111 protein-coding genes (2 of these 111 only partly in view) are annotated in these 115343 nt (G+C 55.1%); 31 read left to right on the top strand and 80 right to left on the bottom strand.

Annotated features, from left to right (window positions below; genetic code table 11):
* Nucleotides 1-1228, bottom strand: partial view of a uracil-xanthine permease family protein gene (locus CCASEI_RS06370; RefSeq protein ID WP_025387474.1) — the 5' portion only. The gene continues 56 nt to the left of window position 1, outside the view; the window shows 1228 of its 1284 coding nt (coding positions 1-1228); its start codon is at nt 1226-1228; its stop codon lies beyond the left edge, outside the window.
* A 95-nt stretch (nt 1229-1323) separates the two neighbouring features.
* Complete coding sequence (gene hflX, locus CCASEI_RS06365) at nt 1324-2901, bottom strand: GTPase HflX (RefSeq protein WP_006821782.1); 1578 nt, start codon at nt 2899-2901, stop codon at nt 1324-1326.
* Nucleotides 2902-3005: 104 nt separating this feature from the next.
* On the opposite strand from hflX, the gene CCASEI_RS06360 reads away from it, so the two are divergent.
* Entirely contained in the window at nt 3006-3776 is a 771-nt protein-coding gene (locus CCASEI_RS06360) for a hypothetical protein (RefSeq protein WP_006821781.1), read from the top strand.
* Nucleotides 3777-3778: 2 nt separating this feature from the next.
* Nucleotides 3779-4333 carry a hypothetical protein gene (locus tag CCASEI_RS06355; RefSeq protein ID WP_025387473.1) on the top strand — a complete coding sequence of 185 codons (555 nt, stop codon included), beginning with the start codon at nt 3779-3781 and terminating at the stop codon, nt 4331-4333.
* Here the strand turns inward: CCASEI_RS06355 and dapF are convergent.
* Genes dapF through CCASEI_RS06340 form a run of 3 tightly spaced genes read right to left on the bottom strand, consistent with a single transcriptional unit; the run spans nt 4330 to nt 6796 of the window.
* On the bottom strand, nt 4330-5226 hold the full coding sequence (dapF, locus tag CCASEI_RS06350; RefSeq protein ID WP_035094267.1) for a diaminopimelate epimerase: 897 nt from the start codon (nt 5224-5226) through the stop codon (nt 4330-4332). The genes CCASEI_RS06355 and dapF overlap by 4 nt on opposite strands.
* A 10-nt stretch (nt 5227-5236) precedes the next feature.
* Nucleotides 5237-6169, bottom strand: a complete 933-nt coding sequence (gene miaA / locus CCASEI_RS06345; RefSeq protein WP_006821778.1) for a tRNA (adenosine(37)-N6)-dimethylallyltransferase MiaA — start codon at nt 6167-6169, stop codon at nt 5237-5239.
* 3 nt (nt 6170-6172) lie between these two features.
* Nucleotides 6173-6796: a hypothetical protein gene (locus CCASEI_RS06340; protein ID WP_006821777.1), complete on the bottom strand. Its 624-nt coding sequence runs from the start codon at nt 6794-6796 to the stop codon at nt 6173-6175.
* A 182-nt stretch (nt 6797-6978) separates the two neighbouring features.
* Between CCASEI_RS06340 and CCASEI_RS06335 the strand changes: the two genes are divergently transcribed.
* Both CCASEI_RS06335 and CCASEI_RS06330 read left to right on the top strand, forming a co-directional pair.
* Entirely contained in the window at nt 6979-8307 is a 1329-nt protein-coding gene (locus CCASEI_RS06335; protein WP_025387472.1) for a DUF349 domain-containing protein, read from the top strand.
* A 5-nt stretch (nt 8308-8312) separates the two neighbouring features.
* Entirely contained in the window at nt 8313-9491 is a 1179-nt protein-coding gene (locus CCASEI_RS06330) for a hypothetical protein (protein WP_006821775.1), read from the top strand.
* Here CCASEI_RS06330 and CCASEI_RS06325 read toward each other — a convergent pair.
* Both CCASEI_RS06325 and miaB read right to left on the bottom strand, forming a co-directional pair.
* Entirely contained in the window at nt 9488-10144 is a 657-nt protein-coding gene (locus CCASEI_RS06325) for an Rv2732c family membrane protein (protein WP_006821774.1), read from the bottom strand. The genes CCASEI_RS06330 and CCASEI_RS06325 overlap by 4 nt on opposite strands.
* Before the next feature lie 47 nt (nt 10145-10191).
* The gene (miaB, locus tag CCASEI_RS06320) at nt 10192-11763 is read right to left on the bottom strand and encodes a tRNA (N6-isopentenyl adenosine(37)-C2)-methylthiotransferase MiaB (RefSeq protein WP_006821773.1); all 1572 of its coding nucleotides are present in this window, start codon (nt 11761-11763) and stop codon (nt 10192-10194) included.
* A gap of 354 nt (nt 11764-12117) precedes the next feature.
* Here miaB and gluA point away from each other — a divergent pair, with 354 nt between their 5' ends.
* The 4 genes from gluA to CCASEI_RS06300 all read left to right on the top strand — a co-directional run bounded on the left by gluA (nt 12118) and on the right by CCASEI_RS06300 (nt 15496).
* Complete coding sequence (gluA, locus tag CCASEI_RS06315) at nt 12118-12846, top strand: glutamate ABC transporter ATP-binding protein GluA (protein ID WP_006821772.1); 729 nt, start codon at nt 12118-12120, stop codon at nt 12844-12846.
* A gap of 42 nt (nt 12847-12888) precedes the next feature.
* Nucleotides 12889-13767, top strand: coding sequence for a glutamate ABC transporter substrate-binding protein (locus CCASEI_RS06310; protein ID WP_006821771.1), 879 nt, complete (start codon nt 12889-12891; stop codon nt 13765-13767).
* A gap of 104 nt (nt 13768-13871) precedes the next feature.
* Nucleotides 13872-14558, top strand: coding sequence for an amino acid ABC transporter permease (locus tag CCASEI_RS06305; RefSeq protein WP_006821770.1), 687 nt, complete (start codon nt 13872-13874; stop codon nt 14556-14558).
* Nucleotides 14558-15496 carry an amino acid ABC transporter permease gene (locus CCASEI_RS06300; RefSeq protein ID WP_006821769.1) on the top strand — a complete coding sequence of 313 codons (939 nt, stop codon included), beginning with the start codon at nt 14558-14560 and terminating at the stop codon, nt 15494-15496. The genes CCASEI_RS06305 and CCASEI_RS06300 overlap by 1 nt, the downstream gene beginning before the upstream one ends.
* 12 nt (nt 15497-15508) lie before the next feature.
* Here CCASEI_RS06300 and recX read toward each other — a convergent pair whose 3' ends face one another.
* From recX to CCASEI_RS14725, 3 genes are all read right to left on the bottom strand, one after another.
* Nucleotides 15509-16111 (bottom strand): recombination regulator RecX, encoded by a 603-nt coding sequence (recX, locus tag CCASEI_RS06295; protein WP_006821768.1) that lies wholly within the window; start codon nt 16109-16111, stop codon nt 15509-15511.
* 123 nt (nt 16112-16234) lie between these two features.
* A complete protein-coding gene (gene recA / locus CCASEI_RS06290) occupies nt 16235-17377 on the bottom strand; it encodes a recombinase RecA (protein ID WP_006821767.1) in 1143 nt (380 codons plus the stop codon).
* A 222-nt stretch (nt 17378-17599) separates the two neighbouring features.
* Entirely contained in the window at nt 17600-17815 is a 216-nt protein-coding gene (locus CCASEI_RS14725; RefSeq protein WP_006821766.1) for a DUF3046 domain-containing protein, read from the bottom strand.
* Nucleotides 17816-17913: 98 nt separating this feature from the next.
* Here CCASEI_RS14725 and CCASEI_RS06285 point away from each other — a divergent pair, with 98 nt between their 5' ends.
* From CCASEI_RS06285 to CCASEI_RS06270, 4 genes are all read left to right on the top strand, one after another.
* On the top strand, nt 17914-18483 hold the full coding sequence (locus CCASEI_RS06285; RefSeq protein ID WP_006821765.1) for a biotin transporter BioY: 570 nt from the start codon (nt 17914-17916) through the stop codon (nt 18481-18483).
* A complete protein-coding gene (locus CCASEI_RS06280) occupies nt 18483-19175 on the top strand; it encodes an energy-coupling factor ABC transporter ATP-binding protein (protein ID WP_006821764.1) in 693 nt (230 codons plus the stop codon). The genes CCASEI_RS06285 and CCASEI_RS06280 overlap by 1 nt, the downstream gene beginning before the upstream one ends.
* Entirely contained in the window at nt 19175-19792 is a 618-nt protein-coding gene (locus CCASEI_RS06275; protein WP_006821763.1) for an energy-coupling factor transporter transmembrane component T family protein, read from the top strand. The genes CCASEI_RS06280 and CCASEI_RS06275 overlap by 1 nt, the downstream gene beginning before the upstream one ends.
* 126 nt (nt 19793-19918) lie before the next feature.
* Nucleotides 19919-20521 carry a biotin transporter BioY gene (locus CCASEI_RS06270; protein WP_006821762.1) on the top strand — a complete coding sequence of 201 codons (603 nt, stop codon included), beginning with the start codon at nt 19919-19921 and terminating at the stop codon, nt 20519-20521.
* Nucleotides 20522-20607: 86 nt separating this feature from the next.
* Here CCASEI_RS06270 and CCASEI_RS06265 read toward each other — a convergent pair whose 3' ends face one another.
* From CCASEI_RS06265 to pgsA, 4 genes are all read right to left on the bottom strand, one after another.
* Entirely contained in the window at nt 20608-21450 is an 843-nt protein-coding gene (locus tag CCASEI_RS06265) for a PspA/IM30 family protein (protein WP_006821761.1), read from the bottom strand.
* Nucleotides 21451-21671: 221 nt separating this feature from the next.
* Nucleotides 21672-22037 (bottom strand): helix-turn-helix domain-containing protein, encoded by a 366-nt coding sequence (locus CCASEI_RS06260; RefSeq protein ID WP_006821760.1) that lies wholly within the window; start codon nt 22035-22037, stop codon nt 21672-21674.
* A gap of 66 nt (nt 22038-22103) precedes the next feature.
* A complete protein-coding gene (locus tag CCASEI_RS06255; protein ID WP_025387470.1) occupies nt 22104-22616 on the bottom strand; it encodes a CinA family protein in 513 nt (170 codons plus the stop codon).
* Nucleotides 22617-23195, bottom strand: coding sequence for a CDP-diacylglycerol--glycerol-3-phosphate 3-phosphatidyltransferase (pgsA, locus tag CCASEI_RS06250; RefSeq protein WP_025387469.1), 579 nt, complete (start codon nt 23193-23195; stop codon nt 22617-22619). It lies immediately after the preceding gene.
* 69 nt (nt 23196-23264) lie between these two features.
* On the opposite strand from pgsA, the gene CCASEI_RS06245 reads away from it, so the two are divergent.
* Complete coding sequence (locus CCASEI_RS06245; protein ID WP_006821757.1) at nt 23265-23558, top strand: YciI family protein; 294 nt, start codon at nt 23265-23267, stop codon at nt 23556-23558.
* 124 nt (nt 23559-23682) lie between these two features.
* On the opposite strand, the gene CCASEI_RS06240 is transcribed toward CCASEI_RS06245, so the two are convergent.
* The 7 genes from CCASEI_RS06240 to dapB form a co-directional block, all read right to left on the bottom strand.
* Nucleotides 23683-24807 carry a TerC family protein gene (locus CCASEI_RS06240; RefSeq protein ID WP_006821756.1) on the bottom strand — a complete coding sequence of 375 codons (1125 nt, stop codon included), beginning with the start codon at nt 24805-24807 and terminating at the stop codon, nt 23683-23685.
* A 229-nt stretch (nt 24808-25036) separates the two neighbouring features.
* Nucleotides 25037-28201, bottom strand: a complete 3165-nt coding sequence (locus CCASEI_RS06235; protein WP_025387468.1) for a DNA translocase FtsK — start codon at nt 28199-28201, stop codon at nt 25037-25039.
* A 101-nt stretch (nt 28202-28302) separates the two neighbouring features.
* Nucleotides 28303-28914 (bottom strand): TIGR03085 family metal-binding protein, encoded by a 612-nt coding sequence (locus CCASEI_RS06230; protein ID WP_006821754.1) that lies wholly within the window; start codon nt 28912-28914, stop codon nt 28303-28305.
* A gap of 53 nt (nt 28915-28967) precedes the next feature.
* Nucleotides 28968-31136 carry a ribonuclease J gene (locus tag CCASEI_RS06225; RefSeq protein WP_025387466.1) on the bottom strand — a complete coding sequence of 723 codons (2169 nt, stop codon included), beginning with the start codon at nt 31134-31136 and terminating at the stop codon, nt 28968-28970.
* Nucleotides 31133-32047, bottom strand: a complete 915-nt coding sequence (gene dapA, locus CCASEI_RS06220; protein WP_025387465.1) for a 4-hydroxy-tetrahydrodipicolinate synthase — start codon at nt 32045-32047, stop codon at nt 31133-31135. Before dapA ends, CCASEI_RS06225 begins: the two co-directional genes overlap by 4 nt.
* Nucleotides 32048-32132: 85 nt before the next feature.
* Complete coding sequence (thyX, locus tag CCASEI_RS06215; protein ID WP_006821751.1) at nt 32133-32882, bottom strand: FAD-dependent thymidylate synthase; 750 nt, start codon at nt 32880-32882, stop codon at nt 32133-32135.
* Nucleotides 32883-33629 (bottom strand): 4-hydroxy-tetrahydrodipicolinate reductase, encoded by a 747-nt coding sequence (gene dapB, locus CCASEI_RS06210; protein WP_006821750.1) that lies wholly within the window; start codon nt 33627-33629, stop codon nt 32883-32885.
* A gap of 98 nt (nt 33630-33727) precedes the next feature.
* Here dapB and CCASEI_RS06205 point away from each other — a divergent pair, with 98 nt between their 5' ends.
* A complete protein-coding gene (locus CCASEI_RS06205; protein ID WP_006821749.1) occupies nt 33728-34114 on the top strand; it encodes a VOC family protein in 387 nt (128 codons plus the stop codon).
* A gap of 63 nt (nt 34115-34177) precedes the next feature.
* Nucleotides 34178-34852, top strand: a complete 675-nt coding sequence (locus tag CCASEI_RS06200) for an AMIN-like domain-containing (lipo)protein (protein ID WP_025387464.1) — start codon at nt 34178-34180, stop codon at nt 34850-34852.
* 116 nt (nt 34853-34968) lie between these two features.
* On the opposite strand, the gene CCASEI_RS06195 is transcribed toward CCASEI_RS06200, so the two are convergent.
* The 4 genes from CCASEI_RS06195 to CCASEI_RS06180 form a co-directional block, all read right to left on the bottom strand.
* On the bottom strand, nt 34969-37245 hold the full coding sequence (locus CCASEI_RS06195) for a polyribonucleotide nucleotidyltransferase (RefSeq protein ID WP_025387463.1): 2277 nt from the start codon (nt 37243-37245) through the stop codon (nt 34969-34971).
* A gap of 242 nt (nt 37246-37487) precedes the next feature.
* Nucleotides 37488-37757, bottom strand: a complete 270-nt coding sequence (gene rpsO / locus CCASEI_RS06190; RefSeq protein ID WP_006821746.1) for a 30S ribosomal protein S15 — start codon at nt 37755-37757, stop codon at nt 37488-37490.
* Between the two features lie 109 nt (nt 37758-37866).
* On the bottom strand, nt 37867-38787 hold the full coding sequence (locus CCASEI_RS06185) for a nucleoside hydrolase (protein ID WP_006821745.1): 921 nt from the start codon (nt 38785-38787) through the stop codon (nt 37867-37869).
* Nucleotides 38788-38793: 6 nt separating this feature from the next.
* Nucleotides 38794-39810 carry a bifunctional riboflavin kinase/FAD synthetase gene (locus CCASEI_RS06180; RefSeq protein ID WP_006821744.1) on the bottom strand — a complete coding sequence of 339 codons (1017 nt, stop codon included), beginning with the start codon at nt 39808-39810 and terminating at the stop codon, nt 38794-38796.
* A 45-nt stretch (nt 39811-39855) separates the two neighbouring features.
* Here CCASEI_RS06180 and truB point away from each other — a divergent pair, with 45 nt between their 5' ends.
* Nucleotides 39856-40719 (top strand): tRNA pseudouridine(55) synthase TruB, encoded by an 864-nt coding sequence (truB, locus tag CCASEI_RS06175; RefSeq protein ID WP_025387462.1) that lies wholly within the window; start codon nt 39856-39858, stop codon nt 40717-40719.
* Between the two features lie 25 nt (nt 40720-40744).
* Here truB and CCASEI_RS06170 read toward each other — a convergent pair whose 3' ends face one another.
* From CCASEI_RS06170 to rimP, 9 genes are all read right to left on the bottom strand, one after another.
* Nucleotides 40745-41431 carry a 4'-phosphopantetheinyl transferase family protein gene (locus tag CCASEI_RS06170; protein WP_025387461.1) on the bottom strand — a complete coding sequence of 229 codons (687 nt, stop codon included), beginning with the start codon at nt 41429-41431 and terminating at the stop codon, nt 40745-40747.
* A gap of 2 nt (nt 41432-41433) precedes the next feature.
* Nucleotides 41434-42255 (bottom strand): metallophosphoesterase family protein, encoded by an 822-nt coding sequence (locus tag CCASEI_RS06165; protein ID WP_025387460.1) that lies wholly within the window; start codon nt 42253-42255, stop codon nt 41434-41436.
* A 93-nt stretch (nt 42256-42348) separates the two neighbouring features.
* Nucleotides 42349-43659, bottom strand: a complete 1311-nt coding sequence (locus tag CCASEI_RS06160) for an MATE family efflux transporter (RefSeq protein WP_025387459.1) — start codon at nt 43657-43659, stop codon at nt 42349-42351.
* Nucleotides 43646-44617, bottom strand: coding sequence for a DHH family phosphoesterase (locus CCASEI_RS06155; RefSeq protein WP_025387458.1), 972 nt, complete (start codon nt 44615-44617; stop codon nt 43646-43648). The genes CCASEI_RS06160 and CCASEI_RS06155 overlap by 14 nt, the downstream gene beginning before the upstream one ends.
* Nucleotides 44618-44625: 8 nt before the next feature.
* Complete coding sequence (rbfA, locus tag CCASEI_RS06150) at nt 44626-45060, bottom strand: 30S ribosome-binding factor RbfA (RefSeq protein WP_006821738.1); 435 nt, start codon at nt 45058-45060, stop codon at nt 44626-44628.
* A gap of 164 nt (nt 45061-45224) precedes the next feature.
* Nucleotides 45225-48086, bottom strand: coding sequence for a translation initiation factor IF-2 (gene infB / locus CCASEI_RS06145; protein WP_025387457.1), 2862 nt, complete (start codon nt 48084-48086; stop codon nt 45225-45227).
* Nucleotides 48087-48176: 90 nt separating this feature from the next.
* Complete coding sequence (locus CCASEI_RS06140; protein ID WP_006821736.1) at nt 48177-48455, bottom strand: YlxR family protein; 279 nt, start codon at nt 48453-48455, stop codon at nt 48177-48179.
* 97 nt (nt 48456-48552) lie between these two features.
* Nucleotides 48553-49575, bottom strand: a complete 1023-nt coding sequence (nusA, locus tag CCASEI_RS06135; protein ID WP_006821735.1) for a transcription termination factor NusA — start codon at nt 49573-49575, stop codon at nt 48553-48555.
* 59 nt (nt 49576-49634) lie between these two features.
* A complete protein-coding gene (gene rimP, locus CCASEI_RS06130; RefSeq protein WP_006821734.1) occupies nt 49635-50174 on the bottom strand; it encodes a ribosome maturation factor RimP in 540 nt (179 codons plus the stop codon).
* An 83-nt stretch (nt 50175-50257) separates the two neighbouring features.
* Here rimP and CCASEI_RS06125 point away from each other — a divergent pair, with 83 nt between their 5' ends.
* A complete protein-coding gene (locus CCASEI_RS06125) occupies nt 50258-50950 on the top strand; it encodes a hypothetical protein (RefSeq protein WP_025387456.1) in 693 nt (230 codons plus the stop codon).
* Here the strand turns inward: CCASEI_RS06125 and CCASEI_RS06120 are convergent, their stop codons facing one another.
* Entirely contained in the window at nt 50951-52708 is a 1758-nt protein-coding gene (locus CCASEI_RS06120) for a proline--tRNA ligase (RefSeq protein ID WP_006821732.1), read from the bottom strand.
* Nucleotides 52709-52738: 30 nt separating this feature from the next.
* Between CCASEI_RS06120 and yaaA the strand changes: the two genes are divergently transcribed.
* Nucleotides 52739-53428, top strand: a complete 690-nt coding sequence (gene yaaA, locus CCASEI_RS06115; RefSeq protein ID WP_025387455.1) for a peroxide stress protein YaaA — start codon at nt 52739-52741, stop codon at nt 53426-53428.
* Here the strand turns inward: yaaA and CCASEI_RS15600 are convergent.
* Both CCASEI_RS15600 and CCASEI_RS06110 read right to left on the bottom strand, forming a co-directional pair.
* Nucleotides 53425-53514 carry a DUF4921 family protein gene (locus CCASEI_RS15600; RefSeq protein ID WP_269843393.1) on the bottom strand — a complete coding sequence of 30 codons (90 nt, stop codon included), beginning with the start codon at nt 53512-53514 and terminating at the stop codon, nt 53425-53427. The genes yaaA and CCASEI_RS15600 overlap by 4 nt on opposite strands.
* The gene (locus tag CCASEI_RS06110; RefSeq protein ID WP_051461195.1) at nt 53501-54595 is read right to left on the bottom strand and encodes a DUF4921 family protein; all 1095 of its coding nucleotides are present in this window, start codon (nt 54593-54595) and stop codon (nt 53501-53503) included. The genes CCASEI_RS15600 and CCASEI_RS06110 overlap by 14 nt, the downstream gene beginning before the upstream one ends.
* 58 nt (nt 54596-54653) lie before the next feature.
* On the opposite strand from CCASEI_RS06110, the gene CCASEI_RS06105 reads away from it, so the two are divergent.
* Nucleotides 54654-55508: a PhzF family phenazine biosynthesis protein gene (locus CCASEI_RS06105; protein WP_025387454.1), complete on the top strand. Its 855-nt coding sequence runs from the start codon at nt 54654-54656 to the stop codon at nt 55506-55508.
* Complete coding sequence (locus CCASEI_RS06100) at nt 55505-56692, top strand: protein adenylyltransferase SelO family protein (RefSeq protein WP_006821729.1); 1188 nt, start codon at nt 55505-55507, stop codon at nt 56690-56692. Before CCASEI_RS06105 ends, CCASEI_RS06100 begins: the two co-directional genes overlap by 4 nt.
* Here CCASEI_RS06100 and mqo read toward each other — a convergent pair.
* Nucleotides 56689-58197, bottom strand: coding sequence for a malate dehydrogenase (quinone) (mqo, locus tag CCASEI_RS06095; RefSeq protein ID WP_006821728.1), 1509 nt, complete (start codon nt 58195-58197; stop codon nt 56689-56691). The two genes, CCASEI_RS06100 and mqo, sit on opposite strands and share 4 nt — an antisense overlap.
* A 194-nt stretch (nt 58198-58391) precedes the next feature.
* Between mqo and CCASEI_RS06090 the strand changes: the two genes are divergently transcribed.
* The 4 genes from CCASEI_RS06090 (at nt 58392) to CCASEI_RS06075 (ending at nt 62001) form a co-directional block, all read left to right on the top strand.
* Nucleotides 58392-59369, top strand: coding sequence for an alpha/beta hydrolase (locus tag CCASEI_RS06090; protein ID WP_006821727.1), 978 nt, complete (start codon nt 58392-58394; stop codon nt 59367-59369).
* A gap of 36 nt (nt 59370-59405) precedes the next feature.
* Nucleotides 59406-60782, top strand: coding sequence for a mycothione reductase (gene mtr / locus CCASEI_RS06085; protein ID WP_006821726.1), 1377 nt, complete (start codon nt 59406-59408; stop codon nt 60780-60782).
* Nucleotides 60783-61119: 337 nt separating this feature from the next.
* A complete protein-coding gene (locus CCASEI_RS06080) occupies nt 61120-61524 on the top strand; it encodes a hypothetical protein (protein ID WP_006821725.1) in 405 nt (134 codons plus the stop codon).
* Between the two features lie 42 nt (nt 61525-61566).
* Nucleotides 61567-62001, top strand: a complete 435-nt coding sequence (locus tag CCASEI_RS06075; RefSeq protein ID WP_006821724.1) for a hypothetical protein — start codon at nt 61567-61569, stop codon at nt 61999-62001.
* Between the two features lie 128 nt (nt 62002-62129).
* Here the strand turns inward: CCASEI_RS06075 and map are convergent, their stop codons facing one another.
* From map to dxr, 5 genes are read right to left on the bottom strand one after another with little or no spacing between them, the layout of a single operon-like run.
* Nucleotides 62130-62993: a type I methionyl aminopeptidase gene (gene map, locus CCASEI_RS06070; RefSeq protein WP_006821723.1), complete on the bottom strand. Its 864-nt coding sequence runs from the start codon at nt 62991-62993 to the stop codon at nt 62130-62132.
* 32 nt (nt 62994-63025) lie between these two features.
* Complete coding sequence (locus CCASEI_RS06065; protein ID WP_006821722.1) at nt 63026-64834, bottom strand: penicillin-binding transpeptidase domain-containing protein; 1809 nt, start codon at nt 64832-64834, stop codon at nt 63026-63028.
* A 53-nt stretch (nt 64835-64887) separates the two neighbouring features.
* A complete protein-coding gene (ispG, locus tag CCASEI_RS06060; RefSeq protein WP_006821721.1) occupies nt 64888-66045 on the bottom strand; it encodes a flavodoxin-dependent (E)-4-hydroxy-3-methylbut-2-enyl-diphosphate synthase in 1158 nt (385 codons plus the stop codon).
* A 52-nt stretch (nt 66046-66097) separates the two neighbouring features.
* On the bottom strand, nt 66098-67303 hold the full coding sequence (locus CCASEI_RS06055; protein ID WP_025387453.1) for a M50 family metallopeptidase: 1206 nt from the start codon (nt 67301-67303) through the stop codon (nt 66098-66100).
* 35 nt (nt 67304-67338) lie between these two features.
* Nucleotides 67339-68487: a 1-deoxy-D-xylulose-5-phosphate reductoisomerase gene (gene dxr / locus CCASEI_RS06050; protein ID WP_038574484.1), complete on the bottom strand. Its 1149-nt coding sequence runs from the start codon at nt 68485-68487 to the stop codon at nt 67339-67341.
* 109 nt (nt 68488-68596) lie between these two features.
* On the opposite strand from dxr, the gene CCASEI_RS06045 reads away from it, so the two are divergent.
* Nucleotides 68597-69037, top strand: coding sequence for a DUF2631 domain-containing protein (locus CCASEI_RS06045; RefSeq protein WP_006821718.1), 441 nt, complete (start codon nt 68597-68599; stop codon nt 69035-69037).
* Between the two features lie 156 nt (nt 69038-69193).
* Nucleotides 69194-70501, top strand: coding sequence for an HNH endonuclease signature motif containing protein (locus CCASEI_RS06040; protein ID WP_025387451.1), 1308 nt, complete (start codon nt 69194-69196; stop codon nt 70499-70501).
* Here the strand turns inward: CCASEI_RS06040 and CCASEI_RS06035 are convergent.
* From CCASEI_RS06035 to rlmN, 3 genes are read right to left on the bottom strand one after another with little or no spacing between them, the layout of a single operon-like run.
* Complete coding sequence (locus tag CCASEI_RS06035; RefSeq protein ID WP_025387450.1) at nt 70498-71964, bottom strand: hypothetical protein; 1467 nt, start codon at nt 71962-71964, stop codon at nt 70498-70500. The two genes, CCASEI_RS06040 and CCASEI_RS06035, sit on opposite strands and share 4 nt — an antisense overlap.
* Nucleotides 71964-72713: an ABC transporter ATP-binding protein gene (locus CCASEI_RS06030; RefSeq protein WP_025387449.1), complete on the bottom strand. Its 750-nt coding sequence runs from the start codon at nt 72711-72713 to the stop codon at nt 71964-71966. The genes CCASEI_RS06035 and CCASEI_RS06030 overlap by 1 nt, the downstream gene beginning before the upstream one ends.
* The gene (gene rlmN, locus CCASEI_RS06025; protein WP_025387448.1) at nt 72713-73807 is read right to left on the bottom strand and encodes a 23S rRNA (adenine(2503)-C(2))-methyltransferase RlmN; all 1095 of its coding nucleotides are present in this window, start codon (nt 73805-73807) and stop codon (nt 72713-72715) included. Before rlmN ends, CCASEI_RS06030 begins: the two co-directional genes overlap by 1 nt.
* A 90-nt stretch (nt 73808-73897) precedes the next feature.
* Between rlmN and CCASEI_RS06020 the strand changes: the two genes are divergently transcribed.
* A complete protein-coding gene (locus tag CCASEI_RS06020; RefSeq protein WP_006821713.1) occupies nt 73898-74260 on the top strand; it encodes a LapA family protein in 363 nt (120 codons plus the stop codon).
* Here the strand turns inward: CCASEI_RS06020 and CCASEI_RS06015 are convergent.
* The 5 genes from CCASEI_RS06015 to rpsB form a co-directional block, all read right to left on the bottom strand.
* Nucleotides 74238-75080 carry a phosphatidate cytidylyltransferase gene (locus CCASEI_RS06015; protein WP_006821712.1) on the bottom strand — a complete coding sequence of 281 codons (843 nt, stop codon included), beginning with the start codon at nt 75078-75080 and terminating at the stop codon, nt 74238-74240. The genes CCASEI_RS06020 and CCASEI_RS06015 overlap by 23 nt on opposite strands.
* 73 nt (nt 75081-75153) lie before the next feature.
* Entirely contained in the window at nt 75154-75711 is a 558-nt protein-coding gene (gene frr / locus CCASEI_RS06010) for a ribosome recycling factor (protein ID WP_006821711.1), read from the bottom strand.
* A gap of 39 nt (nt 75712-75750) precedes the next feature.
* A complete protein-coding gene (gene pyrH, locus CCASEI_RS06005; RefSeq protein WP_051461246.1) occupies nt 75751-76437 on the bottom strand; it encodes a UMP kinase in 687 nt (228 codons plus the stop codon).
* Between the two features lie 149 nt (nt 76438-76586).
* Nucleotides 76587-77399, bottom strand: a complete 813-nt coding sequence (gene tsf, locus CCASEI_RS06000; RefSeq protein ID WP_006821709.1) for a translation elongation factor Ts — start codon at nt 77397-77399, stop codon at nt 76587-76589.
* 132 nt (nt 77400-77531) lie between these two features.
* Nucleotides 77532-78329 carry a 30S ribosomal protein S2 gene (gene rpsB, locus CCASEI_RS05995; RefSeq protein WP_006821708.1) on the bottom strand — a complete coding sequence of 266 codons (798 nt, stop codon included), beginning with the start codon at nt 78327-78329 and terminating at the stop codon, nt 77532-77534.
* 315 nt (nt 78330-78644) lie between these two features.
* Between rpsB and CCASEI_RS05985 the strand changes: the two genes are divergently transcribed.
* Nucleotides 78645-79097, top strand: coding sequence for a M23 family metallopeptidase (locus tag CCASEI_RS05985; RefSeq protein WP_006821707.1), 453 nt, complete (start codon nt 78645-78647; stop codon nt 79095-79097).
* On the opposite strand, the gene CCASEI_RS05980 is transcribed toward CCASEI_RS05985, so the two are convergent.
* The 8 genes from CCASEI_RS05980 to lepB (CCASEI_RS05945) form a co-directional block, all read right to left on the bottom strand.
* Complete coding sequence (locus tag CCASEI_RS05980) at nt 79072-79932, bottom strand: tyrosine recombinase XerC (protein WP_025387444.1); 861 nt, start codon at nt 79930-79932, stop codon at nt 79072-79074. The two genes, CCASEI_RS05985 and CCASEI_RS05980, sit on opposite strands and share 26 nt — an antisense overlap.
* On the bottom strand, nt 79925-81088 hold the full coding sequence (gene dprA, locus CCASEI_RS05975; protein ID WP_025387443.1) for a DNA-processing protein DprA: 1164 nt from the start codon (nt 81086-81088) through the stop codon (nt 79925-79927). Before dprA ends, CCASEI_RS05980 begins: the two co-directional genes overlap by 8 nt.
* The gene (locus CCASEI_RS05970) at nt 81089-82639 is read right to left on the bottom strand and encodes a YifB family Mg chelatase-like AAA ATPase (protein ID WP_006821704.1); all 1551 of its coding nucleotides are present in this window, start codon (nt 82637-82639) and stop codon (nt 81089-81091) included.
* Nucleotides 82640-82996, bottom strand: coding sequence for a YraN family protein (locus tag CCASEI_RS05965; protein ID WP_006821703.1), 357 nt, complete (start codon nt 82994-82996; stop codon nt 82640-82642).
* A 154-nt stretch (nt 82997-83150) separates the two neighbouring features.
* Nucleotides 83151-83456 carry a DUF2469 domain-containing protein gene (locus CCASEI_RS05960; protein WP_003845360.1) on the bottom strand — a complete coding sequence of 102 codons (306 nt, stop codon included), beginning with the start codon at nt 83454-83456 and terminating at the stop codon, nt 83151-83153.
* Nucleotides 83456-84127 (bottom strand): ribonuclease HII, encoded by a 672-nt coding sequence (locus tag CCASEI_RS05955; protein ID WP_006821702.1) that lies wholly within the window; start codon nt 84125-84127, stop codon nt 83456-83458. Before CCASEI_RS05955 ends, CCASEI_RS05960 begins: the two co-directional genes overlap by 1 nt.
* Nucleotides 84128-84847 carry a signal peptidase I gene (lepB, locus tag CCASEI_RS05950; protein ID WP_006821701.1) on the bottom strand — a complete coding sequence of 240 codons (720 nt, stop codon included), beginning with the start codon at nt 84845-84847 and terminating at the stop codon, nt 84128-84130.
* Entirely contained in the window at nt 84825-85553 is a 729-nt protein-coding gene (gene lepB, locus CCASEI_RS05945; RefSeq protein ID WP_006821700.1) for a signal peptidase I, read from the bottom strand. Before lepB (CCASEI_RS05945) ends, lepB (CCASEI_RS05950) begins: the two co-directional genes overlap by 23 nt.
* Nucleotides 85554-85604: 51 nt before the next feature.
* Between lepB (CCASEI_RS05945) and CCASEI_RS05940 the strand changes: the two genes are divergently transcribed.
* The gene (locus CCASEI_RS05940; protein ID WP_006821699.1) at nt 85605-87317 is read left to right on the top strand and encodes an ABC transporter ATP-binding protein; all 1713 of its coding nucleotides are present in this window, start codon (nt 85605-85607) and stop codon (nt 87315-87317) included.
* A gap of 49 nt (nt 87318-87366) precedes the next feature.
* Here the strand turns inward: CCASEI_RS05940 and rplS are convergent, their stop codons facing one another.
* From rplS to CCASEI_RS05915, 5 genes are all read right to left on the bottom strand, one after another.
* Complete coding sequence (gene rplS, locus CCASEI_RS05935; protein ID WP_006821698.1) at nt 87367-87711, bottom strand: 50S ribosomal protein L19; 345 nt, start codon at nt 87709-87711, stop codon at nt 87367-87369.
* Between the two features lie 114 nt (nt 87712-87825).
* Nucleotides 87826-89094 carry an ABC transporter permease gene (locus CCASEI_RS05930; protein ID WP_006821697.1) on the bottom strand — a complete coding sequence of 423 codons (1269 nt, stop codon included), beginning with the start codon at nt 89092-89094 and terminating at the stop codon, nt 87826-87828.
* Nucleotides 89091-89762 (bottom strand): ABC transporter ATP-binding protein, encoded by a 672-nt coding sequence (locus tag CCASEI_RS05925; RefSeq protein ID WP_006821696.1) that lies wholly within the window; start codon nt 89760-89762, stop codon nt 89091-89093. Before CCASEI_RS05925 ends, CCASEI_RS05930 begins: the two co-directional genes overlap by 4 nt.
* Nucleotides 89763-91433: an HlyD family efflux transporter periplasmic adaptor subunit gene (locus tag CCASEI_RS05920; RefSeq protein ID WP_006821695.1), complete on the bottom strand. Its 1671-nt coding sequence runs from the start codon at nt 91431-91433 to the stop codon at nt 89763-89765.
* Between the two features lie 187 nt (nt 91434-91620).
* Complete coding sequence (locus CCASEI_RS05915) at nt 91621-93897, bottom strand: Tex family protein (RefSeq protein WP_006821694.1); 2277 nt, start codon at nt 93895-93897, stop codon at nt 91621-91623.
* Between the two features lie 282 nt (nt 93898-94179).
* Between CCASEI_RS05915 and CCASEI_RS05910 the strand changes: the two genes are divergently transcribed.
* Entirely contained in the window at nt 94180-95385 is a 1206-nt protein-coding gene (locus tag CCASEI_RS05910) for an RtcB family protein (protein WP_006821693.1), read from the top strand.
* Here CCASEI_RS05910 and CCASEI_RS05905 read toward each other — a convergent pair.
* From CCASEI_RS05905 to rpsP, 4 genes are all read right to left on the bottom strand, one after another.
* Entirely contained in the window at nt 95372-95740 is a 369-nt protein-coding gene (locus CCASEI_RS05905; RefSeq protein ID WP_006821692.1) for a hypothetical protein, read from the bottom strand. The genes CCASEI_RS05910 and CCASEI_RS05905 overlap by 14 nt on opposite strands.
* Nucleotides 95725-96576, bottom strand: coding sequence for a tRNA (guanosine(37)-N1)-methyltransferase TrmD (trmD, locus tag CCASEI_RS05900; protein ID WP_006821691.1), 852 nt, complete (start codon nt 96574-96576; stop codon nt 95725-95727). Before trmD ends, CCASEI_RS05905 begins: the two co-directional genes overlap by 16 nt.
* Nucleotides 96573-97073 (bottom strand): ribosome maturation factor RimM, encoded by a 501-nt coding sequence (rimM, locus tag CCASEI_RS05895; protein ID WP_006821690.1) that lies wholly within the window; start codon nt 97071-97073, stop codon nt 96573-96575. Before rimM ends, trmD begins: the two co-directional genes overlap by 4 nt.
* 87 nt (nt 97074-97160) lie before the next feature.
* Nucleotides 97161-97640, bottom strand: coding sequence for a 30S ribosomal protein S16 (gene rpsP, locus CCASEI_RS05890; RefSeq protein ID WP_006821689.1), 480 nt, complete (start codon nt 97638-97640; stop codon nt 97161-97163).
* Nucleotides 97641-97954: 314 nt separating this feature from the next.
* Between rpsP and CCASEI_RS05885 the strand changes: the two genes are divergently transcribed.
* Nucleotides 97955-100378, top strand: a complete 2424-nt coding sequence (locus tag CCASEI_RS05885) for an acyltransferase family protein (protein ID WP_006821688.1) — start codon at nt 97955-97957, stop codon at nt 100376-100378.
* A gap of 89 nt (nt 100379-100467) precedes the next feature.
* On the opposite strand, the gene ffh is transcribed toward CCASEI_RS05885, so the two are convergent.
* From ffh to smc, 12 genes are all read right to left on the bottom strand, one after another.
* The gene (gene ffh, locus CCASEI_RS05880) at nt 100468-102105 is read right to left on the bottom strand and encodes a signal recognition particle protein (protein WP_006821687.1); all 1638 of its coding nucleotides are present in this window, start codon (nt 102103-102105) and stop codon (nt 100468-100470) included.
* Nucleotides 102106-102148: 43 nt separating this feature from the next.
* The gene (locus tag CCASEI_RS05875) at nt 102149-104293 is read right to left on the bottom strand and encodes a [protein-PII] uridylyltransferase (RefSeq protein WP_081466603.1); all 2145 of its coding nucleotides are present in this window, start codon (nt 104291-104293) and stop codon (nt 102149-102151) included.
* The gene (locus CCASEI_RS05870; RefSeq protein ID WP_006821685.1) at nt 104247-104585 is read right to left on the bottom strand and encodes a P-II family nitrogen regulator; all 339 of its coding nucleotides are present in this window, start codon (nt 104583-104585) and stop codon (nt 104247-104249) included. Before CCASEI_RS05870 ends, CCASEI_RS05875 begins: the two co-directional genes overlap by 47 nt.
* Nucleotides 104586-104591: 6 nt before the next feature.
* Nucleotides 104592-105974 (bottom strand): ammonium transporter, encoded by a 1383-nt coding sequence (locus CCASEI_RS05865; RefSeq protein ID WP_006821684.1) that lies wholly within the window; start codon nt 105972-105974, stop codon nt 104592-104594.
* A gap of 156 nt (nt 105975-106130) precedes the next feature.
* Complete coding sequence (locus tag CCASEI_RS05860; protein WP_006821683.1) at nt 106131-106520, bottom strand: cation:proton antiporter; 390 nt, start codon at nt 106518-106520, stop codon at nt 106131-106133.
* Entirely contained in the window at nt 106520-106774 is a 255-nt protein-coding gene (locus CCASEI_RS05855; protein ID WP_006821682.1) for a monovalent cation/H+ antiporter complex subunit F, read from the bottom strand. Before CCASEI_RS05855 ends, CCASEI_RS05860 begins: the two co-directional genes overlap by 1 nt.
* 3 nt (nt 106775-106777) lie before the next feature.
* Nucleotides 106778-107161, bottom strand: coding sequence for a Na+/H+ antiporter subunit E (locus CCASEI_RS05850; protein ID WP_006821681.1), 384 nt, complete (start codon nt 107159-107161; stop codon nt 106778-106780).
* Nucleotides 107161-108798: a monovalent cation/H+ antiporter subunit D family protein gene (locus CCASEI_RS05845; protein WP_006821680.1), complete on the bottom strand. Its 1638-nt coding sequence runs from the start codon at nt 108796-108798 to the stop codon at nt 107161-107163. The genes CCASEI_RS05850 and CCASEI_RS05845 overlap by 1 nt, the downstream gene beginning before the upstream one ends.
* On the bottom strand, nt 108798-109145 hold the full coding sequence (locus CCASEI_RS05840; protein WP_006821679.1) for a sodium:proton antiporter: 348 nt from the start codon (nt 109143-109145) through the stop codon (nt 108798-108800). Before CCASEI_RS05840 ends, CCASEI_RS05845 begins: the two co-directional genes overlap by 1 nt.
* The gene (locus CCASEI_RS05835; protein WP_006821678.1) at nt 109146-112043 is read right to left on the bottom strand and encodes a DUF4040 family protein; all 2898 of its coding nucleotides are present in this window, start codon (nt 112041-112043) and stop codon (nt 109146-109148) included. It abuts the gene before it with no gap.
* A gap of 228 nt (nt 112044-112271) precedes the next feature.
* Complete coding sequence (gene ftsY / locus CCASEI_RS05830) at nt 112272-114026, bottom strand: signal recognition particle-docking protein FtsY (RefSeq protein WP_006821677.1); 1755 nt, start codon at nt 114024-114026, stop codon at nt 112272-112274.
* Nucleotides 114027-114036: 10 nt separating this feature from the next.
* Nucleotides 114037-115343, bottom strand: partial view of a chromosome segregation protein SMC gene (gene smc / locus CCASEI_RS05825; RefSeq protein WP_025387440.1) — the 3' end only. It continues 2152 nt past the right edge of the window; only the last 1307 of its 3459 coding nucleotides appear in the window; its start codon lies off the right edge, out of view; it ends in the stop codon at nt 114037-114039.

Genomic DNA, 115343 nt, shown 5'->3' with positions numbered 1-115343 from the left:
GGTAGGCGACGATGATACCAACGGAACCCCAGGCAATGCCTTCGAGTGAGATGCCAAAGACCGTCAGCGTTAGGTTGCCGATACCTGCGACAAGCGCAACTGCAGCACAAGTGAGGTTGACCGGATTGTTGAAGTTGACCTTGTTATCCATCCAGATGCGGATACCCAGCATGCCGATGAGGCCGTAAAGCACCAGGGTAGCTCCACCCAGCACACCGGTTGGGATGGTGAAAATCAGTGCACCGAACTTTGGAATGAACGCGAGTGCAATCGCGGTGAAAGCAGCGACCCAGTAGGCAGCAGTGGAATACACGCGGGTTGCCGCCATCACACCAATGTTTTCCGCGTAAGTTGTGGTTGCAGAGCCGCCGAAGCCACCCGCAAGCCCCGTAGCAAGACCATCTGCAATCAGCGCGTCGCCAGCAAGATCATCCAAGTCCCGCTTGGTCATCTCACTGACAGCCTTCACGTGGCCGACATTTTCAGCAACGAGAACAACAAGCACTGGCAAGGCGACTGCAATCGCGGAGAAGTTGAACTCCGGTGCATGGAACTGTGGCAGACCAATCCATGCCGCATCAGCAATGGATTCCGCAGCGCCTTCACTCAGGTTTCCGGTCACAGCGGCGAAAATCCAGCCGATGATGACACCGATGAGGATGCCGAGGCGTGAGACCATTCCGCGTCCGCCGATGGTGCACAGGGCGATGGCCAGCAAGGTGACGGCCGCAACCCCTGGCTGGGTTTGGAAGTTTGATGCTGCCGTTGGCGCCAGGTTAAGGCCGATCAACGCCACGATGGCACCGGTAACAGCCGGCGGCATAACCGCATCTACCACTTTGCGGCCGGCCATCTTCACAATGAAGCCGACGACCATGAGACAGACACCGGTGACAAGAATGGAACCAGCCTGTGCACCGATACCGTACTGCTGGGAAGCAGCGAGCGGCGCAATGAAGGCGAAGGAGGAGCCGAGGTAGGACGGGAGGCGGTTGCGGGTGATCAGCAAGAACAGGATCGTGCCGACACCGGAGAACAACAGCGTGGTGTTAACTGGGAATCCAGTCAGCGTTGGAACCAGCAGCGTTGCACCGAACATGGCAACAACGTGCTGCATGCCAATGCCGATGGTCCGCGGCCAATTCAGGCGCTCCTCAGGAGCTACTACTGCCCCTGGTTGAATCTTCTTACCGTCTCCGTGCAGCTTCCAGCCAATTAATGAACTCACGAAACACTATTATTGTCTATCCCCAGCAATTCACCTAACCATTTGCCAAACTAATTTCTGCAGGTGTGGGAATACTTCAGAAGAACAGGTGCATCCTAGGAAGCGCTGCGGTCCGAGTCTGTGGCAGAAGAATCTTTGTTCATGAGCTTGGTCGCCTCTTCTTCGCCAATGATGAACTCTTCAAGCTCACCAGCTAGCTGCGCCGGCAGGCGAACATCAACGAAAGTGCCCTCTTCAACGTAAGACTCATCCAAGACCGTGCCCAAGTCATGAACCCGGGCGATGACATCACCGCGGGTAAACGGCACCAGAAGCTGCACGTGAGAATCCAGCGAGTTCAAAAACAGCTCAATGCGCGTGGTCAGCTCACTAATGCCCTCACCAGTAAAAGCTGAAACATAGACGACATTGTCACGGTCGAGAACGTGGCGAATCTCCGCTAGCGCGAGCTCATCAGCAGCATCAATCTTGTTGATGACAATGATTTCTGGTGGCGGGGTCTCCCCTGTTTCCTTAGCAATGTCATAGATGACCTTATTAACAGCGTCAATCTGCTTCAGTGGGAATGGATCTGCGCCGTCAACCACATGCAGCATCAAATCAGCGTTGAAGACTTCTTCCAGGGTGGACTTGAATGCTTCAACCAACTGAGTTGGCAGGTGGCGGACGAAACCAACGGTGTCCGTGAGAACTACGTGGCGGCCATCGCCGAGCTCTGCTTTACGCGTGGTGGGATCCAAGGTGGCAAAGAGCGCATCTTCGACCAAGACACCAGCGCCGGTCAAAGCGTTGATGAGCGAAGATTTACCAGCGTTGGTGTAACCAGCGATAGCAATCTGCGGCACAGTCGAGCGCTGACGGTTCGCACGCTTAACGTCACGTGCGGTCTGCATGCCTTTAAGTTCTTTGCGCAGACGCGACATTTCCGTACGGATTCGGCGACGGTCAGACTCAATCTTGGTTTCACCAGGACCACGCAGACCAACGCCGCCATTCGAGCCAGCGCGGCCGCCGCCCTGACGGGACAGGTTGCCACCCCAACCACGAGTGTGGGTATAGAGGTATTCCAGTTGGGCCAGTGAAACCTGCGCTTTACCTTCTTTGGACTTCGCGTGCTGAGCGAAGATATCCAAAATCAGCATGGTGCGGTCAATCACCTTGGTGTTAAGTTCGCGCTCCAAAGCGGACAGCTGACCAGGGTTGAGCTCACCATCGCACACGACCGTATCAGCGCCGGTGGACTCAATGATTTGCTTGAGTTCTTTGACCTTGCCGGAGCCAATAAAGGTGCCGGGATCCGGACGATCACGCTTTTGGTACAGCATCTGCACAATCTCTGCGCCGGCAGTCTCCGTCAATGCTGCGAGCTCAGACATCGTGGCTTCTACTTCTGCTGCCGTGCCTTCGGTCCACACACCAACGAGGACGACTTGTTCAAGGCGGAGCTTTCGGTACTCCACCTCATAGCCGTCGGTGGTGTCCTCAGCTCGAATTTCGGTATCACGTGTAACTCGCCTAAAAGCATTGCGCTCTGCGAGTTCTAGTTCACCCAGGGTTAAATCTTCATCATCGCGCTCACCTGAACGGGGCTGCGGGGTGTTTTCTGAAAAAGCACGTGCCAACAGCTCGTCACGCTCTTTTTCACTATTAAATCGGTTAGAAAAATCTGTCATTGTCTCCCCAGTATCGCACGAATGACCTGCCCTTGGCTAGAAGTCACAGGTAAATGACACCAATGCATTTTCGATAACGCACATTTGGGACTAGAATCAAAGTCATGACTACCGCCCAGACCCACTCAGAGATGCTCGCACTCGGTTTCAATTTTGAGCACTGGCAAGACGTTGTGGAAGCAGCCATCGCCACCAATCAGCTCACCGTGACCGGTGAAGTTCGTGGCGGACAGTTGATCCAATTTGCAGATGCCTCCGGCGCACAGCTCAATATTCTTGCTGTGGAGCCTTTCTCCACCTTCATCGGTTTTGAAGGCATTACCCAAGCATTTGCCCACGTCTCCATGGTTAATGATGTGCTGAGCTACATGAACATCATCACCCCAACCGGTGACACCATTGCGGAGATTACTGCGAACCTGGCGCAGGGCCCGCTTCTTGCTGAGGTTGAAGAACAGCAATGGCAGCAGGTTGGCATCACCGCTATGGGTCTGTCGGTACAGTCCTATGACTCAGCGGAAGCCTTCGAATCAGCAGAGGGAATGTACCCTGCGCTGTTTGAATCCGATGGCGCGGAAGTTATTAACTCCGGCAACGGTGGCGCAGCCCCAACCCCAGGCGCTCGCTTCGCGGCGCGTGTCTTGGAATCTAGCTGGCGCCACAACCAGCTCAGTGGCAAGAAGTTCATGCACGTTGTTCTTGACGGCGCATTCCCCTTCGATCTGTGTCTGCCAGAATCCTTCGGTGAATTGCCGGAGAAGGACACCGTCTTGGCCGGAGCCGCTTTGATGACAGCAAGTGTCTTGACCCCAATGTCCGGCTGTGGCTCAGGCGGCGGATGCTCCTGCGGCTCAGGCGGTTGCGGCGGTCACTAGTCATGCAGTGGGGACCTAGCGGATTTACATCACGTCAGCGCACCATATTTGGCAGCATTGCCATTGTGGTCGCGGCTTTCGTCGTGCTCAGTGTGCTCCGCCTCCCCGGTGTAATTATTTGCCTGATCATTCTTCCGATCGCGCTGTTTATGCTATATTCGCGCCCGGATGCTTCAGAGCAAAAGACTCTGCGTTCATCAATTTCTCTCTCCGCGGATGATATCCAGGACGTAGTTGATGAATACGAGCACTTTGCGCACTCAGTTGATACTGCTGCGATTGCAGACCGTACCCTTCACCGCCCCGCGTTGATGGACACTGAGTGTGAAGACCCAGCTGTGGAACAATTCCACTATCAGCTCTCCACCGCGAAGCGCTATTTGCGCCGCTTGGATGCCCGTTTGGCAAAGGCCAATATGGAAACCAGCGAGTTTGAGCAATTGCTCAAGATCACCGATCAGCGCGCGCTGGAACTGAAAGAATCGTGGCTGGTAGCTCGCCGCGCAGCACTTGCGCTGGGACCGAACTACCGCCGCGATATCGAGGGCGAAGCTTAGATTGCAGCTAGGCCAGTTGCCACAATTTCAGATGGGCCACGCAGAGTGGAACCATCTTCACGAACGTCAACAAGCACCTGTCCGCCAGGGACGTTGACTTTCACGGAACCTGTGACCGCCCCGGCATCGGCGAGTGCCGATACAGCGGCTGCGACCGTTCCGGTTCCGCAAGAGCGAGTCTCCCCCACACCACGTTCGAAGACGCGCATGTGTACCTCGCCGTCTTTCAGCGGAGTCACCACCTCGAGGTTGAGGCCGTGAGGGAAGAATTCCGGATCGAACTCTGGCTGTTCAAGAATAAGTTCTGCCAAGGACTCAGAAGTTAGTCCCGGAATGGTTGCGGCGAGATGCGGGTTGCCCATGTCTACGCCAAGACCGGCATAGGACTGCCCTGCCATATTCGCGGTGGATAGCCCCATGACTTCGGGCGCTCCCATTTCTACGCTGACTTCAGCCCGGCGGGAGTTGAAAGAATGCACGGTGATTGGCTTTACACCAGCGCGAGTACCAACGGTGAACGAAACTTCTCCGTCATCAGAAGCATCAGATGGGAAACGCACCAAGCCTTGCACCACTACCCAGTGGGCGAACACGCGGGTGCCGTTGCCACACATCTCTGCAATCGATCCGTCAGCGTTGCGGTAGTCCATGAACCAGTCATCACCAGCAATGCCCTCGGCGAGCTCAGTAATTTCGCCATTATCCACCAGGGCTTGTGCGCGAATAACGCGCAGCAGACCATCAGCACCGATACCCGCTCGACGGTCGCACAACGCTGCGACGCGATCGGCGTCGAGCGTCAGCTCACCTTGTGGATCATTGACAATAATGAAGTCATTCTCCGTGCCATGACCTTTTGCGAACGGAAGTGATGCGGTGGAAATAGTAGACATGACTTTCATACTAGTGCAGTGCGTCAAGTGCCTGCGGCAAGGTAGGTGCAGTGGCATCAAGCCAGGTAATACGCTTGTCGCGGTGGAACCACGAGCGTTGACGGCGCACGTAGCGCCGCGTGCCGATGACGGTGCGATCGACTGCCTCTTCCCAGCTCAACTCACCTTCCATGGCTTGGAATACCTGGGCATAACCAATCGCGCGCCCCGCCGTCGAATCCCGCACTAGGCCTTGTTCAATGAGCCCTTCAACTTCTTTGACCAATCCCTGTTCAAACATCAGATTGGTACGAAGCTCAATGCGCGGATTCAGCCACTCCGGATTGGTTTCTAGTCCTAAAAGCTGAGCATTCCACCGAGGCGGCGCATCTTTTGGCGGCTGGCTGGCCTGAAAAGGCTTGCCGGTAAGCTCAATGACTTCCAGAGCGCGCACGGTTCGGCGTGGATCCTTATCTTCAATAATCGAAGCTGCTTGCGGATCGACGTGGGCGAGCTTGGCATGCATCTCATCCACACCGACTTCCTGCAGTTGTGCCTCGTATTTCGCACGCACCGCAGGGTCGGTGGGCGGAAAGGCCCACGCGTCAACCAAAGACTGCACATACAGCATGGAGCCGCCAACGATGATCGGGCGCTTTCCACGCGACATGATCTCTTCAGCATCACGCACCGCATCTTCTTGATAGCGCGCGACGGAAGCCGTATCCGTAATGTCCCATACATCAAGCTGGTGGTGCGGGATACCTTCACGCTCTTCCGGCTTAAGCTTTGCTGTTCCGATATCCATGCCGCGATAAAGCTGCATGGAGTCACAATTGACTACTTCGCCCCCAAAATGATGGGCAAGTTCCAAAGACAGAGCTGATTTACCTGATGCGGTTGGCCCCACAACCACGATGGGCCGCAATTGCTCAGCCACGTCTCTTGCTTCCACTGCTTCCATTAACTACACCTCCCACGCTGCGACGTAGCGACCGACACCCAGCGTGACATCGACATCGATAAGCTCTGCTTTGCGCGGCTGCACAGCTGCTAATTCCTGCCATAGCTGTGGCTCGACCACCCCGGCATCGACAAGTTTGTGCTCACTAATCGCTTCTGTGCCCACCTGTGCATTGTTGCCGCTCAAAACCTCTTGGCACCACTGGTTAATTTCTTCGGCTGAATCCAACAGTGCCAACGGCGCACGCGCGGTCAAACCCGCGCTGCCATCGACGACGATGATGGTCAGCGCTTCAGAATTCAATTCACCAATATGCGCCCGAACCTCTGCCACCGCAGACTGAGAAATATTCGCGTGGCTCAGCACATAACGGGCAACAAGCTCACCCAGATAATGACCATCCTCGACGTTTACCTGCGGCGCACCCCACGCCCGAAGCGAGCCCTTGTGAGCGGTGTACCAGCGCTTATCTCGCGAGCTGACCACATGGATGGGGCGATCTGATGGCGTTGTAGCATGAGATATCACTTCAACCGCGCTGCTCAGCAACCAGCGGGAGGCTTCATCACTGGGTGAAAGCTCGGGAATGAGAGCGGGCGAACCGGGAAGAAAGACAACATTTTTCATTGTGTCTCCCATCCTAAGCCCGTCGGTGGAATTAGTATCATTAACCCTGACATCACCGCACCTATACCGGTATTGTGTAATAAGACACGTTCGTCTCGCATATTGTGGAGCGTTCGTCATTTAATTTCTAGGCAGCCGTGTCGCGCGGCACAGCCCTCAAAAGTAAGGACGGAGTTTATCTCATGGCAACTTCTACCCCATCCCCTGCCAACATGCCGAAGCCAGGCCCTCGCCCAGGTGCGAAGCCACAGCCAGCACAGGCGCAGCCAGTGGTTGTGATGAATAAACCTCCACAATCCGACCCAGCTAAGTGGGGCCGCATTGATGACAACGGCACAGTCTTTGTCACCACCGCCACCGGTGAGCGCGAAGTTGGAAGCTGGCAGGCTGGCACTCCGGAAGAGGGCCTGGCGCACTTTGGTGCCCGCTACGACGACTTGGCAACTGAGGTTGAGCTGCTGGAAGCACGCCTGAAAGCGCATCCGGACGAAGCTGAAGCCATCAAGAAAACTGCTGCCGAACTGAAGACAACCGTTCCTACCGCCGCTGTTGTCGGTGACTTGGCGGCCCTAGAATCCCGTCTGGATGCCATCCAAGAGCACTCCATCAAAGCTGGCGAGCAAGCTGCAGCCGATAAGGCGCGCCGCCGCGAAGAAGCTATTGCCGCTAAGGAAGTCCTTGCTGCTGAAGCCGAGGAATTGGCGGAGAACTCCACCGACTGGAAGTCTGCCGGTGACCGCATCCGCGAGATCCTCAACGAGTGGAAGCAAATTAAGGGCATTGACCGCAAGACCGATGATGGTTTGTGGAAGCGCTACTCCCGCGCACGTGATGCCTTCAACCGCCGCCGCGGCGCGCACTTCGCAGAGCTCGACCGTGGCCGTGCTGCTGCACGCAAGAAGAAAGAAGAGCTGGTTGAGCGCGCTGAGGCTCTCAAGACCTCCACCGACTGGGGTGAGACCGCGCGCGCCTACCGTGATTTGATGACGGAGTGGAAGGCAGCCGGTCGCGCACCACGCGAAGTAGATGACAAGCTGTGGGCAGCATTCCGCGGCGCCCAGGATCACTTCTTCGCAGCGCGTGACGCCGTTAATAATGAACGCGATCAAGAGTTCGCCGCTAATGCGAAGGCTAAAGACGAACTCATCGCTGAATATGACGGACTTATTGATCCCGCAAAGAACGTCGAAGGCGCCAAGGCCAAGCTGCGCGAGCTGCAGGATAAGTGGGAAGAGGTTGGCTTTGTTCCACGCGATCAGGTCCGTGAGTACGAGGACAAGATTGGCGCCTTGGAAAACCGCGTCTCTGATGCCGAAGAATCCAACTGGCGCCGCACCGACCCTGAAGTTCAGGCACGTGTAAACCAGTTCAAGGTCAAGGTTGATGAGTTTACCGCCCAGGCTGAAGCCGCTGAGGCAAAGGGCAAGACCAAGAAGGCAGAAGAACTGCGCGCACAAGCTGCGCAGTGGGCTGAGTGGGCAAAGACGGCTGAAGCAGCCGTAGAAAACTAATCACTGTGGATAATCTGCACCTCGTGCAGTTTGCGCCACCTTCATTTCCCTCCACCACCGCCAGCGGCCCGGTAAGTACCTCACCGGCGTCGGCACGGCTGGAGGGATTTGTTCCTGAGCCCTCCGACGCCATTCGCACCTTTGTGTTCATGGCTAATCTTTATGCCCAGGAAGCAACAGGTGACCCAGCTGCCTCTGCCTCCCCTGAACGCGTAGTTCACCGCCTTCGCGGCTCCAATGAGTCACTAACCTATATCTTTGCCCTGGTCCAAGGAAAGCCACCGCTGGGAGAAGTCTCTGCGCTTGGCCTGCCACAAATTCCTTCCACTGGTGAGTGCCCGGACTATGACTATGTCGGTTTCATCCACGTCAGTATCCCGCTGCTGGAAGAGAGAAATACGGCGGACGTGGATTTTGTCCTGGACGTGAACTTTCTTCCCTTACCAGGTGAAGAAATGGACGACGATGCTCAGCACATTGCTGCGACGTTGGTAAAACACGGCCTGGACATCTCCCGCAAGCTGGGGCGCACGACCGTGCAAACAGGATCGCTGCATTCGGACGATACCACCGCGGATGCCGATCCTTTCACTGCGTTTTACCGCCAGGCAGGCTTTAGCATTAAGCATGCTGAACGCCAGATTGTGGTTCCAGTACCCGAACAGCCTGCCACGGCGCTGGTTCCAGCTGGTCTTGGCACACACGTCTGGCCGGATTATGACATCCCGGATGAGTATGTTGATGATGTCATTGCTCTGCTTAGCGTGGCTTCTGAGGACTCATTGACGGGCGATTTGAGTGTTGAGCCGATTCAGTGGAACCGTCAGCGGCTCGAGGAAGCGCATGGTCGGCTGCGCTCACGCAACGCGCATACGTTGATCATCGCTCTTGTCGATGAAGCTTCATCCGCCGTCGTAGCTCTCACCGAGATTGGCCGGCATGCGGCATCTGACCCTGAAGTTGCCGAATGGACCATGACGGTCACCCACCGTGAGCGCCGACGTCACCAATACGCGAGCCGACTCAAGTTATTAGCCTTGACAGCCCTGCGGGATAGGTGGCCGGAAGTAGAACGCACCTATTCATCCATCGGTGTTGATGATGAGGCAATGAACCGCATCTACAGCGGGCTCAACGCCGAAGGAATCTCTCAGTCCGAAGCCTGGGAGCTCGCGCTAAATTAGTCCTCTGCCGGGCCCTGCTTAGGCTCGCGTGGTTTCTTAGATTTCTGTACGTCTTGGTGTCGCTCAGCGGCGCGGGCACGGCGGTCATCAACAAGCAAATGATTAACTTCGGGTGCAGCTTCCTTGCGGATATCCATCTGCGCTTGCCCCACAGAATCGAGCTCCGCCGCGGCTTCGCGGGCGCGTTGTGCTGCTTCAAGCTGTTCTGGGTTGCGGCGCAGTGCCACAAGTGAGTAAGAGACAGTCGCGATTGCCACTGCAATGATTCCGCACCACATGCCGATTTCCGCGCTATCAGTACGAGTACCGCGCATCCACACCATAAACAATGAATAGGCAAAGCCTACGGTGACGAACATCCAGCCAACCAGCCCGAATACAGCCTTGCGGGTGATCAAGACCAAAGTCGTGCAAATACCCACGCCCAAGGTAGCCAAAATAGCAAAGACAAACTCAGCAATTGACATGGTCTCTCGCGCTGCGGCGGAAAAGGTAATGATCTGAAAACCACGCAGTCCGGCCGCCTGCGGCAAAAGCAGCCACGCAACATAAAACGCGTCGGCGATAATGAGCGGAATAACCTGATTTCTCAAGTCCATTGTTTGAGCAATCTTTCGCTCAGCCTGAATCGGATTTAACTGCTGCTTAGACACAATTACCTAGCTTACTCTTGCTTGCTCGTTAGAAAATTTTTGTCGGTTTACAAACCGCACGCGTTGACGGGTGCTGGCTCCTGCGCCGGCTTGCCAATCTGTGGCAAGCCCAAACCCACGCCAATCGGTTGCGTGGTTGGGGTCTGGCCCAAAGCAGACATGTCACCAGCCTTGGTTCGGCGATGCGACGCAACCCCAGAATCAGCGATGAGGAAGAAAGACCCGGAATCAGTAATAGTCGTGTGCACGACATCGCCGGGGCGAATCTCTGAAGATATGTCCTTGCCATCTTGAACTGGGGCAAAGTGCACCAAGCGGCCATCACGCGCACGCCCGCTGAGGCGGTGAGTCTTATCATTCTTGCGGCCATCGGCCTGCACCAAAAGCTCTACATCGATGCCCACCAGTGTGGCGTTCTCTGTCGCGGCAATCTCATCCTGCAAAGCAATCAGGCGCTCAAAGCGGTCCTGCACAACTTCCTTCGGGACTTGATTTTCCATGGTTGCAGCAGGAGTGCCTGGGCGCGGCGAATATTGGAAGGTATAAGCAGCAGAGAAACGTGCACGCCGAACAATATCCAAGGTGCCCTGGAAATCTTCTTCAGTCTCTCCTGGGAAGCCAACGATGATATCGGTAGTGATTGCAGCATGCGGCATCTTCTCACGCACTTCATCAACAATGCCCATGTATTTCTTCGTGCGGTAGGAACGGCGCATGTCCTTGAGCACCTTGTCCGAACCAGACTGCAAAGGCATGTGTAGCTGTGGGCACACCGCCGGGGTGTCCGCCATTGCATCAATGACATCGGAGGTGAACTCCGCTGGGTGCGGGGAGGTAAAGCGCAGACGTTCCAGTCCTTCAATTGCACCAACTTCACGCAGTAGTTTGGAGAAGGCGAACTTGTCACGTGGCATATCCGGGTCAGCGAAGTTCACACCATAAGAGTTCACGTTCTGCCCCAGCAGAGTCACTTCTGTAACTCCCTGGTCCACCAGCGCTTGAACCTCAGCCAGGATGTCACCTGGGCGGCGGTCTTCTTCCTTACCGCGCAGTGAAGGAACAATACAGAAAGTACAGGTGTTGTTGCAGCCCACCGAGATAGACACCCAACCTGCATAGGCGGACTCACGCTTGGCAGGTAGCACCGAAGGAAATGCCTCTAGCGAATCAACAATCTCAATCTGCGCTTCCTCATTGTGGCGCGCACGCTCCAGCAAGGCAGGCAACGCCGCCATGTTGTGGGTACCGAATACAGCATCCACCCATGGGGCATTGGAGATAACCGTATCTTTGTCTTTTTGCGCCAAGCAACCGCCCACGGCAATCTGCATGCCGGGATGATTATCCTTGGTCTTCTTCAATGCGCCGAGAGAGCCATAAAGACGCTTGTCAGCGTTTTCACGCACAGCACAAGTATTGAACACGACCAGATCGGGTTCAGCCTCTTCTGGCGCCGCGACATAGCCAGCTTCTTCCAATAAGCCAGAGATACGTTCAGAGTCATGAACGTTCATCTGACAGCCGAAGGTCCGCACTTCATAGGTACGAACTGCCGATGCTGCCGCTGGGGATGCGGCATCATTTGAGGTCACGGGGTTTTCATTGGGGGTTTCGCGCATGGTTTCCACGTCTAAATATTGTAGTGGGCCTTTGCAGTAGTGCCTAACCATCTGAATATCGGTAGAAAATATGTTCGTGCGGACATCGAACACGGTATGACGGGGGCAACATTGGGGGTCATTTGAACCCCATTCACTGGCCAACTTTACAGATTAGCTTTGTTCGCAAACATAGATTTCACACCCCACAACCTGCGCTAACGCATAGGCCTCCACACAAAACCTTTGCAATTTCGGCAAAGTTTACCAAGTTGTTATTTCAACAATCACACGCTTGCAAACTTCACCGCCTAACATTCTGAGTATGTTGCAACACACACGCGAAGGGAGAACAGTGAAGTGACAGACACTCCGATGATTCGCATGAGCGGCGTGCAGAAGTTCTTTGATGACTTCCAAGCACTGACGGATATTGACCTTGAGGTTAAGCACGGCGAGGTAGTTGTGGTTCTTGGCCCATCGGGTTCAGGTAAGTCAACGCTCTGCCGAACCATCAATCGACTCGAGACAATTAAAGAAGGAACCATTGAAATTGATGGGACCGTCCTCCCGGAGGAAGGTGGCCAGCTGGCCAAGCTTCGCGCCGATGTGGGCATGGTTTTCCAGCAATTCAATCTCTTCCCCCACCTCACCATTTTGGACAACGTCACCTTGGGCCCCATCAAGGTCCGCAAGATGAAGAAGGCCGCCGCTGAAGAGCGCGCCATGCAGCTTCTTGACCGCGTCGGAATTGGCAACCAGGCAAATAAGTACCCGGCGCAGCTTTCGGGTGGTCAGCAGCAGCGTGTTGCTATCGCTCGCGCGTTGGCAATGACGCCAAAGATCATGCTTTTCGATGAGCCAACTTCAGCACTTGACCCGGAAATGGTCAATGAGGTTTTGGACGTTATGACGTCTTTGGCCAAAGAAGGCATGACCATGGTGGTTGTGACGCACGAAATGGGCTTCGCCCGCCGCGCAGCCGACCGAATCCTGTTCATGGCCGATGGAGAAATTGTAGAAGACACAGACCCTGAGTCCTTCTTCAATAATCCACAGTCCGATCGTGCCAAGGACTTCCTCGGCAAGATTCTTTCCCACTAATCCCTGTATTTGCGTCCCCACATTTCATCTAAGGAGAAAATCATGTCCCGTTCAATCACTCGCATCGCAGCAATCCTCGGCACCGTTGCCGTATCTGCCAGCATTCTCGCAGCTTGTGGCGACTCCGCTGGCGGCGATTCCGACGGCCTGCTGGGCGCTATCGAGTCCGGCAATGTCACCCTTGGCACCAAGTTCGACCAGCCAGGTCTAGGTCTTCGTGAGCCAGACGGATCCATGACCGGTCTGGACATTGATGTTGCGACCTACGTCGTGAACTCCATCGCGGCTGAAAACGGCTGGGAGGAGCCAACCATCGACTGGCGTGAAACCCCTTCCGCACAGCGTGAGACCCTCATCCAAAACGGCGAGGTTGACCTCATTACCGCGACCTACTCCATCAACCCAGGTCGTTCTGAGTCCGTCAACTTCGGTGGTCCATACTTGCTGACTCACCAGGCATTGCTGGTTCAGGAGTCCAACTCTGAAATCTCTGGCTTGGATGACCTGGACGGCAAGATCCTGTGCTCCGTTACCGGTTCTACCCCAGCGCAGAAGGTCAAGGAAGCACTTCCTTCCGTTCAGTTGCAGGAATACGACACCTACTCCAGCTGTACTGAAGCACTACGCCAGGGCAACGTTGACGCGCTGACCACTGACGCGACCATCCTCAATGGCTACTCCGCACAGTCCCCAGGCAACTTCCGCGTGGTTGAGCTGGAGCAGGACGGCGAGCCATTCACCAACGAGTACTACGGGATCGGCTTGGCTAAGGATGACACTGAGGGCACCGACGCAATCAACACCGCTCTGGAAGCAATGTTCGATGACGGTTCCTACGACCAGTTCATCTCTGACAACCTAGGCGAAGGCGATGCAATTACTCCGGGCACCCCTGGTGACCTGTCCTTCTTGGATGAGTAATTCAAACGCTTAACTGTTACTGAATAGCCCCCGCGAGAAGCACATAGCCGGGGCTATTCTCACTCACCACACATTTCGCGTTTGAAAAGTATGCAAGGAGAACTATGAACGCCATGTGGGATCAGCTATTACCGGACTTATGGCCTGCGTTTTGGCTCACCATTCAACTGACATTCTGGTCAGCAATTGGTTCTGTCATCTTCGGAACCATCCTCACCGCCATGAGGGTCTCACCCGTGTCAATTTTGCGCACGATTTCCACGTTCTACATTTCCGTGGTGCGCAATACTCCCCTGACGCTCATCGTCTTGCTCTGTTCCTTTGGTTTGTACCAAAACCTGGGCATGGCTCTGGCAAGTCGCGAATCCGGCACCTTCCTGGTGGACAACAACTTCCGTTTGGCCATCGTGGGCTTCATTTTGTACACCTCGGCCTTCGTTGCGGAATCTCTACGTTCCGGCATCAACACTGTTGATTTCGGGCAAGCCGAAGCAGCCCGATCCTTGGGCTTGAGCTTTGGAGACATGTTCCGAAAGATTGTCTTCCCTCAAGCTGTGCGCGCGGCCATTGTGCCGTTGGGCAACACGCTTATCGCGTTGACGAAGAACACCACGATTGCATCCACCATTGGTGTTGCTGAGGCCTCGCTGTTGATGAAGTCCACGATTGAGAACCACGCTAATCAGCTGTTCATCATCTTCTTCATCTTCGCACTCGGCTTCATCATCCTGACGCTGCCAATGGGCCTGGGATTGGGCAAGCTCTCTGAGAGAATGGCGGTGAACAAGTAATGTCTGTACGCGCTACAGTCCTTTATGACGCGCCCGGCCCAAAGGGCCGCCGCAATAACCGCATTTACTCACTGATTGCCGGCATCATCTTCTTGGCCATCATCGGCTGGGTTGCGTGGACGCTAAACAACAACGGCCAGTTTGAAGGCCGTCTATGGACACCGTTCCTCGATATTCAAACCTGGACGACCTACCTACTGCCGGGTCTTCGCGGCACACTATTCTCGGCATTTGCATCCATTTTGCTGGCTTGTGTGTTCGGCGTGGTCTTGGGCCTGGGCCGACTGTCTGAAAACCGCCTTGTCCGCTGGATCTGCGGCGTAATCGTTGAGTTCTTCCGCGCCATCCCGGTGCTGTTGCTCATGATTTTCGCTTACCAGCTATTCGCGGTCTACAACGTCGTGCCATCCCGCCACCTGGCCTTCTCCGCGGTTGTCTTCGCTTTGACCTTGTACAACGGTTCTGTTATCGCGGAGATTCTGCGTTCCGGTATTCGTTCCCTGCCAAAGGGTCAGACTGAAGCGGCTAAGGCACTGGGATTGTCCCACCGCTTGACCATGTACCGCGTTCTGCTGCCGCAGGCTATTGCAGCCATGCTGCCAGCACTGATTGCACAGATGGTCATTGCTCTGAAGGACTCCGCTCTGGGCTACCAGATTGGCTACATCGAAATTGTTCGTTCCGGTATACAGTCTGCGTCTTACAACCAGAACTTCCTGGCATCGCTGGTCATTGTCGGTATCATCATGGTGCTCATCAACTGGGGTCTTACCACCCTGGCACAGCGCATCGAGCGTCAGCTGCGCGCTGGCCGTGCCCGCAAGAACATCATTGCCAAGGTTCCGGAAGAACCAGATCAGGGTCTAGACACCAAGGACAACGTCAACGTTGACTGGCACAACCCTAACTACAAGCAAGTTAGGAACCCTTCGGAATAATCTTTTGAGGCCCTAGGATGTCCCTAGCTCTTCACACCGCTCATCCAATGCGCGGCGTGCAAGAGATAGGGACATTCCTTCGTTAAAGCCCCTGCGCGCAAGCACACCAACGATTCGGCGCAGGGCCTTGTCACGCTCGCCGCGGTCTTCAGGGACATGTTTGATGGACCTGGCCTTCTTGACTGCCAGCTTCCAGGCCATGTCCTCTTCGTCTTCCTGGTCTATTTGTTCGAGCGCCTGCGCACGAACTGCGGAAGAAATGCCTTTGCGCACCAATTCCTGATTGAGGGCACGCGAAGATTTCCCGCGTCGTGCGTGGCGCTGGCGCACCCATTCCGAAGCAAAGAGTTCATCATTAATGAGCCCGACGCCTGAGAGGTCATCCAGAACTTCTTCAATAACGGGCTCGGCATACTCCAGTTTCAGCAGCCGCTCTTTGAGCTCGTGCCGCGAACGTGCACGCTCATCCAACAGCCGTAGTGCACGAGCTCGAACATCTGCCTTTGCTTCCTCAGCCTCATGGTCAATAAGAGGATTTTCCACATTGCCTTCGGCATAGTCTTCCAAGGCCTGCCGTAGCTTGGCCAGCTTCTCTGGACTAGGCTCTTGCGCCATTGCTCTTTATCCCCTTCTGCCCCTGCACCGGTACGTCGCCGAGTGCTCGATGAAAAATACGCGGTACTTCCATCCCCGGTCTGTGGGACTTTGGTACCGCGTATCGTGTCTTACTTCTGGGCTTTACTCTTCGTCCTCATCGTCGAAATCGACGTTTGGTACAAAGCCCGCTGGATCATCAGTCAATGGGTCTTCTGCCCCAGGAACATCCATCGGAGTCTCTTCGCCGGTGGTCTGAGCATATTCACCAACGCCAAGCTTCTGGAAGATCTTCTTCTCAATCTCATCAGCCAAGTCCTTGTTGCTCTTCAAGAACATGCGAGCCTTTTCCTTACCTTGGCCGAGCTGGTCGCCTTCATAGGTGAACCAAGAACCAGACTTCTTGATAAAGCCGTGTTCAACACCAAGGTCAATGATGGAAGACTCACGGGAGATTCCCTCGCCGTACATGATGTCAAACTCTGCGATCTTAAATGGCGGAGAAACCTTGTTCTTCACAATCTTGATGCGGGTACGGTTACCAATCGCGTCCTGACCATCTTTCAAGGTCTGGATTCGACGGATGTCACAACGGACAGAAGCATAGAACTTCAGCGCCTTACCACCCGTGGTGGTTTCAGGTGAGCCAAACATAACGCCGATCTTCTCACGCAGCTGGTTAATAAAGATGGCGGTGGTGCCCGAATTATACAAAGCACCAGTCATCTTACGCAGCGCCTGCGACATCAAACGCGCCTGCAAACCAACGTGCGAGTCACCCATTTCGCCCTCGATTTCAGCCTTCGGGGTCAAAGCTGCAACCGAGTCAATGACGATAATGTCAATCGCGCCGGAGCGCACCAGCATGTCAGCGATCTCTAGCGCCTGCTCACCTGTGTCAGGCTGAGAAACCAGCAGGTTATCAGTGTCAACGCCCAACAGACGTGCGTATTCAGGATCGAGCGCGTGCTCGGCGTCAATGAAAGCCGCAATGCCGCCGGACTTTTGAGCTTCTGCAATAGCGTGCAGCGCCACAGTGGTCTTACCGGAAGATTCTGGGCCATAAACCTCAACCACACGGCCACGCGGGAATCCACCGATACCCAGGGCAATATCAATAGCGGTGTTACCCGAGGAGATGGCCTGAATTGGTGGGCGGTTTTCCTCACCTAGGCGCATAATGGCACCCTTGCCGAAGTCCTTTTCAATCATGGACATTGCGGCATCTAGTGCCTTCTTACGGTCTTCACCAGGCTTGGTTGCCGTTGCCTTCTTCTTTGCAGCCATGTGTCTTCCTTAATTTAAATTCACTTCATGTTGGTCACACAGTTTGATGACCACTGTAGTTTCTAGACTTAACCGTTTGGCGTTAGGTTCCCACGCCGAAGCCCATTACGCGGTTTACACTAATATCCGCGTCTGACATTTCGAATAGTACACGCACCATCATTCGATTGCATATTCGAATAGGGCGTGTTGTCTCCAAATTGTTCGAGACTTGATTTAAGGCTATTTTCCAGGTCTATCTATGCCCAGGCGCCTATCTTCGGGAATCGAAAAATCATCGCACAATTCTTTCCACACCTTCGCCGGATCGTATCCGCGTTCGATTAAATCATCCGGAGTTCCGCCCAAAGTAGAGACCACGTGCGAATGCGCGATCCACCGACCTTGCAGGGATCCAAAAACATCCTCCAATAATTGCTCAAACTCCGTTAGTCGCATGGGGACTATCATAACGCAGCACTACAAAACGCCTGCTTAAACACTGTTCAAAAGATGGGTTTGCCAGCAATAATAACCTTACTCTACAGTTATCTCCCATGAAGAAGAATTCCCTCGCCACGGACCTGGCATATGTCGCGGTCTTCACCGCGCTCATCATTGTCCTCGCGTTCGTATCCATCCCTGTTGGCGCCGCCGGCGTGCCCATCGTCATGCAGAATGCTGCCATCATTCTAGCCGGGCTCGTCCTGGGCGGCCGCCGTGGTCTCTACGTCGGATTGCTTTTCTTAGTATTGGGACTTGCGTTGCCGGTCTTAGCCGGCGGCGGCACCACACTGCGCGCCTTGGCAGGACCAACAGTCGGCTACATCATCGGCTACGTCCTCTCCCCTGCTGTGGCTGGCCTGATTGCTTACCGTGCGCCACGCAAGAAGGCTGGCATGGCTATCACGCTTATCATCGCGGCTTTCGCAGCACTCGCCGTGCAGTACGTGTGCGGCGCTTTCGGTCTGATGGTTCGTTCCGGTTTGGAGTTGGGACCAGCTTTTGCCGCGCAGGTTCCATTCCTTCTGCCAGATAGTGCAAAGATTGTTGTAGCAATCATCATCGCGCTCGGCGTCCATGCCGCGTTCCCTGACCTCATTTCCCGGAAACGAAAGACCGTGTAGTGCCGCACATCAAGTTCAGCAATGTTGATGTCTCTTTTGATGAGACGCCTGTTCTCAATGGCATCAACTTGGATCTCACCGAGCACCGCATTGGCATCATCGGCTCCAACGGCTCCGGTAAGTCCACCATGACCCGGTTGATCAATGGTTTGGGTGAGCCTACTTCAGGTTCGGTTTCTGTCGATGGCTTGGATGTGTCCGAAAATGGCAAGGAGCTGCGCAAGAAGATTGGGTTCATTTTCTCTGATGCAGAGAATCAGATTGTGATGCCTAATGTGCGCGATGACGTGGCATTTTCCCTTCGCCGTTTCAAGTTGCCCAAGCAGCAACGCATTGAGCTTGTCGATGCCGCACTGGAGCGCTTCAAACTCACAGACCTCGCGGGCAACTCACCGCACACCCTTTCTGGTGGCCAAAAGCAGATGTTGGCTATGGCAGCCGTACTGGTCATTGACCCCATCTTGATCCTGGCCGATGAGCCAACCACCTTGCTGGATTTGATCAACCGCAACCGGATTCGCCGAGAGTTTGCTGAACTTGAGCAGCAAGTCATTGTTGTTACTCACGATCTGGAATTCTTATCTGATTTCGACCGCGTCATCTGCATTGATAATCATGCTGTTGCTTATGACGGCACACCGGATGACACCATTGGTTTCTATACCGATTTGATGCAGCAGCGGGCGATGTGATGAAGACGAAGAACATCCCCCTGGCTGTCTATGTTGATAAAGACACCATCATCCACCGGATGCGCCCGAGCTGGAAGCTGCTGTTTATCTTCGTCTTCATCATCACCAGCTCCATATTGTCTACTACTCCGGTTCGCGGTCTCATCGTATGCGCGATTGCAGCATCACTGTACTTTCTCGCGCAGATCCCTCCGCGCGTGGCGTTCTCACAGTTGTGGCCACCGCTCATCATCTTGGTGCCGCTCGCCGGTTTCCAATGGTGGGCACGGGACTTGGACTATGCCCTGGCGATGTTCCTGTCCATCTTCTCTGCCATCTTGGTGGCTTTCTTGCTCACCTTAACCTCCACGGTCGATGACATCATGGAATCGGTTGAAACCTCCCTTGCTCCACTGGAGCGATTTGGTTTCCCCGTCGATACCGTGACCCTCGCGATGTCTCTGACCATCCGGCTTATCCCCCTGATGTTCGCCACTGTCGGTGAAGTCTTAGATGCCCGCAAAGCCCGTGGCGCTGGCTTTTCCTTCGCAGCTTTTGGCACCCCGGTTCTGATTCGCTCCATTCGCCGCGCCCGCTCCATCGGCGAAGCACTGCAAGCCCGCGGCGTCGGCGACTAAAAGCAATCCGGGGGAAATTTCGGGGAGGTTTCGGGGGGATTTTTACAAACACTACAACCAGGTGGATTTGCCGTACCCAAAACCTAGTTAGCTACTCAAACATATATCTAATCAAGGAATACTCACATGAAAAAGAATTCTGTTGCCACTGACCTCGCTTATGTCGCGGTCTTTACCACGTTGATCATCGTCCTCGCCTTCGTCGCTATCCCAGTCGGCACCGCTGGCGTACCCATCGTTGTGCAGAACTCAGCACTGATTCTGACCGGACTTATCATCGGCGGGCGCCGTGGGCTCTACGTCGGCCTGCTGTTCCTCACCATTGGCCTAGCCCTTCCCGTCCTCGCGGGCGGTGGCACCACGCTGCGTGCGCTCGCCGGACCTACAGCGGGCTACATCATCGGCTACGTGTTCTCCCCTGCTATCGCCGGGCTTATCGCCTACCGTGCGCCGCGCAAGAAGATTGGCATGGTTGCTGTATTTATCGTCGCCGCATTTGCCGGGCTGTTCACGCAATACGTCTTCGGCGCGATTGGGTTGATGGTGCGATCCGGCTTGGGTGTGGTTGAGGCGATTGCTGCGCAGCTCGCCTTCATCCCCGCGGCCAGCATTGAAATGACCGTGGTCATCATCATCGCTTTAGGCGTGCACGCCGCATTCCCTGACCTGATTCGCCGGCAGCCAAAGAAAGCCGCTCCGGCGCAATCGCAGGCGATGGCAACGTCTTAAAAACAGTTTAAGCACAGTCAAAGGAGCTGTTCTCCCAGCCGGGAGAACAGCTCCTTTGACTAACACTTCTCAGCTACGTCGAGTAATTACTCTCCGCGAAGCTCGCGCAGGCGCGCTTGGACTGCATCATCGGACGCAGAAGGCGCAGAATCATTGGCACCGGACTCGATGGACTTGTTGGATGCGGAGTTACCGGACTCAACAGCCTTACCAGCGTTCATCTCAGAACGAATCTGCTCCAGGCGGGAGTGACCAGCCATCTGGATACCAGCCTGCTGCACCTCGGCCATGCGGCCTTCAACAGAGTTGGAAGCCAACTCAGCCTGCCCCAGGGCCTTGGAGTAGCGACGCTCAATCTTGTCGCGTACAGAGTCCAAGGTAGGACCAGAGGTGTTGGTCAGCTCATTCATGCTGGACAGAGAATCAGATACCTTCTCCTGCATCTTGGCCTGCTCCAGCTGGCTCAGCAGCTTGGAACGCTCAGCAACCTTTTCACGCAAGGTGCCAGCGTTGCGCTCCACTGCCTTCTTAGCCTGGTCTGCCTGTTGCAGAGCCTGGTCGTGCAGACGCTTGGAATCTTCTACGGACTGCTCAGCGGTAACCAGCTGCGCAGCGAATGCCTCAGCAGCATTCTCATACTCAACTGCCTTGCTCTCATCACCATCAGCGCGAGCCTTATCTGCCAGCTCAAGCGCCTGACGGGTGTTACCCTGCAGCTTCTCAATCTCACTGAGGCGGCGGTTTAGCTGCATTTCCAGCTGACGCTGGTTACCAATAACTGCTGCAGCCTGCTGGGACAATTCCTGGTGCTGACGCTGAGCATCCTGAATTGCCTGCTCGATCTGCACCTTTGGGTCTGCGTTCTCCTCGATCTTGGAGTCAAACAGCGCCATCAAGTACTTCCACGCCTTAACAAAAGGGTTAGCCATAGTCCCAGGCCTTTCATTCAAATCTACGAGATTCGGATTGTCTATTTACTAAGCTTACTAAGTTTAAAACTACCTTAGAATTCTACAGCCACAATGGTAGCGAAGTCATGCTCACAGTGCCGCGCGAATCGAGTAAAAGTTCAATCACGAAACAGCACAGTGGACATGCAAAAGACACACGGGGCAAACGCACGCCGAAAGGCGCGGTCCCCACCGTGTGACTAGAATTCAGAAGCTGCCGGAGCAGTAGAGGCAAGCTCTTCGTTCACAGTCGGCAGCGACATGTTGCCAGCCGCCTCAATGAGAACGTCAGAAACTGAAGCGCCAAGTGCATGGCACACAGCAGCAAGCATCTCAGAAGATACTTCCTTGCGGCCGCGCTCGAGCTCAGAGAGATAGCCCGGGGACACGTGTGCGCTAGCGGCGAGCTCACGCAAGGTGACGCCCTTGTCAGCACGGAATGCGCGCAATGTCAGGCCAAGTGCCTCACGCAGAAGCGGCTCGGGATGACGAACACGAGCACTGTGCGGTGCGGAAGCTCCGTGGGAACCAGTGGTTTTTTCGAGGAGTGCAGTTGTAGTGTTCATTACTTGGTATAACGACGCTCAACTTTAATTTGTTCCCGCGTTGTTAAAAATTAACCTTTGCCGAGCTCAGATACTATCTAGCAACAGCTGCAGCGCGCATTCCACAGCTTGCTCTCGTATCTCATTGCGCTGACCACTCAGCACCTTGATGGTGGCAGACTCAACTTCGCACAGTGCTTGCACCGACGTGTCATTTTCGGCCCGAATTACCTCGACGCCCTCAGGGCCGGCGCAGGCAAGAAACACCTCCCCGACAGGATGACCGTCCTGGGAATCAGGACCTGCCACACCAGTCAGGGCCACGGCCCATGTGGCATCACAAACCAGTCGTGTGCCCTTGGCCATCGCCGCGGCGACTTCGGCGGAGACTACCCCGAATTCATCGACAAACTCTTGCGGCACATGAGCCAAAGCCACCTTGAGGTCACTCGCATACGTGACAAGCCCGCCCCGCAGCACCGCCGATGAGCCTGGTACCTGCGCAATGGTTGCACTTGCTAAGCCCGCTGAGAGAGACTCGCAAAAAGCTAGGGTTTCTCCACGCTCAGTAAGCTGACGAACAACCTGGGCGGCACGCATCTAGTTGTGCCTTCTTGCATCCATGAGATACTGCGCACCGGTAACAACCGTCACGGCAACCGCTAGCAGCATAACAACGTAGGACGGGATGTCCATCCAGCCCGGCAATGGGCACAGGTAAAGTGCAACAGCCAAAGACTGAAGAACTGTCTTGAGCTTGCCGCCCTTTGATGCAGGCACGACCTTGCCGTTGCGCAACATCCACATGCGCCACAAGGTGATGCCGAACTCGCGGAACAAGATGACAACGGTGATCCAGACGGGAAGCACACCAATGATGTTCAAAGACACCAAAGCGGCCGTCATCAACGCTTTATCAGCGATTGGGTCAGCAATCTTTCCGAAGTCAGTTACCAGACCACGTGCTCGCGCAATGTCGCCGTCGAGCTTGTCAGTGGCCATCAGGACAGCGAACAGACCGAAAGCCCACCACTGTTGTCCGGATAGCACCAGCCACACGAAGACGGGGATAAATAAGATGCGCAAACTGGTCAGAACATTTGGCAGGTTCCAGTTGGATGGCTTTGCTGCCCCGGAACCTGAATTCGCGCTATCTTTTGGAGTGGTCACACAAAACATAATACCGTGCATGAATTATTAACGAACCACCCCACCGACATGGGCTGAGAAATCCGTACAATCGGACAGATGAAGTTCTTCGCAGTTACATACGAGTACAACCCAAATCACCCTCGCCTGGATGAAGTTCGCCCTGAACACCGCGAGTTTATTTCTACTTTGAACAACCAGGAACAGATCCTGGGTTCCGGTCCTTTCACTGATTCCAAGGGCGGCGCACTCATCGTGCTCCAGCTCGATGAAGACACCGTCCTCGAAGACGTCATCACCATCATGGACGGTGACCCCTACTGGATCGAGGAGCTAGTGCAAAAGCGCGAAATCCGCGAATGGAACCCGGTCATTAACTCCTTCGAAGACTAGGCACAGCTACTCACACCCCCAATAGGCAAAGAAAGGCGGGCACCAGTCTCTACACGATGTAGAGCTGGTGCCCGCCTTGAAGTGTTTTATTGCCTCGGTTGCTTGAGCTCACCGAAGTAATTGGCTACTTACCGTTTGGCAATTCGCTTGCTGGAAGCTCAGAAGCATAACCAACCAAGTCACCCTTCATGTTGCGGACAATCTTGTTGGCCTCCTCATCCCAGTCATAGTGGTTGTGGGAAATGTGGATGCCGCCTTGTGCTTCATCACGCTTGTTCTTGATGATGGAAGCAACGACGGTCACCACAAGCACACCGACGATGACCAACAGCGATGTGGTGGTGCCCACCTCAGGCACAGCAACATTTTCGCCACCGTTAATAAAAGGCAGATTGTTCTCGTGCAATGCGTGCAGCAGCAGCTTGACGCCAATGAAGCCCAAGATGATGCCCAGACCGTAGGACAAGAAGACCAGGCGGTCCAGCAGGCCATCCAGAAGGAAGTACATCTGGCGAAGACCCATCAGAGAGAACGCGTTGGTGGTGAACACCAGGAATGGCTCCGAAGTAATACCGTAGATAGCAGGAATGGAGTCAAACGCAAACATGATGTCAATCAGGCCAATAGCAATCAGCGCGATAAACAGTGGAGTCAGCGCAAGCTTGCCCTTCTTAGGTCCAGACTCTTCGCGGTGGGTCAGCTTGTCGCCGTGGTAGCGCGGAGTCACGTGAACTACCTTGCGCAGCCACTTAATGATCATCATGTCATTAGGGTCGGTCTCTTCCGCATCACGAATCTCATCGATGATGAGCTTGACTGCGGTAAACAGCAGGAAGATTGCGAACAGGTAGAACACGTCCGACCAAGCAGCAATGACTGCTGCGCCCAGCAAAATGAAGATCAAGCGGAAAATCAGCGCCAGCACGATACCGATGAGAAGCACCTTCTGCTGGTACTTACGCGGAATCTTAAACGCGCCCATAATCAGAGCGAAGACGAACAGGTTATCAACCGACAGAGCCTTTTCTGTCACATAACCCGTGTAGTACTGCATCGCGTGCTCTTGGTCCCACAGACCCCAGACCAACAGGCCGAAGAGCAATGCAATGGCAACGTAGAACGCGGTCCACGTACCCGATTCTTTCAGGGTTGGTTCGTGTGGCGTTTTAACGTGGGAATAGAAATCAAAAATAAAGAATCCGGCAATGACGGCACCCGTCAGAAGCCAAATCCACAAAGGTACACCCATGGTTTTATCCTCCGGTCTCAGGAAACTTAGATTGACCGGAGGTCTCCCCCGCCTGCATTCGCGGGCCGACACGACCGGGAGAATCTATCCTGCATCAATGGTGACGCAATCAAATTCTGCCGTGTTGACGATCAGTGCCAATTAACGGGGTACTCCCCTCCAAGACTTCTTACACTCTACACGAAAACCCCACCCAATCAACGTCTCAACATTTGGGTGGGGTCTCGGACTAGAACGCGCCTGAAGTGGGGTTGTAAGTCGCCTGCACGGTGCGGGCATCCCCCTCATCACCGGATGCAGGGTCCTCCTCTGCAGCGCTGTTGGCTTCAGCCTCAGCAGCCATTTCGTCCTGGACTTCCTTCGGCGCATCCGCTGGGTCCGCGCCCTTGATCATCCAGACGATGGTTTCGAGCTCTTCAGGTTTGACCAGAACCTCACGAGCCTTGGAACCTTCAGAAGGTCCGACCACGCCACGTGATTCCATCAAGTCCATCAAGCGGCCGGCCTTAGCGAAGCCGATGCGCAGCTTGCGCTGCAGCATGGACGTGGAGCCCAACTGGGAGGTAACAACCAGGTCGACTGCCTCAAGCAGGTCGTCCATGTCCTTACCAATGTCGTCATCGATTTCCTTCTTGGCTGCCGATGCCTTCTCTTCGGTAACGCCCTCGGTGTAGTTCGGCTGCGCCTGATCCTTGGCGGCTTCAACCACAGCGTGGACTTCTTCGTCAGCAACGAAAGCGCCCTGAACACGCACCGGACGGCCACCCTGTGGGATAAACAACGCGTCACCCATACCGATGAGCTTCTCAGCACCACCCTGGTCCAGGATGACTCGGGAGTCAGTCAAAGAAGATGTCGCAAATGCCAGACGGGATGGAACGTTGGTCTTAATCAGACCAGTAACAACATCCACGGATGGACGCTGGGTTGCCAGCACCAGGTGGATACCTGCCGCACGTGCCTTCTGAGTAATACGCACGATGGAGTCCTCAATCTCCTTCGGCGCAGTCATCATCAAGTCAGCCAGCTCGTCCACCACACACACGATAAATGGGTACGGACGCATTTCGCGCTGCGACCCCGGAGGGGCGGTCAGCTCACCTGAGCGAACCTTGCGATTGAAGTCCTTGATGTGGCGAACACGCGCGGACTTCATGTCCATGTAGCGCTGTTCCATCTCCTCCACCAGCCACTGCAGCGCAGCGGCAGCCTTCTTTGGCTGAGTAATGATTGGGGTAATCAGGTGCGGGATGCCTTCATAAGGAGTCAGCTCCACCATCTTCGGGTCTACCAGAATCAGACGAACGTCTTCTGGGGTCGCACGAGTCAGCAACGAGACCAACAGCGAGTTCACAAACGCCGATTTACCGGAACCAGTGGCACCCGCAACCAGCAGGTGCGGCATCTTCTGCACGGAGGCTGAGATAAACTCACCCTCAATGTCCTTGCCCAGACCAATCAGCATTGGGTCGTGGTCCGCGATAGTCGCTGGGGCTTCCAGCACCTCACGCAAACGCACCATCTCGCGGTCTGGGTTCGGAACCTCAATACCTACAGCAGACTTGCCCGGAATTGGGGTCAAAAGACGCACATTCTCGGTCGCAACGGCATAAGCCAGGTTGGACTGCAGGTTCGTAATCTTCGATACCTTGACGCCAGGTCCCAGCTCGATTTCGTAGCGGGTCACTGTTGGGCCGCGGCTAAAGCCGGTGACCGCAGCGTTGATCTTGAACTCTTCAAAGACGTCCGTGATCGCTTCAATAGTGCGGTCATTAACTTCCGTGCGCCCCTTCGACGGCGCGCCCGGGGTCAACAAGTTGGTCTCTGGGATTACGTAATCGGGCGCCTCGAATGCAGCAGATTCGCTACCGAAGGCCTCGTCTTTATCCTCAGTATGTGGATCGGCAGTTGGCTTACCGGTGACAGGATCAATACCAGATCGGGCCAAGATAGCTTGACGCATGGCGTCTTGGGAAGACGACACAACATCGCCATCGCCGCTGCCTTCGCTCGCCGGTTCAGCAGCTCTAGTAGGCGTCGCACTTGGCTTGTCGATGATCCGCGTAGGCTCAGCCTTCTGCACCGGGTTGGCAGGAGCTGGCTTAGATGGGGTCGGCGTGGTCATTGCCGGTAGAACCTGCGTGTCATTTTCAGACGGGCCTTCATCAACCGGGTAGCGGCCTGGTTCCGGCGCGTCTTGTGGTAGATCCTCGGTCGGATATGCCTCCATTGGGCTGCGCGGTGCGGAACGAGAAGTTGGACGTGGACTAACCCGCGGGCTTACGCGTGTAGTGCGGGTGCGTTCGCGTCCGCGTTCGATATCCGCGATGTCATCGCTGACAGAGCCATAAAGGTCATCGCCCTCGTCCTCGTCATACTCGTCCTCTGCGTCAGCAGGCGACATGGTCTGCTTAATAAGTGCTGTGATGTAATCAATCGCCTCGCGCACGGTGATGCCGGTGACGCGCAGTGCGCCGTAGATAATGACGAGGATAAGCAGTGGGACAGCAACGTAGGAAGAAAAGCCTGCTGCCAACAATCCACCGGTCCAGGCACCGACCGCGCCGCCGGCAGCGATGCGCTCATCCCACGCACTCGGATTGCCTGCAAACAGGTGAATGAGACCCAACATGGCCACGATGATCATTGTGGTGCCAATGATGACGCGAGTCGGGATACCCGTCTCCGGAGCGCTAATGTCAAGCATCAGGGCTAGAGCTAACGCGATTAGTGCAACTGGAAGCACCAATGCACCAGCGCCGATGACCAAGTGAATGGCATGGGCAACCGCGGCACCAATCGGGCCAGCAATATCCAGCCACACGGATGCACCAACGATAGCGGCAATGCCCAACAGGATCAGGCCGACAGCATCCGGGTTGCTTACGCGCCAGCCTGGCGAGTCTGCCTTCTCTACGGTGTCTTCTTCTACCTCATCGACATCACCAAAGTCATCGAGGGAAAGCTCTTCCTGAATTGGCTCTTGGCGCGCCTTAGAAGTCACGCTTGATTTGCGGCGCTTGCGCCGTGCGGGTTTGTTCGAAATGTCGTCATACTCCCTTGCATGTCCGAACTGATCATCATCTTCATTTAATTCGCGGTCATTGTCACCGTCATAATCTTTAGACGGTTTCAGACTCGCCATTCCGTCGCCTACTGAGCGTGTCACACTTCCAACGCCCCGGGCTGTTGCACCAAGAGCTTTGGACAAGCCACGTCCAACCGCACCAAAGGCGCTACCGGTTCGCTGATGCGAGTTGGTAGCGCTTGGGGTTACTTGCAGTTTGGTTTCTGCGGCGGATCCGCCTCGCGCGCGAGCAGGCCGAGACCGGTTAGCACTCTTGGTGCTAGAACGTGGCCGGCGTGACGAGCGAGAAGCATTCTTGACAGACATGCTTGTAACTTTAGCCGCAGAAACACCTCTCGTCACATTAGCCACACGGAGATCGCAGGATTTCCTGAAACTAGATTCTGGGCGAAAGTATCGCTCAATACTTAACGGACGATCTTGGATTCATCCCCATTGATTGTCACATCGACGACATCACGGCCTGAAGCCCAGAGCAACAACTCCCCTACTTCACCACTGACGCGGATGACATCGTTGCCGTTGCGCGCAACGCCCTTCTTGTCCGCTGCAACGATTCGATCAAAACCACGAGGATGAAGCACAACTGGGCTGTGTGATTTCTTCAGCATCATCGGCGCCATCATTTTCAGCGATCCGTAAAGCTGCTTCTGCGCTTCCTGGGATAATGGTTGAGGCGTGGTCCTGCCATTAGCCCGGCGCACATCCTCGTGGTGGATAAAGTTCTCCGACGTATTCATTTGTTTATCAATGAACTTAACAGGCTTCGGTGGTCCAGCAGCCCATTCCTTAACTACTTCTTCATAATCACGCTCTAAGGTTTTCTGCGTTAAGTCTTCTAGGCGCGGTTCTAGTTTGGAGATAAACATTCCGCCCGCAGCGTCAATGCGGTTTTCCCGGATCCATAAGTGTGCCGCAAGATCTTTGGTCTCCCAACCTTCGCACAGTGTTGGAGAATTAGGACCAAGGTCAATGAGAAGAGCTGCTAATTGGCTTCGTTGAGCATTGGAAAAAGTCATGTCCCCCAGCATAGACATGCTGGGGGACATTGAGCTGAAGCAGTCCTAGGAGATTACTGGGAAGGACGGGTTGCCTTGACGTCCTCATCATCTGCAACCAATACTTCGCGGGAAGTGGCGATAATGGTTGGCAAAATAACTGGCTCACGCTTGTACTGGGAATCCATAAGCTTGGACACCTTGCGGCGCAGACGCTGAACCATACGGTAAGTGTCGTTCTCACCTTCAGAAGCCAAGTCGTTCATGGTGCTTTCGACCAGTTCGGCTACCTCTGGAATGATGCCGCGGTCATCATCGCTAAAGCCCGTGGTGGACACGGTTGGGTGCTCCAGCAGACGCGAAGTGCGGTTATCAATGACACAGGTGATGGATACAACGCCGCCGGAACCAAGGTTGGTGCGGTCCGCGAGGGTATCTGCGTCGACATCGCCCATGTTGACACCGTCAACGTAGAGGTGACCAACGGTGAGCTGACCAACAACCTGTGCGCGACCATCTTGCAGGTCAACAACCACACCATCTTGTGCAAGCACAACGCGGTCGCGGTCAACACCGGTGGAGATAGCCAGTTCCTTGTTGGCGCGCAGGTGGCGCCACTCGCCGTGTACTGGCATCGCATTCTTGGGACGCGCTGCGTTGTACAGGAACAGAAGCTCGCCGCCGTAGCCGTGGCCTGAAGCGTGAACCTTTGCTTCCTTGTTGGTGATAACTTCCGCACCAATCTGGGACAGCATGTTCATAACACCGTAGACGGCTTCCTCGTTCCCCGGAATCAGGGAGGAAGAGAAGATAATCATGTCGCCATCGCGAACAGTGATCTGACGGTGCTCACTGCGCGCCATGCGTGACAATGCCGCCATTGGCTCGCCCTGGGTACCGGTGGTAATCAGAACAACCTTGTGCGGAGCCATCTTTGCTGCGTCTTCAATGGAGATGATGGTGCCGCGTGGCACCTTCAAGAAGCCCATCTTCTCAGCGATTTCCATGTTGCGCATCATGGAACGGCCATTGAAAGCGACCTTACGGCCAGCCTTCACTGCAGCATCAATTGCCGCCTGAACACGGTAAACATTGGAAGCGAAGGTCGCGATGATGACACGCTGGCGAGCTCCGGCAACCAGACGGTTGAAGGTTGCCGGGATGTCACCCTCAGATGCGGAAACACCTGGGATGTTTGCATTCGTCGAGTCACACAGCATGAGGTCAACGCCCTCATCACCGAAACGAGACAGCGCAGGCAGGTCGGTTGGACGACCATCAAGTGGGGTCTGGTCCAGCTTGATGTCACCGGTGTGGATGACGTTGCCAGCTGGAGTGCCCAGCATGACGCCAAGTGCATCTGGAACAGAGTGGTTAACTGCCCAGAAGCGTGCACGGAATGGACCGTAGCTAACATCGGACTTCTCATTAACCTCAATGAACTTTGGACGCTGACGGTGTTCCTTACACTTCGCAGCAATCAGCGCGATGGTGAAACGGGATGCAACGATTGGGATATCGGAGCGCAGCTTCAGCAGCCATGGAATCGCACCAATGTGATCCTCGTGTGCGTGGGTGACAATCAAGGCTTCAATCTTGTCAATTTTGTTCTCGATTGGCCCAAAGTCAGGCAGAATCAGGTCGACGCCTGGCTCGCCGGAGGATGGGAAGAGCACACCACAGTCGATAACCAACAGCTTGCCGTCATATTCAAAGACGGTCATGTTGCGGCCAATTTCAGAAATGCCGCCCAATGCGTAAATACGCAAAGAGCCGTTAGCCTGCTTTGGTGGTTGTGGCAGACGCTTGGTCAGATCCGCACCCTGCATGGACTTAGGAACGTTGCGACGGTTGTTGTTGTTTCCACCACGACGGTTGTTGCGGCCACCCTGGTTGCCACCGCCCTGGTTATTGTTGCCGCCTTGGTTGTTCTGGCCGTTGTTTTGACCATTGTTGTTCTGGCCATTGCCGCCACGGCCACGACCGCGGGAACCACGGGAACGGGAGCGACGGTTGTTGTTGCCACCCTGGTTGTTGTCCGAGGAGTTCTTCTCGGAGTTTCCAGCGTTGCCGGAATTTTCAGACTTCTGCTCAGCAGGGGCATTGTTTGATACCGCGTTTGCAGAGTTATCTGGGGCCTGGAAAACAGGCGAAGCCGATTCATTCGAAGCGGTTTCCTGCACCTCCGCTGGTGGACCCGCCTTTCGGGTTACCTTACGGGGACGGTTACGGGATTCATTCATTCTTTAAGGACTCCAGCCTTCTTCATTGTCCTGCGGAGATCCTCGAGCTCATCGGCGCTTGCGCCGACTACTGGCAAACGTGGATCTCCAACTTCAATGCCCTGCAGTCGCAGGGCTTCTTTTGCAAGTGTTACGCCTCCGAGACGGGCCTGTTGCTCCGCCAGAGGGATAAGAGTTTGTGCGTTAATCTCCCGTGCACGCTCAATGTCGCCGCGGTCAAAAGCGTCCCACAGTTCAGCCAGCTCGCGTGGAGCTGCATGGCCCACTACTGAAATAAATCCGGATGCGCCAACAGACAACCATGGCAGGTTGAGTGGGTCATCACCGGAGTACCACGCAAGATCAGTTTCTGCGATCAAACGTGAGGCAGCTGCAAAATCGCCCTTTGCGTCTTTTACAGCCTTAACGGTGGGAAGTTCTGACAAACGCAGCAAGGTATCAGTCTCAACTGGGATACCTGAGCGTCCAGGGATGTCATAGACACAGATAGGTAAGTCTGTGGCATTCGCTATCGCTGCAAAGTGCGCGTAGACACCTTCTTGTGACGGCTTCGAGTAATACGGCGTCACAATCAACAGGCCATCCGCGCCAGCATCAGCACACTTCTTTACCAGCTCAACCGAGCTCGCAGTGTTATTCGTGCCTGCGCCGGCGGTGATCTTGGCCCGGTCTCCTACTTCATCCTTTACAGCTTTGAGCAGTTCCAGCTTCTCATCCACAGTAGTAGTGGGTGATTCTCCAGTGGTGCCAGACAGGATCAAAGAATCCAAGCCGTTGTCCACCAGGTGTGCGGCTAGCTGCCGAGCCTTCTCCACGTCGAGTGCGCCGTCACCATCAAAGGGAGTGACCATAGCGACACCAACGCGGCCAAAGTGCTCGACACCTGTCCTTGCTGTCATACCTGTGCTCATGGCAATCAAGATTACCCGCTTGCCCATCATTTCGGCATATCGGTGCCCGTGTGTGGCGAAAATCGGGCCCTAGCCTGGCACTAGGCTAGGCATAAGGCGAGGATGCCATCTCCGTACCATCTGCCAGCGTGGAGATATTAAAATCATCAAAAAGCACCGGTGCTTGTGCCTTTAACAAGCGCAAACAAGCGATAGCTACACTGCGAATTTCCACATCTGCATACTCTGTTGCTCGCGCGCCGATAAAGTGCCGCCAGGCACGATAGTTTCCAGTCACAACAATGCGTGATTCGGTGGCATTAGGAAGAATCGCTCGTGCCGCCTGACGTGCTTGTTTCATGCGCAATATGGCATTGGGTTCATCGGCAAGCTTCTCTTCAAGCGAACGCAACAGCTCCTCATACACAAAACGCGTATCATCAACAGCTTCTAGGAGCAGCCGCGACAATTGCTCATCATCTGCAATGGACTTCGGAACTACTACTTCCGCATCCTCCGGATGCACAAAGCGCTGCGAAAGCTGCGAGAAAGAAAAGTGACGGTGACGTACCAGCTCGTGACATGCCGAGCGGGAAATGCCTTGAATATATAACGTCGCGGTGGCGTGTTCTAACAGCGCCTCATGGCCCACCTCCAGCAGATGCCGCAAGTAGGACTCATTGGTTTGCGTACGCGGATTCGGCTTGTCGAAGGAGTCATAGCAGGCACGCCCAGCAAACTCTACGAGCGCTTCTGCATCCGACGCCTTCTCATCGCGTTCCCATGCTGGCTGCGGGGGTTTGTGAAACTGCGTTGCAGCTATCAGCTGTACATCTAGGTTGACTTGCTCAGCCATCTATAGCCCCAAGAACTTTTCCAGACCATAAGACAGACCTGGGAACTTCTCGATTTCGCGAACACCCAGCAAAACGCCTGGGGTGAACGAACTGCGGTCATAAGAGTCCTGGCGGATGGTCAAAGACTGTCCTTCCGCACCAAAGATAACTTCCTCATGCGCAACCATGCCGCGGGTACGAACAGCGTGAACCGGAATGCCATCAATGAGTGCGCCGCGTGCGCCGTCCAAAGTCTGTTCTGTCGCATCTGGCATAGCGCCCAAACCTGCTTCCGCACGTGCTTGCGCGATACCTTGTGCAGTGTGAATAGCGGTGCCAGACGGCGCGTCCAGCTTGGTTGGGTGGTGGTATTCGACTACCTCAGCGGTCTCAAAGTACTGCGCAGCCTGGCGCGCAAAAACCATGGTCAACACGGCGGAGATAGCGAAGTTGGGAGCAATCAGAACATTGCCAGCGCCTTCTTGCGCGGCCCACTGTTCAACCTGCTGCAGGCGCTCCTCGGTAAAGCCGGTGGTGCCTACTATGCAGTGAATGCCCTGGGCGATGCAGTATTCCAAGTTTCCCATGACCGAGTCTGGCTGGGTAAAGTCCACCACTACTTCTGCGCCATTGACGGCCAAAAGCTCCAGGGAGTCATCGCGGCCAATGGTTGCCACGAGCTCCAGGTCTTCGCTTGCCTCGACGCCTTGGACGATTGCCTGACCTACGCGACCTTTAGCCCCGAGTACACCGACTTTAATAGTCATCTACACCTTCTCCTTGAATCAAGCATGAAATGGTTTGGTTGAAAGTTCTTTTTCTCTAGCGCTCCAGTGTAGCGAGATGCGCTGCTAAGGTTTTAACCATGCGCATTTATATTGCTTCCGTATTCGTTGATGACCTTGAAAAGGCCCAAGATTTCTACGTCAATAAGCTCGGTTTCGTTGTCAAAGACAGCGTTAAAAATGAGCACTTCTGGTGGCTGACCGTCACCAACCCAGACGGTGGTACCGAACTGCTTCTGGAACCAAACGGCCACCCAGCAGCGCAGGCTTACACCGAGGCGTTGCGCAAGGACGGTATCCCTGCCACACAGTTCCTTTCCGATGATGTTGAGGCAGAAACCGCAGCGCTCAAAGAAAAAGGCGTTGAATTCACCACCGAACCAACTGACTACGGCCACTCTGTGGTCTCTGCTTTTGATGACACCTGTGGCAACTTGATTCAACTGGTGCAGCTGAAGAACCAGTAAATCTCAACCTCACTGTTACCAATTTGTCTCAATAGACACTTCTTAAACAGCTAAACTGGGAGTATGTCTATTCGCCGTATTTCCCTATCCGCTCTGGGCTTGGTAACAGCCACCACTTTGCTTGCCGCATGCTCATCCCCTGCTGATGAGACTGCGGCTAGTTCTATTTCCCCTGCTACATCAGAAGAATCAACCTCCGACACAGCAGCGTCAGAGACAACACTTGAAGAGCAGACTTCGCCTACTCCAAGCACCGTTGAGGCAACCACCGATGGTTCACAAGCCATCACTCCCCTGGGCTCGCCAGATGTGACCGATAAGCAAGCCCGTCCATCAGAAGGCACCAGCCTGATTCCGAAGGGCGTACGCGTTGCCGATCACGGCGCTTTCACCCGCGTTGTCTTGGATTATGAAGGCGAAGGTAAGGCCGGCTGGTACACACAGTTGACGGCTGAGCCAGCACAGCAAGCATCCGGCTTTCCCATTGAATATGACGGCGCCACCGCCATCGTTATCGGTGTTGAATCCACGCCATGGCCATCCACTCCTGAGTTGGAAGAGGCCTACATGGACTCCGGCAAGGTTGAGGGCACTGCCGCCGGCGTTGTCACAGGCGTCGAGTATGTCAACACCTTTGAAGCTCAATCCCAATACGTCATTGGCCTCAACAAGGAATCCGCCTACTCAGTCACCTCTCTTGAAGGCCCACCGCGCGTTGTCATTGACATCTTGAACTAACCAGTTGAAGTGCCGCCCGCAGGATGCTACGGCGCCTTCACATGAAAACAAGCAGTGCTCCTAGCGGAATCAATCGCTCAGGAGCACTGCTTGTCATTTAGGCCAGATTAAGGCTTTTATTCCTCGACTGGAACCAGGGAGATCTTGCCGCGGTTGTCAATGTCCGCGATTTCAACCTGGATCTTGTCGCCAACGTTGACAACGTCCTCGACCTTTTCAATTCGCTCATCGCCACCGAGGTTGGAGATGTGAATCAGACCGTCACGGCCCGGGGTGATGGACACGAATGCGCCGAAGGCAACGGTCTTTACAACGGTGCCCAAGAAACGCTCGCCGACCTTCGGCAGCTGAGGGTTCGCGATAGCGTTGACCTTCTCAATTGCCGCGTCAGCCGCTTCACCGGTGGTAGCAGAAACGTAAACAGTACCGTCATCTTCGATGGAAACGTCAGCGCCGGTTTCTTCGGTGATGGTGTTGATGGTCTTGCCCTTAGGGCCGATCAGCTCACCAATCTTAGAAACTGGAATCTTGATGGAGGTGATCTTTGGCGCCTGTGGGGACATCTCATCTGGACCATCAATGCCCTCAGCCATGATGTCCAAGATTTCCTCACGCGCGTTGCGTGCCTGCTGCAAAGCGTTAGCCAGAACCTCAGAAGGAATACCGTCCAACTTGGTGTCCAGCTGCAGTGCAGTGATGTAGTCGCTGGTGCCGGCAACCTTAAAGTCCATGTCGCCGAATGCGTCCTCAGCGCCGAGGATGTCAGTCAAAGCAACGAAGCGCTCTTCGCCCTTGACCTCACCGGAAACCAAGCCCATCGCGATACCTGCAACTGGTGCCTTCAGTGGAACACCTGCGTTGTACAGGGACATGGTGGATGCACAGACAGAACCCATGGAGGTAGAACCGTTGGAACCAAGCGCCTCAGATACCTGGCGGATGGTGTATGGGAACTCCTCACGGGAAGGGATAACTGGCAAGAGTGCGCGCTCCGCAAGTGCACCGTGGCCGATTTCGCGGCGCTTTGGAGAACCAACGCGGCCGGTCTCACCGGTGGAGTATGGAGGGAAGTTGTAGTGGTGGATGTAGCGCTTGGACTCAACTGGGGTCAGGGAGTCAATGGTCTGCTCCATCTTCAGCATGTCCAAAGTGGTCACACCAAGAATCTGGGTCTCACCGCGCTCAAACAGTGCCGAACCATGAACGCGTGGAATAAGTCCGATTTCAGCGCCCAAGTCACGGATGTCCTCTGCTGCACGGCCATCAATGCGGAAACCTTCGGTGAGGATCTTCTCACGCACGATTTCCTTCATCAGCTGGTTGTATGCAGCACGGATCTGCTTGGAAGCATCACCTTCGGTGAAGACCTCAAGAAGCTGTGCTTCTACTTCTTCCATGTGCGCGTTGGTTGCATCCTCGCGCTCCTGCTTCGCAGCAATGGTCATCAGCTGACCGAGCTTCTTCTCAGCCTTGCGAGCGACTGCGTCGTAGACCTCATCAGCGAATGGTGGGAAGAGTGGGAATTCCTTCTTCTCCTTCGCCGCGCGCTCCGCCAAACCTGCCTGTGCTTCACATAGGGACTTGATGAATGGCTTTGCTGCTTCCAGGCCCTCAGCAACGGTGGATTCCTGTGGTGCTGGAGCACCCTCAGCAATGCGCTCATGAACGTGAACGCCAGCGCCAGCTTCAACCATCATGATGGCAACGTCTTCGACGTTCTTGCCCTTGTTCTTGCGGGTGACAATACGGCCCGCAACAACCATTTCAAACAGTGCGCGTTCGTGCTGTTCAGCATTAGGGAACGCTACCCACTGGCCCTGTGGGTGCTTGTCATCAGAAAGCAGCGCCATGCGCACGCCGCCGACTGGGCCGGAGACTGGCAGACCAGAAAGCTGGGTTGCAGCCGAGGAGCCATTAATGGCAATGACGTCATAGTATTCCGCTGGGTCCAGGCTCAGAACAGTGTTGATGACCTGAACCTCATTGCGCAGGCCCTTCACGAAGGTTGGGCGCAGTGGGCGGTCAACCAGGCGGCAGGCCAAGATCGCCTCGGTAGAAGGACGGCCTTCGCGGCGGAAGAAAGAGCCTGGGATCTTGCCGGCTGCGTACATACGCTCTTCCACGTCCACGGTCAGTGGGAAGAAGTCAAAGCCTTCACGTGGCTGGTTGGATGCAGTCACGGTGGTCAGCAACATGGTGTCATCATCAAAGTAAGTGGTGACAGAACCATCAGCTTGGCGGGCAAGCTGGCCGGTTTCAAAGGTGATGGTGCGGGTACCAAAGTCACCGTTGTCTAGGACTGCGGTTGCTTCGAGGGTGCCAAAGTCTTCATCGCGTGCGAAGCTGACCTGGTTGTTTGGGGTTTGCGCTTTCCCGCTATTGCGTGGGCTCATAAAGAGAGGATCTCCTTCGTAGAGTATCTGGCGATCATCGATGTCGCCATCAGAATTGTTCATTTACGTATTTTTGCACGTACGACGCTCCATAGTCTACCAAACTCCCAGCTCGTACACACTGCCAGTCCACTAGATTTGACAATGTGGGGCAAAACATAAACTAACGCCGCTGCGAGTTCGTTAAAACAAGCAGCGGCGTTAGTTAAAAGCTTTAAAAGCTTAAGCAACCCAATTGAGGCTTAGCGACGCAGACCCAGACGGGAGATCAGGTCACGGTAGCGGTCAACGTTGTTAGCTGCCAGGTACTTCAGCAGACCACGACGACGACCAACCATAAGCAGCAGACCACGACGAGAGTGGTGATCGTGCTTGTGGAACTTCAGGTGCTCGGTCAAGGTGTTGATACGGGAGGTCAGCATTGCGACCTGTGCCTCTGGAGAACCGGTGTCGGTCTCGTGGAGGCCGTATTCCTTGAGGATTTCAGACTTCTTCTCAGCGCTCAATGCCATGAGATTTTCTCCTGTTAATATTTCAGTCCGCATTAAATCAAACAGCTAGGAGCTGCTACTAAGCAACTGCTGCGAACCGCAGTCACAAAGCGATGTCCAACATTACCCTTTACTGAGCCAAACGGGCAAATAGTTGCCCAAGCTTATCGATGAAATCAGGCACGAACGCATCCACGTCCACACCCACGGCAACGCGGGTTTCAACCTCGGAACCATCCCAGCGTCCAATGGTGCGCCCTACCGTCGGGCCTTCGGTGTCAACTTGAAGCGGCAGAATCAAACAATCCACGAGGTCAGGATCTACGGCCACGGCAACAGCTAGCGGGTCATGCAGCGCGCAGCCATCCATGTGAGGATTGTTTTCTTGATAAGCGTCGATGTAATAGCCAGCCATATCCGCAAAGGCATCTCCCGCCGCAGTACCGCGCCAGGAGTCTGCCTCAGCCCGAGTCAGCTGGGTTTGCATGGTGACGTCTAAGCCCACCATAGTCATATCTTCAGCGAGCTGGTAGACGGAATTGGAAGAAACTGGATCCTGGGAGATATTTGCCTCAGCAGCCGGTGAAACGTTGCCCGGCACAGTCAGTGCACCACCCATGGTAACCATGCGAATCCCGCGCAAGGCCTCATCTTTTTCCAGAGCTTTGGCGGTGGTGGTTTGCGCGCCGGTGGGCACAACAACTAGGTCCTCGCCGTACTTCGCAGCAGATTCGATGAGAAAGTCCACGGCCTCGCCAGCGGACTCAGCATTATCCGTAGCGATATTTACTTCCCCAACGCCGTTGGTGCCATGAATGCGGGCGGAAGCTTCAGAGACCACAAACCCTTCAATTTCCACGCCGGCATAGACCGGAATATCCGGCTGTCCCAGCAGTTTCAGCAAGGCCCGGGTATTTGCCATGCCTTGCTCGATAGTCACGTTGCCATAAGTTCCGGTGACACCAATGAGTTCAATGTCGGGGTGGGCAATGGCATAAGCCAGTGCAAATGCGTCATCAATGCCGGTATCGAGGTCCAGAATCATTTTCATGGGCGTCTATCCTTCTGTTTGTAGAAAGTAAGTCTCTGGCGCAAGCTTATGCTCAGCGGCATCGGTAGCAAGTACCTCACGGGTTTTCAGCACGTCTTTCGCCATGACTTCTAGCAACTGCTCCACTGAGTCGAACTTCTCCATGTCACGTACATGATCAACGAATTCAACCTGAACATCATGGCCGTACAAATCTGCTTCGCGGTCAAGGACGAAGGACTCTACGGAGCGCTGTTCATCGCCGAAAGTCGGATTGGTTCCCACAGAAATCGCTGCTGCATAGGCAATGCCTGGTTCCATGTTTCCACTCACCGGGGCTCCCGTTGGAATGATGGTTAACCAGCCGGCATACACGCCATCGGCAGGCAATGCGACTGTGTCATGGAAATACTGGTTCGCTGTCGGAAAACCTAACTCCTTGCCGCCACGACCGGCACCGCGCACCACCGGGCCGGAGACGGAAAAGTGCCTGCCTAACGCCCAGTTGGCGCGCGCGACATCACCCTGGGACAGGTAATCGCGCACCGTGGTGGACGAAATCCGTACACCTTCATCATCCAGCAAGTCAATAACTTCAACGGACATGCGGGATTGGCAAATGTTCATCAAAGAGTCAGCGGTACCAGCGGCGTTTTCACCAAAGGTGAAGTTCGCGCCCACCACAACATGCGCGGCGTGCAGCGTGTCCTCCAGCAGAAACTCCACATATTTTTCCGGAGAGATTCCAAAAAGTTCTTTGGTGAAGTCAATGACTAAGACTGCGTCAATGCCATAGATTTCCGCCAATGCGAAACGCTCAGACAAAGTGGTAATCCCCAGCGGTGCACGACGCGGCAGGAATACAGAAACCGGGTGCGGGTCAAAGGTGACCATGACGGCTTTTGCTCCCACGGAGCGGGCTTTAGAAACAGTTGCATTAATCAGTTTTTGATGTCCACGGTGTACACCGTCAAAGACACCAATGGTGACTGCACTGTTGTTTAAGTCCGCGGGGACTTCTGCTGTTCCGTACCAAATATCCACGCCTTACATGCTAGATCATTTGGCTGCAGATTAGACTATGGCCTCATGACTGACTCAGGACTTGTTGTTGTGGATAAACCGGCCGGCATGACTTCTCATGACGTTGTCGCCCGCATACGAAGGGAGTTTGGCACCCGCAAAGTCGGCCACGCCGGCACCCTAGATCCCATGGCCACGGGTGTTTTGATCCTGGGTATTGAACGCGGCACTAAGTTTTTGGCGCACATGGTTGCAGCCACCAAAGCCTATGACGCCACCATTCGTTTGGGTGCTTCCACCACCACCGATGACTTTGAGGGAGAAGTCATTAACCAGACCTCTGCTGAGCACATCACTGATGAGCAAGCTTTGGCAGAAATTAAGAAGTTAACCGGCGATATCATGCAAAAGCCAGCGAAGGTCAGCGCCATTAAAATTGACGGCAAACGCGCCTACCAGCGTGTACGTGACGGCGAGGAGGTTGATATCCCTGCCCGTCCGGTGACAGTTAGCCGCTTCGATGTCAATGCCAGCCGTACCGAACCACGCGAGTTTGATGTCACCGTTGAGTGTTCATCGGGTACCTATATTCGCTCGTTGGCTCGTGATTTAGGCGATAGCCTGGGTGTGGGTGGGCATCTCACCGCCCTGCGGCGCACGGCGGTTGGGCCATTTTTGCTTGCCGATGCCTCCCCGATCGACAACCTACAGCTCTCCCTCACTCTCGATGAGGCACTTGTGCGTTGCTACCCACGCCTCGATGTCACCGAAGAAGAAGCAGCCAAGCTTGCCATGGGCCAATGGTTAGAGCCACGTGGGCTCAAAGGAACTCACGCTGCCGTTGGACCGGATGGCCGCTCCGTTGCATTGATCAAAGAACAGGGCAGGCGTCTAGCAACCGTCTTCGTCGCGCATCCTTCGACTCTCTAGACCTCGAAGCTCTGAAATACTGGCCTTAGTAGGCCAGGCGCTCGTGGCCAATGCCTTCTTCTACGGTGGTGGCCACGAGGACATATCCGTCTTGGACCATCCAACGGCCGCAAATGAATGGCACTGGGGTTGGGCGCACCAAGAGATAAGAAATCAAAGTGCCATCTTCGCGGATATCAATCTCCGCCTGGTCAAAACCTAGCCAGCGATGAGTCATGGGGAACCACGCTTTATAGGTTGCTTCCTTTGCGCAAAACAGCAATCTATCTGCATAGGGAATGCCCGCTTCGCGGAGGCGATTGATCTGTGGAATCTCGCCTGAGCGCGCAATCATGGACAACACGCCTTCGGGCAAAGGTTCTGCCTTTTCAGCATCGAGCCCGAGCGACAAAACCTTCTTTGTCGGCGCTACCACGGCTGCTCTAAATCCAGTGGTGTGCGTCAATGAGCCGGTAAACCCTTCCGGCCACAGTGGCATCCCACGTTCCCCGCGCAAAATGGGGTCTGCGCCTATATAACCTAGTTCCCGAAGTGCTTCGTGGGCGCACCAACGAGCATCACCAAATTCTGCCTTGCGGACTTCCACTGAATGTGAAACAAGGGATTGCTCCAGGGGATGCAAATTCTGGAAGTTGACGAGGTCGAAGCCTTCGGTGCCGGTTTTTACGTAACAAAAGCGGGCGACATCGGGAAAGAGGGAGGGCTCTAGCATGATCACTTCTCCTCCCCCATCGTCATCACAGGGTATGGCCACAATTGTTTACCTTCATGCGCCATCCACTCACGCGGGTATCCAAGTGAAACCTCGATATGGTCTACCCCATCAATCTTATCTACAGAAGGCATGTGTAGGTGGCCATATATAACAGCTTGTGCGTTATATCGTGTCGGCCATTGGCGTGTATGCCTAGAACCGCACCACAAGCCAATTTCCGCCCAGCGCATTTTCAGCGTCGGTTCCTGTACCAAGGGCCAATGATTAATCAAGATTGTTGGCCCTGAAATACGCGACAAACGCTTGATGGAATAAGCCAGCCGGTCCCAGCACCACGCGCGCACATCCACGAACGGCGCAATGGCAATCTCATCTGTCATCATGATCTGGCGCTCAGCGGCGGCCATAATCGCCTGTTCCACCGTGGTTCCTGGCGCGCGGAAAGAATAGTCATACAGGGTAAACAATGGCGCGATCGTGACGCCGTTGAATACTGGAAAAGGGTCTTCCGGAGTATCCACGTCGATTTCGCGGCAGCCTTCAACCAATTGGTTGTACTTGTCGCGGCCTTGATAGCGGTCTGTGGAGCGCGAGAACAGCTCATGGTTGCCCGGCACCCAAATGACTTTGGCGAAACGAGAACGCAGCTTCTTGAGCACTTGCACCACTAAGTCAGTGCGTTCTGCAACGTCGCCTGCAACAATCAACCAGTCAGACGGGTGTTGCGGTTGGATGTCATCAATTCTGCCGTTATTGGCCTTGACCGCAGCATGCAGGTCGGAGACCGCCCACAGTGTCGTGTGCGATGCCTTTCCAGCCATGTATTTACCCCTAGTGCTCGGTCATGTTGTAACTACTGAGACTTTAGCAGTCGCTTGTTTCTCTAAGGTCTATCGCGCGCCGCGGCACAAGCGTTAGCCCACAACCGCCCAACGCATGGAATAGAAGCGGAAGACCACGGCAATGGTGCGCAGTCCGATAAAGGCTGCCAAACCACACCAGATTCCCGCCAATCCTAAGTCTAGGAAGTAGGCGATCAAGATGCCTGGCAAGAAGCCGACGATGACGGAGCCAACGGTAATCGTGCGCAAGAACGCCGCATCTCCCGCGCCAAGCAGGACTCCGTCGATGGCGAAGAGAACACCACCGGCAACAATCATCGCAATCATGATCCACCACGGAATCCGCATGGCTTCTAGCACTGCTTCATCATTGGTGAAGATGCGCGGGATAAAAGCAGCGCCGAGCGCAAATACCGCTGCGAGTCCTCCAGAAAAGATCACCGAATAACCAATGATTTTTTGTCCGGCACTGCGTGCCGTATCAACGGACTTCGCGCCCAAAGCCGCACCGATAAGCGTTTGCGCAGCAATGGCAAGGGAATCCAGCACGAGCGTGAGGAAGTTCCAGATTTGCAACATAACTTGGTGCGCGGCCAAAGGAGACGTGCCAAAGCGCGCTGCGACTGCTGCAGCAGAAAGAAAAGCCACTTGCAGGCTGGCAGAGCGGATAATCAAGTCTCTACCCAGGACCAGTTGGCGTTTGATAACACTCGGGCGCAAACGCCACGAGACTGTGTGTTGCTTTTTCAACTCCAGCAAAAAGAGCACTGCGATAATGCCCATGCCCAGCACGTTGGCCCAGGCGGAGCCGACCAATCCCCAAAAATGCACGAAGATGGGGACGGCGATGGCACCTGGAATCAATCCAGCTAGTGTGAAATACAGTGGCTTCTTAGTATCTTGAATACCACGCAACCAGCCGTTGCCGGCCATCTCCACCAAGGTTATGGGAATAGCAAGGGCCGCCACGTGCAACCAGGCGGCTGTGAGTTCTGCAGTCTCTGGATTGCCAGTCATCCACAGCGCTATCTGTCCGCCGAAAAACCACATCACACAAGCCAGCGCGAAGCCGACTATCAGCGCGACGTACGTCGCTTGCACGCCTTCAGCGACTGCCTCGTCCTTCTTACCGGATCCGAACAACCGCGAAGAGCGCGCCGTGGTGCCATAAGACAAGAACGTCAACTGGGTGGTCACCACTGACTGCACCGCCGCAGCGGCACCAAGTGCCGCGAGCTGTTCCGCACCAAGGCGACCCACCACTGCTGTATCCAGCAGCAGATACAAAGGCATGGCTGCCAGCACACCGAGTGCTGGCAGCGCGAGGCCAAATACCTTCCGGGCAGAAACATGCTCGGCGGAGTTGCTGTTAGAGCTTGTCAACGATATTCACTAGTTCCGCAATAATTTCTTCTGGCTCACCCTGCGTCGAATAACCAGCAGCAGGCACATGTCCGCCGCCACCAAGACGCGCAGCGACCTGGGCGCAGTTCACGTCATTAGAGCGCAACGACACTGCCCAATACCCTGGCACCTGTTCCTTGAACACCACGCCCATATCGGTGCCGTCCAATGCGCGGACAAAGTCCACCATGGTCTCAACAGCAGAATCTGAATGGCCAGAAATCACATCATAACGACCATAAAGCACAGCAATGGTGTGGTTACCAGCAGGGACAATCTGGACATCGGCAAGCACCCTGCCCAGCATCTGCAAGTCCTCAGCGGTGGTGGAATCCAATAGATCCACGGAGATCTGCTTGGTGTCCAGCTCAAATTCCATGAGCTCCGAAGCCAAGGTATGCATTCGAGGTGAACCCCAGCGGAAACTGCCCGTATCCGTAACCAATCCGGCGTACATCGCATGCGCGATGTCATGGTTGATGGTCACGCCGAGCTCCTCCAGCACCGATTTCAATACCGTGGTCGTGGACTCACAACCTGCGACGACCAGGTTGATGTTGCCAAAGCCAGGATTCGACGCGTGGTGGTCAATGCAGACCACGTTTCCGCGGCGAATCATCTTGGCCAAATCTGGCGCCAAGACCCCAGTGCGATCCAGTGAGCCACAATCCACCGTGACATAAAGGTCATAACCTTGCGGCAAGGAGGTTGCAGTCTCCACGGTGTCCGTGCCAGGAATGGTGAAAAGATTCTCCGAAATAGGCCAATCTTGGCCAATCACGCAGCGCGTCTTTTTACCTAGCTGCTCCAGCGCAAGACGCAGCGTGGCCACCGAACCTAGCGCGTCAGCATCTGGGCGCAGGTGCGCCACGATGCACACGGAGTCAGCTTCCTGGAGTGCTCCCACCACTTGGGAAATTGAGGACTGTTGGGACATTGCCAGTTCTATTCCGCATCCGTCTTATAAGGATTCGCTTCGCCGGCTGGCTTCGCGTTCTCCTTGAGCTTTGCCAGTTCCTCATCACGTGCACGGGCACGTGCGAGCAGCTCTTCCATGTGGGCAGATGCTTCTGGAACCGCGTCAAACTCAAAAGACAGCGTTGGGGTGAAACGAACCTGCAACTGATCGCCCATGATCTTGCGCAGCTGGCCCTTGGCACGGTTGAGTGCCTCGGCAGCCTGATCCAGGTCTGGCTCCGAATCAATATCTACGCCGCGAACCGTGTAGAACACAGTCGCGTCATGCAGGTCGCCAGTCACGCGGGCGTCGGTAACTGTGACTAGTTCAAGCCTGCGGTCTTTAATTTCGCGTTCGATAGCGCTTGCCACAATAGTCTGAATGCGCTTTGCCATCCGGGCCGCGCGTGCATGGTCAGCCATGGTATTCGCCCTTTCTTCTACTTTTTTAAAACTCTGAACAATCCTAGTTCATTTCCTAGGAATCGAAAACACTTGCTTAAGGGCTAAAGAAGCCGGGCACAAGGCCCGGCTTCTTCAACTTTTCCAGTAGTGAGCAGAGCTAACTACTCACAATTACTACCTGATTAGGTACGTGGTACTTCAACTTCCTCGTATGCCTGAATCAAGTCGCCTACCTGAATGTCTGGGTAGGCCAAGACCATACCGCACTCGTAGCCAGCATTGATTTCGTTTGCGTCGTCCTTCTCATGACGCAAGGAAACAATCTTGGAATCGGAAACGATGACGTTGCCGTCGCGGACAATGCGAACCTTGCCGTTGCGCTTGACCTTGCCCTCGGTGACCATACAACCTGCGATGGTACCGATAGCGGAGGACTTGAACAGGGCACGGATCTCTGCCACACCGGTGTCGCGCTCTTCGTAGGTTGGCTTGAGCATGCCCTTGAGTGCCTGCTCAACTTCTTCGATAGCACGGTAGATGACGGTGTAGTAGCGAACGTCAACACCTTCGGCATTAGCCTCCTCGGTTGCCTTACCTTCAGCGCGAACGTTGAAGGCAATGATGACAGCGTCGGAAGCTGCAGCCAAGGAGACGTTGGTCTGGGTAACCGCACCAACGCCACGGTCGATGATGTTGAGCTGTACCTCGTCATCAATCTCAACCTCAAGCAGAGCGTCTTCCAGTGCTTCAACAGAACCGGCGTTGTCGCCCTTGAGGATGAGGTTAAGAGTCGAAGTCTCCTTCAATACTGCATCCAGATCCTCGAGGGAGACACGCTTGCGGGACTTAGCCTGCATTGCGGAACGCTTACGTGCATCTCGCTGAGCTGCGATCTGACGTGCAACACGGTCATCTTCAACAACGAGCAAGTTGTCGCCAGCGCCTGGAACACCGTTCAGACCATGCACCTGGACTGGACGGGAAGGTCCAGCCTCAGAGACGTCCTGACCGAATTCGTCGAGCATACGACGAACGCGACCAAACGCGTCACCGACAACGATGGAGTCACCGATACGCAAGGTACCGCGCTGAACAATAACCGTTGCCACTGGGCCACGACCGCGGTCCAGGTGAGCTTCAATGGAAACACCCTGTGCATGCATGTCTGGGTTAGCAGTCAGCTCCAGTGCCGCATCAGCGGTCAGAACAACAGCCTCGAGCAGGGCATCAATGTTGGTGCCCGCCTTAGCGGAGATGTCCACGAACATGGTGTCGCCACCGTATTCTTCAGGAACCAGACCGTACTCAGTGAGCTGGCCACGGATCTTGTCCGGAGCAGCCTCTGGCTTATCAACCTTGTTGACTGCAACCACAACTGGGATGTCCGCTGCCTTGGCGTGGTTAATTGCCTCAACAGTCTGTGGCATAACGCCGTCGTCTGCTGCGACAACCAGGATTGCCAAGTCGGTGGACTTTGCACCACGGGCACGCATTGCGGTAAACGCCTCGTGACCTGGGGTATCCAGGAAGGTTACGGTGCGCTCGCCACCATCGACATCGACCTGGGTCTGGTATGCACCAATGCCCTGGGTAATGCCGCCGGCCTCGCCAGCGCCTTCATTCGTCTTACGGATGGTGTCCAACAGACGAGTCTTACCGTGGTCGACGTGACCCATGACGGTGACAACAGGAGGACGCTTCGCGAGGTCTTCCTCTGAACCTTCATCATCACCGAACTGCAAGTCGAAGGACTCGAGCAGCTCACGGTCTTCGTCCTCTGGGGACACAACCTGAACGTCGTAGTTGACCTCAGCACCGAGCAGCTGCAAGGTTTCTTCCGAAACAGATGCAGTAGCGGTCACCATTTCACCGAGGTTAAACAGTGCCTGTACCAATGCTGCTGGATCCGCACCGATCTTCTCGGCGAAGTCAGACAGGGATGCGCCACGACGCAGACGAATGGATTCGCCCTTGCCGTCTGGAAAGCGTACGCCACCAACTACGTTTGGTGCGCGTAGCTCTTCGTACTCATTCCTCTTCTGACGCTTCGACTTCTTACCACGACGTGGTGCGCCGCCTGGACGGCCGAATGCACCAGCGGTGCCACCGCGACGTCCGCCGCGGCCACCTGGACCACTGCGGAAACCGCCCGGAGCGTTGCCACCCTGGCCACCTTGACCGCCGCCGGCGCCTGGGCGCCCGCCACGGCCACGTCCTCCGCCAGCTGCTGCCTTTTGAGGCATTGCTGCTGGGTTTGGATGTGAAGGCATCATTGCTGGTGATGGACGACGTCCGCCACCCTGGCCACCAGACTGCGGCTTGTTATCGCGCTCGCGGTTATCTGGACGGCCGCCCTCGCGCTTGTTGCCACCCTGTGGCTTCTGGCGAGGACCCTTTGCTCCACCTGGGCGAGGTGAAGGACGATCGCCTGAACCGCCACCGGAAGAAAATGGGTTGTTCGCAACGCGGCGGGAGCCGCCTGGCTTAGGCATGGAGCGTGGGGTTGGCTTGTCGCCACCCTCAGCACCTGGCTTCGGAGAACCAGGCTTTGGTGCATTTGCCTTTTGTGCGCCCGGCTTCGGAGTACCAGGCTTTGGTGCGCCCGGCTTGCCTGCGTCGGTCTTTGGTGCTTCTTGCTTCGCAGCAGCAGGCTTTGGAGTGCCTGGCTTTGGAGCTGCCTGAGCGGCCGGCTTCGGAGCAGCCTTCTTAGCTGCTGCCGGTGCTGGCTTGGATTCAGGCTTAGCTGGAGCTGGTTTAGCAGCGCCAGGCTTTGGAGCACCTGGTTTTGCTGCGCCTGGCTTTGCAGGTGCAGACTTTGGTGCCGCTGGCTTCTTAGCCGAGTCACCCTTAGCTGGGGCCTCAGCATTGTCGCCGCCGACGCCCTGTGCTTCATAATGAGCACGCATCTTCTTCACCACAGGTGGTTCGATGGTGGATGATGCGGTCTTTACAAATTCACCCTGCTCCTTGAGCGAAGTGAGTAGTTCTTTACTGGTAATTCCGAGCTGTTTCGCCAGCTCATGAACGCGTAGCTTACCTGCCACTTGTCTCCTCTTGGTTTCCCTAGAGGCGACAAGGCGCCCCTAGGATCAGTTACTGACTTTCATCGCTGATGCTTCATCGTTGTGTGCTCATCAGTGTTCGGTCTTCCTTACAATCTCGAAGGTCTTAGATATGTACTCACGTACTTGACCTGTATCCACGGGTGCGGACAGCCGGAGAGCGCGAGCGAATGCTCGGCGTTTCTCCGCAAGCTCATATGCAGCTAAATCTGGTGTTATCCAGGCTCCCCTGCCGGGAAGCCGTCTGCCGGGGTCGGGGATGATACGTCCATCTGTATCAGCCACCACACGCAATAACTCCGTGTCCGGCAGGCGCTTTCGTGTTGCTATGCACGTCCGAAGTCGGGTCATACCCAACTCCTTCCTGCTGCACGTGGGCCGTTAACAATCCTACTTGATATGTCGGCAAATTTGAACTTGCGACATTTCACCAGTGTTATTCTGCGCGTTATTCGGCGCGGTCCGCATCCGAATGGATATCAATCTTCCAGCCGGTGAGACGAGCCGCAAGACGAGCATTCTGGCCTTCCTTACCAATTGCCAAAGACAACTGATAGTCCGGAACAATCACGCGAGCGAATTGTGCTTCTGGGTCAACGATTTCAACGTTGACAACCTTCGAAGGTGCCAAAGCGTTGCCAACGTACACGCTTGGATCTTCATTGAAGTCAATGATGTCAATCTTCTCGCCACCCAGTGCCTTCATCACGTTGGTGACTCGCTGACCACGAGGACCAATGCATGCACCCTTTGCGTTGAGACCCTTGACCTTGCCGGTCACGGCAATCTTGGAACGGTGTCCCGCTTCACGGGCAATAGCAACCATCTCTACTGCACCATCAAGGACCTCTGGCACCTCCAGCTCAAACAGACCACGTACCAACTCAGGGTGAGTACGGGAAAGTAGTACCTGAACTCGTGCACCTTCTTTTTGCACGCCCACAACGTAGGCGCGAACACGGGTGCCGTGGGTCAGACGCTCACCAGGAATCTGCTCGACTGGAAGCAAAACGCCGTCCTGGGTCTTGCCTTCCTTGATGTCAATCTCCGTGCCCAGCTGAACAATGACAATGCCACGCGAGTTAGCGTGTGCATCCTGCTGAACTACGCCAGAGACAACGGTTCCCTGAAGTTCTGCGTACGAATCATAGGCGCGGTCTGCTTCTACTTCACGCAGACGCTTGAAAATAGCATCACGTACAGCTGGTGCTGCAACGCGGCTGAAGTTGGTTGGGGTGTCGTCGAATTCGGTGACAACTTCGCCCTCGTCATCAACTTCGGTAATGATTACGGAAACTTCGCCAGTATCGGCATCAATATCTACGCGCGACTTGTGGTTTTCTTCGATGTTGCCGTCGCGGTATTCGGTGTACGCATACAGCAGGCCGCTTGCTACAGAAGTCAGCAAGTCCGTTACTGGGACACCACGCTCGGTCTCGATAGCGCGCAACGCGTCGATATCAATATTCACTTATTCATCCTTCAACGTTTCCAACATTTCTCAAGCTGGCACAACCAGCCCGAGTCTGCTTAGTCTTCGGCTTCCAATTCCTTGGCTGCTTCGAAGCTGAGCTCGACAATATCCTGTTCCACGACGGGAGCAGGTGCGAATTCAATTTCTACCACTGAACCCACAAGGTTTTCCAATCGCTGTACTTGTACCTTGGCTATATCTCGGGCACTTGTTACGACAATCACGTTTACTTCATCATCGCTTAAAGCACCGATACGGAATTCACCCTGCGAGGACTTGATCTTGCGCCCGCGGTTGCGGCGGAAGTGTCGAGGTTCGCTCAACGGCAAATCCACGCCTGGGGTGGAAATTTCTAGTGTGTAGCCGGCACCAAAGTTCAGCTCCCCCGCTTCTTCAGCCGCATCAAATGCGTCGCCGATGGTCCGCGACATTTCTTCCAAGACATCCGAGTTAGGGCGGACATCGCCGTCGAGTCGGATTGCTACCTGGGATTTCTTTCCCGCTTTGGTGGTCTTAATCTGTTCAACATCGAGTCCGCGCTCAGCGACGAGGGGCTCGAGGAAATTTTTCAAAGTTTGTTCACTTGGGAAAGCCATAGATATCAGCTTAACGTGGAGAGGGTAAGGTCTTCCACGTGAATCGCCGACTTACTCTTGTAGCCCTAGTAGCGTGTGTCCCCGTGATCTCTTCATGCGCAGTCGTGGACTTCTTTGGTCCGCGTCCGAATTCCGCGTTGGTGGAGCTTGCCCAGACCGCGCAAGCTGATGCGAATACCACCGATGACTCGGAGCTTGCTCAGCTTCGCCTGACGCAATCGGAAGAGCTTTTCGCGGAGATTAATCGTGTCTGCGGTTTAGAAGAAGATGGCATGGTTCCTGATAGTTGCGCTATCAGTGAAGAGGACCCAGCAGGTCCTTCAGCATCACCAGAAGATGCGGTTGCACAGCTCATCGAGCTTGCCGATGACGCCCCCGAGGACTCCCGTCCCCTGCTCATCAGCCAGGCCATCGCACTTGCAGAAGGTCACGCACCGCTACCAGAAGAACCCCAAGAAGAAGTGCTGACGGAAGCAACGTCACTGCTAGAAAATGAGTACGCCACCATTTATGGCCTCGACGTCGCCGAAGCCCATGGCGCGAGCGTTGATACTGAGTCTCATGAGGCGCTCACGCTCGAGCTTTCCGAGCTTCTTGGTGATACCGCTCCGGTTGCGGATACTGCCTATGAGGCTGAGTGGCCGGATGATTCCGATGCTCAGGCCTTTGCCGATGAGCTGGTTCAAGCCAGCCATGATCGCCTCTCAGCCGCTGCCACCACCACAGATGATCCGCAATGGCGCAGCTGGCTCATTCACTCTGCTGCGAAGCTCTAACTACTTGCGGCCGAGGCGCTGCAACAGTTCGTCGACAATATCGTCGGACTTGACCTCGAAGGTCTCGCCGCCGCGGATGCGCAGCTCGATGATGCCATCCTTGAAGGAACGGCCGAGGATTGCACAGAACGGCATGCCGAGTAGTTCAGCATCCTTGAACTTCACGCCTGGGGATACCTTTGGGCGGTCATCGAAAAGAACTTCAACGCCGGCCTTGTCCAAAGCTTCAACCAGGGCATTGCCGGCCTTCGTTGCTTCTTCGTCCTTGTTCGCCACGGCAACGTGCACCTGGTAAGGCGCAACATCGAGTGGCCAGTTCAGACCCTTTTCATCATGGCGCTGCTCAGCCAGCACCGCCATCATGCGGGAAACACCAATGCCGTAAGAACCCATGGTTGGGATGGCACGCTTGCCATTCTCATCCAAAATCCGGACATCAAAAGCCTCAGTGTACTTGCGGCCCAGCTGGAAAATATGGCCCAGCTCAATGCCGCGCTTGAGGGTCAACGTGCCCTGACCTTCTGGCGCCGGATCGCCTTCGTGGATTTCAGATGCCTCCACGAACTGCTCAACCTGGAAGTCACGACCAGCAACCAAGCCCACCACGTGGCGGTTCTTAGCATCTGCACCAGTGATCCAGGAAGAACCGGAAACCACGCGTGGGTCTGCGTACACCTTCACTCCGTTGGCGTTGAGGCCACGCGGACCGACATAGCCCTTGACCAAGAATGGGTTTTCCTTGAAGTCTTCTTCAGTGGCCAGCTCAAAAGTTGCTGGCTCCAGTGCTGCTTCCAAGCGCTTTGGAGCCAGTGCGCGGCCTCCTGGAATCAAAACACCTGCCAATTCTGGTTCTTCACCTGGCTGCGTGATCTTGACCATCATGCACTTGAGGGTGTCATTGGCTTCGACCTGACGGCCATCAATGGTGATTCCCTCAGCACGTGCCCATGCCACCAAGGTGTCAATGGTCTCTGAATCTGGGGTCTCATGATCCTGCGCGGCTGGCAGGTTGGTGAAGTCAATCTCTTCTGGAACTGGGGTGACAACAGCTTCAACGTTTGCTGCGTAGTCACCTTCGGTGGCGCGAACAAAGGTGTCCTCGCCCGCTGCGGAAACTGCGAGGAATTCCTCGGAGGCGGAGCCGCCCATGGCGCCGGAGGTCGCCTTGCAGATCGCGTACTCGATTCCGAGGCGGTCGAAGATGTTCTGGTACGCCTTGCGGTGGCGAGCATAAGACTCATCCAAGCCCTCATCGGACATGTCGAAGGAATAAGAGTCCTTCATGATGAACTCACGGCCACGCAGAATACCCGCGCGTGGACGTTCTTCATCACGGTACTTGGTCTGAATCTGGTACAGGGTGACTGGGAAGTCCTTGTACGAGGAGTACAGGTCCTTGACCGTCTGCGCGAACATTTCCTCATGGGTCGGGCCGAGCAGCATGTCCGCGCCCTTGCGGTCTTTGAGACGGAACAAGTTATCGCCGTACTCAGTCCACCGCTCAGTGGTCTCGTAAGGCTCACGTGGCAGCAATGCTGGGAACAGCAGTTCCTGTCCACCAATCGCGTTCATTTCCTCACGGACAACGTCTTCAATCTTGCGTAGTGTTCGCAGGCCCAAAGGCAGCCAAGAATAAATACCAGGTGCGGCGCGGCGCAGGTAACCGGCGCGGACAAGAAGCTTGTGGCTTGGGACTTCAGCCCCTGCGGGATCCTCACGCAGAGTTCGCAAAAACAGCTCAGAAAGACGAGTAATCATGATCCCAAAATACACGGCTAGTCTGTATACATGCTCATTATCCTCCCTCCTAGTGAAACAAAGGCCTTCGGCGGAGATGGCGCTCCCTTAGATTTCGAGTCGCTTTCTTTCCCGTCGCTCAACCCAAACCGCAAAGAAATAGTCGATGTGCTGCAACAATATGATGTTGATGAAGCGATGAAGGTTTTGAAGATTTCGGAAGCACTGCGCGCCGAAGCGGAGGAAAACACTAAGTTAACAACCGGACCAACCATGCCAGCGCTCTATCGCTACACCGGCGTTTTATACGACGCTTTGGATGCGAAGACTCTTTCGGACAAGGCGTGGGATCAGCTCGCAATTGGCTCAGCGCTTTTCGGTGTTGTTCGTGCCCGAGACATGATTCCCTTCTACCGGTTGTCAGGGGGCACAAAGCTTCACGATGCCACCATGAAGTCACGCTGGGGAAAATCCATCACTGAAGCTCTCAACGCTGAAGATGACTTCATCATCGATCTGCGCTCAGGCACCTACCAAACACTGGGCAAGGTCAAAGACGCCGTAACCGTGCGCGTGGAGAACTCTGAAGGGAAAGTCATCTCCCACTTCAACAAGTTCTACAAAGGCCAGCTAGCCCGCGAAATTGCTGGCAAAGGAATCTCGTCCATCGATGATATTTTGGCCACACCAGGTTTTCACTTCAAAGAGGTCAATGGCAACCAGATCACGATGGTGGTCTAGTCCAGTGCGGCACGTCCCTTATCGCGCAGGTCCCACGGGGAAATTGTGTTGAGATAAATGTGCGTACCGCCCTCAAACCCCCCCAAAAGTTGAGACTCGCAGCTTCAGGTTGATCCGCCAGGGCATTGCGCACTCCACCTCGGTCGGCTGATGGTGCCACTCTTCGTTGCACGGCACATCAGCACCAATCGCCCGGTGCGCCATGTGCAGCAGGTTACTGACCCCGCGGATTTGTTCAGGCGTGTGCTCCCACGGGCGCCCCTGATTCTTCGAATACACCTCAAGGGTGGGATAGCGGTGCCCGAATCCTGCGAACAGCACAGCATGCTCGTTTTCTGCGATAACAAGGTCCTCACGGCGTGCTACATCCAGGCCCTTTTCATTGAAGATGCTGGGGTTGTCCAACACCAGCTTTTCCAGGTTTCGCAGAGTCCTGCCGCGGTCATCGATAGCCACCAACTGCTTATGGAGATGGCCAAAGGACGCACCGGCTGGTTTGAGCCAGTTCTGAAAAGCCACCACATAAGTCGCGTACGTATTCTTCGCGTACAAATCTTCCATCGCATCCACGGTGAATGCGATAAAGCGCGCATGCTCATCTGCGTTCAAGGTGCCAGCCGATGCCAACTGCGAAGAATCTTTCGCCCCCTCGACAAAGTGCCGGCGCGCCACAATCACATCATGTCCGCCGGAAAGGAACCCGCGGGCGTGAGCTTTCAGTTCCTCACCGTCAAACCGTTTCTTAGTCTTGGCCTCCACCACAGATAGCACATGCTCATAGCGGGTAGCCATGTACCGGTTAATCAGCTCTTCGTCTACCTCCAAGCCATAGTTCGCATTCCAATAATCAAAGGTGACGATTTCAAAGAGGTTCGGGATCCGCCGAAATTCTGGGACGGTTGCGTCTAATTCATCGGCAAGCACATTGCGCAACACCGTGGCATCGGCAAGCATGCGAGCTTTCTCCGGCGGCGTCTCAAGCTTTCGCTCCCAACAAAAAGCACAAGCATGCTCGCCTGGCTCAATAGGATTCTTCTCCACCTGCGGCCCCTGCAATGGCCTGTCACCACGACCGGGCACCGTCCACACTTCTGTGCCCGAAAAGGGATTGATCTGCTTGATGGTGCCATCGGCCATCTGTGTAAACGGGGAGAATCCCTGGGTCATGGCATTTAATGTTAAATCCCTTGCCCCGGCGCTCAGGTAGTGACCTAAACTAATGGGCATGGAGCACGAGTATTTTGAAGTTGATGTTTTTGCCACCACCGCCTTTTCTGGCAACCCATTGGCGGTGATTGCCAACGCTGGGGAGCTTGATTCCGAACAGATGCAGGCTATAGCCCGCTGGATCAACTTCTCAGAAACCTCGTTTCTTCTCCCACCCACGGAGTCCTCCGCGGACTACCGCGTGCGCATCTTCACGCCTTTTGAAGAGCTTCCTTTTGCTGGCCACCCCACCTTGGGCAGCGCCCGCGCCTGGCGCTCGTTGGGCATTGAACCGCACAAGCACGGCCGTATTGTCCAAGAATGCGCCATTGGACTTGTCACCATTCAGGAAGAAACCATCCGAAATGATGCCGGCAAGAAGCAAAAGATTTACTCCTTCGCCACCCCGGACCTGCTCAAGTCTGGCCCGCTGACACACGCTGAGATCTCCAGTGCCTGCGAAGCCTTGAACATCGAGCCTTCTGATGTCGTTGACCATGCCTGGGGCGATAACGGCCCCGGCTGGAAGATTCTGCAACTTGCCAATGCCGATGCAGTCAAAGCAATCAAACCTCAAGCCAGCCACAACGAGAAAGTTGGCGTTGTTGGTGCCTACGAGGGCGAAGGTCCTGAATACGAAGTACGCGCTTTCATGTTCGGTCTAGAAGACCCAGTGACCGGCTCTTTGAACGGCTCTGTCGCACAATTTATGCGCGAGCGAAACCACGTGCCTGATTCCTACACCGCCACCCAAGGCTCGCAGATGGGCCGCGCGGGTGTTGTCCACGTCTTTGATGATGGCAAAGACATCTGGATTGGTGGCATCGTCCACATTCGGGTGTCAGGCACTCTAAGCAGTGGAAAGTCTCTATGAAACTCCAACACTCCTATGCCGAAGCACTCCCCGACATGGTTCGGGCAGCAACCGGTGAGGAACAGCCCGATCCACAACTCCTTATTCTCAACGAACCGCTCGCCGCGGAACTCGGCCTCGATGTCGACTTCCTCAAGTCCGCAGATGGGTTAAAGTTCCTCCTCGGCCAATCTGGTGAAGGCCATGCCATGGCCTATTCCGGCCACCAGTTCGGCCAGCTCTCCCCTGTCTTGGGCGATGGCCGCGCCATACTGCTGGGCGAAATCGCAGGCCAAGATCTGCATGCCAAAGGCACTGGAAAAACTCCATTCTCACGCCCCGGCTCTGACGGTCGCGGTGCGCTGGGGCCAATGCTGCGCGAATACCTCATGTCTGAAGCAATGCAGGCTCTGGGAGTCCCCACTACGCGTGGGCTGGCAGTCATCAGTACCGGCCGCAAGATCCAGCGCGACCGCGTGGTACCAGGCGCAGTCATGGTGCGCACTGCTGCTAGCCATATTCGCGTTGGCACGATGCAATATGCGGCGATGACGGACCAGATTAAAGACGTCGCTGACTTTGCTATCGCCCGGCATTATCCGGGTGAGGACTACCAGGGGCTTTTCCGCAAGGTCATGCACGCGCAGGCAGCAACGGTGGCCAAATGGCAGCGTCTGGGCTTTATCCACGGCGTGATGAATACCGATAACACCACGTTGTCGGGAGAAACCATTGACTACGGGCCGTGTGCTTTTATGGAACAGTTCGATGTGAATACATACTTTTCTTCCATCGACACGCAAGGCCGCTACCGCTATGGCAACCAGCCCAGCATCCTGGGTTGGAACTTGGCACGGCTGGCGGAAACGCTTTTGCCGCTTTTCGATGAAGATCCGAACCACGCCATCGACATCGCCAACTCCACCATGGCGGAATTCACCGACATCATGAATGGTGCACTCGAGACAGAAGACGTCCAGGAAGTCACAGGCGATATCACGGAAGAAAACCACAAGAGAGACCCAAACTCCCCTGTGACCATTCCGCGTAATATTCCGGTTGACCGCGCTCTAAAGCAGGCAACTGACGGCGATCTTTCTTATTACTTCGAGCTGCTTGAGGCAGTAAAAAAGCCCTCCGAACATCACCCGGTTTTGTCTCTCCCGGGTGATCTCGAAGGGTTTATTACGTTCTGCGGAACTTAAAGCTCAGGAGCATTATCCAGCTGCAGAGTCTTCTGGGTGATCTCCCAGATCTCATCAAATAGCTTAGGGTTCTTGCCCAGCTTCTCACCGTATGAAGGAATCATTTCATACAGCTTCTCGGACCAGCCGATCATGTGCTCACCGAAGCAACGCTCCAGCAGCTCCAGCATGACAGCTGGGGCGATGGAAGCACCTGGGGATGCACCAAGCAGACCCGCGATGTTGCCCTCTGGGTTGTTGATCAAGGTGGTACCGAATTCCAGGGAACCGAAACGAGGCGCACCCGCTGGCTTGATAACCTGCACGCGCTGGCCTGCAACAACGGTCTCCCAGTCATCACCATCAGCGGAAGGAACGTACTCACGTAGAGTTTCAACACGGTCATCGAAGTCCTTGAGAACTTCCTGAACCAGGTACTTGGTCAGACCGAACTCCTGCGCAGCAACACCCAGGTAGGAAGTAATGTTGTTCAGGCGGATGGACTTAAACAAGTCCAGGTAAGAACCGGATTTGAGGAACTTAGGGCTCCAGCCACCGTATGGGCCAAACAGAAGGCCCTTCTCACCATCGATAACGCGGGTATCCAGGTGAGGAACAGACATTGGTGGCGCGCCAACAGCAGCCTTGCCGTAGACCTTTGCATTGTGTGCTTCCACCAGCTCAGGGTTCGTGGAGCGCAGCCACATGCCGGACACTGGGAAGCCCGCGTAACCAGCAACCTCGCGTACGCCTGCCTTGCGGAGCAAGTCAAGAGCGTTGCCGCCAGCACCAACGAATACGAAGTTAGCCTTGACAACCTGGGTATCACCAGTGTGCAGGTTCTTCGTGTACACCTTCCAGCCAGCGCCATCACGCTTAATGCTGGTGACTTCGTTGCCGTAGCGGATCTCAGTACCAGCAGCCTTAGCTGCAGTGAGGAACTGCTTGGTCAACGCACCGAAGTTAACGTCGGTACCAACGTTGGTCCAGGAGATAGCGACCTTGCTGTCTTCTGGACGGTCCTTCGCCATCAAAGGCAGGTGCTTAGCGAATTCATCACGATCATCGCTAAATTCCATGTCTGGGAAGAGGTGGTTTTCCTTCAGGAGGTCATAGCGACGCTTCAGGTAATCAACCTGGATTTCACCCTGTGCGAAGGAAACATGCGGAACTGGGTTGATGAACTCGCGTGGTTCAACCAGAATGCCGTTGTTGACCTGGTGGGTCCAGAACTGGCGTGCCACCTGGAACTTTTCATTGACGCCCATTGCCTTGGAGACGTCAATCTTGCCGCCCTTTTCTGGCGTGTAGTTCAGCTCGCACAGTGCGGAGTGACCAGTACCAGCGTTGTTCCAAGGGGAAGATGATTCCAGAGCAGGTCCGTCAAGACGCTCAAAAATCATTTGCGTCCAACTTGGTTCGAGCTCCCTGAGCATTGCACCCAGGGTTGCGCTCATGACACCGGCACCAACAAGTGCGACGTCTACGGTATCAACTGCTTGGCCTGCATTCTTTGCGGGGGACACCAGACATTACCTCTTCGTAATCGAATAAAAAGTGATTAATTATTTAGTCGCGCACACATCACGCATCGCTTCCAACCATACGCCTTAGGTTGCCGATTAGTAGATTTAGCCCGGGTAGTTACCGCAAATTCGCACCCCTTTATTCACATTCTTAACTTCAGCAACTTCCGTACTGTTCCGCTATATTTAAATGCATGAATCAACTGCGCGAGTGGCACCCCGATTTTTTGGGTGAGGATTATCAAGCTCTTACTTTGCCTTTAGGAAAAGACCCGGACGGCGCTGGCCAAATTCAAGCCACCTTAGTTCGCTACAAACCAGAAGACGCAAATACCGAAGGCCGCCCGGCACTCCTGTGGGTACATGGCATGACGGACTACTTCTTTCAATCTCACGTTGCGGAATACTTCCACAACCAGGGCTATGCCTTTTATGCCATCGACTTGCGCAAATGCGGCCGTGCCCGGCAAGACGGTGAACCTTGGCATTACGTGACCGACTTGGAGTACTACTTCACGGACCTTGATGCCGCATTAGAGACGATCACCGAACATCACCCAAGCATGACTCCAATTGCACACTCCACTGCCGGCATTATCGTGCCGATGTGGCTTAATCAGCTAAATAGTGACAAGGTTCCTGCACTAATCCTTGACAGCCCCTGGCTCGACTTGATGGGTTTTAGCCAGCGCCAGCTGCGAGTGATTCGCCCAATAATCAATGTCGCTGGCAAGCTTCTCCCCCGCGTCAAATTTCCAGGCGGCGGGCTCGCAGCCTTCGGCGAATCTATCCACGCCGATTTCTATGGCGAGTGGAATTACGACTTGGCCATCAAGCCGCTTGGGGGGCACCGGAAATATTTGGGCTGGCTACGCGCTGTACTCAACAGCCAGCATCTCATCCACACCGACCAAATTGATGTGGGAGTACCAACGCTAGTGCTCACGTCTGGCCGCTCGCACTTGGGAAGGCCCTATTCGCCTGCGACCGACACGGCCGATGCCGTGATTGACGTGCAGCAGACTCAGCGCTGGGCTCCCCATCTTGGAAAAGATGTTGAGATACACACTATTCTGGGAGCTAGGCACGACGTATTTCTTTCCCTCAAACCAGCACGCGACGAAGCGTTTGCTGTCACCAGCGCCTATCTCGCGCAGCACGTAAAGAAATAAACGTTAGTTAATCGAAAGCATATTTAAAGGAACATAATGACACACTATGACTTGATCATCATCGGCGCCGGTTCCGGCAACTCCATCCCCACCCCGGAGCACGACGATATCTCGATCGCGATTATTGAGAAGGACAAATTCGGCGGCACCTGCATGAACGTTGGCTGCATCCCCACCAAGATGTACGTCTACGCGGCCGATGTAGCTCACCAGACCAGCCACTCACAGAAGTTGGGTATCACCGGTGAGGTCACCAATGTGGACTGGGATTCCATTGTTGACCGCGTGTTTACCAACCGCATTGACAAAATCGCCGAAGGTGGCGAGGCTTACCGCCGCGGCGACGAGACCCCAAACATTACGGTCTATGACCAGCATGCTGAGTTCATTGGCCCAAAGACCATTAAGACTGGCGACGATGTCATCACCGGCGACGAAATCGTCATCGCTACTGGCTCCCGCCCACAGATCCCTTCCGCTATTGCAAACTCCGGCGCGACTTACCACACCAATGAGACCATTATGCGCCTGCCACAGCAGCCAAAGAGCTTGGCCATCATCGGGGGCGGCTTCATCGCTATGGAGTTTGCACACGTCTTTGAGGGCCTTGGGACCGATGTCACCATCATCAACCGCTCTGAGACGCTACTGCGTTGGCTGGACAAGGATCTCTCTTCCCGCTTCAACACCCAAGCCCGTGATCGCTACAACGTGATCACCAACGTCAACGTTCAAGATGTAGAGAACACCGCCAATGGTGGCGTCAAGATCTCTTTGGACAACGACAGTGTTCTCGAAGCCGATGCATTGCTGGTTGCTACCGGACGCATCCCTAACGGCGACCAGATGAACCTAGAGTCTGCCGGCATTGAAATGCACGAGGACGGCCGCATCAAGGTTGATGACTTTGGCCGCACCACCGCTGAGGGCGTTTGGGCACTTGGCGATGTCTCCTCGCCGTACATGCTCAAGCACGTAGCGAATGCAGAGACCAAGGCTGTGCGCCAAAACATGCTCCATCCAGATGACATGGTGCCAATGCCACACGACCACGTCCCTTCCGCAATCTTTACCCACCCACAGATTGCGACAGTCGGGCTCACAGAAGAAGAAGCACGTGCACAAAACCTCGACATCACCGTCAAGGTTCAAAACTACAGCGATGTTGCCTATGGCTGGGCGATGGAAGACCACGACGGCATCTGCAAGCTGATTGCAGACAAGAAGTCCGGAAAGCTCCTTGGCGCACACTTCTATGGCCCACAGGCATCCACGCTTATCCAGCAGATGATTACCGTGATGGCATTTGATTTGGATGTTCGAGACTTCGCCCAGAAGCAATACTGGATTCACCCTGCATTGCCTGAGGTTACAGAGAATGCTCTATTGGGTTTGGAATTCGATTCCGAGTAACCATTTCCCCAGCGGGACTCAATTCTAGCATTACGTGATAACAATCACATCACCCCCACGGGGGCGTAATAGGATTGATACAAAATTGCAACAACCTTAACTTTTACTGATATCCGTTCAGGATTTAATAACCAGAACGGGGCTAGATTTATAGGCAGTTGAATCGAAATAGGACTGTCAGCGTGCGAAAAGTCCATTTTTTGGTTAGAGTTCCTTTGTGACACCGGCTTAAGCCGTAAACCGGCAACCGCGTGTTTCTGGAAATACCCTGAATTTCCAATAACACATAGGTTTCCACCTGGGAGCCTTGCCAGTACGACATTTAAGGACATTTCACATGCGTATCCGCAATGCAGCCATCGCCGGCGCAACCGCAATCGCAGTCGCTTTCGGCGGCACCACCATCGCATCTGCACAGGAGAACGAGGAAGAGAACGTATCTTCCAACGTTGAGAACACCTCCTCCGACCTTTCTTCCGACGAGGACGCTGCGTCCGAGGAAGAGGGCAACGGCGGTTCCCTGTCTTCCAAGATCGGCGACTCCGACCTGGTTGACAAGGGCGAGGGCGACGACAAGAACACCGAGTTCAACGGTCGCGACGTATTTGGTTCTTCCAAGGACCAGGACAACATCCCATCTTGGGCTCAGAGCTTCTACGCACTGACCATCGTTGCATCCATCGGCTCCCTCATCGGTCTGGTTGTTGGCCCAGTTGCCAACTACTTCCAGTTCGGTCAGTAATCCGCAGCCCTAGCTACTAAAACCCCGAAAGGCTTTAATACAATGCGTAACTTCCGCACCGCTGCAGTTGCTGCCGCTACCGCAGTTGCTGTTTCTTTCACCGGCATCTCCGCTGCTACCGCTCAGGACGAGCAGCAGCACGAGGACAACGAGTCTTCCTTCGTTGAGGGTTCCTCCGTTCTCTCTTCTGAGGATGCTCAGAGCCACCTCTCTTCCGAGAACACCGAAGAGTCCCCTAACCTGTCCTCCAAGATCGGCGATCTGATGAACGCTGACAAGAACACCTCTGGCTCCGACCTGCTCGGCGAAGAGCAGGGTAACGAGGGCGACAACGGCGACATCACCAACCCAGGTTGGGCTCGTCTGTGGCGCGATGGCAACATCGTTGCTGCTATCGGCACCGTTGTTGGCGGCATCATCGCTGCTTACAACTACGGCGTCTACAACGGCTTCTTCCCACACTTCATCCAGAAGTAAATAGAAGCTCGTACTTCTTAAATAGTCGCAGCCACCATTGAAGGTGGTTGCGACTATTTTTCGTTTTGCTGTGGCATCAAAAAGTGGGAGAAGGCCGAAGCCCTCTCCCACCACTAAGACGCTTGAGATTAATCTGGCAGCGTCAGAATCTCATTACCATCCTCGGTAATCACGATGGTGTGCTCAAACTGCGCGGTGAACTTACCATCACGGTTTTGCACGGTCCAGTCATCAGACCAGATGTCATATTCCAAAGAACCGAGGTTCAACATTGGTTCAATGGTCAGGGTCATGCCTGGCTCTAGTACGTTACGGTAGGCCGTGGAATCATAGTGCAGCACAATCAGTCCATTGTGGAAAGTTGGGCCCACACCGTGGCCGGTAAAGTCACGCACCACGTTGTATCCAAAGCGGTTGGCATAAGACTCAATAACGCGGCCGATGACGTTGACTTCACGTCCTGGCTTGGCAGCCTTGATACCGCGCATCATTGATTCCTTGGTCCGCTCAACCAACAAACGGTGCTCTTCAGAAACATCACCTGCGAGGAACGTCGCGTTGGTATCGCCGTGCACGCCATTCTTGTAGGCGGTGACGTCAATGTTGACGATATCGCCGTCTTGAATAACGGTGCTATCTGGAATGCCGTGGCAAATAATCTCATTCAAGGACACACAGCTGGACTTTGTGAAGCCTAAGTATCCCAGGGTGGATGGGTAAGCGCCATGGTCACACATGTACTCATGAGCCACGCGGTCCACCTCATCTGTGGTCACGCCAGGAGCAACTGCAGCGCCAGCTTCCTTCAGCGCATTCGCGGCGATCTTTGATGCCTCGCGCATTGCTTCAATGGTTTCTGGGGTTTGAACAAATGGTTCACCCATTGCCTCTTGAACGGTGTCTTTCCAGACGTATTCTGGGCGTTCAATATGGTCTGGTACTTTGCGGACGGGGGTTGGCTTACCAGGCTTCAATTTTTCACGAGTACTCATGCTGACCATGGTAGTCCTGCCGAATCCAGCTTTTAGCTTTGGGGTTCGGCTCGGTGCTTATCCAGATTCTGGAAGAAGGAATCAGTAATGGACACGGAGGTTTCAGAGCCGCCGCCCAAGACCACGAGCGTTGCAAAAGCAATATCGTCATCCGCCCGGTATCCGGTGAACCATGCATGTGATCCCTGATTGATTTCAGCCTCACCAGTCTTGCCAAAGATTTCACCCTGCGCTTGCATACCCGCAGCGGTACCGGAGGTGACGGTCTGTCGCATCATCGAGCGTAGCTCATTAATCACATGCTCACTCGGCGGTTCAACTGTCTCTGACACCTTTGTCTCTTCAGTTGAAACCAGCGTAGGAACTGGGGTGGATCCATTGGCTACCGTGGCTGATACCATTGCCATGCCAAAAGGTGAAGCCAGGTCATAGCCCTGGCCGTAGCCGGCCTCAGTACGCTCCAGAGGCGTCTCCCCCTCCGGAATGCTGCCTGTCATGGTGGTTAGACCGGGAATCTCAAAGTCGATTCCGAGCCCGAACTGCTTTCCTTCATCGGCAAGCTCTCCTGGCGCAAGACGCGTCGACATATCAGCAAACGTGGTGTTGCATGAGCTCGCGAATGCATCTTGCAGCGGCACGTTGCCCAAGGAGAAGCCGTTGTAGTTGGTCACCACACGGCCATAGATGTCCATGGTGCCGGGACACGGCACGATGGAGCCGCGGTCCACGCCTTGCTTATCCACCCCAGCGGCGGCGGTAATAATCTTAAACACCGAGCCCGGTGGGTATTGACCGCTCAACGCAACATCACCGTCGCGGTCGGCGGCTTCGGTCTGCGCAACAGCCAAAATCTCGCCCGAAGAAGGACGGATAGCCACCATCATGGTCTGCGAGTCCGCGCGCAGATTCACGGCTTCTTCCGCCGCACGCTGCACGTCATAGTCAATGCTGACGCGCACTGCTGGCGATGGATCGGGCGCATGCTCCACCACGTTGGAGAAGGCAGCGCCTTCATCATTGACCACTGCAACGGACCAGCCGTTGACGCCATCAACATCATCGGAGACCAGGTTGGAGACACGCGACATCAAATCCCGCGCAAAACCTTGATCCCGAACCACGAGCGCTGGCTCCTCATTAATGCGTACCTGCGGATCATCAGCAAAACGCGCTTGCAGGCGCTTACCGATTTCCTCGTTGAATAAACCCACCGAGTAGTTGCCATCAACTTCGGACATCTCGCTTGCTAGGTCAGAAGCCTCAGGCGCATTTCCCCCAGCATCATTGATGGCAGCAGCAATCCGTCCTGCGAATGCTGGGACGCCCTCTACGTCGCGCATATCGACTATGACGCGGTATTGCAGGCCTGGGCGCATCAACTCCACACCGTCGGAGCTAACTACGCTCGCGCGCTCTGCTGGGATTGACCGCAGCTCCAAGTGCTGATTAGCTCCCAACGATGGGTGCACCATGATGGGCTGCCAACGGCCAGTCCATTCATCATTGGCTTTGGTCAGCACCATCGAGGTGTCATAGGTTAATTCCCTATCACGCGGCAAGTCCCACGTGATGGTGTAATTTGCTGTTGCACGAGAGTCATTTTGCTCAATATCATGCACTTCAACATCGATGCCTTCGGCCTGCAGTCCCTCATAAGTAGAGGTGAAAACATCATCTACTTCAGCAGACCTATCAAAGAATTCGCCGAAGGCTTCACCGGACTCCATCGCTTGCACGATGGAGTCAACGGTGGGATCAGCCGAGACCGGCTTCGGGGTACACGCAACCACTGTTCCTGCAGCTATTGATACTGCACACAGCAGCGATACCGACCGTTTCATGAGTTAGCAGCATAGCAGCGAATGCCACTATTTTCGCTGACCAACACAGATAATTAGCGAGTTACGCGAACCTGCGCCTTGGAACCTTCAACAGCTTCCAAGCCCTGCTCATCAGCAATACGCATTGCCTCTTCGATAAGGGTCTCCACAATCTTCGCCTCAGGCACGGTCTTAACAACCTCACCCTTGACAAAAATCTGCCCCTTGCCGTTGCCGGAAGCAACGCCCAAGTCAGCATCACGTGCTTCACCAGGACCGTTCACAACACAACCCATTACTGCAACGCGCAGTGGGAACTCCATGCCGTCAAGACCCGCGGTAACTTCTTCAGCCAGCTTGTACACGTCAACCTGAGCACGGCCACAAGATGGGCAAGAAACAATCTCCAGCTTGCGCGGACGCAGATTAAGGGACTGTAGAATCTGGTCACCAACCTTGATTTCCTCCACTGGGTCGGCAGACAGGGACACACGAATGGTGTCACCAATGCCATCGGCGAGCAATGCGCCGAAAGCAACAGAAGACTTAATGGTGCCCAAGAACTTAGGGCCAGCTTCAGTAACACCAAGGTGCAGTGGGTAGTCAGTCTTCGCAGCCAGCTGACGGTACGCCTCCACCATGAGCACTGGGTCAGAGTGCTTCACGGAAATCGCGATATCACCGTAGCCATGCTCCTCGAACAGGCCAGCTTCCCAGATAGCAGACTCAACCAGAGCCTCCGGGGTTGCCTTGCCATACTTTTCCAACAGGCGCTTATCCAAAGAGCCACCGTTGACACCAATACGGATTGGAATGCCGGCGTCACCAGCAGCCTTAGCTACTTCCTTAACGCGGCCATCAAATTCTTTAATGTTGCCTGGGTTCACACGAACCGCAGCACAGCCAGCGTCAATAGCAGAGAAGATGTACTTCGGCTGGAAGTGAATATCAGCAATAACTGGAATCGGGGACTTCTTCGCGATGGCAGGCAGCGCCTCCGCGTCAACAGTCTTTGGACACGCAACGCGCACCATGTCACAGCCAGCGGTTGCCAACTGAGCAATCTGCTGCAGGGTTGCGTTCACATCATGCGTCTTGGTTGTAGTCATCGACTGCACGGAGATCGGATGGTCAGACCCCACGCCTACATCACCAACGAATAACTGGCGGGTCTTACGACGCGGCGCCAAGGTCGGTGGAGGACCCTCTGGGATACCTAGACCAATAGACATTTATTCTCCTTGTTGTCATGGGGGTATTATTCCCCTACTTTAGCACCGGTTTCTAGCCAAGCAATTTTATGGGATTGACGAAGTCAGCCACAATAATTACGGCAGCAACCGTCATCAATGCAGCCGCAATCACATAGGTAACCGGCATAAGTTTCGTATAATCGGCTGGACCGGCGGCCGCTTTGCCGCGAAGGCGCCTGAAGAAGTCTCGAATCTTTTCATAAAGCACCACCGCAATATGACCTCCGTCAAATGGCGGCAGAGGTATGAGATTAAACAGAGCCAAGAAATAGTTCAGTGAAGCCAGCATCATAAAGAACGCCGCCCACAGGTTTGCTTCCACCAATTCGCCTCCAACGCGAGATGCGCCAACGACAGACATTGGGCCTTCGGTATCGCGCTCAGCGCCAAAGATCGAAGCAACAACGCCAGGAATTTTGGATGGGAACTCAATAATTCCCTGCACAGTTGCTTCAAGCATGTAGCCCGTGTAGTTCCAGGTCGCAGGGATGGCGCCGACAAAGCCATGCTTTTCGATGATGTCCAAAGGCTCCTGGATCAAACCAATCGAACCGGCGTCAACCATTTCACCATCAATATTGCGCTTGACGGTGTCCAGCTCTACTGGAAGTTCCAGCACTTGGGTGCCGCGCTCTACTTCGATGGTGACGGTCTCACCTGGGCGGATTAAGACTTCATCGCGAAGCTGCTGAAAGCTCTCCAACTCTTCGCCATTGAAAGTAAGGAGCCTATCCCCTTGCTCAATGCCTGCTTCACCACCTGCACCAACGCCGGTGCAGGAACCAAGCTCTCCGTTGTCGAGCTGGTCAGCGGAGCACGCAACTTGGTCCACCACAGGACGCGTATCCGCGTTGGGGTTGGGAAGGCCAGCAGTCTGCGCGACCACAAACAAAATCATGAAGCCGAGAATGATGTTGACTGCCACACCACCGGAAAGCACGATAATGCGCTGCCACCAAGGCTTTTTATACATCGCATAGGGGCGCTCTTCCTCGGTGATGAACTCATCCTGCGCGGTCATACCAGCGATGTCGCAGAAGCCGCCCAAAGGCAACGCTGCAACACCGTATTCAGTCTCGTTTTTCTTAAAGCTCCACAGGGTTGGCCCGAAACCAATGAAAAACCTGCGCACCCGCATGCCAAAAGCACGCGCGGTGAGCATATGGCCAGCTTCATGCAGTGCAACTGTGAGACAGATGCCGAGGGCAAACAGCACAATGCCCAAGAGATTCGCCATTGAGAGAGCTTCCTTTTATACCTAAAGTTCTTTAACTATGACCAAGTAGACAGCAGTTTATTCGCCCGCTTGCGTGCTTCAGCTTCAATGGCCAGCACATCGTCAACGGTTGACGGTACACCAGCAAACTGTGAAGCAGAATCCAGGACCTCAGTAATACAGTCAACAATCTGTGGGAACTTAATACGGCCTGATAAGAATGCTGCCGCTGCTTCCTCGTTAACCGCGTTATAGACAGCCGGCAATGTGCCCTTGCCGGCGACATCGGCAGCCAGCTGCACAGCTGTAAATGCCTTGCCAACTGGCTCGAAATGCCAATCCAACACCTGCGAAAAGTCCAACGCAGGCTGCGCATCAGGCACGCGATGCGGCCAGTCCAAGGACAAGGAAATAGGCAGCTTCATCGAAGGCGGTGAGGCCTGGGCAATTGTCGACCCATCCTTAAACGTCGCCATCGAGTGAATTATCGACTGCGGATGCACGGTGACATCGATAAGCTCAGCGTCGATATCGAACAACAAGGTGGCCTCGATGAGCTCCAAGCCCTTGTTGACCAAAGTGGCCGAGTTCAGCGTGTTCATCTGCCCCATAGACCACGTCGGGTGTGCCGCGGCCTGCTGTGGGCTAACCTCCCACATCTGCTCCCGCGTCCAACCCCGAAATGGCCCTCCCGAAGCCGTCAAGACCAACCGTGCCAGCTCCCCGCGATCGCCGGAACGCAGACACTGCGCCATCGCCGAGTGCTCTGAATCCACCGGAATCAACTGCCCCGGCTTGACTCTATCCATCACGATGGAGCCACCCGCGACCAAAGACTCCTTGTTTGCAAGCGCCAGAATCTCCCCGGCATCAATCGTTGCCAGCGTCGCCTCCAATCCCAAGGAACCCACCAGCGCGTTGAGCACCGTATCCACCTCAACATCGCGCACCAACTGCGCCGCCGAATCCACCACAGTGCCGCCGAGCGCTTCCGATACCGTCTTCGCCGCGTCAGCCTGCGCCACCGCCACGTGGTCAGCCGAAAGATTGAACGCACGTGCCTGCTCAATGATGAGATCTGGGTTTGATCCACCTGCAGCAATGCCGACAATTTCGAACTTATCTGGGTTGTCCGCAACCACTTCTAGCGCTTGCGTGCCGATGGAACCTGTTGAGCCAAGAATTAGAATTCGTTTCACCCACACCACCTTAGTCAACGTCACAAAATTATCGGGGGTGGATTAACGCGATTGCGAGGTTAATGGACTAAGGTTATGAGGAGAATTGTGGCTTTGACAGAAATAAGGAGAGCACGTGTCTTCTCACAACAAGGCGCCAGAGGTATACGACGGCGTATCCACCAGTGACGTTCCTTCCGCTGGCTTCGGTTGGTCCCGTACCCCACGCACCGGTACCCAGATTGCTGGTTGGGGCTCTGTATTCATCCTGCTGGCGTACAACTTTGGTAACCACCAGGGTCACGTTGAGACCGTCTTCTTGGCTATCTTTGCTGCACTGATTGCTATTGGCCTTCTGATTCACGCTTTCCAGCCAAAGCTTTCCCAGGTTCGCACCCTGACTGGCCGCAACAAGCCAGAGAACCACGTCGAGCCAGACTGGATGTACGAGCAGAAGACTTTGGGTGGCGAGTACGCAGAGCTTAGCGATGCCGAGCTGCGTGCACTGAACATCGACCCAGCTCGCGTCGAGCACCTGCGTGTTGCCCCTTCCAAGAAGAAGGCAATCCAGAACTAAGAAGTTCAGGTTAACCGCTTCCGATCATTCGGCGGCGGTTTTCTTTTGCCCACCGTAGTGAACATACTTTCGAAAGAATTTGCGCCAACCTATTGATTCTTCCTGCGGGCTCGCTATACTTTCCATTAGATTACTTGTTCGAATAAACGAGGAATTATGGAAACCAACAATGCAACCTTAGAGATGATTAACTGGGACGCACTTGAGTGTTCAATGCGCCCTGAACCATTAGACGAATCCGCCTACTACTCCATTAGCAACTGTCACGACCCCGCCGCCGCGCACGGCATGATCCGCCGATGCATGGACCTCCATATTTGGATGATGCACGTCCCCGAGAATGAGGAAGACTTTGAGCTTTATGCCCGCAAAATGTCTTCGACTTTCGGCGTGACTGCCGGCTATGTCCGCGCTGCCGTGTTTGGCATAATGCGCCTAGCCGAGCTGCCCGAGACCAATGCAGTATTCAGGCGTCTATGCCACCTGGATATTGACCGACTCATTGGCATTAACAACACTCTCGACAAGCTCGGCCCTGTGCCTGATATTGCCATGATGCAGCGCATCGATTGTGAGTTGGCCGAATATCTCACTCCGAAGCGCCGTAATCAGCGCATGCCTTCCCGGCGTGCAATTACTAATTTCCTCAATGAGCTCATTGCTCTTGAGGATTCTTCTTTATCTAATGAAAACACCAGGCCTCGGCTTCGCTACACCATCAATTACTCCGGCAAGCGAGCGTTCATCGAATTAGAAACCGGCGCTGAGGCAGGCACGGTCATAGACAAGTGCATCAAAGAATTAGCCGAACGTACTGGAACTTCGATGGCCAAGGCCGCGATTGCACTGCTCAGTGGCGAGGAAGACCCTAAAGCAAAGCTCATCTTGAACCTGTACCAGGCCAAGACCGACAACGCCCCTGTCTTCATACCAGAAATTGGTTGGCTGGAGCCCGAGCAAGCTGAGGAAATGCTGCAGCGCATAGCAAGCACACGCGATATGGATAACGTCGCCACCGCAGAGACCGCGGCTTACTCCCCTTCTGATTCCATTCGCTCAGCCGTTGTCGGGCTTGATGGCACTTGCCGCTGGCCAGACTGCGATGCACCCGCGCACCGCTGCCAGACTGACCACCGTCACAATCACGCGGATGGCGGTCCAACTTCGGCATGGAACCTCGCTAGTCTGTGCCAGCACCACCACAACATCAAGACTGACCGCCGGGCGTTCTACATCATGGACCCGTTTACGCGAGTCATCTTCTGGCTATTCGCCGATGGTTCTTGGGAAAGCACGGTTCCTAGCGGGCCGATGTCGGAGGGCAAGAAGCGGTGGGCGCAGACAGTGGCGCAAGCAAATCAGGCCCGTCGACGCAATGCGCGCTTGTTCGCGCAAATGGACATCGGCGAGCCTGAAATTGAAGAAGTCATCGTGGACGTAGAAGAAGGTGAGCCACCGTTCTAACGAACCCAAGCACCGACCTTCTTGTACACAACCGGCATCCGATCATCTGCGGTTTTCTTGACCACCAGGATGATGCCGATATAGATCGCTGCCGGAATTGCCAAAGCAACCAGCACGCCAATAACTTGCTGACCGAAGAAGATGATGAGTGCAGCACCTGGGGCAACTGGAATCCAGCCTAGGAACATCAAAGCAAACACCGCAACGAATGCGGCGCCAGAATAGCCGGACTTATCGGCCCAGGGGCTCGTGCCCGGAGGGGCCACCGGATATGGATTAAATGCGGAAAGGAACAGTGATAGCGCGGCGGAAGTCATCAATACGCCGAGGCTGACCAGGCCAACCAATATCGTCGTCGACGTGTCGTCGTACAGGAATACCAAGACGATCGCGAAAAGCACCTGGAATGCCGCGGGGATGATCATGTGTGCCCAGTGTCGGGAGAGAATGAGGCGATACTGCTGTACTGGAGAGACCATTTTGAGCCACATGGCCGGGCCGTCATAGCCGAAGTCATTAACAGCCATTGCGCCGCCGAGTAGACCACATATCACTAGCGCTGTGTACGCGATTTCTGGAATGCCTTGAGAGACGGACTGCACCATGAGCACAATCACGACGATGGGCAGCACGAGCACTGACATGAGCAGGCGGGTGTCGCGGAAGATATAGCGGATACTGCGCGCAAATTCGATGCCGGTCGGGTTGTTGGGTACAAAAGGAATGCGCAGATCAGTCTTGTTGCGCTCTTTGGTCTGTACAGGCGAGACTTCAATGTCACGCCACCACAGCCAAGCACCAAGCGCCAAGGTCGCAATAGCAATGAGCAGCTTGACGATGCCCCCAGTAGCCCAGCCAGTAGCCGCGGCAAACGGTGTCCAGGATGCGATGGCGCCGATATCCTCGAGAGGCATGTTCATTGCATCTTGGCTGGAGATGTTGACGGCGAAAAAGATCATGGCAATAATGCCGATGCCGCCGACGATGCCAAGGATTTCTTTGCGTGAGCTTCCCACTTTCGCGATGACATCGATGTAGATGATCGTGGTTGCCGCAGCCATGACCGAACCGACGATGAACATGATGCCCTGCCCCACTGGCAGCTGGGTGAAACCGAAACCCGCCCAGATAATGGTGAACAGGATGGTCAGCATGGCACGCGAGGTCCACAGAGAGGACAGCGCCATGGCTGGTTTGAGGTTGTCTATAGGCAAGGTACGAAAGGTTTCTTGCGTAATGTGTTGCTCGTTGGCTGGCATCGCGAGCGAGAGAATCAACATCGCGACCATGCCCAGAGCTACCGGCGCATGAAGTGCTTCCGGGGAATTGACCTGAACGGTCATGGATAAAACGCTGAGTAGGCCATAAACCAGGATCATGCCCGCGGAAACAAGCACCGTCGGGTTCTTCTTGATTGTGCGCCACCACAGTGTTCGGTGCAGTTTAAATAGCGTGGAGGTCATTAGTTACCTCGCAGCCAGGTAAACGTCGTGTCGTCGAACTCGGCGCCACCGGCGTAATCCACGAAGACATCCGTGAGTGAGCGTCCTTGGCGCACTTGGTCAATTTGTCCGGCAACGGCGACCTCACCGTTGTTGATAAGGGCGACGTGATCGCACAGGCCCTCCACCAGCTCCATGACGTGGGAGGATAAAATAACAGTGCCTCCCCTGGCGGCGTAGCTGCGCAACAACTGCTGCACCATGCGGGAGGACACTGGGTCGACAGCCTCAAGCGGCTCGTCGAGGATGAGAACTTCTGGGTCGTGCAGGATGGAGCCTGCCAGAAGAATCTTCTTGGTCATACCGGCGGAATAGTCGCCGATGTATTTCGTGGCGGCATCGGAAAGCCCAAGCGCCGAAAGGAGCTCCCTGCTGCGTTCTTCGACCTCTGCTGCGGGCATGCTGCGCAGCGCGCCGAGGTACTGCAGGTATTCAGCACCCGAGAGCTTTTCAAAGACCGGCGCACCATCCATCAACAGGCCCATGGCCTTCTTGGATTCGATGGTTCCGGTCTCATGACCAGCAATCCAGGATTTACCAGCATCCGGCTTGGTAATACCGGTGACCATGGTCAAGGTTGTGGTCTTGCCAGCACCGTTCGGACCGACGATGCCATAAATTGAGCCATAAGGAATGCTCAAATTTAGATTGTTTACGGCCAGCTTCTCGCCGAATTTCTTACTTAGGCCTTCGATCCGAAGCGCGTCCATTATTGCCTTTCTTCAGCGGCAAGCTGTCCACACGCAGCGGCAATCTCCTGTCCCTTAGTATCGCGAACGGTACAAGGGACACCTTGCGCAATGACGCGGCGAACAAACTCTTCCTGTCGGTCTTTTGGTGACGCATCCCACTCAGACCCAGGAGTCGGGTTAAGCGGAATGAGATTCACGTGGACTTTCGAGCCTAGTGCTTTATGCAACTTTTCGCCGAGCATGTCTGCGCGGAAGTCCTGATCGTTCTTGTCGCGAATGAGCGCGTACTCGATAGAAACACGACGTGAAGTCTTGTCTACGTAGTAGCGAGCGGCGTCCAAAATCTCATCGACATCCCACCGCTGGTTAACCGGAACCAGCTCGTTTCGGAACTCATCGTCCGGGGTGTGGAGGGAAATGGCCAGCGTGCAGGACAGGCCTTCATCGGCAAGCTTGCGAACTGCAGGAGCCAGGCCGACGGTGGAAATGGTCACGTTGCGCATCGACATGCCAAATCCATCTGGGTCCGTAAACTGCTTCACGGCGTGCACCACTCGCTTGTAGTTGGCCAGCGGCTCACCCATGCCCATGAACACTACATTGGTCAAACGGCCGCCTTCGGCCTCCATGGTCTTGGCAGCATTGCGAAGCTGTTCTACGATTTCAGCAGCAGACAGGTTACGGTCCAGGCCGCCTTGGCCGGTCGCGCAGAAAGGACACGCCATGCCGCAGCCAGCCTGCGAAGAAATACACAGGGTTGCGCGGCCTGGGTAACGCATTAGGACAGACTCCAGCAACGTGCCGTCGTAGAGACGCCACAGTGACTTGGTGGTCTCTCCATCATCGGTGGAGAAATCACGGATCTGGGTCATCAGCGGTGGGAAGAGCTTTTCCTGAATATCCTTACGCGCAGATTCTGGAATATCAGTCATCTCATCTACATCCACGGTGTGGTGGACGTAGTAGTGCTTAGCCACCTGCTTGGCACGGAATTTGGGCAGACCTAGCTCTGCTAGGATCTCAATGCGCTCTGCCTCGGTGTAGTCAGCGAAGTGCTTTGGGGGAAGCCCGCGTCGGGGTTTTGTAAAATTTAATTCAATTGGTTGCGCCATATCCGACATCTTCGCATGATTTGGCCTATTTTTCCCAATTCCGGGCGGGTTAAGTGGGCAAAACCGTTTAAACCAGATTTAATGATGGTTATGACTACACCAAACCCATCTGAAGAATTCGAATACACATCCACCGAAGTCGAGCATGCCGATGTGCACCCGACCGAACAGCCAGTTGCAGCCTCCCCCGAGAAGCCGAAAGTTAAGGGCTCATTGGCTGCATCAACATGGATTGCTCTGATCATCGGCGCAATCTTGCTGATTCTCTTGATTGTTTTCATCCTGCAGAATCAGCAGTCTGTGGAGCTCAATATTTTCGCATGGTCTGGTGAATTCCCAGCAGGTATTGCGTTCTTGCTGTTTGCCATCGGCGGTGCACTAGTTATGGCACTGATTGGCGGCTGGCGCATGCTGGAGCTGCGCCGCCAGATTAAACACCTAGGAAAGAAATAGCCACCCACGTGACCATGGCCGCCGGCAACATGCCATCCAGGCGGTCCATCAGGCCGCCGTGGCCCGGCAGAATATTGGACATATCTTTGATGCCTAGTTCCCGCTTGAACTGAGACTCCACGAGGTCTCCCAGGGATGCGCACACCACTAGGCCAAGGCCCATGACTGCGCCAACCCAGGCTTCACGCTCAAGCAGGAAGTGAATGCTCAACGCACCGGTGACCATGCCGAAGATGATAGAGCCAACGAAGCCTTCCCAAGACTTCTTGGGGCTCACCGCTGGCGCCATTGGATGTGAACCGAACATCACGCCAGCGACATAACCGCCGGTGTCAGATGCGACAACGCACAACATAAACACGATGATCGATGCCCCACCTTGTGAGGTGGTGGACAACATCGCAGCAAATGAGCCGAACATCGGAATCCACGTCAGGACGAATATGCCCACTGACATGTCGCGCAAATAGTTGATTGGCGGACGATGCCGCCCATTATGAAACAGCCGACCAAACATCAATGCCAACACTGCAACGACATACACGGCGATGAGACCGTTGGTTTCAAAAGGCCAGGAGCTCCACAGCATTGCTTGCCCGCCGATGATCATCAACGTGCGCGGCAAATGGTAGGAATGCTCCCGCAGACGAGTGAGAACTTCCCACATGGCGACCCCAACCGCCACGGCGACAACTATGTACCACGCAAGTTGACCCGCCCACACCGCAAAAACCACCAGTGCGCCCAAGCCAACACCAACGCCGATAGCGACCGGCAAATTACGGCCGGCGCTATTTTTCGGTTTTGGCACAGTTCTCATTGTCGCCTTTCGTCCCATATGAAAAGTGCCGCCCACACCCGGCGGCACTGAGTATAACTAGTTGTGGAAGGGCTTAGACCTCCATGAGCTCCGCTTCTTTGTTAGAAACGAGCTTATCAATCTGCTCGATGTAGCCTTGGGTGGTCTTTTCCATTTCCTTTTCAGCTGCTGCGACCTCGTCCTCGCCAGCGTCGCCATCTTTCTGCAGCTTCTTCAGCTGTTCCATAGCCTTGCGGCGAACGTTGCGGATAGCAATCTTGCCGTCCTCGCCCTTAGACTTAGCCACCTTGACTAGGTCACGGCGACGCTCCTCGGTCAGCTGTGGAATGGTGACGCGTAGAACCTGACCGTCATTGGTTGGGTTAACACCCAAGTCAGAGTTGCGGATGGCGTTTTCGATTTCGCCCATCATGGACTGCTCATAAGGCTTGATAAGCAGCATGCGTGGCTCAGGCACGCTGATGGAAGACATCTGGGTAATTGGCGTTGGAACACCGTAGTACTCAGCGACAACGCCATTAAACATAGATGGGTTCGCACGGCCAGTACGGATGGTCACTAGCTCTTCACGGGTGTGCTCAACCGAGTTGGTCATGCGCTCTTCAGACTCAAGCTGAATGTCATCAATCATGATGTGATCTCCTTATTAATTCGAATTCAATGTAGCAGACTAAGACTGCACCAAGGTACCGATACGCTCACCATTGACGGCGCGGGCAATGTTGCCTTCGGTCAAAAGGTTGAACACGAGGATTGGCATGTTGTTGTCCATGCACAGGCTGAATGCGGTAGCGTCTGCAACCTTCAGGCCGCGTTCGATGACCTCACGTGGGGTGATTTCATCATAAAGCTCCGCATCCGGGTTGGAACGTGGGTCATCGGAGTAGACACCGTCTACGCCCTTAGCCAAGAACAACACCTCACAACCGATTTCCAGCGCACGTTGTGCAGCGGTGGTGTCGGTGGAGAAATATGGCATGCCCATGCCTGCACCGAAGATGACAACGCGGCCCTTCTCCAAGTGGCGCTCTGCACGCAGCGGCAAGTATGGCTCAGCGACCTGCGCCATGTTGATGGAAGTCTGCACACGGCAGTCAACGTCGAGCTGGCCGAGGAAGTCCTGCAAAGCCAAGCAGTTCATGACGGTGCCCAGCATGCCCATGTAGTCAGAGCGAGCACGGTCCATGCCGCGCTGGGAAAGCTCAGCGCCGCGGAAGAAGTTGCCGCCGCCGATGACTACCGCAACTTCAGTGCCGGCACGGGCAACTTCTGCAATCTGACGTGCCACGTTTTCTACAACATCCGGGTCAATGCCGACTTGGCCGCCGCCGAACATTTCACCGCCTAGCTTTAACATCACGCGCTTATAGGCTGTACGACGGCTTTCAGTAGTCACGGGATAGTCTCCTTGATGGTGATTTCGAGTCTGTTCTATCTTACATTAGGCACACAAAAACCCGGCCAGGCATCTGGCCGGGTTCATGGGATCACAGGTGTGATTATTTCTTAAGCGCCAACCTCGTAGCGCTGGAAGCCGGTGATGGTGGTGCCAGCTTCCTCAGCAACCTGCTTAACGGTCTTCTTGGAGTCAGACAGGGAAGCCTGGTCCAGAAGAACGATGGACTTGTAGAAACCGTTCAGACGGCCTTCTACGATCTTAGGCAGTGCAGCTTCTGGCTTGCCCTCTTCGCGGGTGGTAGCCTCAGCGATTTCGCGCTCCTTCTCCACGATCTCAGCTGGGACCTCTTCACGGGTCAGGTACTCTGCCTTCATCGCAGCAACCTGCATTGCAACTGCACGAGCTGCTTCTGCGTCGCCTTCGTAGGAAACCAGAACGCCAACTGCTGGTGGCAGGTCAGCGGAACGCTGGTGCAGGTAAACCGCAACATTGTCGCCTTCAACGGTGACTGCGCGGCGTGCCTGCAGCTTCTCACCGATCTTTGCGGACTCTTCGTCGATCAGAGTGGCAACGTCCTTGCCATCAATCTGAACTGCGTTGAGCTCTTCTGCGGAGTTTGCCTTAGCAGCGCCAGCTGCTTCAACAATCTTGTCAGCGAAAGTGCGGAAGTCAGCGTTCTTAGCAACGAAGTCGGTCTCACAGTTGATCTCAACCATGGTGTTACCGGAAACGGCGATGAGGCCTTCGGTTGCTTCGCGGTCAGCACGCTTGGAAACAGACTTTGCGCCCTTGATGCGCAGAATCTCGACGGCCTTGTCGTAGTCGCCGCCTGCTTCTTCCAGAGCCTTCTTGCAGTCCAGCATGCCGGAGCCGGTAGCCTCGCGCAGTGCCTTTACGTCAGCAGCAGTGTAGTTCGCCATAGTGTGGGCGATCCTCCTTGTTTAATCAAACAATGTTCAGAAAATAGCGTAGCCGATCTTTTACTTAACCGTCGGCTATGTCAACAACAAGCCCCCGTCACCGTACTCGGCACGGGGGCAAGTCACATAAGCTTATTCAGCTGATGCTGGGTCGGACGCTGCCGCAGCCTCAGCTGCATCGCGCTCGTCCTTCTCAGCGGTGTCGCCAGCAGCATCCTTAGCTGCTGCCAACTGACGCTCTTCGCGGGACTTCTTGCCCTCTTCAACAGCGGTAGCAATGATGCCGGTCAGCAACTTGGTTGCACGGATTGCGTCATCGTTACCTGGAATTGGGAAGTCGACGACATCTGGATCACAGTTGGTGTCCAGGATAGCAACGACTGGGATGTTCAGCTTGTGAGCCTCAGCTACTGCAATGTGCTCCTTGTTGGTGTCAACAATCCACAGTGCAGATGGAGCCTTGGACATCTCAGCGATACCACCGAGAACGCGCTCCAGCTTGGTGCGCTCACGGGTCAGCATGAGAACTTCCTTCTTGGTGCGGCCCTTGTAGCCGTCCTCAGCCTGATCCATTGCCTGAAGTTCCTTCATACGCTTCAGACGCTTGGAAACAGTCTGGAAGTTGGTGAGCATGCCGCCCAACCAACGGTGGTTGACGTAAGGCATGTCAACGCGAGCTGCTTCTTCAGCAACTGCTTCCTGAGCCTGCTTCTTGGTGCCGACGAACAAGACGGTGCCACCGTGAGCAACGGTTTCCTTGACGAACTCGAATGCTTCATCAATGTAGGTCAGGGTCTGCTGCAAGTCAATGATGTAGATGCCGTTACGATCGGTGAAGATGTGACGACGCATTTTTGGGTTCCAGCGACGGGTCTGGTGGCCAAAGTGCACACCAGCGTCGAGGAGCTCGCGCATGGTTACAACTGCCATGTTTCGCTCGCTTTCAGTTTCGGTTTTGTACTAGTTATTGTGCGGTTTTGCCGCACCCTGGCTGCGAAGCTATCTCAATCAACACCCGTGAAGGGACCTCGTCGATGAGTTGTCTTCGCCGCGCGAAGTCAGCGTGCATGTGACACACTGCAGGGTCGAGTTTAGACAGAACTACCCCAGTTATCAAACCGGCCGGCTGGTTGTCCACAATTTTTTGTTGAGACATAAACAACCACGTCAAGTTATCCACAGTTTCGCAATGCTTTCCGATGCTCTCCTGGCAGTTTATCGAGGAGTAACGCCAGACTCAAAGCTATGAAAAATCGATGGCTTTTAATTGTTCCTTTTCTGCTCGCGTGGGTGGATCCCACCACGGGCGATTCCTATGCGACTTCAGTGCTACGCGCCTATGACCCACCCGCACAGAACTGGCTTGCTGGGCACCGCGGCGTGGATCTCCGGTTAGACATTGGTGACTCCGTTCTTGCTGCAGGCGATGGCACTGTCGCTTTCACCGGCGTGGTTGCGGGCACCCCGACGGTTTCAATTCAGCACGGTGAGATTCGCACCACCTATCAGCCAGTACACGCCTGGGTTAGTCAGGGTGATGTGGTGAGGGAAGGGGAGGTCATCGGCAAGCTAGGGCATCCTTTTGACGGCTACCCCGGGCTGCACTGGGGTGCGCGCACTGGCGAAGACCAATACATCAATCCCCTATCGCTGCTGACACCTACTATCCGTCTTAAGCCCGTGGATGGGCCTGGTTAAAGACTTTCTTTAGCCGTTCTGAAGTCACGTGTGTGTACACCTGTGTGGTTTGCAGCGAGGAGTGCCCGAGTAATTCTTGGACAACGCGGAGGTCTGCCCCACCTTCGAGCATGTGGGTTGCTGCGGAGTGCCGCAGCGCGTGCGGTGAGACTTGGCTTGCAGCTTCAACAACGCGACGCACTTGGCGCTGGTCGATGCGCCCGCCGCGCGTGCCGACGAATAGTGCATTGGTGTCTTTTGCCATCTCAGCCCGGCGCGCGAGCCACTTGGACAGCGCGGTGTTGGCGGCATCGCCAAAAGGGACGATTCTTTCTTTATTGCCTTTACCAAGCACGCGGATGGTGTTGCGTGTGGAGTCGATGTCGCCTAGATCAATGCCTGTGAGCTCGGAGACGCGCATGCCTGTGGCGTAGAGCAGCTCGAGCATGGCGGAGTCACGTAGGAAGTGAAGCTCGTCGGGGGATTTCGCGTTTTCCATCGCGGTGCTTGCTTCTTTTTCGTTGAGCACCTTAGGCAAGTGTTTGGGCACTTTGGGCGTGGACAGCTTGGCTGCTTCGTCGGTGTCGAGGTATCCCTGCTTGACGGCCCATTTGGAAAAGGCCTTTGCTGCCGCGGTGCGGCGCGCGAGGGTGGAGCGCGCTTTGCCTTCCGATACTGCCGCAGCCAACCAGCTGCGCAGACGGGCAAGGGTGAAGGTTTTAAAGCTCTCAGTCTTGTTCGCTAGGTCAAGCAGATCAGATTTATATCCCTTGATGGTCGCCTCAGACCTGCCGAGTACCAGGCGTTGGTGCTCGGCGAAGTCCTCGATGGCTTCAACCATTTGGGTGTTACTCATGTGAATGGAGTTTAATCCATGTTTTGCCTTCCCTTCGAATGAGTGTGATCTTCTCCAGCACAACAAGCAGGTGAACTACCAAAGGGATGCGCATCCCGGCATCGCGTGCGATGTCTTCGGCAGTGTGGCCCTCGTGCAGGGGCACTGCGTCATAGACTTTGAGCTCATTACGCGACAGTGACTGCACGGGGCTTGCAGCAAATTCGAGTTCGTATTGTGCGCCGGCATCCGCGTCCCCTATGCGGCCGATGAGTTCACGGATCTCTTCGCCGCTGGCAACAAGTTGCGCGCGCCCTTCTTGAATGCGTTGGTGACAGCCTAAAGAGCCAGTGGTGGTTATCGGTCCGGGCACAGCCATGGTGACTTTGCCCAAGGCTTCTGCCCAGTTAAGGGTGTTCAAGGCGCCGGAGCGGTAGGCGGCTTCCACCACGACGGTGCCAGCAGTCATGGCAGCGACGAGACGGTTGCGTGATAGGAAGCGGTGGCGTTGCGGGGTGGTGCCCGGCGCGAATTCGCTGACGATGCTTCCGGTTTGCGCGATGCGGTGGAACAAAGGCGCGTTACGTGCTGGATAGTCATAGTCAATACCGCAGGCGGCAACGGCTACGGTTGGGGTCTGCATCTCTAGTGCTGCGGAATGCGCAACGGTATCGACGCCCAGTGCGCCGCCGGAAACGATTGTCCATTGGTGTTTAGCAAGGTCTGCGACGACTTTGCGGGTTGCTTGGGTGCCGTATGGGGTAATCGCGCGTGTGCCGACAACGGCGACTGACTGGGCAACAGTTTCCTTCAGTGGTCTTCCCCGTACCCACAGGCACGAAGGTGGGATGGCTTCCCTATCAAAGTTGGTGGGTGCCTCGAGGTTGCCGTAGAAACGAAACGCGCTATTGAAGTCGGGCCACTCTGCATTGTCTGGAGTGATTAAACGCGCGCCGACGCGTTCGATGGTCTCTAGGTCTTCTTTTTGCCGCAGCCAGTCCCGGCGGGCAGCGGACTCACTAAGAAGGTTTCCAATCCAGGATTCTTGGTGATAAATGCCATGGGCGACTTTCTCCACTGGATGCTCAGCAAGGAGCTTGCCCAAGGTTCGTGATGGTGGTTCCACAACGCGGTTGATATAGACCCACGCTTGTTCGGGGGTGTCATTGTAGAACACTTAGAATCCCTCCCCACGAAGGTTGAGCGCACGAGCGATGTGGTCAAGGCCCGGGATGTCTTCCCCATCCAGGTCGCTGAGCGTCCACGCCAGTTTTAGGCAGCGGTCTACTCCACGTTGTGACAGCTGGCCCTCGGCGAGATAAGCACCGACGAGTGCCATCGCGGATTCATCCGCCGCGCAGTGTCGACGCAGGTAGGTAGACGACATTGCCGCGTTGTGAATGACGGAGAGACCATGGGATTTCCATCGACAAGCAGCGCGGTCACGAGCTGCAGCGACGCGATCAGCAATGGACTGTGAGGATTCTTCGTCTTCCGTGTGGATGATGGCTGCTTGGCTGGATAGCTCGAGCACGATGTCGAGGCGGTCACGCAAGGGTCCCGAGATATTGCGCAAGTAGTCCTGCCGGACTGTAGAGCGGCATACGCACTTCGATGGGTCTTCAGCTGCACAGCGGCACGGGTTTGCCGCCATAACTAATTGGAAGCGCGCCGGATAGGTGATCTCGCGCCGGGCTCGCGCAAGGCGGACTTCGCCATCTTCAAGCGGTGCGCGCAGACCATCAAGGACTGCTGGAGAGATTTCACTGGCTTCATCCAAGAAGAGGACACCGTTGTGTGCAAGACTGACCGCGCCGGGCCGTGGGTTGCCGCTACCGCCGCCGAGAAGTGCCGGCCGTGACATGGATGCATGCGGGGAGATAAACGGTGCGTGAGTAATCACGTTGCCCACCGAGCCAGCAATGGAGTGAATCGCAGTTGATTCGATGGACTGGGAAGTGGTTAGCTCTGGCAGAATCGAGGGGATTCGTGCGGCGAGCATGGATTTACCTGAGCCTGGCGGGCCTATCATCATGAGGTGATGTCCCCCGGCGGCGGCTACTTCAGCAGCAAACTTCGCTTCATGCTGGCCGGCAATATCCGCGAAGTCCAATACTTGGTTTCGCGGTGCAGACGGAATCTGCTCGGGAGTTGTGAGGTTTCGGTTACCGCGCAGCCATTCAAAGACCTCCCGGAGGTTGTGTGCTACAAGCACCCTGGTGTCTTCAACCAGTTGGGCTTCGCCTGCGTTTCCGGGCGGAATGACCAGGGTGTGATAGCCGTGTTTTTGCGCGGCCACCATCGCGGACAGGATTCCGGGGACGGGACGGATGCTGCCATCCAGACCAAGCTCACCGAGGAAAAGTGTGGTGGCGGTTTTCTCTGCGAAGGATTCGTTGCCCCAGGTGGCGTAGCCATCGGCAGCCAATTGCTCATCTTGCGCTTTCATGCCAGCAAGCAGGATCGCCACGGCAAGCGGCAGGTCGAAGTGCGAGCCGGACTTGGGGAGTGATGCCGGGGATAAAGAGACCACAATCTTGGTCTTCGGCCATGCGAGCTTGGAGTTGATGATGGCTGTCTTGATGCGCTGGCGGGATTCACTAATGGCCGTATCCGTTCGCCCCACCACGTGAATACCGGGCAGACCGGCGCCGATATTTGCCTCAATGTCGACTATGTGCGCGATGACGCCTTCCAAAGCTATGGTCTTACAAGACTCCAGCGCCATTTAGCTCACCGCCTCGAAGTGCTCAAGGTCAAAAGAGTTGCCTTTGACCAAGAGCGCTACGACGTCAAAGCGCACTTCTGACAATGGTTTGCCATCCAGCCACTGCACGGCGGCTTTGCGCATGCGGATGAGTTTGCGCGGTGTCACCGCCTCAGCAACTCCATAGTTCGCTGAAGTGCGGGTCTTGACCTCAACGAAAACGAAGACGTTGTTCTCGCGGACGATGAGGTCAATCTCCCCCACCGCATAATTGACATTCGCGGCAATAACATCAGCGCCGCGGGAGCGATAAAAGTCAGCCGCAAATTTCTCACCGCGTTTGCCCAAAGCAGATTTTCTGGTTGTCCTATTAATCATTGCATTCTTTCTGTTCGCCATTTCTACTGGTCATTAACCAGTTTCATGGAGCACAGATAAGAAACTCAATGGTTGATACGTCTTCAAAACGCAAAACTGTGGATAACTAAATCTACGGGCTTAGTTATCCACAGGTGATTGCGAAATAGAGGCTTTATTCAGGAAGAATGTACTCCGGCTTGTCCAATTCTTCGATGTTGACGTCCTTGTATGTGATCACGCGAACGTAGCGGACAAAGCGCGCGGAACGGTACATGTCCCATACCCACGCATCCGACATGCGTACTTCGTAGTACACATCCGGGCCGTTGGTGTGCGGAATGAGTTTTACCGCATTAGCCAGGTAGAAGCGGCGTTCGGTTTCCACGACATAGGAAAACTGGCTAACCACATCGCGGTATTCTCGGTAGAGGGACAGTTCAACTTCTGCCTCGTAGTTTTCCAGCTCTTCAGCGCTCACTATATTTCTCCTTCGACGGTGCTCCGGTTTACTTTAGTCATTTCAAACGTTAAATGCGCTTGCGCCACGTTGGAATAACTCATCCGATGAATAGGAGTTGCCCCTAGAGTTTTGATTGCTTCGGTGTGGATGGCTGTGCCATATCCCTTGTGTTTGCCCAGCCCATAGCCGGGATATAAATCCTCAAGCTCTTCCATAATGTGGTCCCGGGAGACTTTGGCTAAGACGGAGGCAGCAGCGATGCATCGAATAGCAAAATCGCCTCCGACAACCGGCAGATAGGGCGCGGTGAATCCTGGAACTTTCAAGGCATCGGTGAGAATGTAGCGCGGCCGGACATCTAGGCGTGCCACCGCGCGGCGCATCCCGGAAACATTGGCGTGTTGGATGCCATGGCTGTCGATGTCCCCTGGGCCGATGTGCAAAATTGCATAAGACAGCGCGTGTTTTTGGATGATGGGGAAAAGACTCTCCCGTTGCTTCGCGGACAACTTCTTACTATCGGTCAGTGTGTCAAGCCCCGGAATGATCTTGTCTGGCAGCACGCACGCGGCAATAGTAATCGGTCCCGCGCATGCGCCACGCCCTGCTTCATCCACGCCGGCAACAGGGCCTAAACCTGCCTTGGACAGCGCTACTTCATAGGTGCGTTTTTGAACGAGCTTGCGCATTTAGATGGTCTCAGACGGCACTGCTCGGAATTCTGGGAAGAATACTGCACGCACGCGTCCTTTCACGTTGGACGTTGGAATTGTGCCTTGGAGCATATCGCCCATGTGGTAGCGCGAATCCAGTGAATTTGTGCGGTTATCGCCCATGACAAAGATATTGTCTTCGGGCACAGTCAGTGGCCCGAAGTATTCCCCACCGCAGGCAGCCGAACCGGCTTGGGGGTTGACTTCCATATCCGGTGGAGACTTGATGAAGGAATCATTGGTCTTGGTGCCATTGACCATCACACCGGGATCATCTTCCAAGCACTGCACGGTGTCACCTCCGGTGGCGATAACGCGCTTGACCAGAATGTTCTTGGTGTTCGGGCGCAGACCGGCTGCGGCCACGAGGTTTTGTACACCGCGCACCATGACGTTATTGGAGCGGTCAACGCTAAAGCCGACGTTCCAGGCATCGGGTCCTTCAAAGACCACGACATCGCCGGGATCAGGATCGGAAAAGTAGTAGCTGAGCTTTTCCACGAAGATGCGGTCATTGGTGCACCCCTCACAACCGTGAAGCGTGGGCTCCATCGATGCCGAAGGAATCACATAAGGCCGGCCAACAAACGCCTGGGTTCCAATGAGCAGCGCGAAAGCCAGGACAATGATGAGGAATGCTTCCCACACCAATGCCCAGGGACTTTGCTGGTCTTTATCCTTGGATTTCTGGGTCATCGACTCCACCGATGCGGCTAAACGGGTAGAAAACGAGCGCTACCTTGCCGCGGACATTGTCCATAGGAATAGTGCCTTGGTACTCATCGTATGAATGCGCGCGGGAGTCAGCCGAGTTAGTGCGGTTATCGCCCATGACGAACAGATTGTCATCTGGGACGGTGATTGGGCCGAAGTACTCACCGCCACAGGCTTCAGAACCGGTGGCTGGGTCAACTGGATAGGTCGGCGGGTTTTGCACATAAGACTGGTCAATTGGAGAGCCATCAACCATCACCGCTGGGTCGCCTTCCTGACACTGCACGGTCTGTCCGCCAGTGGCAACAACTCGCTTGACCAAGTTGTTTTCATTAGGTGGGGCAAGCGAGACATAGCTCAATGCTTCTTGAACACCAGCGAGGAATTCATTATCCGAACGTGGCGAATCCCAGCCGGTGTTCCATGATTCCGTGCCCTCAAACACAATGACGTCACCTGGTTCCGGATCGGAGCCGTAATAGCTAATCTTCTCCGTCAGAATTCGGTCATTGGTGCAGCCCTCACAGCCGTACAGAGTAGGCTCCATCGATGATGAAGGGATGACGTATTGGCGACCAACAAACGCCTGAAGGACGCCCACGATAGCCAAAACTACGCCCACGATAAGGAGGGTTTCAACTATCCATGGCAACTGCTTCCTGCCGCTCTCAGCGTTATTGTCTTTCACCCGGTCGATCGTAGCAGCCTTTGTTTGGACCAATGCATAGACTAAGGGATTGTGTCAGAATCCCCAGAATCTTCTCATTCATTTAAGACCCTGCTCTCCATGCTAGGTCACCACAAGGCATCTTTGACCGGTGCCATTGTCTTCTCCGTCCTCGGCTCACTCATGGGACTTGCGCAGCCCATGCTGATCAACCAGATCATCGACAAAATTGGCCAGCCCATGGGCATGCTCATTACCTTGCTCGTTGGTCTATTGGTCTTGTCCTCTGTTGCTAGTGGCCTGGAATGGTACTTGCTCACTCGAACCGCTGAGGCAGCCGTCTTCGCTACCCGCCGTGATCTGGTGTCGCACTTGCTCAGGCTTCCCATCACGTCCTATGACAAACACCGCACCGGCGATTTGGTCACCCGCGTCGGCTCTGACACCACCTTGGTGCGTACCGCTTTTACTGGCGGCCTGGTCCAGGCCGTGTCTTCGGCATTGACCATCGTGGGCTCAATTGCTCTGATGGCGCTCATTGACGTCACCATGCTGCTCGTCGTTTTGTCCGTTATTGCACTGACTTTGGTTGCCGTGGTGTTTACTTCCCGGCTTATGCAGAAATACACCAAGCGTGCTCAGGAAGCTGTGGGTGAACTCGGTGCCGGCATGGACAAGTCTCTTGTTGCGGTGCGTACTGTGCGTGCTTCCCGCGCCGAAGAACGCGTGGAAAAAGAACTGCATAGCTCTGCCGACAGGGCTTATCACGAGGGCGTCAAAATGGCGACGGTCGGTGCTCTGCTCAATCCGGTTTCTGGATTGGCATTGCAGGGATCATTCTTGATTGTGCTCGGTATCGGTGGTGCTCGCGTGGCGTCCGGAACTATTTCCGTGGCGGACTTGGTGTCTTTCGTGCTCTACATGTTTATGGCATCGATGCCTTTGGGCATGATTTTCAGCGCGATAACGACCGTGCGTCAAGCAATGGGTGCGATTGACCGCATCAACAATGTGCTAGACGAGCCACTCGAAGATTCCACCGGCAAGGAAGCAGAACACTCCTCCGCAATCAGCTTTGATTCCGTTTCCTTTTCCTATGATGGCAAGACTCCGGTGCTAGAAGACGTGTCTTTCGATGTCCAGCCCGGTACCAAGACTGCGCTGGTTGGGCCATCTGGTGGTGGCAAGTCCACGACGCTCGCACTCATGGAACGCTTCTATGATCCGACCGCTGGCACGATCTATCTGGGAGACCAGGATATGTCTGAGCTTTCCCGCGAATCAGTGCGCGCCCAGGTCGGATACGTGGAGCAAGAAGCAGCCATCTTGGCGGGTACGGTGCGAGAGAATCTGAAGCTGGCAAACTTCCAAGTCACTGACGAAGAATGCTGGGCGACCTTGGACCAGGTGAACTTGCGTGATCGTTTCGAAGACTCCGAGGGGCTCGATACGATTCTGGGTGACCGCGGTGTTTCGCTGTCTGGCGGTCAGCGTCAACGTTTGGCCCTTGCGCGCATGTTGCTGATGGATTCCCCGATTTTGGTGCTCGATGAGCCAACCTCTGCGGTGGACTCTCATAATGAGCAGCTCATTTTGGATGCCATTGCGGCAGCTGGTGCGGATAAGACCGTCATTATTGTTGCTCACCGCTTGTCCACGGTGACAGATGCAGACCAGATTCTGGTCATCGATGACTCTAAGGTCCAAGCTCGCGGCACGCACGAAGAGCTGCTTGAGACTTCTGAGCTGTATCAGGAGCTGGCTTCCAGGCAGTTGTTGGCATAAAAAAATTCCCTGCGCCCTCGAGATGAGGATGCAGGGAATTCGCCGTAAATTAGCGACGCTCCTTGATGCGAGCCTTCTTACCACGCAGCTCGCGCAGGTAGTACAGCTTCGCACGACGGACGCGGCCGCGGCGGGATACGGTGATGGACTCCAGGTTTGGAGAGTGTACTGGGAAGGTACGCTCTACACCGATGCCGAAGGAAACCTTACGGACGGTGAAGGTCTCGCGAACACCGGAACCCTGACGACGGATGCAGACACCCTTGAAGAGCTGGGTACGCTGGTTGTTACCTTCGATAACCTTTACTTCAACGTCCAGGGTGTCACCTGGGCGGAAGGAAGGAATATCGTCGCGCAGAGATGCTGCATCGACCTTGTCGAGAATGTTGCTCATAGCAATCCTTTTCAATTTAGGATAGAGGACCCTGGCGTGAAACTAACCGGTTCATATCCGTCTACATAGAACAGTCAATAATTTTGGCACATGCTGCGAGAATATTCCAAATCCTTATTCGTAGCGCAGCGCCTCAATCGGAGTGAGCTTCGCTGCCCTATCAGCCGGGTACCAACCAAAGAATAGCCCGATGATAAGACAGAAGACCAAGGAACCGATAACGCCGTAGAGCGGCGGGAGCACCATGGTTCCCAGCAGTGCCGATCCGAGCAGGCCAAAGATGGTGCCAAAGACAATGCCGAGAATGCCGCCGATGACACAGACAACCATTGCCTCGACGAGGAATTGCAGGCGGATGTCTTTGCGCTTGGCACCTAGTGCCTTACGCACACCAATCTCTCGCGTTCGCTCGGTCACGGTGATGAGCATGATGTTCATGACACCAATACCGCCGACGAACAGTGAGATTCCAGCAATCGCGGCAATTGCGCCGGAAATCGCGTTCATGACTTGGTTGAAGGACTCCAGCTCATTTGAAGCATCTGTTGCTTTCGCCTCATAGTCCACGTTATAGGCGTAGTAGTTATCTAAGTATTGCTGCAACTCCGGCTGGAGATTGTCCTCACCGCTTCCCCGCACTGCGATCGATGACAGCGTCGCGAAGTCTGGGTTGAAGATTTCCTCAAACTGGTACGGGATGTACATCTGTGCAGGACCTGTACCCACCAAAACGCCGGCGCTCGCTGCTTCTTCGACTCCCACGACCTGGAATTCCATAAACGTATCGCCATAGGTTAGTTCCACCATCTTGCCGATGGCTCCGTATGGGTTGCCATCGAAAAGCAGCTCAACCATCTGCATTGGAATCACTGCTACTTGGGACTGGCGCTCGATATCATCGGCAGTAAGCCCTCGCCCAGCAACGATTTTGACGCCTCGCATTTCAAAGTAATCAGCGTTAACCAAGCCGACATCGGCAGATGTAGTTTCGTCCGCGGCGGATGCTTCGGCCTGATAAGAGTTGTAATCACCAATGGTGATACCTGCTAGGCGGCTACCGAACTGCGTGCGCAGCCCATCGATCATTTCTTCCGTGATTCCCGCATTCGGATCCTCTAAGCTGCCGGAGTAATAGTAATAGTCTTGCCCGCCTGCTTCTTCGATTTCATCCTCATCAGGACGCGGCTGCACGTTGACGGAAACATCGGTGGCGCCAAAGGATGAAAGTCCATCAAGGGTTTGGGTGCGCAATGCTGCGCCCAGGGTCAAAATGGCGATAACGGATGCGATACCGATGATGACGCCCAGCAAGGTCAACGCCGCACGCATTTTGTTGGTGCGCAGCCCTGAGACCGCCATGGCTAAAGCTTCAGAGAAATTCATGCGATATTCCCGTCCACCATGGTGACAATGCGGGAGGTTTCCTCCGCCAATTCCGGGTTGTGGGTAATAAATACGATGGTTCTACCCTGCTCATGCAGCTCGTGGAAGAGATCCATAACCAGGCGACCGGTCTGTGAATCGAGAGCGCCCGTGGGTTCATCGGCAAGTAAAATGTCCGGATCATTGGCCAAAGCCCGGGCGATAGCAACGCGTTGTTTCTGCCCACCTGAAAGCTCTGAAGGCTGATGGTCAGCGCGGTCTGCCATGCCCACCATGTCCAGCAGCTCATCAGCGCGGCGGGTGCGCTCTTTACGTGAGATACCCGCATACATCATGGCCATCTCCACGTTCTTGCGAGCCGAGATGCGCGCCACCAAGTTGAAGTTCTGGAAGATAAACCCAATGCGACGATTACGTAAAACCGCCAGCTTGTCATCGTTGTATTCGGCAACATCATCCCCTGCCAGGGTGTACGTGCCCTCCGTTGGTTTATCCAACAGCCCAATAATGTTCATCAGCGTGGATTTACCAGAACCGGATTGACCAACTACCGCGACGAATTCGCCCTCATCAACATGGAAATCTGCACCGTGAAGCACGGTGAGTTCATTCGGCGTATCTACATTGAAAGTCTTGTAAATGCCGGTCATTTCAATTACTCGGCTCATTTACATACCCGGAACTTCAACGGTTTCACCAACGCGGTGGAGATACATTTCCGGGACGGTCAGGACTTTGGTGCCCTCTTCAATGCCGTCGCCTGACACCGTCGCACCGAACTCGTCCTCTTCGACTGTGACCTCGCGTTTAGCAATCTCGCCGGAGTCTTCAATGACCAGCAGGTGCTGCTTGCCTTCTTCTTCCAGAATCGAAGACGGGCTAATGGATAGCCCTGGCGTGGATTCTGTCAGGGAAATGCGCACCTTGGCGGACGCACCAATGAGCAGCCCCTTGGTATCACCGGTGGTTTCAATTTCTACCGGGTAGGTCACTGATGAGGATTCTCCACCGGATGAATCTCCTGCTGCTGCCGGATCTGTGGAGGGCACGGTGGTTATCTTCTTCACCTTGCCGGTAAAGGTCTGCTCCCCTGTTGCTGGCGTGGTGAATTCGACTTTCTGGCCATGCTTGACACGCGAGATGTCAGATTCCCGGACGTTGGCCTTGACCACCAGCGTGGAGTCATCAGCAACGGTAAATGCCGTGCCACCTTCGGCAGAGTTCTGGTCAGGGACTGCGGTGACCAAGCCTTTGAACGGCGAGCGCACTTCAGCCTGCGCGATATCCACGCGAAGTTGGTCGGCTGCGGTCTCAGCGGAGTTCTGGCCAACCTGCGCCGAGCGCATGGCATCAGATACCTGCGCGTTGTAGTTGGTGATCTGGTATTCGGAGTTGCGACGCGCTGCTTCCAGGCTGGTGGAGGCATCTTTGACTGCTACGAAGGCATCAGCGACGTCACGCTGCTGGTTAGCTAAGTCAAGGTCTACGTCTTGAAGAACGCGATCATATTCTTCCTGGGAGGTATTGAGTTCACGATTAGCGGCGAGGACAGAGGCCGCCGCGTCTACGCCAGTAAGTGCGTTCTCAACATTGCCGCGGTCATAAGCTTCGATGGCTTTCTCACGCGACTCAATCTGCGCCTCGATGGCACTGCGAGCTTCCTCATCCTCGACCGTGGCCAACTGCGCGCGGTCTTCCTCCAGAAGTGCAGATTCACTCGCACGGGATGCTGTGTCAAAGACAACGCTGACTCCCAGCTTGGCAGCGTTGACAGCGGCCCCGAGCAGTGAGTCACGGTTGGCTTCGATTGCGGAATCTTCTGCGACTACTTCTGGCGCCTTGCGGTTGAGCTGCGCCTGATAGGTCTCATTCGCTTTGTCATAGGCACTTTGTGCCTGGCGCAGTGAAGACTCTGCGCCCGAGATTTCTGGATCCAGCCCAGAATTCAACATGTCCTGGTACTGGTTAAGTTCACGCTGTGCAGCTTCCACGGCAGATAGCGCTTCAGTTGCGGACTGTGCCTGGGTTGCTTCTTGTTGGCTGAGCTCGCGCTGCAAATCAGAGACGTTGTAGCGTCCCAGCAGGTCATTCGTTTCAACCGGGTCACCAATTTCAACATCAACAGATTGGATTGGTGCCGCCAATGTAGACGTCAAGGTGATTTCGCGGATTGGTTCGATTTGCCCCGATACAGACACGCGCGGTGCTTGCGCGCGCGAGAGCGCCATGTAGTCAGTGGGGGCAATCTGATCACTTCCCCCAGAAGTGAGTGCATAGACTGCACCTCCTCCCCCTAAGAGGACAACAGCGGCCACGGCGGCTATAACGCGTTTGCGCATTTAGTTTTCTCCCACAATAAAAATAATTTTCAATTACTGATAGTAGGAAAATAATTCATGCGCCGTGACCCCGGGTTTAGGGATCTCCCTTAGGGGATCCCGCTCACCGGCGACAACGGTTTTCAAACGGGGGTGTACGAAGGTACCTTTTTAGAAATCGCTTCGACTCCCCCGAAGGTAAATCTAGCTAGAATCCAGCGTTTTTCAAGGCATCTGCCATTGATCCGCGCGGGGCAGACTGCTGCTTGCCGCGGGGGTTCTTTGACTGGGGTTGTTTCTTCCTAGGCGCCGAGCTCTTCTTAGGTGCGGAGCTCTTGTCTGCATTCGCATCATCGTCAAGGCGAAGAGTCAAAGAGATTCGCTTGCGGGCAACGTCTACTTCGAGAACTTTGACCTTGACTACCTCGCCGGAGCGCACAACCTCGTGTGGATCAGAGACGTAGCTGTTGCTCATCGCGGAGATGTGCACCAGTCCGTCCTGGTGGACTCCCACGTCCACGAAAGCACCGAAGGCCGCCACGTTGGTAACGGTACCTTCCAACACCATGCCCGGGGTCAGATCAGAGATCTTTTCCACGCCTTCTTTGAATGTGGCTGTCTTAAATTCCGGACGTGGGTCACGGCCAGGCTTGTCCAGCTCAGCGATGATATCGCTGACAGTCGGGATGCCGAAGGTATCATCGGCAAAATCCTTTGGGTTAAGTCCACCAAGAACCCGTGAGTTACCCACAAGTTCTGCGATGGACAGTCGTGTTGCTTGAGCGATCTTTTCCACGACCGGGTAGGCCTCGGGGTGAACAGCTGACGCATCCAGTGGGTCCTTGCCACCGGTGATGCGCAGGAAGCCGGCGGACTGCTCATAGGCTTTAGGCCCCAAACGTGGCACCTTCTTGAGCTCCTTGCGGGTGGTGAAACTTCCGTTTTCATTGCGGTAGAACACGATATTGTCTGCGATAGTGGTGCTGACACCAGCGACGCGTTCGAGCAGTGGAACGGATGCGGTGTTCAAGTCCACGCCAACACCGTTGACGGCATCTTCGACCACGCCATCAAGGGTGCGCGCGAGCGAGACTTGGTTGACGTCATGTTGGTATTGCCCAACACCAATAGCCTTCGGATCAATCTTGACCAGCTCCGCTAGCGGATCCTGCAAACGACGGGCGATGGATACCGCGCCACGAAGGGAAACGTCCATGGTTGGGAATTCATCGGCAGCAAGCTGCGATGCTGAGTAGACCGATGCGCCGGATTCCGAAACTACAACTGGGGTTGGACGCTTGCCGCCAGCTTGGGCGATGAGCTCCGCTACTTCCGCAGCGAGCTTTTCGGATTCACGCGAGGCAGTGCCGTTGCCCACGGCCAGCAGGTCAACGCCATGGGTAGCGCACAGTGTGGACAAAGTTTGTACTGCCTGCGACCACTGGTTTTGGGGCTGATGTGGGTAGACAATCGCAGTGTCCAAGACTTTGCCCGTTGGGTCCACCACGGCGCACTTCACGCCATTGCGGTAACCGGGATCCAAGCCTAAGGTGGCACGCTGACCAGCCGGTGCGGCCAACAGCACGTCGCGCAGGTTGGTGGCGAAGACTTTCAAGGCACCTTCTTCAGCGATTTCCTTCAGGCGCATGCGCACATCCAAACCGGCGGAGATGTACAGCTTGGTGCGCCAGCCCCAGCGCACCGCCTGGGAGATCCACTTGGAACTACGGTCTAGCTCAAAGCGGGTGGCAATCATGTTTTCATAAATGTCATCATCGCCAGCATCCAGGTTGAGCTGCAAGATACCTTCGGACTCACCGCGCAACAGCGCAAGAATGCGGTGCGAAGGCAAAGACTCGAAAGGCTCAGAGAATTCAAAGTAATCCTTGAATTTTGCGCCTTCAGTTTCTTTACCTGCAACAACGCTTGCCTGCATCGTGCCCGTACTGAACATTTCCTCGCGAACCTTGCCCACCAGGTCAGCGTCAAGCGCGCAGCGGTCCACGATGATGGCGCGGGCACCGTCCAACGCCTTCTTCTCATCCTCGAAGCCCTCTGTGAGATAGCCCTTGGCTAGCTCACTCGGGTCAGCCGCCGGGTTAGCAATGAGCTCTTCCAACAGCGGCTCAAGGCCAGCTTCCCGCGCGATATCTGCCTTGGTTTTGCGGCGTTTCTTGTACGGCAAGTACAAATCTTCCAGGCGTGCCTTGGTGTCGCACTCTAAGATGTCGCGCCGCAGGTCATCGTCAAGCTTTCCCTGCGCTTCAATCGCTTCGAGGATGGCTTGTTTACGGTCCTCTAATTCCTGAAGGTAGGTTGCGCGGGTTTCAATGGTGCGCAACTGCGTATCATCCAAACCGCCGGTGACTTCCTTGCGGTAGCGGGCAATAAACGGAACCGTATTGCCTTCCGCGAGAAGCTTCAGTGCGGTTTCAACTTGGTCGGGACGAACCCCAATTTCTTGTGCGATAGTCGCTGCAATCATTCGGATCAGTCTAGCAGCCACGCGATTTCCCTTTAGCTATTGCCAAAACGTCCGCTTATGGCTAGCGTTAGAACTCGCGCGTTCAATGCGACAAGTAAAGTAACTCAAACACAGGGAGAAAGCATGTATCTGCATCAGCTACAAAAGCTCTCCTTTTCGCATGCGCGCAGAAAGTCTAAATCCTAAAGTTTTAGACTTTCTCAAACAGGTTTTCCGGCGCAGCACCAGCTGACGCCGGATTTTTGTTTTCATACCCACCCCTCTACCCAAGGAGAAAGACACATGTCTCGTTCTCGCGGCCCGAAGAAGGCCGCACCTCGCAAATTCAATGAAAAAGTGCACGTTGAAGCTTTCGCTTCCGTCCTCGAGCCAGCTGTGATGACACAGGCTGAGCAACTCGCCGGAATGCCCTTTATCCACCCGCACGTGGCGCTGATGCCTGACGCCCACGTTGGCATGGGCTCTTCCGTTGGCACCGTGTTCGGCACCATCGGCGCGGTTGTGCCGGCTGCTGTTGGCGTGGACATTGGTTGCGGCATGATTGGTGTGCGCACGCAGTTTAGCGCCACTGACCTGCCTGCAGACTTGGTTCCACTGCGTGATGCGATTGAGCAGGCCATCCCGCTGTCCCCTGGTAACTATAACGAGTGGCATCTCGAAGGTACCGCGGATGCCCGCGCCCGGGAGCTTGCCCAGATGGCGGATCAGGATGACATTGACCTGTCGCACTCGCCGAAGTGGCGTCAGCAGCTGGGATCGCTGGGCGGCGGCAATCACTTCATCGAACTTTGCCTGGATGAACAAGACCGTGTCTGGATGTTCTTGCACTCTGGTTCACGCGGTGTAGGCAACAAGATTGCACAGAAGCACATCGCCGCAGCACAGGCACAGTGCGATAAACACTGGGTGCGCTTGCCAGATCGGGATCTTGCCTACTTGACGGAAGGTACAGAGGAGTTCGATTCCTACATCAAGGAATTGCACTGGGCGCAGCACTTTGCCTACCTCAACCGTGAGGAGATGATGGATAGGTTCGCCCACTGCTTGGGTGAGTTCATCGGCACAGAGGTGGTTGAGGCAGAACGCATTAACTGCCACCACAATTACACGGTCAAGGAGGAGCACTTCAGCAAGAACGTGTGGCTCACGCGTAAGGGAGCAGTGCTTGCCGATGCCGGCGTGAAGGCACTGATTCCAGGATCGATGGGTACGCGTTCTTATGTCGTGGAAGGCAAAGGCTTTGCCCCTGCTCTGCGTTCAGCACCGCACGGTGCCGGCCGTAGGTACTCACGCACCGAAGCGCGCAAGCGCTTTACCGCGGAGGACTTGGATTCCCGCATGACCGGTATTGTCTACCGCCCGGGCAAGGAATGGATTGATGAAATTCCAGATGCCTACAAGGACATTGACCAGGTCATGGAAGATGCCGCGAAGTTGGTTGAGGTCAAGCACGAGCTGCGGCAGGTGCTTAACGTCAAGGGGACTTAGTCCACGCCAAGGTCGTGCCGAGCCCAAACTCGGTGTGGCCAATCTCGGCGGTGCCATACCATGTGGTTTCCGCCGGGAAGGCTTCCGCGACTGCTGCCGCGCACTTATTCAGCGGCAGTGTTGAGGAGCCGTTGACAATAATGCGGTAGACCTGCGCGCCAGCGGGTGCTGTGCCGTGGCGCATCCAGTACTCATTGACCAGTACGTTGTCAGTTTCGCAAGCACTGTAAAGTACTTCCACCGCAATATTGTCCACGACAACGCCTGCCTGCTCTGACAAACGAGGAAGTTCTTCTAGAACTTCCTTCCACTGCGATGGATAGAAGAGTACTGAGAGATCTACGCTGATGTCCATCCAAGTCCCTCCAAGTATTTAATGTCGGCCTTGTCCAGATGCGCCCCGGCTAGCAATTCCGGCCGGCGCTCAAAAGTGCGCTTGAGGGATTGCTCTCTACGCCAGCGGTCGACCAGACCATGATTGCCGGACGTGAGAACCTCTGGGATTTCCAGCTCACGCCACACGCGTGGCTTGGTGTAGCTAGGGCCTTCCAGCAGGCCATCAGAAAATGAGTCCTCTTCATGGGAGCGCTTGTTGCCCAACACGCCGGGAATCAAACGGACAACTGCTTCCGCGATAACCAGTACTGCTACTTCCCCGCCGATGAGAACATAATCGCCGATGGAGACTTCCCGCACGCGGTAGCGCTTGTGGGCATCATCAATTACGCGCTGATCGATTCCTTCGTAGCGGCCACAGGCAAACACAATGTGCTCCTCATGCGACCACTGTCGTGCATCATCTTGGGTGAAGGGTTTGCCCGTGGGCGTTGGGACGAGCAGCAACGGCAAAGATGAATCCTCCCCAGTTGGCTCATAGGAGTGCCCGCCAATACCTTCGAGCTCATCATGGCGTGGGCGGTTAAGATGCGGCAATGCTGAAGCTAGTTCGCTGCCTTCGGTGTTGCCCGCGGCAATGTCGTCGAGTGCTGGCCCCCATACCTCAGGCTTCATCACCATGCCTGGCCCACCGCCGGCCGGCGAGTCATCGACAGTCTTGTGCGCACCTGTCGCCCATGAGCGCAGGTCATGCACACCGACGTTGAGACGGCCTTGCTCAATCGCCTTGCCCAAAAGCGCGTGGCGGAGTGGATCGAGATATTCCGGGAAGATAGTGGCTACGTCAATCCTCACAGCTCAAGCAGCCCTTCCGGTGGTGTAATTGTGCAGGTGCCTTCCTCAAGGTCTATTTCTGGAACGATCTCTTCCACGAATGGGATGAGGGCTTCCTTGCCATTATCTAGTTTGATTTCCAGCAGTGACTGTTGCGTGCCGTGGGTGATGCCAGTGACTTCACCGATGGACGCGCCTTCAAGGACGACTTTGAGTCCCTCCAACTCGTGGTCGTAGAAGCCTTCATCATCTTCTTCTTCGATTGGTTCAGCGAAGAACTGCACTCCGCGCAGCGAATCAGCTGCGGTGCGGTCTTTGACCTCATCGAAAGTCAATAACAAACGTCCCTTGTGTGCACGGACTGTCTTGATGGTGAACTCCACTTGCTTCCCACCCTGCTTACCGTTTAATACTGCCCCCGGGTAGTAACGCTGCTCTGGGCTGTCCGTAGTCACGTCCACGGACACTTCACCTTTGATGCCGTGCGACTTGATGACTCGACCGATCAATAATTCCATGAGGTCAAGCATAATAGAGCAAAAGCGCCGTCTCCCAATTGGGAAACGGCGCTTGCTTTACGCATCTAACTCAAAGTTGAGTTGGAATTACTCTGCGGACTCTTCCTCAGAAGACTCAGCTGCCTTAGCAGCTTCTGCGGCAGCCAGTTCAGCAGCAGCCTTAGCGTCCTTTTCTTCCTTAGCCTTAGCGCGCTTAGCGGTAACAGCCTCAACGGATGGGCCGTTGTTAGCCTCAGCCAATGCAGCGTTGAAGAGTTCCAGCTTGGATGGCTTCTCTTCTGCAACCTTCAGGGTGCCCTCTGCACCTGGCAGACCCTTAGCCTTCTGCCAGTCACCGGTGATCTTCAGCAGTGCGAGTACTGGCTCGGTTGGCTGTGCGCCAACGCCGATCCAGTACCGTGCACGCTCAGAGTCGATCTGGATGACAGATGGCTCTTCCTTTGGCTGGTAGATGCCGATGTTCTCGATTGCACGGCCGGAACGGCGGGTGCGGGCATCAGCAACGATGATGCGGTACTGTGCGTTACGGATCTTACCGATACGCTGAAGTTTGATCTTTGCAGCCATGATTGGCTCCTTTATCTATTTCAGTCACTGGGCAGTACAGGCGCTCGAATTTTCATTCAAGCCGGTTCAACCCTTGGAGATTTTTCTGCGTGTGACTGCCGGTCGACCTTAGTCGGTGGCGGCATTACGCAGTCGTGCAATTTCACACAACCGGCATCATATTACAGGGCATCCAACTAATTCCCAAAACTGGTGTGGAGGAATATGTGTTGGGCACCTCGACCGAGTAACCTTGTCACCGAATTCCTGCCACCTCCTGCACAACAGTTATTTTTGCTGTGCCCAAGCAATAGATTCGGACCATATGATTTTATATGAGCACTGACGCTGTTCGGAACTTCCGTTACCGATATGACCTGGACGGACTTCGTGGCATTGCAATTGCCCTAGTGGTCTTTTATCACGTCTTCGTCGGCCGTGTATCCGGCGGCGTGGACGTCTTCCTGCTCCTATCAGGTTATTTCTTCTTAGGCTCGCAGCTGCGTTATGCAGCGAAGCCGAATGCTTCTCTCAACCCCTGGTGGCCGATTTGGCGCACACTGCGCAGACTTCTGCCCAGTCTGATTCTGGTCATTGGTGTCACCACGCTGCTGGTGTACTTCATCACCCCGCAGCTGATGCGCACCGAATTTGCGCAGCAGATTACCGCGACTTTGTTCTACTACCAGAACTGGGAATTAGCGCGTCAGGACGCTGATTACGCGGCAGCCTCTGCTGAGACTTCCCCACTGCAGCACATGTGGTCGATGGCTGTGCAGGGCCAGTTCTACCTCATGGGCATTATTTTTGCGCTGGTTCTCGCAGTAATCATTCGCTTCCGCCCCACAGGTGGCCTGCGTCCTTCTCGCTTCCCTAGCGTTAATCAGATTGCCGGACCGATCCTGATTGTTATCACGGTTGTCTCTTTCGCTTACGCCTCCCGCCATGGCTTGTATGGCACTGGTGAAAACTATTACTCCACCTGGTCCCGCGCATGGGAGCTGACCCTGGGCGCAGTACTGGCAATTTATGGCTCCAAGATAAAGGTCTCGGAATTCCTGGGCAACGTGATGACCATCGTTGGTCTGATCGCACTGTTCTTTACCGGCGCAATCATCGCGGATTCCACGGCATACCCAGGCCCACTGTCTCTGCTGCCACTCGGTGGCGCGGTGCTGATTATCCTCGGCGGCGGTTCCGGCGGGAGGATTTCCGGATTAATGGCCTCCAAGCAGGCGCGCTGGCTAGGCGATATCGCCTATGCCCTCTACCTGTGGCATTGGCCTCTGCTGATTTTGTCTACCTCCGCGTTGAGACTGGCAACCCCACCATGGTGGTTGGGCATCATCATTATCGCAGTCTCCCTTGTTCTGGCAGATCTGACGCACCGTTTCTTGGAGCGCCCGCTGCGCCAAAACGCGAAGCGCCCAATGTCTGATGACATGCCAGTAAACCGCGCGATGGCAACGCTCAAGCAGCGCCCTGGCCAGATGCGTGCAGTCGGCGGCAGTCTTGTCGCGGTCTGCATGGTGGCATTGTTGATGGTTCAGCCAATGTGGTTGCGTTCCATCCAAAATCTTGAGGGCGACACCTTGGACGCGGTTTCTTATCCAGGCGCCTTGGCGCACTTCGGCGCAGACGTGCCTGAGGTTGATATGGTGCAGCCCGATCCAATGTTGGTCGGCGGAATCATGCCACCAATTTCGACAGTGCACTGCTTCATTGCCAAGGATGCTCCTGCGGACTTCTTCCTGGATACCGATGTCAATGGTGAACCGTGTATCTTCGGCGATGTTGACGCTGAGTTCACCGTTTATCTTGTCGGCGGTTCACATGCTGAGCAGTGGTCTTCCGGTCTGGACAAACTGGGCCAGCGCATGGGCTTCAAGCTGGTGCCGCTGCTGCGCCAGGACTGCCCCATTGAGTTGGGTGATACTTCTGGCGTGACTCCGGTCTGCGCCGACTGGGGCGAGCTAGCGATGGACAAGGTCCTGGATGCGCAGCCTGACTTGGTCATCTCTAACACCACTCGCCCACAGGGCGAATACGGCCACGGACCAGATATGGTGCCGGCAGGCTACGTTGGGTTCTGGGAGGGTCTTCAGGCCGCCGATATTCCGTTCTTGGGCCTGCGCGATAACCCATGGAGCTTTGATGAAAACCTCATGGCTCGTGAGTTTGATGAGTGCTATGTCGCTACGGAAGACCCCATCGGCTGTGGCATGGCGCGCGAGCGCGTGTACACCCCAGTAGATCCGGCTGCGGAGATTCTCGCGAACTTCGAGAACATGGTCGCAGTCGATACTTCCAACTGGTTCTGTGATGCGGTCTGGTGCCCAACTGTTATTGGCAATACCATGGTGTATCGCGATATGCACCATATCTCTAACGCGTTCGCCGATTCTGCGATGCCGCTTTTTGAGGACTACATCCGCGCCTTTATGGAAGGCGCACCAATTCCAGAACCGCGCACCCCAAGTTTCGAGCCAGCGCCACTGCCCGCTCCGGCACCAGAAGGTGAACCGCTTCCGGGCAGCGAATACCCAGGTGGTGAGCAAGCTCCAGTAGAGCAGCTGCCGGGCAATGAACCGCCGCCGGTCTATCAAGATGCTCCGCCCGCTGAAGAAGCTCCGCTCATCGAAAACCCACCAGCAGAAGTTCCACCCGCGGAACCTCCTGTAGAGGAACTCCCAGAAGGTGCAGTCCCTTATGAGCCAGGTCTTGGAGAGACCATTCCTGGTGCTGGTGCAGCCACCTAAAAGACAGCAGCCTAGACAAAAGCTCGAACCCCTGACATCTAATAGTGTCAGGGGTTCGAGCTGTGCTTTGTGCTTAAGCTGTGGGGCGTTTACTTATCAAACTTGAGGTTGTTCAAGTCGATGTTCTCCATGCCCTTAGGCAGCTTGTTGCCCATTCCTGGGGTGCCGCCACCGGCGCCGCCACTACCCATCTGCTCTTGTAGCTTCTGGAGTTCTTCCATGGATGGCATACCGCCACCACCAGGCATGCCCGGCATACCCGGCATGCCGCCTGGCATCTGTGGCATACCGCCGCCGCGGTTGGAGTTCTTTGGCTTCTTGCGCTTGCCGTTCTTGCCCTTGCGGCCCTTTGGCTTCTTCTTCGTCGCAGAACGTGCGCCGCCGCCCATACCGAACTGGCCGGCCATCTTGGTCATCATCTTCTTCGCCTCATTGAAGCGCTCGATGAGCTGGTTAACATCAGCGACCTCAACACCGGAACCCAGCGCGATACGCTTACGGCGTGATGCGTTGAGCACCTTTGGGTTCTCGCGCTCTTCTGGGGTCATACCGCGGATGATGGCTTGAATGCGGTCGATCTGCTTTTCATCGACCATATCGGCCATTTCGCTCATCTGCTTGCCGCCAGGCATCATCTTGAGCAGGTTGCCAATTGGGCCCATCTTGCGGACCATCAGCAACTGGTCAAGGAAGTCATTCAGAGTGAGCTCACCAGAGCCAAGCTTGCGCGCGGCGTCCTCGGCCTTGTCATGGTCCAGGGTTGCTTCGGCCTGCTCAATGAGGCTGAGCATGTCACCCATGCCGAGAATTCGGCTGGCCATGCGCTCAGGGTGGAAGACATCAAAGTTCTCTAGCTTCTCACCCGTGGAAGCAAACATGATTGGCTTGCCGGTAACTTCACGGATAGACAGTGCAGCACCACCACGGGCGTCACCATCCAGCTTGGTCAACACAACGCCGGTAAAGTCCACTCCGTCGCGGAAGGCCTCAGCGGTAGAAACTGCGTCTTGACCGATCATGGAGTCAATGACGAAGAGAACTTCATCTGGATTGACGGCATCACGGATGTTGCGGGCCTGTGTCATCAGGGTTTCATCAATACCCAAGCGACCCGCGGTGTCAATGATGACCACGTCATGCTGTGCACGCTTGGCTTCTTCAATACCTGCCTGCGCGACCTGGACTGGGTCACCGGTAGAGGTGCCCATCTCGTGGTCGTGCGCATCCACCGAGGTACCCACATCCGGAGCGAAGGTTGGAACGCCAGCGCGCTCACCAACAATCTGCAGCTGCTGGACTGCACCAGGACGCTGCAAGTCACAGGCCACCAGCATCGGGGTGTGGCCTTGACCTGACAGGTGCTTGGCTAATTTACCGGCGAGGGTGGTTTTACCAGCACCCTGCAGACCAGCGAGCATAATGACAGTTGGCGGGTTCTTCGCAAACTGCATGCGGCGGGTCTCACCACCAAGAATGGTGACCAGCTCTTCATTAACAATCTTGATAACCTGCTGAGCAGGGTTCAGCGCTTCAGAAACTTCCGCGCCAACAGCGCGTTCTTTAATACGCTTGATGAACCCGCGCACAACGGTCAAAGACACGTCGGCTTCCAGCAGCGCAAGACGAATCTCACGCGCGGTGGCGTTGATGTCTGCCTCGGTCAGCTTGCCTTTACCGCGCAGACCCTTCAGCGTCGTTTGTAAGCGATCTGATAGTGACTCGAACACTTAAGCACATCTTTTCGTTCGGGAACTTTTTAACTCCCCTAGCTTAGCCGCCTGATAGTGCTTCGGTCACATTCCTGACCAAGGCGGCGCGAGAAACTGTCTCCATCATCGCCGCTTGCACCACCATTGTGGCTCCCGGGGAGGTCATTGTCAGCCACTTTACATCAGGCAATTTGCCAATAACATGGCCAAGACCTGCGCGTTGGTCAACGGTGCGCACTTCAAAGACTCCACCGACTTGCCAGTTGGCCGTCGAGGGCATTTTCTCAATCGGCGGCAGGACGGAATACACACCTGATTTGTAGGCTTGGATAAATCGAGCTTCATCAGCTGCCCGCTCAATACGTTCATGCAGGGCACGCACCGTAAACTCCGCGGCATAAGAGCCATCATCTTCGCGCACCATCGCTGCCGAGGTAACGATCCACCCCAGCGCAGCCACAACGGCGAGTGGCCGAACCACTTCGCGTTGATAGGACCCACGCCAAGAAATGGTCAGATATTTATCTTCCCAGTCAGTTTGCAGTCCGATATCCGCCGGGGCATAAACCTGCGGACGGGTGGGCACCAAGGTGTCCAGCATGTTTAGGCCGCGCTTGGATAGCTCATGTACAGCAGCAGCTTTTCGATGATTCCATACGCCAGGCCCCGTCGACTTCGAATCGGCTTCCGTCAGCACGGTAAGCAAAGACAGCGTCAGTGGGTCATATTGGACCGCATCCAACACAGCATTGCGTGCCTCATCGGAATACGGGTCCATGCGCGCTGCCAGCTTCGACAGCGTTGTGTGCTCAGCAACGAGGGTTTGCACGCGCATACGATCAGGCAGATTAAGTCCCATCTTCTGCGCCATGCGCGCGACCATCTCAGCGCCCACTTGTTCGTGCGGGCGACCATAGCCTTTGCCGATGTCATGGAATAAAGCTCCGAGCAGCAACAGGTCTGGCCGGCCCACCGTGGTGCGCACGTCAGAGCAGCGCGCCACCGTTTCAACGGAGTGGTAGTCAATGGTGTGGGAATGGTTGCGCTCGCGCGGCAGCACACCACGAATGTGGTTCCATTCTGGGACATAGCGCTCCCACAACTGATGCCTGTCCATTTCGATGATGACCTGCGGGCGAGTCAGCACGGTGAAGAAGTCATCGACCGTCGCGCGGGGCCACCGCGGCGGCAAATTAGGTACTGCCTGCAGCCGCTGCCACACGCCACTTTTCACCGGGTTGCCGGTACGCGCGGTTGCCGCAGCTACCCGCAGCACGAGACCAGGATCCTCGAGGTTCGCGTTGCGGGCAAGGGTGATGTAGCCGCCTTCATCAAGCACATCGACATCGAGTGGCTTGCGGACGCGATGCAGGCTGCGCCGGGACACGAGCCCGCGCGCGGTGGACAGCCCACGCTCGACCGCATTACTGATCGTGGTCGCGGCTTCAGCCAAATCGGCCGAGAGCTCATAGCGATCCTTGAAGCCTAAGTCATCAGCAATTTCGGCAGCGAATTCTGGCTCCAGTACGTCACGGTGGCGCCGCGAATGCTCATGCAGCAGCACGCGCACATCCAACAACAAGTCACGTTGCACCGACAGGTCAGGCACATCGCAGAGGTTGCCCAAGGCAAGCGCGAGTAGCAGCTGCACATCGCGCAATCCCCCACGCCCGTTCTTGATCTCGGGCCGCGTCATCGACGCGATTTGGCCCGCCCTACGCCAGCGCTCAATGGATGAGTCAATGAACTTGTCAAAGTTCTTCTGCAACGAAACCCGCCAGGTGGCGTAGAGCTTCGCCCGGGCTTCATCGACAAGCTGCTTATTGCCCGCCAGGAAAGTTAAATCCAACTGGCTCAATGCCGCCGCCACATCAGTTTCTGCAATCGCCGCGCACTCATCCGGCGTGCGGATTGCATAATCCAGGTGATACTTGGCATCCCAAATTGGGTACCACAGAGCCGACGCAGCCTCATCATCGACTGGCTCCCCCGGAGCATGGATAAGCACCATGTCGAGATCCGAGTAGGATGTCATCTCCCGCCGGGCCAATGACCCGGTGGCAGCCAGCGCCGCATTGGGCGGAATAACTAGTCCATCGATCAACAATCGCGCCGAGGTATACGCCTCAGCGCGAATTGCGTGTGGATCTAAAATCTCACTAGACAGCGTCTTCGCCACGCTCTCCGGTACGTACGCGGATGACATCTTCAATGGAAGATACCCACAGCTTGCCGTCACCAATCTTGCCGGTGTACGCGGCCTCAACGATCGCGTTCGCAACTTCATCTACGCGCTCATCTGCCACGAGGATTTCCAGCTTGATCTTTGGCACGAAGTCGGTGGCGTATTCTGCACCGCGGTAGACCTCATTGTGTCCACGCTGTTGGCCGTATCCTTGTACCTCAGTCACAGTCAGGCCATGAACATTGATGTGTTCAAGAGCCGCACGCACATCCGGCAAAGTGAAGGGTTTGAGAACTGCAGTAATCAGTTTCATGGTGGTTTACTCCTTTATATCTGTGCGGGATGGAATAACAGGTGCTTGGCCATTTCTTTCCATACTAGCGCCCGCGTGTGCAAAATTGTTCGTTCCGGCGACGTCATATGCAGTCTCGCGGTGTTGATCAAGGTCAACTCCATTAGCTTCGGCTTCTTTATCGATGCGCCATCCCAGAGTCTTTTGCAGAGCAATAGCAATGAGGTAGGTAATCGCGCCGGAGAAGACCATGGCCACAACAGCGATGATGATTTGGACAACCAGGAGCTTGAATCCATAGGCGTAATCATCGGTGAACACGCCGCCTTCGCGGGCAAAGAATGCCACGCCCACTGTGCCCCACAAACCAGCGACCAGGTGCACGGCAACGACGTCGAGAGAGTCATCGTAGCCAAACTTGTACTTCAGACCCACGCCGTAGCAGCCCAGGATGCCACCGATAAAGCCCAGAATGAGTGAGGTCATTGGGGTAAGCGCACCAGCAGCCGGGGTGATGGTGACCAAACCTGCGACAACACCGGAAGCAGCACCCAAAGACGTTGCTGCCTTGTCACGCAGAGTTTCAATGAGCATCCAGCCCAGCATTGCTGCTGCAGCTGCTGCTGTGGTGTTGAGCCATGCCAGGCCCGCAAGACCATCGGCAGCAAATGCGGAGCCGCCGTTGAAGCCGAACCAACCGAACCACAGCAATGCTGCGCCGAGCATAGTAAATGGGAGGTTGTGTGGACGTGAAACGTGCTTCGGGAAGCTTGCTCGCTTGCCGATGACTATCGCGAGAACCAAAGCCGCCGTACCAGCAGAGATATGGACAACGGTGCCGCCCGCGAAGTCAATTGGTGCAACAATTGCTTCTCCGCCTTCAGTACCGAAGATCCACGCCGAAATGGAATTTTCAGCGTGCGAGAGCAGTCCTCCGCCCCAGACCATGTGAGCTAGCGGGAAGTACACCAGTGTTGCCCAAGCTCCGGAAAAAACCAACCAGGTAGAGAACTTCACGCGCTCTGCCAACGCACCGGAAATCAGCGCAGTCGAAATAACTGCGAAGGTCAACTGGAATCCGATGTCAATGACATTGGAATAACCCGAGGCTCCTTCGATGTAGTTTCCGGACTCATCCCAGATTTGGTCCCGCAGCCCAAACATCTCAAATGGGTTGGCCACTACCCCGCCTAATGACTGGGTGCCATAAGACATGGACCAACCCCACAGAATGTAGACAACCGCGATAACTCCTAAGCTTCCGAAGCTCATCATCATGATGTTCATGACGCTGCGCCGCGATGACATTCCTCCGTAGAACAATGCCAACGCAGGAGTCATCAACAACACCAATGAGGCCGAGATGAGCATCCACGAGGCATTACCGGATGCTGCCAATACGCTGTCCATTTGCCTTCCCACTTTCTATAATTCAATAGGTACTATATCAGAATACCTGTCCGGCTATAGAATGGGAAATAGTTTGTGACCTAGGAAACACAAAAAGTCGGTACCCACAGGGTGCCGACTTTTTATGTGTTGAGAAACTCGTAGTGTTCTGGCCTGCTAGGAAAGCCTATCCGAGAGGTCATCGCGCATAAACTGCTCACGCGCGAGTGCTTCCGGGTCACCGTAGAACGGGTCAGCCTCATTAAACTTGCAGTCCACAATCTCCACGCGACGCAACATTGCAGCGCGGGAAATCAGGATAGAGCCAATAGCCGAGGTGCCAAGTAACAAGATGATTGCAGCCAAGCCGATGAGGACATTCCACCAGCCTGGATCACGCAAGAATGCGCCAATCAGCAGGAAGGTCACGCCGAAACCGGACGCAGTTGAGAGCACCGAAATACGTGCGAACACGTCACGGAAGCTCAACATGCCGGCAGCACAGACCGCAAAGTTAAACGCACCGAACAGCAGGAAAATGTCAGAGATGATATGCAGCACTGGCATTAACGCTCACCTCGCATGAGTGCCCGCGAGAGCGATACCGCACCCAAGAAGCCCATGACTGACGCCACGAGTACCAGGTCGAAGGTAAAGCCTGAGCCCTTCTTCATACCAACCAAGGCCACGAGGGCAACGAGCACAAACAACAACGCATCCGCTGCAGAAACTCGGTCAGCTCGGGTGGGGCCGATCAACATACGGTAAGCAGAAGGAATGATGGACAGCGCCACCACGACAATTGCAATATCTAGAACCATGACCTAAGCCTCTTTCTTAACGTCAGAGAAGAACTTCGGGTGAACCATGACGCCACGCAGCATGCGCTCTTCCATATCGCGCAAATCAGCACGGAGTTCATCAGCATCCGTGTTGTACATGCCGTGCACATACATCACGCGCTGACCATCTTGAGTGTCTGCAGCAGCGCCGACAACCAACGTACCTGGGGTAACGGTAATCAACGCGGCGATGAGTGTGTAGTGCGCTTCTGAAAGCGACTGGCATGGGTATTCCGCCACGCCTGGTGTGGAGTCGTGTCCGCGGGACAAAATATCCTTCAACACGTTGTAGTTAGCAACGGTGAATTCCTTGATGTACCACAGCCAAAAGCCAATGAAACGAAACGGGTAAGTTAGAAAATCCATTATCCGAGCACCGCCTCAACATAAGCGGAGGTATCAATAAGCCCCTGGGCTGCGGTCTCCGACCATGCCAGAAGAACTTCGCCTCCAAGACCAATAACCAACGTCAGCAGCGCGGTGATAACCGCTGGTGCTGCCAACCAGAACTTGATTCGTGGGCGTGCATCAGCAGTGTTGTCAATGATGTACGCATCCGATTCAGCCTTCACAGCAACCGAAGAGCCCTCTGGTGGCAATTCTGGGTAAGAGGCTACGCCACCACCGATGGTGCCTTCGTCGCTGTCAGGATCCTGACCAGCGCGAGGAGAAGGTGCAGCCTTGGTGCGATCACCCCAGAACATGCCCTTCCAAATCTTGAGCATGGACAGCAAGGTAATCAGCGAGACCGCCAGCATGGCAATCAACGCATAGATTTCGCCAGCTTCCCAGCTGCCCATGAGCAAGGTGAACTTAGCGACGAAGCCGGAGAACGGTGGAATACCAGCCAGCGACAATGCTGCAGCAAAGAATGCAACAGCAATGATGGGCTCGCGTTTCGATATGTTCGTGACTTTGTCTAGCTCACCAGTGCCGTATGCGACTTCCACCGCACCCGTTGACATAAACAGCGATGCCTTCACAATCATGTGGTGAATCAGGTAGAAGATACCGGCGGTCATACCCAGCTGGGTAAACAATGCGACACCCATCAGGATGTAGCCCAACTGGGAGACCATGTGGAAAGCCAGAATCTCGCGCGTGGTCTTCTCACCCACCGCACCAAGAACGCCAATAACCATGGTGAGAGTAAAGAGCAGAACCAGAATCCACAGACAGCGTGCATCGCCGTCAAAGATGACTGCATACCAGCGGTAGATGGCATACACACCGACCTTGGTGTGCAGACCAGAAAACAGTGCGGTCACAGCAGGGTTGGTGTACGGGTAAGTACGTGCCAGCCAGGTGTGAATTGGAACCACAGACGCCTTAATCATCATGGCCAGCATGGCGATGGACATAGCAATTGCAACAGCTGGTTCTTCCTTCGCAGCACCCTGCAGCTGTGCGAGGTTAACCGCTCCATAGGAGCCGTACACCAGGACAACACCGGCCAACAGCATGTTGGAAGCAAACAGGTTTGCCACGATAAACAGGCGCAGACCAGCAATCTGCAGGCTACCGCCACGACGATAGATCGTGGTCGCATACAGGCCATAACTTGGCAGCAACATGACCTCAATGAAGACGAAGAAGTTGAAGATATCTGCGGTCAGCAATGCACCGTAGACACCACACATCAACACCAACGTCAACGGTGCGAAGAACGGTTCCTTGGAAAATCCACTGGCGGTGGCGAACCATGCACACACAATGGCCAAGATGGATACCGTAACAAGCATCAGTGCCGCGAACATATCTACGGCGAATGGGATAGCAACGAGTGCATCCCAATTACCCACGCGGTGCGCCAGCGCAGTGCCATCAGCAGTAATTGCAATCAGGAAACCAGAACCCACCAGCCCTGCGGTAAGGACAGTGTAGAGAACAACTTCCTGCAAGATGCGCGCACGCGGGAAGATAATCAATAAACCGGCTGCCAGCAGCGGGACGGCCGCAAACAATGGCAGCAAAGAAGCAACAAGGTCAGCGTCGTACCACATTAGAGCACCACATCCTTGTGCTTATCCAAGTCCAGCTCAGGACGGGTTGCATCATCACCATCGCCTACTGCGGCGGTGACGAACATGAGGACTGAAATGGAGAAACTAATAACAATCGCGGTCAGCACAAATGCCTGTGGTAGCGGGTCAGCAGCGAACTCCATCTGCGCGGGTGTGTGTACCCCAAATGGTTCATTTCGCGCATAGGTTCCGCCGGCGGCCACAATCATGAGGTTGACGCCGTGCGAAAGGAGGGTAAATCCGAGCGCGATGCGCAACATATCTCGGCGAAGCATGAGGTAGACAGCGCCACCGATGAGAATGCCTGAGGATATAGCCAGGGTCATTTACTTGCTCCTTTCTTCCGTCTTGTTCTCCGCTATTGCGGCAAGAGCTTTATGGTCTTCGGTTTGTCCGCGACGCTGCAAGGTGGACTCTGAAACCAAGTCCAACATGACATGGAATTCCTTATCGCCCTTGCGCGGCATGCCCAGCAGGTTGAAGGACGCGATAACCACGCCAATAACTGCCAGGTAAACGCCAAGGTCGAAGAGCATTGCCGAAGTCTGGTGCGTGCCGAAGATTTCTACGTGCAGCGAGGTGAGGAAGGAACCTTCGAAGTAGCCTGCCAAACCAGTCAACGATGCCAAGGCCACACCAGAGCCGATCAAAGTGAAGTACGGCCAGCGAATCTTCGCGCGGTCGTTGCTTGGTGCCGACAGGTACAGCAGCGCCATACCACCGGAGCCGACCAGTGCCGCAACGAAGCCGCCGCCGGTCTCATAGTGACCGCGGAAGAAGAGCAGAATCGACAAAGCGATAATGATTGGTCCAACCAGACGGCTGGTGGCACGCAAGAAGATGGAGTTTTCAGCAGCATCGAAGATTGGCGACTTGCGGTCCAAGAGGGTTTCACGCACTGGTGCCAAACGGAACTTAGCCAGAAGCACAGCAATGGAAATACCTGCCATGCCCAGAACTGTCAGTTCGCCGAAAGTATCCAATGCACGGTAGTCAACCAGAATGGTGTTCACGATGTTGGTACCGCCGGTGTCATCTGGTGCCTGCTCCAAGTAGAGACGAGCAGCATCAGACTTATCGCGGCGTCCGGTCAGTCCCCATACTGCGAGCATGGCGCACAAACCGACAACAACGGAAAGAACAATTGACCACCAGTGGAACTTACGGGTTTCCGGAGTAAAGTGGTCTGGCAAACGGTGCAGTACCAGAACCAGCACACAGACAGTCAAAATCTCAACGGTCAACTGCGTAGTAGCCACATCGGCTGCGCCGAGAGCATAGAACCACAAGGTCACGCCGAAGCCAGCGATGGAAACAACAACGACCACGGTGAGGCGCGACTTCGCCATTACAGAGGCAAGAACACCAATAGCGATAATGAGGACGAAAACCCAGTCCATTGGTGAAGAAGTCTCGCGGTAAACCTCAGGGATATCCCGCAGGGTAAAGATACCGACCACCGCGATAACAACCAGCATGAGCAGTGGTGCGACCAAGTGGCGGCGCATGGAGGTGGTACCCGATGGCTTGGTTGCGTACTTTGCACCAAAATCGATGATGCCCTGACGGAGGTTTTCCACCGCATCCAAGCCGGAGATTGGTGCACCAAAGTTTGTCATCGCGCGTGCCAGTTCGCGGTTGAACTTCACCAATGCGATACCAAAGGCGATGATTACACCGGTCAGTGCCAGCGGGATGTTAAATCCGTGCCAGATAGCCAAATGTACGTGTGGTTCGGAAGCGGTTGCTGCAAGAGCGGCCTCCCCCACAATCCAGTCCAGCAATGCTGGAACCAGACCGAATACCACAGTGACAATTGCCAAAATCGCTGGAATTACCCAGACAGTCAGCTTTGCTTCCTGAATGGTCTGAACCGGTTCTGGTTCGCGATTATCTTCTTCCGCCTGGAACTCAGCTTCGGCAATAGAGTGCTTGGTCGCGCCACGGGAGCCGATGATGTAGCGGAAGGAGTACGCGAACGTGAACATCGAAGTAATCACGATCGTCGCGGTAATGATAATGGTAAATGGCTGCGCTAAACCAGATTCCAAAGCTGCGGTAATCAAACCTTCCTTGGAAACAAAGCCCAACAGAAGTGGAATACCGGCCATGGACGCACCAGCAATGGTGATAATGCCGGAGGTGATAGGCATCTTCACTATGCGTGTGTGGCGCAATTCCTGGTAAGAACGAGTGCCGGTTTCATGCTCGATAATGCCAACGCTCATAAACAGCGCGGCCTTGAAGCAAGCATGCGCCACGGTGTGGACAATCGCTGCGGTAATGGCTTCATCGGTACCGATACCAACCACCATGACCAGCAAGCCGAGTTGCGACATCGTGGAGTAAGCCAGCAGTTCCTTCAGGTCATCACATTTAACTGCCGTGAGTGCACCGAAGAGTGCTGTGATACCACCGCAAACGATGAGCATGATATTCCACAGTTGGACATCATGAAGCAGCGGCGAGTAACGCAAGATCAGGTAAATACCTGCCTTGACCATGGCTGCCGCGTGCAGGTATGCCGAAACTGGCGCGATAGCGACCATTGAATCTGGCAACCAGGATTGGAACGGGAACTGGGCCGACTTGGTAAATGCTGCGATAGCAATAAGGAAAGCAACGCCGGCCTTGAGACCAAGATTGTCATCCCACATTGGGGAGGCGATGACCTCAGAAATGGACATTGTGCCAGCACTAATCGCCATGATGACCGTTGCGGCCAGCAGGAACAGGCCACCAAGAACGGTGACCAACAGCGTACGAATAGCAGGCTGATGTCCCTTTTCACCAGAGTTGGCAATCAGGAAGTATGAACACAGCGTGGTCAGCTCCCACGCTAGGTAGAACACCATGAGGTCATCGGTGGTGACTACGACAGCCATCGACGCAGCAAAGCCACAGATATAGAAGTAAAACGCTGTGTCCTTATGGTGCAGGTACCGCGTTGAGTAGGCCAAGACGCCGGCACCAATAAGAAGGACCAGCATTAAGAAAACCAGTGAGAGGCCATCCAAACGAAGTGAGAAATCCACGTCGATGGTTGGCATCCACTGCACTGACTCGGTATGAACTTCATCGGTGGTGTACGTTGACGCTGCCATGCCGGCACCAGCAAGCAACGGCAATGACAGTAGCCAGCCGGCATTGCGTCCTAAAAGACGCGACGCCAGTGGAGCCACTGCGACCGTGAGCCCTGAGAGCACTAAAACATAAAAAAGCATCGCAAGTAGTTATTCCTAGTTAATGAACAATAAGAGACGGGGTTAAAGACTCAGCTCAAGGAATGACACCAGAGAGATGTGGACCCCACGAATTGATATAGCCATTTGTCCCGTTGTGCCTGATGCGCACGGCGGTTTTTGAGGCATTTGTATTCGTCATCACAGAAAGACTAGCACGCCCCGGGCTCCACTAAAGAGCCCGGGGCGTACTTTCGGTCGAACTACAGGTTACTGCTCACCAAGCAGTGCATCCACGAAGCCTTCGACCTCGAATGGTGCAAGGTGATCCGCTCCCTCACCCAAGCCCACAAGCTTGACCGGGACACCGAGCTCTTCCTGCACCTGGAACACAATGCCACCCTTGGCAGTGCCATCCAGCTTGGTCAGAACCACGCCTGTGATATCTACTACCTCACGGAAAACGCGAGCCTGCATGAGGCCATTTTGGCCAACTGTGGCATCAATTACCAGCAAGACTTCATCAACCGAAGTCTTCTTTTCCACAACACGCTTTACCTTGCCCAACTGGTCCATCAAGTCGGTCGAAGTATGCAAACGACCCGCTGTATCTACAAGCACCACATCGACTTGCTGCTCCACGCCTGTTGCCACTGCATCGAAAGCAACGGATGCTGGATCAGCACCTTCTTTGCCGCGCACGGTGGTAGCACCAACACGACGGCCCCAAGTTTCTAGCTGGTCCGCTGCTGCCGCACGGAAAGTATCGGCCGCACCGAGTAGGACTGAGTGCCCCATGGACACCAGAACACGCGCCAACTTACCGGTGGTTGTGGTCTTGCCTGTGCCATTGACTCCGACAACCATGATGACTGCTGGCTTGCCCTCATGTGGCATTGCCTTGATTGAACGGTCCATTTCTGGATGTCCAACCTCGATCAAAGTCTCACGCAGCATTGCGCGTGCTTCTGCCTCACTAGATACACCGCGTTCTGCAATCTTGTCGCGCAGGGAATCAGTCACCTTCATGGTCACTGCAGTGCCAAGGTCGGCCATGATGAGGGTATCTTCGATTTCTTCCCATGCGTCCTCATCCAAGTCGCCGGCCGACAAGATGCCCATGAGACCTTGGCCGATAGCATTCTGCGAACGCGACAAACGTCCACGGAGACGACCAAGTCGTCCACCAGCAGGCTCAATCTCTTCAAGTGGCTCAGTTGGTTCAGGCTGTGCGACTGGAGTCTCTGGAACCGGAGTCTCTTCTAGTGCCGTCGCAGCCGAATCAGTTTGTACTTCCGCAGCATCCGCTGCTTCCTGCGCCTTCTCGCGTTCAGCCACATCATCCTTGACGTCTTCAGCATCAAGATCTTCTGCAACCTCGTCAAAGATTGGGGATTCCTCTTCTTCAACCGCAGGAGTTGGCGCCGGAACAACAGGGCTCTCCCCTGCTGTTGTATCTGCCGTTGGCTCGGTTTCCTCAACGATGGTGGTTTCTGGCTCAGCTGGTTCTGAAGCAGGGGCTGCCTCTGGCTCAGATTCTTCAATGATTGTTGAGTCCTGCTGTGTGTCCTCAGCAACCGGAGCAACCGGTTCCTCTACAGCTTCCGGAGTTGTCGCTGCTTCAGCAGGAGTGGATTCCGCTGCGGAGGAATCCTTGGTTTCAGGTTCTGCGACTGGGGATTCCTGTTCTGGAATCTCAGTTGCGGCAGATTCCTGTGGTTCAGGAGTTGGCGGCATAACTGGCGGTACCGGGGCAGCCTTGTGCTGCTTCACCTCTGGGGTGGGTGCATCTGGAGACTTTTGAACAGGTTCAGCCGACTTCGCTGGTGAAAAATTGAAGCCGGATTGCGCCTGATAATTACCGGACTTTTGCTGTTGGGTTAGCTCTTTTGGCTCTTCCTCGTGCTTTTCAAACGAGACCTTCTTGTCTTCGCCGCGCTTCTTTCCCCACAAAATCAGGAGAATAATAAGCACGATCAGGACAACAACTGCAATGCCGATCCACAACGTTAAGTTCGATTCCATGCGCCCTATCTTAACTGCTAGCTGGCTCCATTGCGCTTGCCGGGTTCATGCGTTGGGAAATAACCCGCGTCACACCATCGCCACGCATCGTGACGCCATACAAGACATTCGCCACATCCATCGTCGGTTTCTGGTGCGTAATCACAATGAGCTGGGAATCTTTACGCAATTCCTCAAACAATGCAATTAATCGACGCAGGTTTACATCATCAAGCGCTGCCTCAACCTCATCCATGACATAAAACGGTGAAGGGCGGGCGCGGAAAATCGCTACGAGCATCGCGAGTGCGGTTAATGACTTCTCTCCGCCTGAAAGCAAGGATAGGCGCTTGACTTTCTTTCCAGGAGGCCGCGCTTCAACCTCAATGCCCGTGGTCAGCAAGGAATCCGGCTCGGTGAGGATCAACCGGCCCTCGCCACCAGGGAACAACGTGTTAAATACCTTCGGGAATTCCGCTTCCACATCATTCCAGGCATCACTAAATAGCTGCAGAATCTGCGCATCAACATCCTCAATAACACCCTGCAAATCTTTGCGGGCTTCGATGACATCATCCAGCTGCGTGGACAGGAAGGAATAGCGTTCTTCCAACGCCTTGAACTCCTCTAAGGCCAGCGGGTTGACCTTACCCAGTGAGTTCAGATCTTTTTCAGCTTGCTTCAAACGCTTCGTCTGCTCCGCGCGGTCAAATTCTTCACCCGGTGTGTAATCACGCAACAAATCAGCAATGGAAATGCCCAGTTGTTCTGAAATCTTCGCCTCAGCTTCATCCAGGCGAACCTGTGCCTGAGAACGCGCGATGTCACCCGAGTGCGCTTTGTTGGTCAACTGTTCTAAGCGCTGGCGTGCACCGTTGACGGTCTGCTTTGCAGCATTGAGCTGATTGTTCAAAACGGTACGTTTCGTGGATAGCTCATCACGAGATTCAGCTGCTTCAGCCAAAGCTGTCGCCGCACGCTCACTGAGAGTCTTGGCATGCGATGCAACGGTACGCGCCAGCTCACCAAGTGCGCGGCGGCGTTCCATGGCGCGGTCATGACGATCTTTGGCCTGGCGTTCTTGTTGCGCTTGACGGCGCAGATTATCCCCACGGCCAGCAACATGCCCGACCTTGTCCTGCGCAGAGCGCAAACTCATCTGCGCTTCCATCTCCATGGTCTTCGCAGTATCCAAAGCAGCCGAAGCCGCATCGCGTTCACTAGTCGATGCTTCCGTATCTGGCTCATCCTTATCCACGCGGGCGAGACGGTCACGTGCCTGGGAAAGCTGCTCACGCAACTCATAAAGCTTGACCTCGAGCTCCGTCGCGCGGCCGG

Origin of the sequence: Corynebacterium casei LMG S-19264, from assembly GCF_000550785.1 — a bacterium.
Classification (GTDB): Bacteria; Actinomycetota; Actinomycetes; order Mycobacteriales; family Mycobacteriaceae; genus Corynebacterium; species Corynebacterium casei.
Note: the sequence above shows the minus strand (reverse complement) of the source record. Positions and strands in the feature narration are given on the sequence as shown.

Coding starts and splice junctions, on each gene's coding strand:
- hflX (WP_006821782.1), bottom strand. CDS start 2,901: ATGACAGATTTTTCTAACCGATTTAATAGTGAAAAAGAGCGTGACGAG.
- CCASEI_RS06360 (WP_006821781.1), top strand. CDS start 3,006: ATGACTACCGCCCAGACCCACTCAGAGATGCTCGCACTCGGTTTCAAT.
- CCASEI_RS06355 (WP_025387473.1), top strand. CDS start 3,779: ATGCAGTGGGGACCTAGCGGATTTACATCACGTCAGCGCACCATATTT.
- dapF (WP_035094267.1), bottom strand. CDS start 5,226: ATGTCTACTATTTCCACCGCATCACTTCCGTTCGCAAAAGGTCATGGC.
- miaA (WP_006821778.1), bottom strand. CDS start 6,169: ATGGAAGCAGTGGAAGCAAGAGACGTGGCTGAGCAATTGCGGCCCATC.
- CCASEI_RS06340 (WP_006821777.1), bottom strand. CDS start 6,796: ATGAAAAATGTTGTCTTTCTTCCCGGTTCGCCCGCTCTCATTCCCGAG.
- CCASEI_RS06335 (WP_025387472.1), top strand. CDS start 6,979: ATGGCAACTTCTACCCCATCCCCTGCCAACATGCCGAAGCCAGGCCCT.
- miaB (WP_006821773.1), bottom strand. CDS start 11,763: ATGCGCGAAACCCCCAATGAAAACCCCGTGACCTCAAATGATGCCGCA.
- gluA (WP_006821772.1), top strand. CDS start 12,118: ATGATTCGCATGAGCGGCGTGCAGAAGTTCTTTGATGACTTCCAAGCA.
- CCASEI_RS06310 (WP_006821771.1), top strand. CDS start 12,889: ATGTCCCGTTCAATCACTCGCATCGCAGCAATCCTCGGCACCGTTGCC.
- CCASEI_RS06305 (WP_006821770.1), top strand. CDS start 13,872: ATGAACGCCATGTGGGATCAGCTATTACCGGACTTATGGCCTGCGTTT.
- CCASEI_RS06300 (WP_006821769.1), top strand. CDS start 14,558: ATGTCTGTACGCGCTACAGTCCTTTATGACGCGCCCGGCCCAAAGGGC.
- recX (WP_006821768.1), bottom strand. CDS start 16,111: ATGGCGCAAGAGCCTAGTCCAGAGAAGCTGGCCAAGCTACGGCAGGCC.
- recA (WP_006821767.1), bottom strand. CDS start 17,377: ATGGCTGCAAAGAAGAAGGCAACGGCAACCAAGCCTGGTGAAGACCGT.
- CCASEI_RS14725 (WP_006821766.1), bottom strand. CDS start 17,815: ATGCGACTAACGGAGTTTGAGCAATTATTGGAGGATGTTTTTGGATCC.
- CCASEI_RS06285 (WP_006821765.1), top strand. CDS start 17,914: ATGAAGAAGAATTCCCTCGCCACGGACCTGGCATATGTCGCGGTCTTC.
- CCASEI_RS06275 (WP_006821763.1), top strand. CDS start 19,175: ATGAAGACGAAGAACATCCCCCTGGCTGTCTATGTTGATAAAGACACC.
- CCASEI_RS06270 (WP_006821762.1), top strand. CDS start 19,919: ATGAAAAAGAATTCTGTTGCCACTGACCTCGCTTATGTCGCGGTCTTT.
- CCASEI_RS06265 (WP_006821761.1), bottom strand. CDS start 21,450: ATGGCTAACCCTTTTGTTAAGGCGTGGAAGTACTTGATGGCGCTGTTT.
- CCASEI_RS06260 (WP_006821760.1), bottom strand. CDS start 22,037: ATGAACACTACAACTGCACTCCTCGAAAAAACCACTGGTTCCCACGGA.
- CCASEI_RS06255 (WP_025387470.1), bottom strand. CDS start 22,616: ATGCGTGCCGCCCAGGTTGTTCGTCAGCTTACTGAGCGTGGAGAAACC.
- pgsA (WP_025387469.1), bottom strand. CDS start 23,195: ATGTTTTGTGTGACCACTCCAAAAGATAGCGCGAATTCAGGTTCCGGG.
- CCASEI_RS06245 (WP_006821757.1), top strand. CDS start 23,265: ATGAAGTTCTTCGCAGTTACATACGAGTACAACCCAAATCACCCTCGC.
- CCASEI_RS06240 (WP_006821756.1), bottom strand. CDS start 24,807: ATGGGTGTACCTTTGTGGATTTGGCTTCTGACGGGTGCCGTCATTGCC.
- CCASEI_RS06235 (WP_025387468.1), bottom strand. CDS start 28,201: ATGTCTGTCAAGAATGCTTCTCGCTCGTCACGCCGGCCACGTTCTAGC.
- CCASEI_RS06230 (WP_006821754.1), bottom strand. CDS start 28,914: ATGACTTTTTCCAATGCTCAACGAAGCCAATTAGCAGCTCTTCTCATT.
- CCASEI_RS06225 (WP_025387466.1), bottom strand. CDS start 31,136: ATGAATGAATCCCGTAACCGTCCCCGTAAGGTAACCCGAAAGGCGGGT.
- dapA (WP_025387465.1), bottom strand. CDS start 32,047: ATGAGCACAGGTATGACAGCAAGGACAGGTGTCGAGCACTTTGGCCGC.
- thyX (WP_006821751.1), bottom strand. CDS start 32,882: ATGGCTGAGCAAGTCAACCTAGATGTACAGCTGATAGCTGCAACGCAG.
- dapB (WP_006821750.1), bottom strand. CDS start 33,629: ATGACTATTAAAGTCGGTGTACTCGGGGCTAAAGGTCGCGTAGGTCAG.
- CCASEI_RS06205 (WP_006821749.1), top strand. CDS start 33,728: ATGCGCATTTATATTGCTTCCGTATTCGTTGATGACCTTGAAAAGGCC.
- CCASEI_RS06200 (WP_025387464.1), top strand. CDS start 34,178: ATGTCTATTCGCCGTATTTCCCTATCCGCTCTGGGCTTGGTAACAGCC.
- CCASEI_RS06195 (WP_025387463.1), bottom strand. CDS start 37,245: ATGAGCCCACGCAATAGCGGGAAAGCGCAAACCCCAAACAACCAGGTC.
- rpsO (WP_006821746.1), bottom strand. CDS start 37,757: ATGGCATTGAGCGCTGAGAAGAAGTCTGAAATCCTCAAGGAATACGGC.
- CCASEI_RS06185 (WP_006821745.1), bottom strand. CDS start 38,787: ATGAAAATGATTCTGGACCTCGATACCGGCATTGATGACGCATTTGCA.
- truB (WP_025387462.1), top strand. CDS start 39,856: ATGACTGACTCAGGACTTGTTGTTGTGGATAAACCGGCCGGCATGACT.
- CCASEI_RS06170 (WP_025387461.1), bottom strand. CDS start 41,431: ATGCTAGAGCCCTCCCTCTTTCCCGATGTCGCCCGCTTTTGTTACGTA.
- CCASEI_RS06165 (WP_025387460.1), bottom strand. CDS start 42,255: ATGGCTGGAAAGGCATCGCACACGACACTGTGGGCGGTCTCCGACCTG.
- CCASEI_RS06155 (WP_025387458.1), bottom strand. CDS start 44,617: ATGTCCCAACAGTCCTCAATTTCCCAAGTGGTGGGAGCACTCCAGGAA.
- rbfA (WP_006821738.1), bottom strand. CDS start 45,060: ATGGCTGACCATGCACGCGCGGCCCGGATGGCAAAGCGCATTCAGACT.
- CCASEI_RS06140 (WP_006821736.1), bottom strand. CDS start 48,455: ATGACCCGACTTCGGACGTGCATAGCAACACGAAAGCGCCTGCCGGAC.
- rimP (WP_006821734.1), bottom strand. CDS start 50,174: ATGGCTTTCCCAAGTGAACAAACTTTGAAAAATTTCCTCGAGCCCCTC.
- CCASEI_RS06120 (WP_006821732.1), bottom strand. CDS start 52,708: ATGATTACTCGTCTTTCTGAGCTGTTTTTGCGAACTCTGCGTGAGGAT.
- yaaA (WP_025387455.1), top strand. CDS start 52,739: ATGCTCATTATCCTCCCTCCTAGTGAAACAAAGGCCTTCGGCGGAGAT.
- CCASEI_RS06110 (WP_051461195.1), bottom strand. CDS start 54,595: ATGACCCAGGGATTCTCCCCGTTTACACAGATGGCCGATGGCACCATC.
- CCASEI_RS06105 (WP_025387454.1), top strand. CDS start 54,654: ATGGAGCACGAGTATTTTGAAGTTGATGTTTTTGCCACCACCGCCTTT.
- CCASEI_RS06100 (WP_006821729.1), top strand. CDS start 55,505: ATGAAACTCCAACACTCCTATGCCGAAGCACTCCCCGACATGGTTCGG.
- CCASEI_RS06090 (WP_006821727.1), top strand. CDS start 58,392: ATGAATCAACTGCGCGAGTGGCACCCCGATTTTTTGGGTGAGGATTAT.
- mtr (WP_006821726.1), top strand. CDS start 59,406: ATGACACACTATGACTTGATCATCATCGGCGCCGGTTCCGGCAACTCC.
- CCASEI_RS06080 (WP_006821725.1), top strand. CDS start 61,120: ATGCGTATCCGCAATGCAGCCATCGCCGGCGCAACCGCAATCGCAGTC.
- CCASEI_RS06075 (WP_006821724.1), top strand. CDS start 61,567: ATGCGTAACTTCCGCACCGCTGCAGTTGCTGCCGCTACCGCAGTTGCT.
- map (WP_006821723.1), bottom strand. CDS start 62,993: ATGAGTACTCGTGAAAAATTGAAGCCTGGTAAGCCAACCCCCGTCCGC.
- CCASEI_RS06065 (WP_006821722.1), bottom strand. CDS start 64,834: ATGAAACGGTCGGTATCGCTGCTGTGTGCAGTATCAATAGCTGCAGGA.
- ispG (WP_006821721.1), bottom strand. CDS start 66,045: ATGTCTATTGGTCTAGGTATCCCAGAGGGTCCTCCACCGACCTTGGCG.
- CCASEI_RS06055 (WP_025387453.1), bottom strand. CDS start 67,303: ATGGCGAATCTCTTGGGCATTGTGCTGTTTGCCCTCGGCATCTGTCTC.
- CCASEI_RS06040 (WP_025387451.1), top strand. CDS start 69,194: ATGGAAACCAACAATGCAACCTTAGAGATGATTAACTGGGACGCACTT.
- CCASEI_RS06035 (WP_025387450.1), bottom strand. CDS start 71,964: ATGACCTCCACGCTATTTAAACTGCACCGAACACTGTGGTGGCGCACA.
- CCASEI_RS06030 (WP_025387449.1), bottom strand. CDS start 72,713: ATGGACGCGCTTCGGATCGAAGGCCTAAGTAAGAAATTCGGCGAGAAG.
- rlmN (WP_025387448.1), bottom strand. CDS start 73,807: ATGGCGCAACCAATTGAATTAAATTTTACAAAACCCCGACGCGGGCTT.
- CCASEI_RS06020 (WP_006821713.1), top strand. CDS start 73,898: ATGACTACACCAAACCCATCTGAAGAATTCGAATACACATCCACCGAA.
- CCASEI_RS06015 (WP_006821712.1), bottom strand. CDS start 75,080: ATGAGAACTGTGCCAAAACCGAAAAATAGCGCCGGCCGTAATTTGCCG.
- frr (WP_006821711.1), bottom strand. CDS start 75,711: ATGATTGATGACATTCAGCTTGAGTCTGAAGAGCGCATGACCAACTCG.
- pyrH (WP_051461246.1), bottom strand. CDS start 76,437: ATGTTAAAGCTAGGCGGTGAAATGTTCGGCGGCGGCCAAGTCGGCATT.
- tsf (WP_006821709.1), bottom strand. CDS start 77,399: ATGGCGAACTACACTGCTGCTGACGTAAAGGCACTGCGCGAGGCTACC.
- rpsB (WP_006821708.1), bottom strand. CDS start 78,329: ATGGCAGTTGTAACCATGCGCGAGCTCCTCGACGCTGGTGTGCACTTT.
- CCASEI_RS05985 (WP_006821707.1), top strand. CDS start 78,645: ATGAAAAATCGATGGCTTTTAATTGTTCCTTTTCTGCTCGCGTGGGTG.
- CCASEI_RS05980 (WP_025387444.1), bottom strand. CDS start 79,932: ATGAGTAACACCCAAATGGTTGAAGCCATCGAGGACTTCGCCGAGCAC.
- CCASEI_RS05970 (WP_006821704.1), bottom strand. CDS start 82,639: ATGGCGCTGGAGTCTTGTAAGACCATAGCTTTGGAAGGCGTCATCGCG.
- CCASEI_RS05965 (WP_006821703.1), bottom strand. CDS start 82,996: ATGATTAATAGGACAACCAGAAAATCTGCTTTGGGCAAACGCGGTGAG.
- CCASEI_RS05955 (WP_006821702.1), bottom strand. CDS start 84,127: ATGCGCAAGCTCGTTCAAAAACGCACCTATGAAGTAGCGCTGTCCAAG.
- lepB (WP_006821701.1), bottom strand. CDS start 84,847: ATGACCCAGAAATCCAAGGATAAAGACCAGCAAAGTCCCTGGGCATTG.
- rplS (WP_006821698.1), bottom strand. CDS start 87,711: ATGAGCAACATTCTCGACAAGGTCGATGCAGCATCTCTGCGCGACGAT.
- CCASEI_RS05930 (WP_006821697.1), bottom strand. CDS start 89,094: ATGAATTTCTCTGAAGCTTTAGCCATGGCGGTCTCAGGGCTGCGCACC.
- CCASEI_RS05925 (WP_006821696.1), bottom strand. CDS start 89,762: ATGAGCCGAGTAATTGAAATGACCGGCATTTACAAGACTTTCAATGTA.
- CCASEI_RS05920 (WP_006821695.1), bottom strand. CDS start 91,433: ATGCGCAAACGCGTTATAGCCGCCGTGGCCGCTGTTGTCCTCTTAGGG.
- CCASEI_RS05915 (WP_006821694.1), bottom strand. CDS start 93,897: ATGATTGCAGCGACTATCGCACAAGAAATTGGGGTTCGTCCCGACCAA.
- CCASEI_RS05910 (WP_006821693.1), top strand. CDS start 94,180: ATGTCTCGTTCTCGCGGCCCGAAGAAGGCCGCACCTCGCAAATTCAAT.
- CCASEI_RS05905 (WP_006821692.1), bottom strand. CDS start 95,740: ATGGACATCAGCGTAGATCTCTCAGTACTCTTCTATCCATCGCAGTGG.
- rimM (WP_006821690.1), bottom strand. CDS start 97,073: ATGGAATTATTGATCGGTCGAGTCATCAAGTCGCACGGCATCAAAGGT.
- rpsP (WP_006821689.1), bottom strand. CDS start 97,640: ATGGCTGCAAAGATCAAACTTCAGCGTATCGGTAAGATCCGTAACGCA.
- CCASEI_RS05885 (WP_006821688.1), top strand. CDS start 97,955: ATGAGCACTGACGCTGTTCGGAACTTCCGTTACCGATATGACCTGGAC.
- CCASEI_RS05875 (WP_081466603.1), bottom strand. CDS start 104,293: ATGTCATCCGCGTACGTACCGGAGAGCGTGGCGAAGACGCTGTCTAGT.
- CCASEI_RS05870 (WP_006821685.1), bottom strand. CDS start 104,585: ATGAAACTGATTACTGCAGTTCTCAAACCCTTCACTTTGCCGGATGTG.
- CCASEI_RS05865 (WP_006821684.1), bottom strand. CDS start 105,974: ATGGACAGCGTATTGGCAGCATCCGGTAATGCCTCGTGGATGCTCATC.
- CCASEI_RS05860 (WP_006821683.1), bottom strand. CDS start 106,520: ATGCCAGTGCTGCATATCATCTCTGACATTTTCCTGCTGTTCGGTGCG.
- CCASEI_RS05855 (WP_006821682.1), bottom strand. CDS start 106,774: ATGGTTCTAGATATTGCAATTGTCGTGGTGGCGCTGTCCATCATTCCT.
- CCASEI_RS05850 (WP_006821681.1), bottom strand. CDS start 107,161: ATGGATTTTCTAACTTACCCGTTTCGTTTCATTGGCTTTTGGCTGTGG.
- CCASEI_RS05845 (WP_006821680.1), bottom strand. CDS start 108,798: ATGTGGTACGACGCTGACCTTGTTGCTTCTTTGCTGCCATTGTTTGCG.
- CCASEI_RS05840 (WP_006821679.1), bottom strand. CDS start 109,145: ATGACCCTGGCTATATCCTCAGGCATTCTCATCGGTGGCGCTGTCTAC.
- CCASEI_RS05835 (WP_006821678.1), bottom strand. CDS start 112,043: ATGCTTTTTTATGTTTTAGTGCTCTCAGGGCTCACGGTCGCAGTGGCT.
- ftsY (WP_006821677.1), bottom strand. CDS start 114,026: ATGGAATCGAACTTAACGTTGTGGATCGGCATTGCAGTTGTTGTCCTG.